At 39.4% G+C, this 115,343-nt stretch carries 104 protein-coding genes, 4 pseudogenes and 1 riboswitch (2 of these 109 cut by a window edge); of the genes and pseudogenes, 45 read left to right on the top strand and 63 right to left on the bottom strand.

Annotation, left to right across the window (positions count from 1 at the left end):
• Together NSR00_RS03160 and NSR00_RS03155 are read right to left on the bottom strand one after the other, a co-directional pair.
• Positions 1–382, bottom strand: the 5' end (the start) of a protein-coding gene (locus tag NSR00_RS03160) for a conserved virulence factor C family protein (protein WP_340786930.1). The gene continues 743 nt to the left of window position 1, outside the view; only the first 382 of its 1,125 coding nucleotides appear in the window; its start codon is at positions 380–382; the stop codon falls past the left edge of the window.
• A gap of 97 nt (positions 383–479) precedes the next feature.
• Positions 480–953: a glutathione peroxidase gene (locus NSR00_RS03155; RefSeq protein ID WP_063389670.1), complete on the bottom strand. Its 474-nt coding sequence runs from the start codon at positions 951–953 to the stop codon at positions 480–482.
• 181 nt (positions 954–1,134) lie between these two features.
• On the opposite strand from NSR00_RS03155, the gene metA reads away from it, so the two are divergent.
• The 3 genes from metA (at position 1,135) to cspD (ending at position 3,826) form a co-directional block, all read left to right on the top strand.
• Entirely contained in the window at positions 1,135–2,043 is a 909-nt protein-coding gene (gene metA / locus NSR00_RS03150; protein WP_063389669.1) for a homoserine O-acetyltransferase MetA, read from the top strand.
• 60 nt (positions 2,044–2,103) lie between these two features.
• A complete protein-coding gene (locus NSR00_RS03145) occupies positions 2,104–3,243 on the top strand; it encodes a diglucosyl diacylglycerol synthase (RefSeq protein ID WP_063389668.1) in 1,140 nt (379 codons plus the stop codon).
• Positions 3,244–3,622: 379 nt separating this feature from the next.
• Positions 3,623–3,826, top strand: a complete 204-nt coding sequence (gene cspD, locus NSR00_RS03140) for a cold-shock protein CspD (RefSeq protein WP_063389667.1) — start codon at positions 3,623–3,625, stop codon at positions 3,824–3,826.
• A gap of 70 nt (positions 3,827–3,896) precedes the next feature.
• On the opposite strand, the gene NSR00_RS03135 is transcribed toward cspD, so the two are convergent.
• Entirely contained in the window at positions 3,897–4,115 is a 219-nt protein-coding gene (locus tag NSR00_RS03135; RefSeq protein WP_157728045.1) for a zinc-finger domain-containing protein, read from the bottom strand.
• A 353-nt stretch (positions 4,116–4,468) separates the two neighbouring features.
• Here NSR00_RS03135 and NSR00_RS03130 point away from each other — a divergent pair, with 353 nt between their 5' ends.
• Positions 4,469–4,888, top strand: coding sequence for a reverse transcriptase-like protein (locus NSR00_RS03130; RefSeq protein WP_063389665.1), 420 nt, complete (start codon positions 4,469–4,471; stop codon positions 4,886–4,888).
• Positions 4,866–5,033, top strand: coding sequence for a hypothetical protein (locus tag NSR00_RS03125; RefSeq protein ID WP_157727946.1), 168 nt, complete (start codon positions 4,866–4,868; stop codon positions 5,031–5,033). The genes NSR00_RS03130 and NSR00_RS03125 overlap by 23 nt, the downstream gene beginning before the upstream one ends.
• Before the next feature lie 305 nt (positions 5,034–5,338).
• On the opposite strand, the gene NSR00_RS03120 is transcribed toward NSR00_RS03125, so the two are convergent.
• The 5 genes from NSR00_RS03120 to NSR00_RS03100 form a co-directional block, all read right to left on the bottom strand.
• Positions 5,339–5,605 (bottom strand): YpbS family protein, encoded by a 267-nt coding sequence (locus NSR00_RS03120; protein WP_327862924.1) that lies wholly within the window; start codon positions 5,603–5,605, stop codon positions 5,339–5,341.
• A 62-nt stretch (positions 5,606–5,667) separates the two neighbouring features.
• Positions 5,668–9,273 (bottom strand): dynamin family protein, encoded by a 3,606-nt coding sequence (locus NSR00_RS03115; RefSeq protein WP_340786923.1) that lies wholly within the window; start codon positions 9,271–9,273, stop codon positions 5,668–5,670.
• A gap of 444 nt (positions 9,274–9,717) precedes the next feature.
• On the bottom strand, positions 9,718–13,161 hold the full coding sequence (gene pyc, locus NSR00_RS03110; protein ID WP_063389662.1) for a pyruvate carboxylase: 3,444 nt from the start codon (positions 13,159–13,161) through the stop codon (positions 9,718–9,720).
• 69 nt (positions 13,162–13,230) lie between these two features.
• Positions 13,231–14,403, bottom strand: coding sequence for an FtsW/RodA/SpoVE family cell cycle protein (locus NSR00_RS03105; protein ID WP_130158289.1), 1,173 nt, complete (start codon positions 14,401–14,403; stop codon positions 13,231–13,233).
• 226 nt (positions 14,404–14,629) lie between these two features.
• A complete protein-coding gene (locus NSR00_RS03100) occupies positions 14,630–14,914 on the bottom strand; it encodes a YlaN family protein (protein ID WP_063389660.1) in 285 nt (94 codons plus the stop codon).
• A gap of 280 nt (positions 14,915–15,194) precedes the next feature.
• On the opposite strand from NSR00_RS03100, the gene NSR00_RS03095 reads away from it, so the two are divergent.
• Positions 15,195–15,692, top strand: coding sequence for a molybdopterin-dependent oxidoreductase (locus NSR00_RS03095; protein ID WP_066250247.1), 498 nt, complete (start codon positions 15,195–15,197; stop codon positions 15,690–15,692).
• Positions 15,693–15,965: 273 nt separating this feature from the next.
• Here the strand turns inward: NSR00_RS03095 and NSR00_RS03090 are convergent, their stop codons facing one another.
• A complete protein-coding gene (locus NSR00_RS03090) occupies positions 15,966–17,312 on the bottom strand; it encodes a PhoH family protein (RefSeq protein ID WP_375338794.1) in 1,347 nt (448 codons plus the stop codon).
• Positions 17,313–17,565: 253 nt separating this feature from the next.
• Between NSR00_RS03090 and NSR00_RS03085 the strand changes: the two genes are divergently transcribed.
• On the top strand, positions 17,566–18,165 hold the full coding sequence (locus NSR00_RS03085; RefSeq protein ID WP_066250243.1) for a YhcN/YlaJ family sporulation lipoprotein: 600 nt from the start codon (positions 17,566–17,568) through the stop codon (positions 18,163–18,165).
• 553 nt (positions 18,166–18,718) lie between these two features.
• On the top strand, positions 18,719–18,919 hold the full coding sequence (locus tag NSR00_RS03080; protein WP_340786915.1) for a YlaI family protein: 201 nt from the start codon (positions 18,719–18,721) through the stop codon (positions 18,917–18,919).
• 87 nt (positions 18,920–19,006) lie between these two features.
• Here the strand turns inward: NSR00_RS03080 and NSR00_RS03075 are convergent, their stop codons facing one another.
• Positions 19,007–19,327: a YlaH-like family protein gene (locus NSR00_RS03075; protein ID WP_232515525.1), complete on the bottom strand. Its 321-nt coding sequence runs from the start codon at positions 19,325–19,327 to the stop codon at positions 19,007–19,009.
• A gap of 21 nt (positions 19,328–19,348) precedes the next feature.
• Entirely contained in the window at positions 19,349–21,187 is a 1,839-nt protein-coding gene (gene typA, locus NSR00_RS03070) for a translational GTPase TypA (protein ID WP_130158515.1), read from the bottom strand.
• Between the two features lie 149 nt (positions 21,188–21,336).
• Here typA and NSR00_RS03065 point away from each other — a divergent pair, with 149 nt between their 5' ends.
• Complete coding sequence (locus tag NSR00_RS03065; protein ID WP_063389653.1) at positions 21,337–21,522, top strand: DUF5325 family protein; 186 nt, start codon at positions 21,337–21,339, stop codon at positions 21,520–21,522.
• Between the two features lie 462 nt (positions 21,523–21,984).
• Here the strand turns inward: NSR00_RS03065 and NSR00_RS03060 are convergent, their stop codons facing one another.
• Complete coding sequence (locus NSR00_RS03060) at positions 21,985–22,779, bottom strand: inositol monophosphatase family protein (protein WP_340786911.1); 795 nt, start codon at positions 22,777–22,779, stop codon at positions 21,985–21,987.
• 163 nt (positions 22,780–22,942) lie between these two features.
• Here NSR00_RS03060 and NSR00_RS03055 point away from each other — a divergent pair, with 163 nt between their 5' ends.
• Positions 22,943–23,578: a YktB family protein gene (locus NSR00_RS03055; protein ID WP_340786908.1), complete on the top strand. Its 636-nt coding sequence runs from the start codon at positions 22,943–22,945 to the stop codon at positions 23,576–23,578.
• A 51-nt stretch (positions 23,579–23,629) separates the two neighbouring features.
• Here the strand turns inward: NSR00_RS03055 and NSR00_RS03050 are convergent, their stop codons facing one another.
• Positions 23,630–24,595, bottom strand: a complete 966-nt coding sequence (locus NSR00_RS03050; RefSeq protein WP_063389650.1) for an NAD(P)H-dependent flavin oxidoreductase — start codon at positions 24,593–24,595, stop codon at positions 23,630–23,632.
• 197 nt (positions 24,596–24,792) lie between these two features.
• Between NSR00_RS03050 and NSR00_RS03045 the strand changes: the two genes are divergently transcribed.
• Entirely contained in the window at positions 24,793–26,265 is a 1,473-nt protein-coding gene (locus tag NSR00_RS03045; protein WP_340786905.1) for an aminotransferase class I/II-fold pyridoxal phosphate-dependent enzyme, read from the top strand.
• Positions 26,266–26,438: 173 nt separating this feature from the next.
• Positions 26,439–27,008, top strand: coding sequence for a DMT family transporter (locus tag NSR00_RS03040; protein ID WP_340786902.1), 570 nt, complete (start codon positions 26,439–26,441; stop codon positions 27,006–27,008).
• Positions 27,009–27,148: 140 nt separating this feature from the next.
• Here the strand turns inward: NSR00_RS03040 and NSR00_RS03035 are convergent, their stop codons facing one another.
• Positions 27,149–28,264: an IS4 family transposase gene (locus tag NSR00_RS03035; protein WP_340786899.1), complete on the bottom strand. Its 1,116-nt coding sequence runs from the start codon at positions 28,262–28,264 to the stop codon at positions 27,149–27,151.
• Between the two features lie 131 nt (positions 28,265–28,395).
• Here NSR00_RS03035 and NSR00_RS03030 point away from each other — a divergent pair, with 131 nt between their 5' ends.
• On the top strand, positions 28,396–28,779 hold the full coding sequence (locus NSR00_RS03030; RefSeq protein WP_340786896.1) for a DMT family transporter: 384 nt from the start codon (positions 28,396–28,398) through the stop codon (positions 28,777–28,779).
• A gap of 59 nt (positions 28,780–28,838) precedes the next feature.
• Here the strand turns inward: NSR00_RS03030 and NSR00_RS03025 are convergent, their stop codons facing one another.
• Together NSR00_RS03025 and NSR00_RS03020 are read right to left on the bottom strand one after the other, a co-directional pair.
• On the bottom strand, positions 28,839–29,048 hold the full coding sequence (locus NSR00_RS03025; RefSeq protein ID WP_340786893.1) for a hypothetical protein: 210 nt from the start codon (positions 29,046–29,048) through the stop codon (positions 28,839–28,841).
• A 447-nt stretch (positions 29,049–29,495) separates the two neighbouring features.
• The gene (locus tag NSR00_RS03020; protein ID WP_082830423.1) at positions 29,496–29,627 is read right to left on the bottom strand and encodes a GapA-binding peptide SR1P; all 132 of its coding nucleotides are present in this window, start codon (positions 29,625–29,627) and stop codon (positions 29,496–29,498) included.
• A 498-nt stretch (positions 29,628–30,125) separates the two neighbouring features.
• Between NSR00_RS03020 and NSR00_RS03015 the strand changes: the two genes are divergently transcribed.
• The 3 genes from NSR00_RS03015 to NSR00_RS03005 all read left to right on the top strand — a co-directional run bounded on the left by NSR00_RS03015 (position 30,126) and on the right by NSR00_RS03005 (position 32,374).
• Entirely contained in the window at positions 30,126–30,500 is a 375-nt protein-coding gene (locus NSR00_RS03015) for a hypothetical protein (RefSeq protein ID WP_066250224.1), read from the top strand.
• A gap of 176 nt (positions 30,501–30,676) precedes the next feature.
• Entirely contained in the window at positions 30,677–31,093 is a 417-nt protein-coding gene (gene tnpA, locus NSR00_RS03010; RefSeq protein ID WP_094246129.1) for an IS200/IS605 family transposase, read from the top strand.
• A complete protein-coding gene (locus NSR00_RS03005; protein ID WP_340786889.1) occupies positions 31,094–32,374 on the top strand; it encodes an RNA-guided endonuclease InsQ/TnpB family protein in 1,281 nt (426 codons plus the stop codon).
• A gap of 274 nt (positions 32,375–32,648) precedes the next feature.
• Here the strand turns inward: NSR00_RS03005 and lpdA are convergent, their stop codons facing one another.
• The 4 genes from lpdA to pdhA all read right to left on the bottom strand — a co-directional run bounded on the left by lpdA (position 32,649) and on the right by pdhA (position 37,542).
• Complete coding sequence (lpdA, locus tag NSR00_RS03000) at positions 32,649–34,064, bottom strand: dihydrolipoyl dehydrogenase (protein WP_340786887.1); 1,416 nt, start codon at positions 34,062–34,064, stop codon at positions 32,649–32,651.
• A gap of 3 nt (positions 34,065–34,067) precedes the next feature.
• Positions 34,068–35,366 carry a dihydrolipoamide acetyltransferase family protein gene (locus NSR00_RS02995; RefSeq protein WP_063389644.1) on the bottom strand — a complete coding sequence of 433 codons (1,299 nt, stop codon included), beginning with the start codon at positions 35,364–35,366 and terminating at the stop codon, positions 34,068–34,070.
• A 74-nt stretch (positions 35,367–35,440) separates the two neighbouring features.
• Positions 35,441–36,418, bottom strand: coding sequence for an alpha-ketoacid dehydrogenase subunit beta (locus NSR00_RS02990; protein ID WP_063389643.1), 978 nt, complete (start codon positions 36,416–36,418; stop codon positions 35,441–35,443).
• Positions 36,419–36,420: 2 nt separating this feature from the next.
• The gene (pdhA, locus tag NSR00_RS02985) at positions 36,421–37,542 is read right to left on the bottom strand and encodes a pyruvate dehydrogenase (acetyl-transferring) E1 component subunit alpha (RefSeq protein ID WP_063389642.1); all 1,122 of its coding nucleotides are present in this window, start codon (positions 37,540–37,542) and stop codon (positions 36,421–36,423) included.
• Between the two features lie 519 nt (positions 37,543–38,061).
• Between pdhA and NSR00_RS02980 the strand changes: the two genes are divergently transcribed.
• Both NSR00_RS02980 and def read left to right on the top strand, forming a co-directional pair.
• Positions 38,062–38,196: a YjcZ family sporulation protein gene (locus NSR00_RS02980; protein WP_082829604.1), complete on the top strand. Its 135-nt coding sequence runs from the start codon at positions 38,062–38,064 to the stop codon at positions 38,194–38,196.
• Positions 38,197–38,293: 97 nt separating this feature from the next.
• Entirely contained in the window at positions 38,294–38,848 is a 555-nt protein-coding gene (def, locus tag NSR00_RS02975; RefSeq protein ID WP_063389641.1) for a peptide deformylase, read from the top strand.
• Between the two features lie 133 nt (positions 38,849–38,981).
• Here def and ltrA read toward each other — a convergent pair whose 3' ends face one another.
• Positions 38,982–40,241: a group II intron reverse transcriptase/maturase gene (ltrA, locus tag NSR00_RS02970; protein WP_340786724.1), complete on the bottom strand. Its 1,260-nt coding sequence runs from the start codon at positions 40,239–40,241 to the stop codon at positions 38,982–38,984.
• A 670-nt stretch (positions 40,242–40,911) separates the two neighbouring features.
• On the bottom strand, positions 40,912–41,682 hold the full coding sequence (locus NSR00_RS02965; RefSeq protein WP_340786882.1) for a Cof-type HAD-IIB family hydrolase: 771 nt from the start codon (positions 41,680–41,682) through the stop codon (positions 40,912–40,914).
• Between the two features lie 375 nt (positions 41,683–42,057).
• Between NSR00_RS02965 and NSR00_RS02960 the strand changes: the two genes are divergently transcribed.
• Together NSR00_RS02960 and rnjA are read left to right on the top strand one after the other, a co-directional pair.
• Positions 42,058–42,267: a DNA-dependent RNA polymerase subunit epsilon gene (locus NSR00_RS02960; RefSeq protein WP_340786880.1), complete on the top strand. Its 210-nt coding sequence runs from the start codon at positions 42,058–42,060 to the stop codon at positions 42,265–42,267.
• A gap of 6 nt (positions 42,268–42,273) precedes the next feature.
• On the top strand, positions 42,274–43,941 hold the full coding sequence (gene rnjA, locus NSR00_RS02955; protein WP_340786877.1) for a ribonuclease J1: 1,668 nt from the start codon (positions 42,274–42,276) through the stop codon (positions 43,939–43,941).
• 729 nt (positions 43,942–44,670) lie between these two features.
• On the opposite strand, the gene NSR00_RS02950 is transcribed toward rnjA, so the two are convergent.
• Genes NSR00_RS02950 through NSR00_RS02930 form a run of 5 tightly spaced genes read right to left on the bottom strand, consistent with a single transcriptional unit; the run spans position 44,671 to position 48,295 of the window.
• A complete protein-coding gene (locus NSR00_RS02950) occupies positions 44,671–45,336 on the bottom strand; it encodes a potassium channel family protein (RefSeq protein WP_269467019.1) in 666 nt (221 codons plus the stop codon).
• Positions 45,337–45,363: 27 nt separating this feature from the next.
• Positions 45,364–45,825: a DUF6884 domain-containing protein gene (locus NSR00_RS02945; RefSeq protein ID WP_130157983.1), complete on the bottom strand. Its 462-nt coding sequence runs from the start codon at positions 45,823–45,825 to the stop codon at positions 45,364–45,366.
• 8 nt (positions 45,826–45,833) lie between these two features.
• Positions 45,834–46,559 (bottom strand): NAD-dependent protein deacylase, encoded by a 726-nt coding sequence (locus NSR00_RS02940; RefSeq protein ID WP_340786875.1) that lies wholly within the window; start codon positions 46,557–46,559, stop codon positions 45,834–45,836.
• Positions 46,560–46,599: 40 nt separating this feature from the next.
• Positions 46,600–47,499, bottom strand: a complete 900-nt coding sequence (locus tag NSR00_RS02935) for a LysR family transcriptional regulator (protein WP_340786873.1) — start codon at positions 47,497–47,499, stop codon at positions 46,600–46,602.
• Between the two features lie 22 nt (positions 47,500–47,521).
• Complete coding sequence (locus NSR00_RS02930) at positions 47,522–48,295, bottom strand: sulfite exporter TauE/SafE family protein (protein WP_130157979.1); 774 nt, start codon at positions 48,293–48,295, stop codon at positions 47,522–47,524.
• Between the two features lie 224 nt (positions 48,296–48,519).
• Here NSR00_RS02930 and NSR00_RS02925 point away from each other — a divergent pair, with 224 nt between their 5' ends.
• The 3 genes from NSR00_RS02925 to NSR00_RS02915 all read left to right on the top strand — a co-directional run bounded on the left by NSR00_RS02925 (position 48,520) and on the right by NSR00_RS02915 (position 52,496).
• A complete protein-coding gene (locus tag NSR00_RS02925) occupies positions 48,520–49,557 on the top strand; it encodes a metal ABC transporter substrate-binding protein (RefSeq protein WP_340786869.1) in 1,038 nt (345 codons plus the stop codon).
• A 265-nt stretch (positions 49,558–49,822) separates the two neighbouring features.
• Positions 49,823–51,040: an MFS transporter gene (locus NSR00_RS02920; protein WP_066251268.1), complete on the top strand. Its 1,218-nt coding sequence runs from the start codon at positions 49,823–49,825 to the stop codon at positions 51,038–51,040.
• Between the two features lie 328 nt (positions 51,041–51,368).
• Entirely contained in the window at positions 51,369–52,496 is a 1,128-nt protein-coding gene (locus tag NSR00_RS02915; protein WP_339199994.1) for an IS110 family transposase, read from the top strand.
• A gap of 318 nt (positions 52,497–52,814) precedes the next feature.
• On the opposite strand, the gene NSR00_RS02910 is transcribed toward NSR00_RS02915, so the two are convergent.
• Positions 52,815–53,981 (bottom strand): acyl-CoA dehydrogenase family protein, encoded by a 1,167-nt coding sequence (locus NSR00_RS02910; protein ID WP_340786866.1) that lies wholly within the window; start codon positions 53,979–53,981, stop codon positions 52,815–52,817.
• Between the two features lie 147 nt (positions 53,982–54,128).
• Between NSR00_RS02910 and NSR00_RS02905 the strand changes: the two genes are divergently transcribed.
• From NSR00_RS02905 to NSR00_RS02895, 3 genes are all read left to right on the top strand, one after another.
• Entirely contained in the window at positions 54,129–55,361 is a 1,233-nt protein-coding gene (locus NSR00_RS02905) for an aminopeptidase (protein ID WP_340786863.1), read from the top strand.
• 296 nt (positions 55,362–55,657) lie between these two features.
• A complete protein-coding gene (locus NSR00_RS02900) occupies positions 55,658–56,284 on the top strand; it encodes a LysE family translocator (protein WP_339212559.1) in 627 nt (208 codons plus the stop codon).
• A gap of 386 nt (positions 56,285–56,670) precedes the next feature.
• Positions 56,671–56,799 carry a hypothetical protein gene (locus NSR00_RS02895; RefSeq protein ID WP_327863000.1) on the top strand — a complete coding sequence of 43 codons (129 nt, stop codon included), beginning with the start codon at positions 56,671–56,673 and terminating at the stop codon, positions 56,797–56,799.
• A gap of 352 nt (positions 56,800–57,151) precedes the next feature.
• On the opposite strand, the gene NSR00_RS02890 is transcribed toward NSR00_RS02895, so the two are convergent.
• On the bottom strand, positions 57,152–58,006 hold the full coding sequence (locus NSR00_RS02890; RefSeq protein WP_327855903.1) for a DUF4349 domain-containing protein: 855 nt from the start codon (positions 58,004–58,006) through the stop codon (positions 57,152–57,154).
• A gap of 213 nt (positions 58,007–58,219) precedes the next feature.
• Between NSR00_RS02890 and NSR00_RS02885 the strand changes: the two genes are divergently transcribed.
• A complete protein-coding gene (locus NSR00_RS02885; RefSeq protein ID WP_340786858.1) occupies positions 58,220–59,389 on the top strand; it encodes an FtsW/RodA/SpoVE family cell cycle protein in 1,170 nt (389 codons plus the stop codon).
• Positions 59,390–59,492: 103 nt separating this feature from the next.
• On the opposite strand, the gene NSR00_RS02880 is transcribed toward NSR00_RS02885, so the two are convergent.
• The 5 genes from NSR00_RS02880 to NSR00_RS02860 form a co-directional block, all read right to left on the bottom strand.
• Positions 59,493–60,686: an ABC transporter permease gene (locus NSR00_RS02880; RefSeq protein ID WP_327855902.1), complete on the bottom strand. Its 1,194-nt coding sequence runs from the start codon at positions 60,684–60,686 to the stop codon at positions 59,493–59,495.
• Positions 60,683–61,372, bottom strand: coding sequence for an ABC transporter ATP-binding protein (locus tag NSR00_RS02875; protein ID WP_063389626.1), 690 nt, complete (start codon positions 61,370–61,372; stop codon positions 60,683–60,685). Before NSR00_RS02875 ends, NSR00_RS02880 begins: the two co-directional genes overlap by 4 nt.
• Positions 61,369–62,496 carry an efflux RND transporter periplasmic adaptor subunit gene (locus tag NSR00_RS02870; RefSeq protein WP_063389625.1) on the bottom strand — a complete coding sequence of 376 codons (1,128 nt, stop codon included), beginning with the start codon at positions 62,494–62,496 and terminating at the stop codon, positions 61,369–61,371. Before NSR00_RS02870 ends, NSR00_RS02875 begins: the two co-directional genes overlap by 4 nt.
• A 7-nt stretch (positions 62,497–62,503) precedes the next feature.
• Positions 62,504–63,193: a Yip1 family protein gene (locus NSR00_RS02865; protein ID WP_157727940.1), complete on the bottom strand. Its 690-nt coding sequence runs from the start codon at positions 63,191–63,193 to the stop codon at positions 62,504–62,506.
• A gap of 231 nt (positions 63,194–63,424) precedes the next feature.
• Positions 63,425–64,810 carry a hypothetical protein gene (locus tag NSR00_RS02860; RefSeq protein WP_340786855.1) on the bottom strand — a complete coding sequence of 462 codons (1,386 nt, stop codon included), beginning with the start codon at positions 64,808–64,810 and terminating at the stop codon, positions 63,425–63,427.
• Between the two features lie 172 nt (positions 64,811–64,982).
• Here NSR00_RS02860 and NSR00_RS02855 point away from each other — a divergent pair, with 172 nt between their 5' ends.
• Positions 64,983–65,684: a Crp/Fnr family transcriptional regulator gene (locus NSR00_RS02855; RefSeq protein WP_339212551.1), complete on the top strand. Its 702-nt coding sequence runs from the start codon at positions 64,983–64,985 to the stop codon at positions 65,682–65,684.
• Between the two features lie 538 nt (positions 65,685–66,222).
• On the opposite strand, the gene NSR00_RS02850 is transcribed toward NSR00_RS02855, so the two are convergent.
• From NSR00_RS02850 to NSR00_RS02840, 3 genes are all read right to left on the bottom strand, one after another.
• A complete protein-coding gene (locus tag NSR00_RS02850) occupies positions 66,223–67,056 on the bottom strand; it encodes a PucR family transcriptional regulator (RefSeq protein ID WP_340786852.1) in 834 nt (277 codons plus the stop codon).
• The gene (locus tag NSR00_RS02845; RefSeq protein WP_340786850.1) at positions 67,046–67,732 is read right to left on the bottom strand and encodes a 4-hydroxyphenylacetate 3-hydroxylase N-terminal domain-containing protein; all 687 of its coding nucleotides are present in this window, start codon (positions 67,730–67,732) and stop codon (positions 67,046–67,048) included. The genes NSR00_RS02850 and NSR00_RS02845 overlap by 11 nt, the downstream gene beginning before the upstream one ends.
• Before the next feature lie 665 nt (positions 67,733–68,397).
• The gene (locus NSR00_RS02840) at positions 68,398–70,458 is read right to left on the bottom strand and encodes a thioredoxin domain-containing protein (protein WP_094245617.1); all 2,061 of its coding nucleotides are present in this window, start codon (positions 70,456–70,458) and stop codon (positions 68,398–68,400) included.
• 283 nt (positions 70,459–70,741) lie between these two features.
• Here NSR00_RS02840 and NSR00_RS02835 point away from each other — a divergent pair.
• Positions 70,742–71,413: pseudogene (locus NSR00_RS02835) on the top strand (IS3 family transposase); the annotation flags it as partial.
• A gap of 148 nt (positions 71,414–71,561) precedes the next feature.
• On the opposite strand, the gene NSR00_RS02830 reads toward NSR00_RS02835, so the two are convergent.
• Together NSR00_RS02830 and NSR00_RS02825 are read right to left on the bottom strand one after the other, a co-directional pair.
• Complete coding sequence (locus NSR00_RS02830) at positions 71,562–72,434, bottom strand: AraC family transcriptional regulator (protein WP_340786847.1); 873 nt, start codon at positions 72,432–72,434, stop codon at positions 71,562–71,564.
• A 400-nt stretch (positions 72,435–72,834) separates the two neighbouring features.
• Positions 72,835–73,779 carry a glycosyl hydrolase family 18 protein gene (locus tag NSR00_RS02825; RefSeq protein ID WP_340789120.1) on the bottom strand — a complete coding sequence of 315 codons (945 nt, stop codon included), beginning with the start codon at positions 73,777–73,779 and terminating at the stop codon, positions 72,835–72,837.
• A gap of 726 nt (positions 73,780–74,505) precedes the next feature.
• Here NSR00_RS02825 and NSR00_RS02820 point away from each other — a divergent pair.
• Both NSR00_RS02820 and NSR00_RS02815 read left to right on the top strand, forming a co-directional pair.
• Positions 74,506–75,792, top strand: a complete 1,287-nt coding sequence (locus NSR00_RS02820; RefSeq protein ID WP_340786844.1) for an IS4 family transposase — start codon at positions 74,506–74,508, stop codon at positions 75,790–75,792.
• Positions 75,793–75,804: 12 nt separating this feature from the next.
• Positions 75,805–76,032, top strand: coding sequence for a hypothetical protein (locus NSR00_RS02815; RefSeq protein WP_211278792.1), 228 nt, complete (start codon positions 75,805–75,807; stop codon positions 76,030–76,032).
• A 139-nt stretch (positions 76,033–76,171) separates the two neighbouring features.
• On the opposite strand, the pseudogene NSR00_RS02810 reads toward NSR00_RS02815, so the two are convergent.
• Together NSR00_RS02810 and NSR00_RS02805 are read right to left on the bottom strand one after the other, a co-directional pair.
• Positions 76,172–76,387, bottom strand: a pseudogene (locus NSR00_RS02810) (transposase); the annotation flags it as partial.
• Positions 76,288–77,199, bottom strand: coding sequence for an IS4 family transposase (locus NSR00_RS02805; protein WP_340786843.1), 912 nt, complete (start codon positions 77,197–77,199; stop codon positions 76,288–76,290). The gene NSR00_RS02805 and the pseudogene NSR00_RS02810, both read right to left, overlap by 100 nt.
• Before the next feature lie 393 nt (positions 77,200–77,592).
• Between NSR00_RS02805 and NSR00_RS02800 the strand changes: the two genes are divergently transcribed.
• Genes NSR00_RS02800 through NSR00_RS02780 form a run of 5 tightly spaced genes read left to right on the top strand, consistent with a single transcriptional unit; the run spans position 77,593 to position 81,764 of the window.
• On the top strand, positions 77,593–78,318 hold the full coding sequence (locus NSR00_RS02800) for a hypothetical protein (RefSeq protein WP_340786841.1): 726 nt from the start codon (positions 77,593–77,595) through the stop codon (positions 78,316–78,318).
• Between the two features lie 15 nt (positions 78,319–78,333).
• Positions 78,334–78,732, top strand: coding sequence for a GntR family transcriptional regulator (locus tag NSR00_RS02795; protein WP_094245615.1), 399 nt, complete (start codon positions 78,334–78,336; stop codon positions 78,730–78,732).
• Positions 78,732–79,607: an ABC transporter ATP-binding protein gene (locus NSR00_RS02790; protein ID WP_340786837.1), complete on the top strand. Its 876-nt coding sequence runs from the start codon at positions 78,732–78,734 to the stop codon at positions 79,605–79,607. Before NSR00_RS02795 ends, NSR00_RS02790 begins: the two co-directional genes overlap by 1 nt.
• 2 nt (positions 79,608–79,609) lie before the next feature.
• Positions 79,610–80,545, top strand: coding sequence for an ABC transporter ATP-binding protein (locus NSR00_RS02785; RefSeq protein WP_327873956.1), 936 nt, complete (start codon positions 79,610–79,612; stop codon positions 80,543–80,545).
• Positions 80,538–81,764, top strand: a complete 1,227-nt coding sequence (locus NSR00_RS02780) for an ABC transporter permease (RefSeq protein WP_340786833.1) — start codon at positions 80,538–80,540, stop codon at positions 81,762–81,764. The genes NSR00_RS02785 and NSR00_RS02780 overlap by 8 nt, the downstream gene beginning before the upstream one ends.
• An 89-nt stretch (positions 81,765–81,853) precedes the next feature.
• Here NSR00_RS02780 and NSR00_RS02775 read toward each other — a convergent pair whose 3' ends face one another.
• From NSR00_RS02775 to NSR00_RS02760, 4 genes are all read right to left on the bottom strand, one after another.
• Positions 81,854–82,657, bottom strand: a complete 804-nt coding sequence (locus NSR00_RS02775) for a DNA-methyltransferase (protein ID WP_340786830.1) — start codon at positions 82,655–82,657, stop codon at positions 81,854–81,856.
• 642 nt (positions 82,658–83,299) lie between these two features.
• A complete protein-coding gene (locus NSR00_RS02770) occupies positions 83,300–83,446 on the bottom strand; it encodes a hypothetical protein (protein ID WP_327863550.1) in 147 nt (48 codons plus the stop codon).
• A 531-nt stretch (positions 83,447–83,977) separates the two neighbouring features.
• A complete protein-coding gene (gene ggt, locus NSR00_RS02765; protein ID WP_340786825.1) occupies positions 83,978–85,558 on the bottom strand; it encodes a gamma-glutamyltransferase in 1,581 nt (526 codons plus the stop codon).
• Positions 85,555–86,790, bottom strand: a complete 1,236-nt coding sequence (locus NSR00_RS02760; protein WP_327848204.1) for an MFS transporter — start codon at positions 86,788–86,790, stop codon at positions 85,555–85,557. Before NSR00_RS02760 ends, ggt begins: the two co-directional genes overlap by 4 nt.
• Positions 86,791–87,010: 220 nt before the next feature.
• On the opposite strand from NSR00_RS02760, the gene NSR00_RS02755 reads away from it, so the two are divergent.
• The 4 genes from NSR00_RS02755 to ade all read left to right on the top strand — a co-directional run bounded on the left by NSR00_RS02755 (position 87,011) and on the right by ade (position 90,630).
• Positions 87,011–87,487, top strand: a complete 477-nt coding sequence (locus NSR00_RS02755; RefSeq protein WP_063388247.1) for an Lrp/AsnC family transcriptional regulator — start codon at positions 87,011–87,013, stop codon at positions 87,485–87,487.
• Positions 87,488–87,505: 18 nt separating this feature from the next.
• A complete protein-coding gene (locus tag NSR00_RS02750; RefSeq protein ID WP_063388248.1) occupies positions 87,506–88,072 on the top strand; it encodes a chromate transporter in 567 nt (188 codons plus the stop codon).
• Entirely contained in the window at positions 88,069–88,608 is a 540-nt protein-coding gene (locus NSR00_RS02745) for a chromate transporter (protein WP_094245607.1), read from the top strand. The genes NSR00_RS02750 and NSR00_RS02745 overlap by 4 nt, the downstream gene beginning before the upstream one ends.
• A 128-nt stretch (positions 88,609–88,736) precedes the next feature.
• A riboswitch (purine riboswitch) is annotated at positions 88,737–88,838 on the top strand.
• Positions 88,839–88,887: 49 nt separating this feature from the next.
• Complete coding sequence (ade, locus tag NSR00_RS02740; protein WP_340786821.1) at positions 88,888–90,630, top strand: adenine deaminase; 1,743 nt, start codon at positions 88,888–88,890, stop codon at positions 90,628–90,630.
• Between the two features lie 271 nt (positions 90,631–90,901).
• Here the strand turns inward: ade and NSR00_RS02735 are convergent, their stop codons facing one another.
• From NSR00_RS02735 to NSR00_RS02655, 17 genes and pseudogenes are all read right to left on the bottom strand, one after another.
• Positions 90,902–91,087: a helix-turn-helix domain-containing protein gene (locus tag NSR00_RS02735; protein WP_063388251.1), complete on the bottom strand. Its 186-nt coding sequence runs from the start codon at positions 91,085–91,087 to the stop codon at positions 90,902–90,904.
• Between the two features lie 427 nt (positions 91,088–91,514).
• Positions 91,515–91,811 (bottom strand): 4a-hydroxytetrahydrobiopterin dehydratase, encoded by a 297-nt coding sequence (locus tag NSR00_RS02730; protein ID WP_311067203.1) that lies wholly within the window; start codon positions 91,809–91,811, stop codon positions 91,515–91,517.
• Positions 91,812–91,926: 115 nt separating this feature from the next.
• Entirely contained in the window at positions 91,927–93,441 is a 1,515-nt protein-coding gene (locus NSR00_RS02725; protein WP_340786816.1) for a cobyric acid synthase, read from the bottom strand.
• A gap of 602 nt (positions 93,442–94,043) precedes the next feature.
• Entirely contained in the window at positions 94,044–95,348 is a 1,305-nt protein-coding gene (locus NSR00_RS02720; RefSeq protein ID WP_340786815.1) for an MATE family efflux transporter, read from the bottom strand.
• A gap of 11 nt (positions 95,349–95,359) precedes the next feature.
• Entirely contained in the window at positions 95,360–96,133 is a 774-nt protein-coding gene (locus tag NSR00_RS02715; protein WP_340786812.1) for an ABC transporter ATP-binding protein, read from the bottom strand.
• A gap of 91 nt (positions 96,134–96,224) precedes the next feature.
• Positions 96,225–97,019, bottom strand: a complete 795-nt coding sequence (locus tag NSR00_RS02710; protein WP_340786811.1) for an ABC transporter ATP-binding protein — start codon at positions 97,017–97,019, stop codon at positions 96,225–96,227.
• Between the two features lie 12 nt (positions 97,020–97,031).
• On the bottom strand, positions 97,032–97,844 hold the full coding sequence (gene nikC, locus NSR00_RS02705) for a nickel transporter permease (protein WP_133309130.1): 813 nt from the start codon (positions 97,842–97,844) through the stop codon (positions 97,032–97,034).
• A gap of 2 nt (positions 97,845–97,846) precedes the next feature.
• Complete coding sequence (gene nikB / locus NSR00_RS02700; RefSeq protein ID WP_340786809.1) at positions 97,847–98,788, bottom strand: nickel ABC transporter permease; 942 nt, start codon at positions 98,786–98,788, stop codon at positions 97,847–97,849.
• Positions 98,789–100,312, bottom strand: coding sequence for a nickel ABC transporter substrate-binding protein (nikA, locus tag NSR00_RS02695; RefSeq protein WP_340786806.1), 1,524 nt, complete (start codon positions 100,310–100,312; stop codon positions 98,789–98,791). It abuts the gene before it with no gap.
• Between the two features lie 343 nt (positions 100,313–100,655).
• Positions 100,656–101,522 (bottom strand): alpha/beta hydrolase, encoded by an 867-nt coding sequence (locus NSR00_RS02690; RefSeq protein ID WP_340786804.1) that lies wholly within the window; start codon positions 101,520–101,522, stop codon positions 100,656–100,658.
• 363 nt (positions 101,523–101,885) lie between these two features.
• Positions 101,886–102,911: a FecCD family ABC transporter permease gene (locus NSR00_RS02685; RefSeq protein WP_063388261.1), complete on the bottom strand. Its 1,026-nt coding sequence runs from the start codon at positions 102,909–102,911 to the stop codon at positions 101,886–101,888.
• Positions 102,904–103,911 (bottom strand): FecCD family ABC transporter permease, encoded by a 1,008-nt coding sequence (locus tag NSR00_RS02680; RefSeq protein WP_340786802.1) that lies wholly within the window; start codon positions 103,909–103,911, stop codon positions 102,904–102,906. The genes NSR00_RS02685 and NSR00_RS02680 overlap by 8 nt, the downstream gene beginning before the upstream one ends.
• Before the next feature lie 20 nt (positions 103,912–103,931).
• A pseudogene (locus NSR00_RS02675) lies at positions 103,932–104,144 on the bottom strand (iron-uptake system-binding protein); the annotation flags it as partial.
• Between the two features lie 146 nt (positions 104,145–104,290).
• Positions 104,291–105,658 (bottom strand): ISLre2 family transposase, encoded by a 1,368-nt coding sequence (locus NSR00_RS02670; RefSeq protein ID WP_340786800.1) that lies wholly within the window; start codon positions 105,656–105,658, stop codon positions 104,291–104,293.
• A 508-nt stretch (positions 105,659–106,166) separates the two neighbouring features.
• Positions 106,167–108,032 (bottom strand): PTS fructose transporter subunit IIABC, encoded by a 1,866-nt coding sequence (locus NSR00_RS02665; protein ID WP_340786799.1) that lies wholly within the window; start codon positions 108,030–108,032, stop codon positions 106,167–106,169.
• 13 nt (positions 108,033–108,045) lie between these two features.
• Positions 108,046–108,960 (bottom strand): 1-phosphofructokinase, encoded by a 915-nt coding sequence (gene pfkB, locus NSR00_RS02660; RefSeq protein ID WP_340786796.1) that lies wholly within the window; start codon positions 108,958–108,960, stop codon positions 108,046–108,048.
• A 2-nt stretch (positions 108,961–108,962) separates the two neighbouring features.
• The gene (locus NSR00_RS02655) at positions 108,963–109,712 is read right to left on the bottom strand and encodes a DeoR/GlpR family DNA-binding transcription regulator (protein ID WP_094245600.1); all 750 of its coding nucleotides are present in this window, start codon (positions 109,710–109,712) and stop codon (positions 108,963–108,965) included.
• A gap of 852 nt (positions 109,713–110,564) precedes the next feature.
• On the opposite strand from NSR00_RS02655, the gene NSR00_RS02650 reads away from it, so the two are divergent.
• The 5 genes and pseudogenes from NSR00_RS02650 (at position 110,565) to NSR00_RS02635 (ending at position 114,560) form a co-directional block, all read left to right on the top strand.
• Positions 110,565–110,936: a transposase gene (locus NSR00_RS02650; RefSeq protein WP_340786794.1), complete on the top strand. Its 372-nt coding sequence runs from the start codon at positions 110,565–110,567 to the stop codon at positions 110,934–110,936.
• Entirely contained in the window at positions 110,882–111,157 is a 276-nt protein-coding gene (locus tag NSR00_RS18015) for an IS3 family transposase (protein ID WP_445659549.1), read from the top strand. The genes NSR00_RS02650 and NSR00_RS18015 overlap by 55 nt, the downstream gene beginning before the upstream one ends.
• Before the next feature lie 500 nt (positions 111,158–111,657).
• Positions 111,658–112,599 carry a Gfo/Idh/MocA family protein gene (locus NSR00_RS02640; RefSeq protein WP_063386903.1) on the top strand — a complete coding sequence of 314 codons (942 nt, stop codon included), beginning with the start codon at positions 111,658–111,660 and terminating at the stop codon, positions 112,597–112,599.
• 40 nt (positions 112,600–112,639) lie between these two features.
• The gene (locus NSR00_RS18010; protein WP_445659572.1) at positions 112,640–112,753 is read left to right on the top strand and encodes an HAD hydrolase family protein; all 114 of its coding nucleotides are present in this window, start codon (positions 112,640–112,642) and stop codon (positions 112,751–112,753) included.
• Between the two features lie 595 nt (positions 112,754–113,348).
• Positions 113,349–114,560: pseudogene (locus NSR00_RS02635) on the top strand (MFS transporter).
• 407 nt (positions 114,561–114,967) lie between these two features.
• On the opposite strand, the gene NSR00_RS02630 reads toward NSR00_RS02635, so the two are convergent.
• Positions 114,968–115,343: the 3' portion of an allantoinase gene (locus NSR00_RS02630; RefSeq protein WP_340786792.1), read on the bottom strand. The gene runs 974 nt beyond the window's last position; 376 of the gene's 1,350 nt are visible here — the last part of the coding sequence; its start codon lies off the right edge, out of view — the gene reads right to left on this strand; the stop codon is at positions 114,968–114,970.

The raw sequence follows: 115,343 nt of genomic DNA, 5'->3' as shown, positions 1-115,343 counted from the left end.
GGTGCTCCTCATGTCCGTCTGTCAGCTTTACTTGCATCGGCAGGCCGTGAAACATTTGAATAAACACTTTTACTTCGCCATATCCTTCTTCAGGAGAATAGGCGTCCTGGCTGTTATCTTCAACCTGTTCGCCGAAAATGCTTCTTACTTCTGATAAAATATCCTTCCAATGATATTTGCTGTTTCGTTCAATGGCCATAAAATCTGCAACATGATAGACCCCTTTCACCCCTTCAATTGCTAAAATGGATTGGATTTCCTTTGGGGCTTCATGAGCATTTTCTTTTTTATAATTGTTCCTTTTACCTGCTGGAAGTTCTTGGTCGAGAATTACTTTCATTGTATTAGGGCTTGGGGTTGGTTCAATCGACTTAATGTTCACAAGATGTCACTCCCTACTTCCTCTTAGCTAGTTCCATTTTAACATGCCGGTCTGCAAAATTCTTTCCAAAAGCACTTGCAGTGAAATAATGGAGAATTTACAAAAGCTTTTCGATATAAGGAGCGATGTCTTTCGGATTTGTTTGCGGAACAAATCGCTCTACCGGATTGCCGTCGCGGTCGATCAAAAATTTTGTAAAATTCCATTTAATCATCTTTGTTCCAAACACGCCTGGAATTTGTTCGGTCAAGTACACAAATAAAGGATGGGCATTCGGGCCTCTCACATCAATTTTTGAAAAGACCGGAAATGTCACACCATAATTTTCACAAAATGTTTGGATTTCTTCGTCCGTTCCCGGCTCCTGATTGCCAAACTGATTACACGGAAACGCCAGTACGACAAATCCTTTTTCTTTGTATGTTTCATATAAATTTTGCAAATCTTTGTATTGCTCCGTAAAGCCGCAATAACTTGCAGTATTGACAATGAGCATGACATTTCCTTTATACTGTAATAGTGATATTGTTTGCCCATCTGCGGTTTTTACATCAAAGTCATAAACAGTCATCACGCCTCCCCCTCCATTTACGTTGATTTTACATTACAGTCATAATAATAACAAATCTAAAATTGAAATATCATTTTAAACTATCTATAATATTAGCAAAACTTAGTCTGATCATGTTCTGTTTCGCTCTGCACATGATTCATTTTTTTGTTTTTCGATTACATTCCGGAGGTGCACATACATGCCAATTAATATACCAGCAAATTTGCCGGCAAAAGAAATATTGGAGAAAGAAAACATTTTCGTGATGGATGAAAAAAGGGCTTACACTCAGGATATCCGTCCATTAAATATTGCCATTTTAAATTTAATGCCAGAAAAAGAAAAAACGGAGACCCAGCTTCTCAGACTTTTAGGAAACTCTCCGCTTCAAGTTAATATCACGTTTTTGCGTCCGAAAACCCATACGCCAAAAACAACGGCAAAGCAGCATTTAGAACAATTTTATACAACGTTTGATCAGGTCAAGCATCGAAAATTCGACGGGTTGATTGTAACAGGGGCTCCTGTTGAAAAAATGCCTTTTAATGCTGTTAATTATTGGGAAGAGTTGACAAACATTTTTGAATGGACGAAAGAAAATGTGACATCTACTTTGCATATTTGTTGGGGTGCTCAAGCAGGCCTATTCTATCATTACGGCATCGATAAATATATGCTGCCGAAAAAATGCTTCGGCGTTTTTGAACATAAAATATCAGATCCTTCCGTCAAGCTGTTAAGAGGTTTCGATGAAATCTATTACGTTCCCCATTCTCGCCATACGGACATCGATGTGGAAGAAGTGAAAAAACAAAAAGATTTAGAGATTTTGTCTTATTCGGATGAAGCGGGTGTATGTCTTATTTCTTCGAAAGACGGGAGATTTATTTTTTTAACCGGACATCCTGAATATGATGCAACAACATTAAGAGATGAATATGAACGAGATTTGGCGAGAGGACTTGACATCGAAATCCCAAAAAATTATTTCCCTAATGACGACCCGACGAAATCGCCTTACAATCGCTGGCGGTCACATGCGAATTTGCTGTTTGTCAACTGGCTTAACTATTATGTATATCAAGAAACTCCTTATATTTGGGAATAATAATAGCAACCTGGTCGGATTAAAATACGACGTTCTGAAATTGAGGTGATGAAATCGTTTATGAATAAGCAGAAAATTTTGATCTTGACAGCAAAGTACGGAAACGGGCATATTCAAGTGGCAAAGACGCTGGAAAAGCGATGTATGGAACGGGGTATGGACGTCATCGTTTGCGATCTATATCAAGAGTCTCATCCACTCATTACTGAATTCACAAAATACCTGTATTTAAAGAGCTTTTCGTTTGGAAAACAGTTTTACCGTTTGTTTTATTATGGTGTAGATAAAATGTACAATAAACGAGTCATGAATGTTTATTACACAATGGGCAGAAAAAAACTTGAACAAGTGATTGCTGCTGAAAAACCCGATATCATCATCAATACGTTTCCAATGATCGTCGTACCCGAATACCGGAGACGCACCGGTCACGTGATTCCGACCTTTAATGTCATGACAGATTTTTGTTTACATAAAATTTGGGTGCATCAAAACATAGATAAATATTATGTTGCATGTGAAGATGTAAAAGAAAAACTTCTCAGCTTAGGGATCGACGAAAAAGACGTAAAAGTTACCGGAATTCCTATACGCAGCCGATTTGAAGAAAATATTGAGATAGAACCGTTGTACCGCAAATATGGATTAAGTGAGAACAAACATATTTTGCTTATTATGGCAGGTGCTCACGGCGTCTTAAAAAATGTGAAAGAAATTTGCGAAGCGATGCGCTATTCAGAAAACGTCCAAACCGTTGTTGTATGCGGAAACAATCATGCGCTCAAAGACCGCTTAGCCCCTCTTGCTAAAGCAAGCAGAGATCAATTGAAAGTTTTGGGTTACGTCGAAAGAGTGGACGAGCTGTTTCGAATTGCTTCCTTGTTGATTACAAAACCCGGAGGAATTACGTTAACAGAAGCTTCTTCCCTTTCGGTTCCTCTCGTTTTATACAACCCGGTTCCTGGGCAGGAAAAAGAAAACGCGGAATTCTTTGCAAAACACGGCGCTGCGGTCATCGTCAACAATGTATCTGATATGATTGATGAGGTGAACAAATTATTGCATTCACCTGATAAATTAAAACGAATGCGTAAAAATATTTTTCAACTGTACCATCCAAACGCTGTGGACACCATTTTAGACGACATAAAGTTAGAAAGTGAACGAATGTCTAAATATATTCATGAACATATTTCATAAACGAGTGTCAATAAGACATTCGTTTTTTTATAAAATGATGTCGCTTTATCGTATTAACTTCCTCGTATTACCTGGAAAATGCTTTTTTTTTGCGAGAAAACAGCACCGATTTTCACGGTGAAAGCATCCTTGTCATGTAGCCGGCAATTAAGCTGATTTATTCCCAATCAATTTCCATCTTAGCGTTTTGACAAAAATTCGAATCATTGGAATAAACTTGACTTTCAATAATTGGTTAGTGTATAGTAGATATATCATTTAGCTGAATATAGGCAGCCTAAGGTTTTGAGACCTTGCTTGTTGCATTATATTCCTGTTAAATGATAAAAAATTTTTTAAGCACGGCTTTGTGCGGAAAGTATTAGGAGGAAATCGAAATATGCAACAAAATGGTAAAGTAAAATGGTTTAACAATGAAAAAGGTTATGGTTTTATTGAAGTTGAAGGCGGAGACGATGTTTTTGTCCACTTCACTGCAATTCAAGGAGAAGGTTTCAAAACCTTAGAAGAAGGTCAAGCGGTATCTTTTGAAATTGTCCAAGGAAATCGTGGACCACAAGCAGCGAACGTTGTAAAATTATAATCGATGATCATTTGATCTTCAAATATAAAAAGAGGCTTTTGCCTCTTTTTATTTTTTATTTTCGGAATTTTTATTTATTACTGAATTTTCGATCGCCGCGCTTGCGTGTCCCCCTCAAATTTTTCCCCAGCTCTTTAATTTGCTGTCCCACCGTACATTTATTAATACAAAATGAATGGGCATATGTTTTTCCGTATTCTTTTCGAAAATGAGCTTTTAAAAAACAATTTACGCAATATTCATCCATTAATTCAGTCACTTTTTCAAATATAGCCGCACGATCTTTCATCATTCCATCTCCACTGTTTTTTATTTATCATTATGCTGTTTCACAAAAAGAGATTGTACTTTCTCGAAAATGTATCTTTCGCATTCTCAATTGAAGAGACTAATTTTTTATACCATATTCTGTTCAACCTTGCAACCGATTCACTCAAAAGGGTTTTTACAGACATTGATCGAATTGTATGGTATAATCACATCGATTTTTTTGAAAAGAAAAAGGCAGTCAAATAGATGTTTTACTTAATAAGATCAAAAGCTCCTCACATCTATTTTAAGCTTTTTTCATCCTTATCATGATCTTGATGACATGTTATATTCTTCATTTTTAAAAAAATTCCTCTAAGGGAGTGAAATTGATTGGTAGAAGTCTACATAGATGGTGCGGCAAAAGGAAATCCCGGACTTTCCGGCGCCGGTATTTATATAAAAGGAACGAACATTCAAGAAAAATATTTTTTCCCCCTTGGCGTCATGGATAATCATGAAGCTGAATTTGCTGCATTAGTCAAAGGACTTATGATCTGCCTTGAAAAAGGATATAAGATCGTCTCTTTCAGAACCGATTCACAGGCAGTGGAGCAAGCAGTGCTTAAACGTTATGCAAAAAATCAACGCTATAACAGCCATCTTCAAGAAGCGTTAAAGCTCATCGATCAATTGGATTTGTTTTTTATTAAATGGATTCCCGAAAAGCAAAACAAAACGGCTGATGAATTAGCCAAAAAAGCATTGCAGCTTCAAAAAGGGATTGATCATGAAGGAACAACAAGCGGCTGATTTTAAGTTTTTTCGCGTTGCTTATATTTGGAAACAGCATTTTTTATCGTTCGGAGGGCTTTATGTGTTAACTCATATTATTGAAGAAGAACTAACAACGTTCTGGTCTTTCATTGGAACCCTTTATTGTATTAGCACGCAATAAACTAACAACGTTCGGAGCGTTCAGCGGGACCTTAATGTATTAGCGCGATAAACTAACAACGTTTGTGAACATTCACCGGGACCTTTAATGTATTAGAACACAATAAACTAACAACGTTTATGAGCGTTCCATCAAGAGCGGGGCCCCATGAGATCATCCGCTTTTTGATCAGAGGGATGAGCTTGGTTTTTGCGGCTTCTCCCGGCAAAAAACATTTCCACAAACCATTTTGCACGTTCTGTTAGCATCCAGAAAATAAAGACTCTTCCATAAATGTTATGAGGAACTGGGTCAACCAGTTCCTTTCAGCTTTGCTTCCGACTTACATATTCTTTTACCATTTCTTCCGTTACGTATTTTCGCTGCGGAACGATTCCGGTTGCTCTGGCCAGCTCATTCATTTCTTTTGTAATTTCGTTAATCGTTTGCACGGAAAAATGAAGCCCCTTTTCGCAAAGCATTACAGCTTCATCGATTGCCTGCTCCCGTTTTTCTTCTAGATGCAAAAACCTTTTCACGATCTCGTGCTGGCGGTTTGAATGCTTTGTTATCTCTTTATGTACTTCTGCCATCTTTTTTCCCCCTAATTTTTAAGTTCGAGCTCTCATAGGAAGAGAGGAGCTTCTGCCCCTCTTTATAAAAGCGATGTTAAATCATTGAATTTTTCTTTCATCCATTGTACATCATTTGGAGCTGTCAACGTTTTTAATCTAGCTTGAATAAATTGTTCCCCTTCATGAATCATTTTTTCTTTCAGCTGTTTGATTTCCTTTTTCAATAATGCTTCGTAATGGCGAGCCAGATGCTCTTCAAAAGCTCTCACCGATATGTCAATCGTATCTTTCAAATTCTGTTCTAGAATATCAAACAGCTTTTGCTTTTCGTTCTGCTCGAAAAATGATTTCGTATTTCGGAACACTTTATGTGCTTTTGAAACATCAAATTGAATGTAAGGGAAAACGGAAACTTGGATCCGGATTTCTTCCCATTGAACCTCTTCTATATTTGAAAATGGAACTGCTTCACATTGTTTAGCAACCATGTCGGAAAGGTTCTGATTGATTTTTTGCAATATTCCGTTTAAATAATTTTCAATACGAAGTGTTGTAGCGTTCATTTCCTGCTGGAGCTGAATATTCAGTCCTTCTATCATTTCGTTAAAACAATCCATTAAAATAGCTGCTTCTCCCTTTGTGCTGTTTGTAAATTTGCCAGGATGATACGCCTCTTTAAACAGCTCCGGAAGTTTATGAAGAAGCCGCTGTTTTACGTAATAGTTCAATTCTTCCGTTTCCTGCTGGAATGTTATAACGTATTCGTCAACTGATTGCGTACGAATTAATTCCTGCATGCGATTGAGCTGATCCTTCAATTCGCGAATTTTCTGATCGCGTTCGCTTTCATCAAGCTCCAAAAGCTTGATCATATCTGAAAGTTCTGAGACCGCCTGTTGAAATTCATGTTCAGCCGCTTGAATTAAAACGGTCATCAATTCATGATGGATAAAATGTTCAAACGACTTGAGAAAATGCGGAAACTCGTCTCGAACCTTTGAAATCTTTTTCTTTTCCAATGCCTGTAAGCTTGAAACTTGAAAAAGCTTCGGCTCTCGGATTGAATGGGACAATAACATTTGCTCGACATAATTTCGAACATCTTCTGCATCTTGATCATGTTCCGCCAAATCAATTGCATTGATGATAAAAAACATTTTATCTAACGTAAAGGCGTCCTTTACAAGACCAAGCTGATCCAAAAACTGCTGATCTCCTTTTGAAAATGGATGGTTGTAATAAGTTAAAAAGATAATGGCATCCGCATGTTTTATATATTGGAAAGCAAGTTCTGTATGCCGGCCGTGAAATGAACTCGCACCTGGAGTATCAACAAGAGTAATCCCTTTTCTAGTCAGATCACAATCATAATAAATCGTTACATCCTGAATCATACATGACCGTTCTTCTTTTGCAACAAATGACTCAAGCTCATCTGCCTTGATCCATTTCACTTTTTGATCTTCTTTTTCATAAAATGAGATTCCTTCTAAAAAGGTGTTCAGCCTTCGTTGAACCATTTCATCTTCCGTTCGTTTCATTGCTTGAAGCATCGCTTCGCGCAAACCGGAAAATCGCTCCGCCTTAAGAGAAAGCGGTGCTAGCAATTCATTAATTTCTTCTAAAATTTGCTGCTCATTTTTAAAGACTACTTCCACATCCCCGTGTTTTTTGCCATCTTTAACACCGGTTAATTTATTGATAACAGCGGTTGTTGGAGTTGGCGAGGAAGGGAAAATTTTTTCACCAATCAAGGCATTTAAAAAGCTCGATTTTCCTGCACTAAACGCGCCAAAAATTGCAATTTGAAAGGAGCGGTTCTCAATTTGAGAAAGTTTTTCTTTTAAGCGGGTGGCTGAATGCTCCAGCCCAGTCTCATTTAAAATTTCAATCCCTTTTTGCAGCTTATTTATCATTTGATCTTTCTTCGCCGCTTCATGTTTTCGTTCGGTTTCTTTTTTCTCTATTTTTTTATCTTTTCTTTGCTTTTCATTCGAAATAAGGAATTGAAGAGAATTCCATTCCATGATTTGTTTTTGCAGATGTTCGGCTTTCCATCGCTCGATATCGATATTGTCAACAGTTCCTTGACCATTTAATATGTCGGAAAGCTGTTTAAACTCATTCATAAATTGTTCTTTCTCATCAATCGCTTTAGACATTTGCATCAGTTTGACTGTAAGCTGTTCCCGCTCCTGCTTCATCCGTTCTCTTTCTGTTTGATTCATCTTGTGTAACGCTTTGATCATGTGATCGCGCAAGCTTTGAGCTTCTCGTTTGCACAATTGCTGTACAGCATTTGAAACATCTTTCCCATACTGGAGCACATATTGACCGTTTAATTCAGCCCCTGGTTTGATCACGTCAAGCAGCATATTTTCATCAAATTCGATCGAAAAGCTTAATATTTGCTGTAAAAGAGAAGGTTGGTCGATATGATGCTTTTCGTAATATTTTTTCGCCATATTGATGATGTGCCATACAATTTGCGATTCCACATTTTTGGCCAGCTCTTCATAAAATTGAATAAGTGCATTTCGTTTTGCCTCTTCTGTTTTCTTTTTTGAGAAAAACAAACCAACTTTAAAATCTTTTTTCTGGGTTTCAATTAATTTTGCCGCTTTTTCCCTTGTATCATAAGGCATAAGATTGGCGTTTCTCAACAAACCATCAAGTTCTTGATCAAATGCTGCTTCAAACTGTTTAATGTCTTCATCTATCAGTTTGAGCTTCTGTTCTATTTCCGACAATTTTTGCTGGCTGTTTTGAAGCAGCTGATCAAGCTGATTCCATTCATCCAATGAGAGATGAAGGCTCTCCGCTTTCTCTTTAGACAAATCCTCCTTCATTTGTTGAAGCAAAATTTTTGCCTGCTCCAATACATTTTTTCGCACTAAATGCTTTTTATTATCGACTAGCCCATTTAACCGCTCCTCTAACTGCTTAAATTCGTTTAAAGGATGCTCAGGCGATTTCGTTGTCGTATAATAAATATTTTCCTTTTCAATTCCGATAGCTGTCAGCGAGGCTTCAATGTTTGTTTTAAACGTTGAAAAAGGTATTTCATCTTCTTGATGCTTATCAATTTGGTTGATGATGACGATGATCGGTTTATTCATCTCCCTCAGCTTTGACAAGAAAGAAAAATTCAGCTCCGACTGAACGTGATGATAATCCGTCACATATACGATGTAATCCGCTAAATGGAGCGCCGATTCTGTTCTTTTGCGATGATCGTCATCCGTTGAATCAATTCCCGGCGAATCTGTTAAAATCAGATGTTCACGAATCGTAAAATAAGGCCGTTGAATAAATACTTTTTCAATTTCATTTTCTTGTTTGCACAGCTTGCTGATCAGCTCATTATCCAAATCGTCTTTCGATTCATACATTTTGCCATTAAACAGATGCACACGGGTCAAACGTTCGCCTTTCGCCAGCATGACGATATTGGAGCTGGTCGGAAGCGGACTCGAAGGCAAAATGGTTCCGTTTGCAAGCTTGTTTAACAGCGATGATTTTCCTGCCGAAAAATGGCCCATAAATGCAATTTGGATTTGATCCTGCATCTCTTTTTCAATTAATTCTTTCCATTTTTGTTTATAGGAAGCTTTGACTTCTTTAGGAAGCTTTTCAAATATTTGAATCAAGCTGCTGATTCGTTCTTGCTCAACTACATTTCCCATACCTCAGGCTCCTTTTCGTCAATTCCTCATGTTGATTTTACCATATTGCCCGTAAATGAAGGCAAAAAAATTATTTTCAGGAGCCTGGACAAGAAAAAACCCGCTTCGCTTCCTCCCAAGCGACTGTTAAAAAGCTCAGTTTTCCCATAAATAAAGAGATTGACTGTTTTTTGCCAATCCCCGCTATGTAATATATGAAAAATTTATTTATGAATTTGAATCGACTCGCTTCAAAACATATCCGATTAAAATGCTATAAATCAAAACCGTACTACCGACAAAAAGCATTGTCATGTCGTCACAGCCTTTCTTGAGAATGATTTTCATCATTAATTAAAGAATAACATGAGTGAAAATCATTTTCAATAGTTTTTTCGAAACGAAGTTTTAAATTTTAAAATTTTACATAAAAAAACCAGCCAAAAATGGCTGGCACAAAATTTATTATTTAGTGATTTCGATTAACAAATCACCTGTTTGAATAGCTTCTCCGCTCTTCACATAAATATCTTTAATAACACCTGCAAATGGAGCTTGAACAGTCGTTTCCATTTTCATTGATTCAGTGATCATTAAATGATCGCCTTTATTAACTTTTTCGCCTTTTTCTACCAAGACTTTAATTACTGTTCCAGGCATAGACGCTCCAATATGTTCAGGGTTTTGCGGATCTGCTTTGACTCTTTGCTGAACAGTTGATTTAATGCTCTCGTCTTTAATGACAACCTCACGCGGCTGGCCGTTTAATTCAAAGTACACGATCCGCGTTCCATCAGGCTGCGGTTGGCCAATGGAAACTAGCTTCACAATCAGCGTTTTTCCTTTTTCTATTTCCACTTCAATTTCTTCGCCTAAACGCATTCCGTAGAAGAATGTCGGTGTATCTAAAACAGAAATGTTTCCATATTGTTCATATGTTTTCAAATATTCCGTGAACACTTTTGGATACAGTGCATAAGCAATCGTCTCGTAAGGCGTCGGCTCACGATGGAGCAGCTGCTCCAGTTCTTCTTTTAATGCTTGGAAATTAACCGGCTCCAATAGCTCCCCAGGTCTAACTGTAATCGGCTCACGGCCTTTTAAAATCACGCGCTGGAGCTCTTTCGGAAAGCCTCCGTACGGCTGGCCGAGATATCCGGCAAAAAATTCAATGACTGAATCTGGGAAGTCAAGCGATTCTCCACGCTCATATACGTCTTCTTCCGTTAAATTGTTCTGAACCATAAAGAGCGCCATGTCACCAACAACTTTTGATGACGGAGTTACTTTGACAATATCGCCAAACATTTGGTTGACGCGGCTGTACATTTCTTTCACTTCCTCCCAGCGGTCACCCAAACCTACAGCCTTCGCCTGCTGCTGTAAATTGCTGTATTGTCCGCCAGGCATTTCATGTACATAAACTTCTGAATGAGGAGCTTTCATGCCGCTCTCAAAGTCTTGATAATATTTGCGAACTTCTTCCCAATATTGAGACAGCTTTTCCAATGATTGAATGTTAACATTCGGTCTTCTTTCCGAACCTTCAAGCGCATAATATAAAGAATTGGCACTTGGCTGAGAAGTTAAACCGGCCATTGAGCTCAACGCTGTATCTATAATATCGACTCCTGCTTCGATCGCTTTGGCATATGTGTAAATGCCGTTTCCGCTTGTATCATGTGTATGCAAATGAATTGGCAGATCGACCGTTTCTTTTAACACTGAAATAAGCTCATATGCCGCCTGTGGCTTCAACAATCCTGCCATATCTTTAATGCCTAAAATTTGTGCGCCTGATGCTTCCAATTCTTTTGCCATCTGTTTGTAATAATTCAAATCATATTTTCTTCTTGTTGGATCGAGAATATCCCCTGTATAACAGATGGCTGCTTCGGCAATTTTTCCGGTTTTTCGGACAGCATCGATGGCAAGGGTCATCCCTTTTACCCAGTTTAAGCTGTCAAAGATTCTGAACACATCAATGCCTGCTTCCGCTGATCTTTCGACAAATTCTTTAATTACATTATCTGGATAGTTTTTATATCCGACAGCATTCGATGCGCGCAAAAGCATTTGCAGAAGCAAGTTTGGCACATGCTTTCTGACAATTTGAAGTCTTTCCCACGGATCTTCTTTTAAAAAGCGATAGGCAACATCAAACGTTGCTCCTCCCCACATCTCAAGCGAAAACAGGTTTGGAAGCAATCTCGCAGTAGGTTCAGCAATCTTTTTAATGTCATTTGTACGCACGCGAGTTGCCAGCAATGATTGATGAGCATCTCGGAAAGTCGTATCCGTCAACAGCACTTGTTTTTGTTCTTTTACCCATTTAACAAGGCCGTCGACTCCTTCTTTCTCTAAAATTTGTTTCGTTCCTTCTGGAATAGGCTCCGATAATTTTACGTGCGGAATCGGTGGCTCATCAAATACTGGTTTTTTCTTTTTCCCGATGCCTGGAAAACCGTTCACCGTCACATTCCCAATATATGTGAGCATTTTTGTTCCCCGATCTCGTTGTTTCGGGAAAACGAACAGCTCAGGCGACGAATCAATAAAGGACGTATCATATTCTCCAGATAAAAATTTCTCATGTTTAATGACATTTTCCAAAAAAGGAATATTTGTTTTTATTCCGCGAACTCGAAATTCTCTTAAATTTCGAATCATTTTTCTGGCAGCTTGCTCAAACGATAGCGCCCATGTCGATACTTTTACAAGCAATGAATCATAATAAGGTGTAATAACAGCGCCTTGGAAGCTGTTTCCGGTATCCAATCGAACGCCAAAGCCGCCTCCGGAACGATACGCCATAATTTTTCCAGTGTCCGGCATGAAATTGTTCAGCGGATCTTCCGTCGTCACCCTTGCTTGAATAGCATATCCCCATGTTTTAATGTCTTCCTGTCTTGGAATTCCAACTTCCGGGCTGTGAATTGAGTGGCCTTCTGCCACAAGAATTTGTGTTTGAACGATATCTATCCCTGTAATCATTTCAGTAATCGTATGTTCTACTTGAACACGCGGATTTACTTCGATGAAATAAAAGTCATCTCCGGAAACTAAAAATTCCACCGTACCTGCATTGACATAGTTGACATTTTTCATTAACCGTACAGCTGCTTCGCAAATTTTATCCCTTAATTCCTGCTTTAAAGAAACGCTTGGAGCAACTTCCACGACTTTTTGATGACGACGTTGGACAGAACAGTCCCTTTCATAAAGATGAACAATGTTTCCATCGTGGTCACCAATGATTTGCACTTCAATATGCTTCGGATTTTCGATCAGCTTTTCTACATACACTTCGTCGCTGCCGAATGCAGCTTTTGCTTCCGATTTAGCTCGTTCATAAGAATCCTTTACTCCAGCCTTTGAACGGACTATGCGCATACCCCGGCCTCCGCCGCCAAGAGCAGCTTTAATGATAAACGGATACCCGTATTCTTCACCAAACTGAATCACTTCATCCAAGCTTTTGACTGGACCGTTGCTGCCTGGAATGACTGGAATTCCGGCCTTTTCCGCCTGATGTCTAGCTTTCACTTTATCGCCAAACATATCTAAGTGCTCTGTTCTAGGGCCGATAAAAATGATTCCGGCTTCTTCGCATTTTCTAGCAAATTCGATATTTTCAGATAAAAAACCGTATCCGGGATGAATAGCATCCACGTCATGAGCTTTTGCAATTTCAATGATACCGTCAATATCGAGATATGCTTCGATCGGTTTTTTTCCTTCGCCAACTAAATAAGCTTCATCTGCTTTATATCGATGATAAGAACCTGAATCTTCCCTGGAATAAATTGCAACGGTTCGGATATTCAATTCATTGCAAGCTCGAAATACCCGAATCGCGATTTCTCCACGGTTTGCTACTAAGATTTTTTCAATTTTTCTGTTCGTCATATAAATCCCCCTTGCAGTGTATATTAGATTTTCAAGAAAATAAAACTAGAGCAGCATATGGCGGAACGATTACATGCTTGCAATTTCTTTTTCTTTTTTATATTGCTCCCGGTAATTGACAAACATTGAAACATTCACTAACAATCCCATCGATATTAATAGTACTAATAACGATGAGCCTCCATAGCTGACAAACGGCAATGTAACACCAGTGATCGGGATCAGCCCTGTCACTCCTCCCAAGTTGACGGCCGTTTGAATAGCGATCATGCTTGAAACTCCTACAGCAATCAATGTACCAAACGGGTCGGTGCATTTTCTTGCAATATAGAGGCCTTTTAAAACGATAAACGCCAAAAGCGTAAGAACAAATAATACACCGAAAATACCTAGCTCTTCCGCTACAACGGCCATAATAAAATCAGTGTGCGCTTCCGGCAAATATCCGTATTTTTGCACGCTTTCCCCCAGCCCCAGTCCAGTAAGACCTCCGGATCCGATCGCAATATATGAATTGACGAGCTGATAACCTGCTCCGTCTTCATGTTCAAATGGATCCGTATACCCTGTAAAGCGGGAAAGACGTTCTTTACTAAAAATATCATCGGCCTTAAATAAAATGAGCGGACTTAGCAGCAATAAGAAAAATAAAGCAAGCAATACTAACTTTAACATGTTTTTGATGCCCATACCTGAACATAAAATAATAGACAAGGCAATCATTCCAATAATGAATGATGTCCCAATGTCAGGCTGAAGCATAACAAAAACGCAAATCAATACGGTAAAGATTACCGGAGGCAATGCTCCCTTTCCAAAGTGCCATATGTACGATTGCTTTTTTTCGTATACAGCTGATAAATAAATAATGGCGGAAAGCTTGACAAATTCTCCCGGCTGAATGGCTCTTCCGGCAACTTTAAACCAGCTTTGCGCACCGCCGGCAACATGTCCAAAAATAAATAACAGCCCGAGAACAGCAATCGATCCAAAAAACAAAATTCTTATAAATTTTCCGTTCAGCAGAGCGCGGTACGGAAAAAACATCATAACTAGAAAAGCTATCGTTGCAAGCAGGAGCGAGGACAATTGCTTGCGAAAAAAATAATCGCTTTCCGTATAATACCTCGTGACTGCCATGATCATACTTGAACTGTACACCATGACCAAGCCGAAACCGCATAATAAGAAAACTGCTAAAATAAGCGAATAATCATATGATTTTAAAATTCGTTTCAACATGTTCATCTTCCTTACGACTTGCTGCTCTTCTTGTTGCAAAATAAATACACAGTCATTGTTTTCATAAGTGTAAAGAAAATTTATTTTCTATTATACTTTGAACAATTCATTTTCTCAATGGCAAAATAAAAATTGCGAAGGAACACCTATTGTGGAAGGTCGATATGAGAAATGGAAAAGATAAAATAAAAGCCCAAACCTTTTTTTACCGGTTTGAGCAAGCTTTTTATTTTCGTACAAATGCCTCGTGCAGAGCTGACAGCTCACGCTCAAGCTCATCAAGCAGAGCTTTTCCCTCGCGTTCTTCAATCAGGCCTAGTCTGACAGCAAAGTCAATTTCCCGAGATAATCCGAACATTTGCGTATCTAAAACCTCTTCATAAAGAGGACATTGAGGCATTGTCAAATTGTCCATTTGTACTTTAATCAATTTCATGATTTTATCTGCATCCGCCTTTAAAAGCGAAAGAGCCTTTTCCCGGTGACTAAGAACCATTTCAAATGATGCCATCTGAATCCCTCCGTTCCCCATTAAGGAATCCCTATTCTATCTATTAATATTAAATGTTATAAAGGAAAATTGCAAGGAAACACGCACCCTCCTTCCCTAATAATTTTAAAGTTGTTCATATATATGTATGAACCTTCCAAAAAAATGCTAGAAGAATTCGTCTGATTGATTTGCCGCGTCTGGACTCAGCCGCCTGACTGTCGCCTTTTTGAACTGAAATGGGCAACGGAATGTGACAAAATCCATAAAAGCGCTTATACTTTAACGTGGAGGGATGCTCATGAGCGATATTATTCAAATAAAAGGGAATGTAAAATTTCCAATTACTTTGGACCCAGGTGTTTGGATCTTTGATGACCGCCGCATTGATTTAAATACATATTTTGATCAAGGCCGCAAAGAGGAAAACATAGAAGAGGACTATGTGCAAAAAACAGCAAATCAATGGCAACGGGAGATTCAGGAGGGAGCTGTATTTCCGCCTACTTTAAAAACGGAACAAAAATTTGAAAAAGAAAAGGTGCTTACCGGGACTTTCGGCATGCCGCTTAAACCGTTTTTATCAAATGCTGAACCGTTAACGAACGCCAAAACGGTCGTTTTTGAAACCGAAAACGGCGAAGTCGAAATGCCGATTGAAAAAGCAGAAGAATGCATTTTGGCATTTAGCATGGAAGGAAAACCGTTAAAAGAAGACGGCCCTGTCCACATCATTTACGGAGATGGCTCGAACCGCAATGATCCAATTAAAAAGGTGAGAGCAATAATCGTAAAATAATTTTTGGGGGTGTCTAATAAGTCGTTTTACGGCTTATTGACGCCCCCATGAATGTTTTAGAAACGTTGATATATCGGTGTTTATTACCAATGGCGATTTGACTTTCTGGACAATCCCTTTTTTTCCATTGCTCACAATTTGAGTAGAATCGCAAATGTTAGCGCAAAAAATCTTTTTGGATGCTGCAAAGAGCTTAAGATAAATCAGCTTCTGCAAAGCTCACACTTTTATCTCTGACCCCTGAGGCTTTTGAAACTACAGCATCTCACTTTTTCATAACAAATCTGCTGCTATTTGCGCCAATTGGGATCGTTCGCCTTTCAGTAATTTTACATGCCCGGCAATTGCTTGATCTTTAAATTTTTCCACTACATAGGTCAACCCATTGTTATATTCATCTAAATAAGGATGATCAATTTGTCCTGGATCCCCCATCAACACAATTTTGCTTTTTTCGCCAACTCTTGTTAAAATCGTCTTCACTTCATGTTTCGTCAAATTTTGCGCTTCATCGATGATGATAAATTGTTCCGGGATGCTCCTGCCGCGAATATAAGTCAGCGCCTCCACCTCGATCGAATTCATACCTGCTAAAATCGCATCAAGCTCGCCAGCTTTTTTCGTATTAAATAAATATTCTAAATTATCCCATATTGGCTGCATCCAAGGCCTCAGTTTTTCTTCTTTTTCTCCCGGCAAAAAACCGATATCTTTTCCCATTGGAACAATTGGTCTGGCGACAAGAAGCTTTTTATATGATTCCATGTCTTCTGTTTGCATCAGCCCGGCCGCTAAAGCCAAAAGCGTTTTTCCTGTACCTGCTTTGCCGATCAAAGTCACGAGCTGAATATCGTGTCTCATTAATAGTTCGAATGCCATCGTTTGTTGAACATTTCTCGGCTGAATTCCCCAAACATGGTCATGCTGAAAAACAAGCTTTTTCAATCTTTTCCCTGTTTTATCGACAATCCCAATGGCAGATGATTTGCCTCCTAAAGCATCCTTCAGCAAAATAAATTGATTCGGATAAAAAGGATGATTGGTTATTTCTGACAGCAGCAGCTCATTTTTCTCATAAAATCGGTTTAAGTTTTCCATACTTATGTAAAGGTCAAGAAACCCTGTATAGATATGGTCAATTTCTACTACACGATCGCTCAGAAAATCTTCAGTATGAAGTCCAATCGCATCTGCCTTCACTCTCACTAAAGCATCTTTGCTGACTAAAATTACCGATTTTCCATCTTTCTTTGATTGCTCTTCCAGTGATAAATTTTTGGCTACTGCCAAAATTCGGTTATCATTTGTTTTTTCCACGAAAATCTCCTGCAGATCATGAAACGAACGATGATTTAATTCAATTCTTAAAGATCCGCCGTTTGGCAGAGGAATTTTTTCGTGCAATTTCCCTTGTTCCCTCAACTGATCAATGATTTTTGAAACTTGGCGCGCATTTCGTCCAACTTCATCCATATATCTTTTTTTGGAATCCACCTCTTCAAGAACAACGGCAGGTATTACAACTTCGTGCTCATCAAAGGAAAAAATGGAATTCGGATCCTGCAACAAAACATTCGTATCCAGCACATATATCTTGCCCAATCTTTCTTCCTCCCTCATCAGAAATTATTGGAGGCTTCCTTAGCTAAAATATATGTCTTTATGAATAAAGATAGAAGGTTTATTAAACAATAAATAAAGAAAGATGCTGCCTAAGCCGATGTCTTCTACAATCCAGTCGGGAGTTAACTCCGAAAGATTCAGGCTTCTTTATAAGTTTTGTAACTAGAACCAATGTTATTCGTCAAAGACGGAAGCACGAAATAAGTAATGGATTACTTTACACCTTACTTGTAAGAAAAGGAGTGATTGCATGCGCAGCTTTTTGATGTTTATTTTGCTTGTCGGCTTATATTTAAACGGTTGTTCCACAAACGAAAATGCACGAGAGGAAAATCGTGGTGAAAACTATTCAAGAACAATTACTGTCAAAGATTCCGTGCGGGAAAATGTTGATCGCAAATCCGGCCAGGAAATCGCCCGCCGTTTGGCAAAAATAGCCGAAAATGTTCCAGATGTAAATGATGCAACTGCAGTTGTTCTTGGAAATTATGCAGTCGTCGGAATTGATGTCGACAAAAAGCTGGATCGTTCAAAAGTTGAATCGATTAAGTATTCCGTTGCAGAATCATTAAAAAACGATCCTTACGGGGCTTATGCTGTAGTTATTGCCGATCCAGACACAAATGAACGAATCCGCCAAATTGGAGAGGAAATTCAAAACGGCCGGCCCATTGGCGGCATTCTAGATGAGCTCGCTCAAATCGTCGGAAGATTGATGCCGGATCTTCCTGGTGACGCGACAGACAATCAACAAAAGCAGCCGATGAATGAAAAAGATCAGCTTCCGAAGTCAAAAAATCAAGAGCTGAATAAAGAACAGCGTGATCAATCAAACCAAAAACAACAATAAAGACATTAAAACGCTTAAGTCCGAAGCTTAAGCGTTTTTCATTGCTTTCAACACCTTTTAGTCAAAATCCGATGATATTTTGTCATATTTAATAAAATAACAACTCATAAAACATTGTTTCACTATCGACCTGCGCGGCTGAAGATCAGTATGTCTATTCATTTTAATAATAGCTTGACTATCGCCGGATGATTCACGATCCCAAGTCGGAACGGAAATGCAAATGGCTCTGGTTTGGATAAAGAGTATTGACCTGTCTCACAATGTTTTTTGCAATGCTCGAAAGTGGCTCAATAGCTTATTTTTCTGTCTTTTCTTATAGAAATTGTATTGTGTGTAAGTCCTATAAAGCCGCTGCTGGCTTGATTCTTTTGCAAAGTTGCAAAAGAAATTGTGTGAGCGGAAGCAAAACGTGATATACTATGCGAGAGGCGAACGAGTATAGAGGCGTGTTGTCTGAAAGCAATCCAAACTATCATCGAAGCCTTTTGATGCTGAGACGAACAACGTTGTACAAAGCTTAAAAATTTGATTAGAAAGTGTGAGAAGCAAGATGAAAGTCAAATGTGTTTTATGCGATAAAATCGAAACAATTGATGACGAATCATTGAAGGCAAAACAGCTGAGGAATAGACCGATTCATACATATATGTGCAATACTTGCTATAATCGAATTACGGAAAAAACAAACAAAAGACTATCAACCGGAAAGTTCCGTTTGTACCGCGAAAGAAAAAAGAATGAGCTTTTTTGAGAACAGAAAAATACTCAGAAAAAAGTTAAACAGATGAAGGTGGTGCGCACTGGCACATACCGACATCTGTTTTTATTTTCTTTAAAGCTATGTGTTGTTTTCATTTTTTTTCGAATAGTAAAGCCGAATTTTATATATGCTTAAAATAAGGACAGCGACTACCAATCCTTCTGCAATCGGCAGAAAAATTGCCAAAAACGTCAGCACCGTACAGCCCAAAGCGAGAAATAAATAGATTATAGCAGACTTTAAAATCGGGAGCTTCTTAGCAAATCCCAGTTTATATACAATAATTGATAAAATCAGAATGGTAATATACAAATACCACATTCCGACATCATGCTGTTCATGAACACGGAAAAGACGCGCAAAAAAAGACAGCCTTTCAATTACTTGTTCTTCTGTCACTACGTCCCCCCCTTTCACTCATTAGCTTTGATTTGACAGTTTTTTCTTTTTCGCTGCTTTTTCCCTCTCGTTTTTATCCAAGATTTTCTTTCTTAAACGAATCGATTGAGGCGTGACTTCACAATATTCATCATCATTTAAATATTCAAGTGCTTCTTCCAACGACATAATCCGAGCTTTTTTCATTCCGACCGTTTGTTCTTTCGTCGAAGAACGGATATTTGTTTGTTGTTTTACTTTACATATATTCACAACAAGGTCATTTTCACGATTATGTTCACCGACAATCATCCCAGCGTACACGTCTGTTCCGGGTTCAACGAAAATCGTTCCGCGATCTTCGACCTGTTGAATGCCATAAGAGGTAGCTTTTCCAGTTTCCATTGAAACAAGAACCCCTTGACGCCTTCCGCCAACTTGTCCTTTTTGCATAGGCTGATACGAGTCAAACGAATGGTTTATGATGCCGTATCCTCTTGTTAAAGACATAAATTCGGTCGTGTAGCCGATTAATCCGCGCGATGGCACCATAAAAATCAAGCGGACTTGTCCATTTCCGTTATTGATCATGTCGACCATTTCCCCTTTGCGCGCGCCCAATGATTCCATGACAGGACCTGTGTATTCCTCTGGAACGTCCACCTGCACCCGTTCAACCGGTTCGCAAAGTACTCCATCGATTTCTTTTACAATTACTTCAGGCTTCGAAACTTGCAGCTCATACCCTTCCCTGCGCATGTTTTCAATTAATATGGATAAATGAAGCTCGCCTCGCCCTGATACTATCCATTTATCCGGGGAATCCGTCGGCTCCACTCTTAGCGAAACATCTGTTTGCAGTTGTTCATGCAGCCTTTCTTCGATTTTTCTCGCCGTCACATATTTTCCTTCTCTGCCTGCGAAAGGACTGTTGTTAACTAAAAACGTCATTTGCAGCGTCGGTTCATCAATCCGAAGAACAGGTAGCGCCTCTTGATGATCAACTGGACAAACCGTTTCCCCGACATTAATGTCTTCCATTCCAGAAACAGCGACAAGATCACCAGCTTTTGCCTGTTCAATTTCCAATCGTTTTAATCCTTTAAATCCAAACATTTTCGTAACACGGAAATGCTTCACACTTCCGTCAAGCTTCATTAATGCGACTTGTTGTCCGACTTTCATCTCTCCGCGAAAAATGCGGCCGATGCCGATCCGCCCAACATAGTCGTTGTAATCCAGCAGCGCCACCTGGAATTGAAGGGGTTCTGAGCTGTTATCAACAGGTGCAGGAATATGTTCGATAATCGCATCAAATAGAGCTTCCATATTTTCATCCTGTTTAGTTGGATCTGTGCTTGCCGTTCCGTTGATGGCCGAAGCATAAATAACCGGAAATTCTAATTGATCATCGTTTGCATCAAGCTCAATAAACAGCTCAAGCACTTCATCGACAACTTCTTCAGGCCGGGCAAACTCTCTGTCAATTTTGTTCACGACGACAATCGGTGTTAAGTTTTGTTCCAACGCTTTCTTCAAAACAAATCTTGTCTGCGGCATGCAGCCCTCATAGGCGTCGACAACTAGCAGCACGCCATCGACCATTTTCATAATTCGTTCTACTTCTCCGCCAAAGTCGGCATGACCAGGCGTATCTAAAATATTAATGGTCGTTCCTTTATATTCAATCGCCGTATTTTTGGCTAAGATGGTGATTCCGCGCTCGCGCTCCAAGTCATTGGAATCTAATGCGCGCTCCGCCACTTGTTCATTTTCCCTGAACGTTCCTGATTGGCGAAGCAATTGGTCAACCAATGTTGTTTTCCCATGGTCTACGTGCGCGATAATAGCAATATTGCGTAAGTCGTTTCTAACTTTCACACTGTCATCTCCTATTTGCTAAACTGAACCTAGGCTATTATACCATAAATACTGTGGAAACGTTGAACGTTTTTCGATAAACTAAAGATGGAAAGAGGCTTAAAGGTTATTAATGGTTTTCGTCTTGGATTGATGAAAGGAGGATGGGAATGGGCAACGGAAAATGGATATTTTGGGTTCTCGCCACCATTGCGGCGCTGCTTATTGTATCGGTCGGCTTTGCAATAGGGGCTGGCAGCCTGTTGGGAGTAGTTGTTAGCATCATTGGAATTATTATTGTATTTGGACTCGGCTTTACCCAGAAAAAGAAAATGCGAGAGAGAGGATTATTATAAAGAATTTACATCTTGGCATCGGCCATTTTATACTTTCAAACGGTTTATGATACATAGATCGTCCCCTCTACTGATAGAGGGGCTTTATTACATGGCATTAGTTTCTTTCAAACCTACAAAGACCCATCTTTTGTTTCACAATATGTTCGGTTTTAGCTAAAACTTATTTACCATAGCCTTTTTCAAAAGACCAGCCTGAAATGGAATGGATACAAAGAAGTTCCATTTTATGTAAATTTTTAAACAACCCGATTTTTAGCCCTATTTACAAAACGTTGATTGCTACTACATTTCAATTGCTCCACACTTGTTCCATTTTTCTCGCCTGCCATCACGATGTGAAGTTTGCCGAACGATACCAATTCTTTCATATTTTTATAAGAGACTTTTTATACTGCTTTCTTCATGCTTGTTTTTTAGCAAGCTATGATGATCTATAAGCTGTCAACAGCATTTGCAGCTTTATATTTTCCCTTTAATATACTCCTCGATAATTTGTTGATGAATGGTTTGGTTAGCGGTGAAAATGCTTTGCTTTTTAAGCAAATCGACTGGTTTTCCGTCAAGCGTTGTCGTAACCCCGCCTACTTCGTCGACAAGGATTAAACCTGCCGCAAAATCCCAAGGAGCAAGTCTCATTGTAATATAGCCGTCCAGCTTGCCTGCAGCTACATAGGCAAATTCAAGAGCGGCTGAACCAAATGATCTCGTTCCTCTTAAACGTTTGACAAGCGGACTTAATATTGCTGGGTCAATTCGTCTGTTTTCCACCAGCCATGATGCATTCAAGCCGATGATGGATTCTTCTATTGTTTTCTTTTGTAACGGCGGAAGCTCCGTTTTGTTTAAATAGGCGCCGTTCCCCCTTATCGCATGGTACATTTCATCTCTGACGACATCATAAATCAGTCCTATTTGACCGACACCATCCGCAAAAACAGCAACCGAAATGCAGAAATTCCGCTTTTGATGTACAAAATTCATTGTGCCGTCAATCGGATCAATTATCCAAATGATACCGTCCAATGATTTCAATTCATGACCGGAACCTTCTTCTCCTAAAATGCTGTGTTCCGGAAACGTTTTGCGAATATGTTCCCAAAAGAAATGCTCTACTTCCCGGTCAATATTCGTCACTAAATCGTTTGGACTTGATTTCGCTTCAACGACCAGCTTTTGTTGAAATGATTGGCGAATTCTTTCACCAGCCTCATAAATCCATTGCTTTGCTTTTTGATCTATTTCATGCCAGTTCATCTATCTTACCCACTTTCTATTCAATCACCTTTTTTAGCATACTGTAAAGAAATGGAGAAAATCAAGTTTTTCACCTTTTTCTTTGCAATATTTCACCCACATTATTTTTCTTTCTCTGTCGGTTTGTGCTACAATGTGGACAAACAATACAAGGAGGATTTTTATGGATTTTGTGCCATTTGTGAAGGAAGATTTTGAAGTTTTTCAAATAGACGGTTTAGAAGCGAGAATGGATGAGCTAAAAAAACGGGTGCGTCCAAAACTTGAAGCGCTGGGACAGCATTTTGCACCTACTTTGTCTGCTTTGACGGGAGATGAAATATTTTATCATGTAGCAAAACATGCCCGCCGTACCGTTCATCCTCCCAATGACACATGGGTTGCATTTGCAAACAGTAAACGGGGTTATAAGAAGCTCCCCCATTTTCAAATCGGATTATGGAGCACACACGTCTTTGTTTGGTTTGCCATTATTTATGAATCCCCTGTGAAAGAAGAAATCGGAAAACAACTTCTACAGAATTGGCAGCAAATTCGAAAGCAAATTCCTGAAGATTATTTCTGGTCAGCCGATCATACAAAACCAGATGCGGAAAAACAAAAAAATTTATCTGACGAAGATTTTCAACGAATTTTTCAACGTCTGCAATCGGTGAAAAAAGCAGAAATGTTATGCGGCATCAACCTTCCAAAAAATGAAGTTCTCTCCATGAGCAGGGAGCAATTTTTGGAAAAGGTTGACGAGACGTTTAAAACGTTAATGCCGCTTTATCAAATCACACAAAAAAGCACTGTTTAAAAATGGTCAGGATGCGCTGCATCGCTGACCATTATTTCTTTTGAAAAACAATTAAGCAATGCTGGACCATTTCCGCCTTATCTCTTTCGCCTGTTCAATGATTTCGTCAAACAGTTCCGCAACGGACGGAATATTTTTTACCAGCCCTATAGATTGACCGGCCCATGCGTATCCTTCCTCGATTTTGCCTTCATAAATATATTTTTTGTTCGCTTCTCCACTAATGAAATCTTTTAGCGACTCATAATCTCCTCTTTCTCTTTCAATTTCCAAAATTTTTTCGGTCCAATTATTTCGAAGCGCCCGACCTGGTGCCCCTAACGACCTTTTAATAATGACGGTATCAAGTTCAGTACCGTTGACAATTGCTTCTTTATATAACGGGTGTGCATGAACGCATTCCTTCGTTGCAATAAAACGAGTTCCCATTTCAATCCCTTCAGCTCCAAGAGCCAATGCTGCCATTAGTCCCCTCCCGTCCGCAATGCCTCCAGAAGCAATCACCGGAATGGAGACAGCTTCCACTACTTGTGGAATTAATACGAAATTGCCGATATCGTCTTTTCCTAAATGACCGCCGCCTTCCTGTCCGACGACCATCACTGCATCTGCTCCAAGCTCTTCCGCTTTCTCCGCTTGTCTTCTTGCCGCAACGAGAACTAGTTTTTTTACATCGACACCTTTTAATTGGTCAAAAAGCGGAGCCGGGTTCCCGCCAGTGATGGAAATGACCGGCACTTTTTCTTCAATCGCCACATCAAGCATATCGGAAAATGGACGGCCATGCTGACCGATGGCGAAGTTCACTCCAAACGGCTTATCCGTTTTTTGTTTCACCTTCCGTATTTCCTCTCGAAGCGCAGCTGGATTCGGAAGAGACATAGCCGTGATCTGACCGAGCCCTCCTGCATTGCTTACTGCACTTGCTAATTCTGAATACGCTAAATAAGCAAGTCCCCCTTGAATGATCGGATATTTAATCCCTAGCAATTCGGTAATTTTTGTTGAAAATACCATGTTTACCCCTCCCCATTTCGTATTATTCTTTTTCCACGCATTAAATTCCTTCTTTATAAAAACGTAGCTCAAACAAAGAGAAGCACAAAGATATTAAAAACCATATTTAATGCCTTTTGCAGGTTTTAAAGGAAAGTGCTATAATTTCATTTGTTTTTAATTTTGGGGAACCTTTAAAAAGTAGGTGAAAAGGAAAATTGTCACAGCATGATACACCATTGTTTACAGGTCTTTTAGAACATATTCAAAAAAATCCAATTCAATTTCACATTCCCGGCCATAAAAAAGGAGCCGGAATGGAGCCAAAATTCCGAGAATTTATCGGACATAATGCTCTCGCGATGGACTTAATTAATATCGGTCCTTTGGATGATCTTCATTCGCCAAAAGGAATTATTAAAGAAGCACAAAAATTGGCTGCTGAAGCTTTCGGGGCCGATCACACCTTTTTCTCGGTACAAGGTACGAGCGGAGCCATTATGACAATGGTTCTGTCGGTTTGCGGACCTGGAGATAAAATTATTGTTCCAAGAAATGTTCATAAATCGGTCATGTCAGCAATCATTTTTTCAGGGGCTTCCCCCGTTTTTATACATCCTGAAGTGGATAAAAACCTCGGCATTTCTCACGGAATAACGACAGAATCAGTTGAAAAAGCTCTTCAGCAATATCCTGATGCAAAAGGGCTTTTAGTCATTAATCCAACGTATTTCGGAATCTCAGCTGATTTAAAACAAATCGTAAATATTGCTCATTCATATGATGTCCCTGTTCTTGTAGACGAAGCGCACGGCGTCCACATTCATTTTCATGACAAGCTGCCATTATCCGCCATGCAGGCAGGGGCAGATATGGCGGCAACTAGCGTTCATAAGCTGGGAGGATCGATGACGCAAAGCTCTATTTTAAATGTTCGGGAAGGTCTTGTGTCTCCTGACCGTGTTCAATCGATTTTAAGCATGCTGACTACGACATCGACATCCTATTTGCTTCTTGCATCACTGGATGCAGCTCGAAAGCAGCTGGCAACGAAGGGCTATGAATTATTAGAGCAAACGATTCAATTGGCGAATCAGACAAGATACGAAATTAACAAAATTGATCATCTATATTGTGTAGGAGAAGAAATTTTGGGAACGAATGCAACGTATGATTATGATCCGACAAAATTAATTATTTCTGTGAAAGAACTAGGCATAACGGGATATGATGCAGAGCTGTGGTTAAGAGAACATTACAACATTGAAGTGGAGCTTTCCGATCTGTACAATCTGCTCTGTCTGATCACGCCCGGTGATACAGAATATGAAACATCACTTTTAATAAAAGCGCTTCGTGCTTTGTCAAAAGAATTTTCCCATCAGGCAAACAAGCAAGCGGAAGTCTCTGTCCTTCTGCCCGATATTCCTGTTTTGGCGCTGACACCTAGAGATGCTTTTTATGCAGAGACGGAAATGGTGCCTTTTGAACAATCTGTCGGACGCATTATTGCAGAATTTGTCATGGTGTACCCACCGGGCATACCGATTTTCATACCAGGAGAAATCATCACTAAAGAAAATTTACATTACATCCGAAAAAATTTAGATGCCGGCCTGCCTGTTCAAGGTACAGAAGATCCAACTCTTTCCTACATTCGCGTTATTAAAGAGCATAAACCGATTAAATGAGAAATCGATGAAGAAGCTTTATAAATCCATACATTCGAGGACAAGTCGAAAAACGGATGAAACCAAATTTTGCTGAAGATCGATCATAAAATAATTTTGCTGCGGTAATGGCTAAAACCATTACCGTATTTAATTTATAATAATATTCAATTCTTTTAAAAGGAGCGACAACAATGAAAGAATATCAATTTCCCGTTCCGCCTATTTTTATTTTACTAATTGGTGTTATTTCTATTTCATTTTCTTCTATTTTTGTTAAATGGTCTGATGCGCCTGCATCTATATTAGGAATGTATAGACTGCTTTTTACGGTGATCGTTATGCTGCCGTTTCTCCCTTGGAAGAAAATCAAAACAGGAGCTATTAACATTCAATGGAAGGATTGGATTCAACTACTTTTATCTGGAATCTTCCTAGGTTTTCATTTCTTATTTTGGATGGATTCCCTTAGATATACAACAGTAGCAAGTTCAATGATTATAACTACGTTAGAGCCTGTATTTGTTATGATCGGAGCTTATTTTATTTTTAAAGAGAGAACAAACCTTATTGGGATTGTGAGTATTTTTATAGCTGTTAGCGGTTCAATCATTATTGCATGGGGAGATATTAATCTTTCTACAAAAGCATTATATGGAGATTTCCTTTCATTAGCAGGAACGTTAGCAGTAGCCATTCATATGCTTTTTGGACAAGTATTATGCAAAAAAATTCCAACATCAATATATAGTTTTTGTCATTAGCATTGCATAAATATAGTTAGAATTTTCTGTTAATTATTTTTTGTGAATTTGTGCCAAAAAGACAAAACCTAAAGAAAGGTGGCACTGCCCATTTGGTAAATATATACAGTTAAACCAGAGCGACAACGACAAAAGGGAGATTATGGACTGGCTCGCCCATCAAATTTTCGCAACCAAACATAAGCTGGTTTCCACAGAGCTCTCTTTAACCAACGAGTAATTCGAAGTAGGGATTTCTTACTTTTCATCTCCAATTGAATGAGAACATGTAAGCAATACGTGATAAGGGCTAAGAAAATTTGATTTTGAATAGCTGTTTCACTCATTCCATAAAAGTGCTTAATTTCCACGTGTTGCTTGAGCCATTTGAAAAAGAGCTCAATAGCCCAGCGAGATCGGTAAATATCACTTATCTCTTCTGGTTTTAAATCAAATCGGTTGGTGATGAAACGAAGTAAGTTCCCTTTTGTGTCCATAACTTCTAGTAGACGAAAGACATTTTCAGTACGATTTTGTGTGGTACCAATGTAGACCATTTTATCGGATAGAACGTGACAATCATCAGGAAGTGAAAATGTATAGACTTCACGAATGACTGCGTTTTTCTTCAGTCTTGAAACGAAGAAATAGCCATCATCTGTCATCCGATCAAAACGTTCATAGTCCACATAACCGCGGTCAAACACATACATGGCTTCTTGATCATCCACTAGGACTTCGAGTTGATTTCGGTCATGTTCTTTTGCTGTCGTAATCACTGCTTTTTCAGGATAGACGGTGTCTTTATCCATGAAAACGAGCCGTAAGTGTAGCTTTACACCAGCTTTTGTTTGACGGAATTTTGCCCATTTATAATGGGTCAAATTCAACGGGAGTGTACTGGAATCAATGATTTTCAGTGGCATATTCTTTCCGTTTTGATAATGGTACCGTTGAATTTTCCAAACAAGATCCAAGAACAAATTTGCAAGAATTAGTGGGTTGATCTGATGGTTTTTTCGGGATAGCTGAGAGGCACTTATCGATTCAAATCCGAGTGCTTTTTGAAGATCTTCGTCTACAAGTGCATCACTCATTTCCTCTAAGCTCTTAAATTCGAGCAGTTGGGCTACCAATAAAAGTTTAATATAGGCTTCTGTTGTCAGCTTTTTTGTGTAATAGTCCTGTTTCAATTCTTTGACTTGTTCGCTAAGTTTTTGAATATTTATGGGTGAAACCCATTTACCAAATGATGAAATTAGTGTATTCTTGTCCATAATAGTTATCCTTTACGATTGGATTTGGACAGGAACCACCTGTACTTCCATTGTAAAGGATTTTTTTGTTTCGAAATCAATAAAAAATTGAACATTCTTAGTATTTTGAATCATCAGATTTAATTACTGCAATGCTAGTGAGTTTTTGTGTGTTCTTTATAGGCGGATTTGTATTATTGATTTACAATCTTAGTTACGAGATCCCTCTGATTCATTATTCAGTTCATGATTGGGGCATATTTGTACTTCTAGCACTAGTCCCCAAAATTTTTGGTCACGCATTATTTAATTGGCTTTTAAAATATTTGGATGCTACGACGATTTCAATGAGTATTTTAGGTGAACCAATAGGGGCAATTATATTAGCATACTTATTTTTAGGAGAAGCTACATCTATTTCCCAAATGATTGGCGGAGCGTTATCTTTAATTGGAGTCAGTATGTTTTTGAAAAATAAAGGACTTTCAAATAAGGAATTGACTGCGAATGCTTCTGTAAAAAGTGCTAATACATAACTAAAATATGGACGACGGCCTTCCTACTTCGTGGGGAAGGTCTTTCATTAAAAAAACAGTTAATAGATGTAATGAAATATTTTTTGATAAACAAACGGTAAAACGGAAGCAATGATTAAACCTGTAACAATTGAAGATATGGTGAAGATGATGAACTTCCGAAGCGTTATTTCTTTCCTCTTAAAAGCGATGATGAATACCCTTATCATAGAAAAGACAGTAATAAATATAATAATTGCCGAAAAGACGCTTGCTGCCATTACCTCCATTGTAAAGCTCCTTTCACAAAAGTCCTTTAGCTACATTTTACCGCCTAATGAATGGAATAGACACCACTTTTTATACTTTTATTGAAAAGACATCGATAACAAACTTCGCTATATCGAATTGCTGCCAATTTGTCGTAACTCCAATAAATTTTTCATCCAACCTTTTATGCACAAGTGACATTTGGTATATGTTTCATCAATCTTTACAAACCGCACCGCTGTCGTTTTAACACTTAAAAACCGCAATGACCGTACTTACTGAAAAAGACAAAGGTGAATTGATAAAAAATGAATTCAAACGATGTTTTTCTGTCTTAGCTCTCAATCACAATCCTGCAAGCATCCATTCCATTAAGATCACCAGCATTTGCTTTACATAAAAAAAAAGCTGCCTTAAAGACAGCCCATTTATCTTAAACCCCTTTGTTACACGTGTTATTCAATATGTTATTGATGATTGCTTTTTTTACGATTCTTTTCTGTACAGCAATTGTTGCATTTACCATACAATACCGTAACTTTTTCATCATCAAAGAAATGAATTGTTGAATTGCAGTCTTGACAGACAATTGTTCCCATCCTGTATTCCCCTTTTCCATATAGCGTCATTAAGAATAAAGTGGAGACAAAATGACCTGATAGTTATATATTAATATGTCACATTATATTCGTCAAGCAGAAAATTGTATAACACATTTATTTTTTTATGCATTAAAAAATATGTAAATTGATTTTATCCGTTACAATTAAAGTTTTGTACATTTTATATGGGGATGGGGACATTTTTTGGTTCAAAGTAGCTTTCAAATGACCTTTATCTTTCTGATCATTAGCATTACATGATGCTGAGTATGATCCATTACGTGCATCTAAAGTCTACAACCCAACAACTCAAACATTCGCTCTAGATATCATACTTCTCGTACACGATTTGAATTTTTTAATTTGTTTAAATAATATTTTATTTTTGTAACATTTGCATAACATTCAAAAGTGACGGAATTAAATATGTTAAAATGGCGTTAAGAAAAAATGAACACATTTTACCAGTTTTCTTTAAACGAAAGAGGTAGGACAATGGTGAAATTTATTGCATATACCTATACCGTTGCCGTACTGCTTCTATTGTCTTCTTGTATTGCTGATCCGAAAGACGATCACTCGATTTCAAGCTCCGACAAAAAACAAATTCTTTTTTTTACCGACCAAAAAATGATGGAAAAAGAATCAATTTACTACGATGCTTTATTAGATTTAAAAAAACAATTTCCAGAGGAAATGGACAATATGATGATCTACCAAGCTGATAACCCTGAATCTAAGCGGTTTAATATTAAAACATATCCTTCCATTATCGTGATGGATCATGACGGCATCATTTTGCATATTAAAGGATCAGTTTCAACAAAAGATGAAATTGTAGAGCCGGTCTCAGAAGTACTTTCCGAATAATGAGAATGTCGGTTTGAGGTAATTAAGCGCTGAGAAGATTCTTTAGGATAGACAAGCGATCCTCCTCTTTTTAAAGGGGAGATGAATCGCTTTTTTTATATTTTATAAAGACTATATGTGGTTTATTAAAGATTGAAATAATTGGTTTTTTTGTATATTTTTGATATACTATATGTATGAAGAAAACAAATTTAATTCACGCAAGAACTTGTGTTTATAATGTTAATTATCATATTGTATGGTCTGTGAAATATCGAAAGAAGGTTTTGACACAAGAGGTTGAGTTATATCTCAAGAAAATTTTTAAAGAGATTGCAGAAGAAAAAGGTTTTCTGTTGCAGATGGTAGAGGTGGGTGAACAAGATCATATTCATGTATTTGTATCAGCTCATCCAAAAATAGCACCTTCTTATATTGTCAAAATGTTAAAAGGGATTTCAGGGAGAAAAATTTTTCTGCAATTTCCTGAAATCAAACAAAAATTATGGAAAGGAGTATTATGGAACTCTAGTTATTATATTGAAACCGTTGGCTCTATTAGTGAGGATGTCATAAAACGCTATATTGCTAACCAAAAGAAAGGTGGTGACTAAATGAAAAAGGTATCGTATTTCACCTATAAAGCGAATCGAACCAATCAAATCATCTTATATCACTTGTGTTATGCCAGTCGTAAGTTATGGAATGTGGGGAACTATGAAAAACGGAATTGGTCGAAAGAACAAGGTGTACCGTTCCCGAATTGGTATGAACAGAAAAAACGATTAAAAACACATTTTTGGTATAAACAATTACCTGCTCAATCAGCACAAGAGGTCTTAAAAGTCTTGCAAGAAGCGTGGGTGTCTTTTTTCAAACTAAAGGAAAGCAATGGAATAGATAATCCACAACCACCACGATTCAAACATCAAAACTTTAATGTCCGTTTTCTAAATAACAGTTTCAAATTGGTGGAGAACAATACCAAAATTCGTTTACCCATTCCAAAGGCTCAAAAAGCCTTTTTAAAAGAAACGTATGGATTGGAAGAAAGTTATCTTTATATCCCGATTCCGAAACATATCGAAATCGAAAAGATAAAACTGATGGAAGTGAAACCCATCAGTCGAAAAGAATATACGATTTATCTGATTCAAGAATACAAAGATGTACCATTGAAACAAAAGAATAGCACGAAATTTTTATCGATTGACTTAGGGATTGCCAATGCGATGACTTGTTATGATTATCAAGGAAAAGCACACATCATTTCAGGAAGGCAATGGCTATCCGTTGAACGCTACTTTCATAAACAAATCGCCCATTTTCAAGCGATTGGTTTCGCTCAACAATGTGCTAAAGGAATACAATACCCGAAACCTTCCAGACGTGTGTTACAACTTTATCAAAAGAAAAGAAAACAAGTGCATCACATGTTGCATTGTATGACAAGAAAAGTGATTGATATTGCTCTGCAACAAGGAGTCGAAACGATTGTGATTGGTGACATTACAGGTATACGAGAACAAGCGAAATTCAACAAGAAAACGAATCAAAAATTGCATGGTTTTCCGTATGCGAAAATCATTCAAATGATACGGTATAAAGCGCAGGAGCAAGGAATAGATGTTCGTTTATTAACCGAAGAATACACCTCTCAAGCATGTTCAGTATGCCAAATGTTCCCTTGTGAAGAAAACGCAAAGCCGAGTAATCGGATTCATCGAGGGTTATATGTATGTAACGACTGTCATACAACCATCAATGCGGATGTGAATGGTGCTATCAATATCAGCAAAAAGTATCTGAAAGAGATTAAGGCTTTATCTCAATCAGTAGTGGTGTTGGACACGCCGACTGTGTATACGTTTAACGGACAACAGTTCGTTGCGTAGAACAGGAAGCTCGTCATTTCAATGACGAGTAGTTCACTTAAATAGGATTTGTGCTCAAAATCTCTGCACAACATATTTTTGTGAAAAAACTTTCACAACAGTGAGAAAATTGTTCCATCATTTATTTTTCATCAAAAAAAGGGGTTGTCCAAAAAGTCAAATCCTCATTGAAAACAAATAATCATAAACACCGATATATCAACGTTATTAAACATTAAAAGGGGCAGTCAATAAGCCGAAAAAACGACTTATTAGACTGCCCCTTTGGGCTGCATTACTTATTTATAATATGAATCGGTGTTCCAAGTGCAAGTTCGGCAGCTTCCATTGCAATTTCTCCTAATGTCGGGTGGCCATGAATCGTCAAGGCAATATCTTCTGCCGTCATGCCTGCTTCGATCGCAAGTCCAAGTTCAGCAATCATATCTGATGCGCTGACACCTGCGATTTGAGCCCCAATAACAAGGCCGTCTTCTTTTCGTGTAATCAATTTTACAAATCCATCGGTTGCATTTAATGACAATGCGCGGCCGTTTGCTGCAAATGGAAACTTAGCTGCCACAATGTCAATTCCTTCGTCTTTAGCCTGTTGTTCCGTATATCCGACAGAAGCCAACTCAGGTTCTGAGAAGACAATGACAGGAATTCCGTTATAATCGATTTCAGAAGGTTTTCCAGAAATCGCTTCTGCAGCAATTTTCCCTTCATATGAAGCTTTATGAGCAAGTGAAGGTCCTGGAACGATGTCGCCGATAGCATAAATATTTGAAATATTTGTCCGGCACTGTTTGTCAATTTTAATGTAGCCTTTTTCATCGATTTCTACTCCGACTTGTTCGAGACCAAGTTCATCAGTGTTTGGTTTGCGTCCTACTGTAACTAAACAATAGTCCGCTTCCACTACTTGCTCTTTTCCTTTCGCTTCAAATGTCACTTTTACTCCGTCTTTTGTTTCTTCAACACCTTTTGCAAGTGCGCTAGTATGAATTTCGACATTTCCTTTTTTCTTCAACGCTCTTTTTACAAGAGCTGTCATTTGTTTTTCAAATCCTGGAAGAATTTCTTTGTCTCCTTCAATAATCACAATTTCAGTGCCGAAATTCGCATAAACAGTTCCAAGCTCTATGCCAATGACTCCCCCGCCAATAATAACCATTTTTTTCGGAACTTCTTGCAGGGACAACGCTCCTGTTGAGTCAATGACTCGCTCAGAAAATTTAATGCTTGGAATTTCAATTGGACGGGAGCCAGTTGCAATGATTGCATTTTTAAATTTATACGTTTGAGCTGAATTCTCGTTTATGATTCTGACGGTGTTGCGATCAACAAAATATGCTTCGCCTTTTACAATTTCAACTTTATTTCCTTTTAAAAGGCCTTCAACACCGCCTGTAAGTTTTTTGACGACACTTTCTTTCCAAGCTTGCACTTTAGAAAAGTCTAGTGTTACATTTTCAGCTTTTATTCCTATATCTTCTGATTCTTTAGCCTCTACATAACGGTGTCCTGCACTAATTAATGCTTTAGAAGGAATACATCCAACATTGAGGCAGACGCCGCCAAGAGATCCTTTTTCAACGATCGTAACTTTTTGCCCTAATTGCGCAGCTCTTATTGCAGCCACATAGCCGCCGGGACCAGCTCCTATGACGAGAGTGTCAGTTTCAATCGGGAAATCTCCTACTACCATTTATTACGCCTCCATTAGTAATAATTGGGGATCATGCAATAAACGCTTAATATGGTTAAGCGCATTTTGTGCAGTTGCACCGTCGATCATTCGATGGTCAAAGCTTAAAGACAGCGCTAAAACAGGGGCTGCAACGATTTCTCCGTTTTTCACAACCGGTTTTTCAGAAATGCGTCCGAGTCCTAGAATGGCTACTTCTGGATGATTAATGACAGGAGTAAACCATTGGCCGCCAGCGGAACCGATATTGGTTATCGTGCATGATGCGCCTTTCATTTCATTTGGAGTAAGTTTGCCCTCACGCGCTTTTGTTGCCAATTCATTAATTTCTGCAGAGATTTCAAAAATCGATTTTCGATCTGCATGTTTGACAACAGGAACTAAAAGTCCTTTTTCCGTATCAGCTGCAATTCCGATATTGTAATAGTGCTTATGAATAACTTCTTCTGTTTCATCATCAAACGACGTGTTTAATACTGGATATTTTTTCAGTGCCGATGTTAAAGCTTTGACAACATAAGGCAAATATGTAAGCTTAATGCCTTGTTCTGCCGCAATAGCTTTAAATTTCTTCCGATGTGCAACAAGCTCTGTTACATCGACTTCATCCATTAATGTTACATGTGGCGCAGTTTGCTTCGATTTAACCATCGCTTTTGCAATTGCTTTTCGAATACCGCTGATTTTCTCGCGGGTTTCTGGGAATTCTCCTTCAAGGACAACCGGAGCGGGCGCTGCTTTTTCTCCTGCCGATACGCCTGTTGCAGCTTCTTTTTCCACGTTTTCAACAGGTTTTGCTTCTTCTTGTCCACCTTTCAGATAAGCATCAATATCTTCCTTCAATATGCGCCCGCCGTTTCCTGAGCCTTGTACCAATCGAATATCAACGCCTTTTTCACGCGCATATTTTCGGACGGATGGCATTGCAATAACGCGTCGGTTAACATCTACGTCTTCTGAAGCAGACTGTGAAGCGTTGCTTTCCACTTTTTGCTCTTCTGTGGAAGGCTTTTCTTCTTTTGCTGCTTCACCGCTTTCATCGCCTTTTGATTGATTTTCATAACCTGGAGCATCAATTGTGACTAATACTTGACCGACAGTTGCAACTTCCCCTTCATTCACTTTTAATTCTAATACTTTTCCTTTTACAGGGGAAGGGATTTCAACTACTGCTTTGTCATTTTGCACTTCACAAAGAACATCATCTTCATTGATTTCATCACCAGGTTTGATAAACCATTTTACTATTTCACCTTCATGAATGCCTTCACCGATATCCGGCATTATAAATTCAAAAGCCACAGATTTCAACCTCCTAAATAATTTTCAGTTGATGGCCGAAAAGAAGAAAAGATGATGCTCCTCTTTTTAGCCAATTAGAAATTCAATGCTTTTTTAGCCGTTTCAACGATATCTTTGTAGTTTGGAAGCCATACATCTTCCGCTTGTGAGAATGGATAGACAGTGTCCGGAGCTGCCACGCGGAAAACTGGAGCTTCCAAGCTAAGAATCGCTCTTTCATTAATTTCTGCAACAACATTAGCAGCAATTCCTGCTTGTTTTTGGGCTTCCTGCACGACAATCGCGCGGTTTGTTTTCTCTACTGAAGCAATAATCGTTTCTATATCCAGCGGACTTACTGTTCGTAAATCGATCACTTCTGCTGAAAAGCCCTCTTTTTCAAGTTCGTCAGCAGCTTTTAAAGATTCATGCACCATTGCCCCGTAAGTGATGATCGAAATATCTTTCCCTTCACGTTTTATATCCGCTTTGCCGATCGGAATTGTATATTCTTCTTCCGGAACTTCATCACGGAAGGAACGATAAAGCTTCATATGCTCCAAGAAAATGACCGGATCATTATCCCGAATTGCTGAAATAAGCAACCCTTTTGCATCATAAGGGGTGGAAGGAATAACGACTTTTAAACCTGGCTGCTGCGCCATCAAGCCTTCCAAGCTGTCCCCATGAAGCTCAGGGGTATGAACGCCGCCGCCGAAAGGAGAACGAATGGTGATCGGAGCATGCCAGCGGCCCCCGGAGCGATAACGCAAACGCGCCATTTGTCCAGAAATGGAATCCATAACCTCATAAACAAAACCGAAGAATTGAATTTCAGCTACCGGACGAAAGCCTTGTGTGCTTAAACCGATTGCCAAGCCGCCAATTCCTGATTCTGCCAGAGGTGTATCAAAAACTCGGTCTGGGCCGAATTCTTTTTGAAGTCCTTCTGTTGCACGGAACACACCGCCGTTTACACCAACATCTTCCCCAAATACTAACACATTTTCGTCGTTTTTCAGTTCCGTACGCAACGCATCAGTGATTGCTTGAATCATTGTCATTTGCGCCATGCTCACTTCGACTCCTTCTCTTTATAAATTTCATATTGTTCTTTTAGGTTATAAGGCCAGCTTCCTTCTTCAAACATAATGTTGATTAAGTCTGTCACTTTTTGTTTTGGAGTTTCATCCGCTTTTTTGATTGCTTCTTTTATATCTTCTTTCGCCTTTTCGATAACTTCGTTTTCTTCTTCCTCGCTCCACAATCCTTTTGCTTGAAGGAAGTTTCTGAAACGAACAAGCGGATCTTTTGCCTCCCACTCGTCATCAAGCTCTTTTGCCCGATATCTCGTTGGATCGTCTCCTGCCATTGTATGCGGACCGTAGCGGTAGCATAATGTTTCAATTAATGTCGGACCTTCACCATTTATTGCCCGTTCACGCGCTTCCTTCACAGCTGCATAAACAGCAAGCGGATCCATTCCATCTACTTGTATACCAGGGATTCCAGCTGCAACAGCTTTTTGTGCAAGTGTTTCAGCTGAAGTTTGCACCTCTACAGGTGTTGAAATTGCAAACCGGTTGTTTTGAACGATGAAAATAGCAGGTGCTTTAAATGCCCCAGCAAAGTTTATTCCTTCGTAAAAGTCGCCTTGAGACGTTCCTCCATCTCCTGTATACGTAACAGCAACTGCTTTTTTGCCGCGTTTTTTCAAACCTAATGCTACCCCTGCAGCTTGCACATATTGGGCGCCGATAATAATTTGCGGTGAAAAAGCATTTACGTCTTCAGGCATTTGGTTTCCATGAAAATGCCCGCGGGAATATAAAAATGCTTGATACAAAGGCAATCCATGCCAAACTAACTGCGGTATATCACGATAGCCCGGGAGAATGAAGTCCTCTTTTTCCAAGGCAAAATGAGAAGCAATTTGTGATGCTTCTTGTCCGGCAGTCGGTGCGTAAAAACCTAAACGACCTTGACGATTTAAAGAAATTGAACGCTGATCCAACACTCTGGTAAATACCATTCGTCTCATTAATTCCTTTAATTCTTCATCAGAAAGGGAAGGCATCGCATCTTCATTCACGACTTCGCCTTTTTCGTTTAAAATTTGGAACGTTTGGAATTCCTTGCGAATCGCATCAAATTGCTTTTCGCTGTCAACGACAACATTTTTCGCCTTTTTTGCCATTCAACACACCTCTTCGTTTCATTTTCTCAGCCTTTAAATTCATCCATAAAACTAGATTACCCCAAATTGTTCATGGAGACACACATTGCGGATCTTTAATTGCCAAAATCGTCAAGTACATTGCAAGATCGCTTTACAAACTGTATTAATTTTTTTATTTAAAATAGTAATACACATCGATTTCACTTCATAGTGTACACCCTTTTTTCACATGCGTCAATTAATTTGTTTATTTTTAAAACAATACATAAAACGCTTTCAAGATAATTGGAAATATTTTTACTTTTAAATCTGTACTAATACAACAGATAATTCTGTATCACTATTACAGATACAGACGGGAGCGAATCATTTATCTGGAGAGCGTGTTGCTTCTCTATATAAATTACAGAAGAATTTATATAAATAAGGAAGTCTTCTAGGCAAACGTCTATACCTTTATTTTGCTTCATCATACGATGATATAGACATTTGACCTAAATAAGGCGATACAAAAGTCCTTATGTGGAGGTGAAAAAGATGCATTATTATTCCAATCCGTCTTATCATTACCCATCATACGGATATTTTCCAGTTTCAAACTGGACATTTGTATTGATCGCTGTGCTTTTTATTTTGCTCATTATTGTTGGCGCTGCCTGCTTAAACTATTAATTGATGATTGTCCGATTTTCGGGCAATTCTTTTTTGTTTCTTTTAAAAGATTTATGTATAATGAAATTTGTTGATATAGGTTCAGGAGTGATTAGCAATGATTACAATGGAAGATATTATTAAGGAAGGACATCCAACTCTTCGTCAAGTTGCCAAGGAAGTGGAATTGCCCGCTTCTGAAGAGGAGAAAAAAATTTTAGCGGAGATGCTTCAATACTTAAAAAACAGTCAAGATCCAGAGATTGCAGAAAAATATGGATTGCGGCCTGGGATCGGTCTTGCCGCCCCGCAAATTAATGTATCAAAACGAATGATTGCCGTTCATGTGACGGATGAAAAAGGAAAATTATATTCGTACGGCCTGTTCAATCCAAAAATTGTAAGCCATTCGGTGGAACAAAGTTATTTAACAAGCGGTGAAGGATGCCTTTCCGTTGACAGAGAGGTTCCAGGATATGTTCCGCGTTATGCACGCATCCGCGTCAAAGGGGTTGACCTTGAAGGCAATGAAGTCGACCTTCGTTTAAAAGGTCTTGTCGCTATTGTGTTTCAGCATGAAATAGATCATTTAAACGGCATTATGTTTTATGATCGGATCAATAAAGAGAATCCTTTTAAAGAACCGGAAAATGCAACTCCAATTGACAGATGAAGCCAGAAGTTAGCGCCCGGCATCCAAGCCTCGGAATATTTCAAGCAAAACGAAAATCCATCGAGTAGGAGGGAGCGATTAACTCCCGTCCTCTCACACCACCGTACGTACGGTTCCGTATACGGCGGTTCAATTAAGTATGACGTAGTGCTTGATATCTTTCGAATAGACTTCTTAACCCTCGACGCTTCCAATAGGAGTTGTCGAGGGTTTTGTGTAGAATGGGACTGCAGGCAATCCGCCAATATTTCTTGCGTGTATTGCCCCATTCGAATGCTTTATGGCTTGGAACTTCTAATCCTCTGAGTTTCCGAATTCTTGTTTTCGGGGTTTTCCATTCTTTCCACAAACACATCCGAAGCCTTCGTCTAATCCATTCATCAAATTCTTTGAACTTACTTGGTGTTTCTGCCAAGGCAAAATATCCGCACCATCCCATTAAATACTTATTCAGTTTCTCAATCCTTTTCTCCATTGGATACGGTTTCGACCTTGATGTAATTTCACGGATCTTGTTCTTCAAACGTTTCACACTTTCGTTCGCAATCCGTACCTTTGGAGTCTTATTGAGTGTGAAGCTGAAACCGAGAAACTTCCGTTTCCAAGGACGGTCTACCGCCGATTTCTCTTTATTTACCTTGAGCTTTAACTCCTTCTCTATAAAGTTCGTAATGGAGTTCATGACACGAATTCCTGCTTTCTTTGTTTTCACATAGATGTTACAGTCATCCGCATACCGAACAAACTTATGTCCACGTTTCTCAAGCTCTTTATCCAATTCATGAAGCATGATGTTTGATAAAAGTGGACTAAGCGGGCCGCCTTGAGGCGTTCCCATGTCCGTTTCCATTACCACTCCATTGATCATCACGCCTGATTGAAGATACCGGCGAATTACCTTCAGTAGAATTCGATCTTTGATCGTTTTCGCCAAGATCCCCATCAGTTTGTCGTGATTCACCTTGTCAAAGAATTTCTCTAGGTCTATATCGACTACCCAACGATATCCTTCTTTGATATAACCCTTTGCTTCCCTAACCGCATCATGTCCCCTTCTACCTGGGCGGAAACCATAGCTATGGTTCGAGAAGGTCGGATCAAAGATTTTCGTCAACACTTGGGCAATCGCTTGTTGGATGAAACGATCCGTCACGGTAGGGATCCCTAGAAGCCTTACTCCACCGTTCGGTTTCGGGATTTCGACTCGACGGACGGGTAAGGGCTTGTAGGTTCCTTCTCTCAACGACTGTCGAATGGAGTCCCAATTTTCGTAGAGGTGTCTTCGTAGGTCTTTTACGGACATGCCATCTACTCCGTGACTTCCTTTGTTCTGTAAAACTCTTTTAAATGCCGCTATGAGATTTTCCCGTGACAAAATCAGTTCCATCAACATTAGATATCCTCTCCACGTGAACGAATCCTTCTATTTGTGCCATCTTCTGCTCCACCCTCTTGAAGTCCCCCGTGGGATTCACCACTTCCTCCTTCAAGTAAGTCCTATCGGATTGTCTGCTTCAACACAGAAGATGAACGCCTAGCGATTCGTTCTCCTTAATTGTTCAGTCCTTCCTCTTCCATCTCGAGCTTGAAAGAGTACTATGACCTCTGCTGACTTCTGACTGTTCAGCTATCTATCACTAGATAGGTTACCAAGGTTACTTGGCGTGCCAGCCAGACCTCCCCGGGTAAGAGTGTAATCTTTCCTTCCATCCATCTGCTTCATTTACTCTGTATCACCTTCGGCAGAAAGGGCTTTGTTTTGTCATGCAAACTCACCCAGTGATACCTAGCCTCATATGAAGTTCGTGTTCCTCAGACCGGAAGTTTGCCGCTCGCTTCCTTCAGATTCCGCGTCACCACGGACACCCTTGCGTTAAGCTAACTGCTACTTCTGCCTTCGCAGCTCGGGACTTTCACCCTATAGATTACACCCATGCCGGGCGCACATGTAAAAAATCCCGAATAGTTCTTTCGGGATTTTTTGTTCATAAAGAGAAATTTTTTGTGCACACTACCATTTGAAATCGCCTTTGCAAGGCATTTTTTTGAGTTTAGCTTCGAATTTATATCAACTGCAATTGCTTTGCAGCATAAAATATTCCATCTTCATCAACAGGCTTTGTAACAAAATCAGCTACTTTTTTCACATGCGAAACAGCATTACCCATAGCAACGCCTGTTCCAGCAAACGAGATCATTTCTATATCATTCAAACCGTCTCCAAAAGCAACCACATCTTGACGGCTAACGCCAAGCATATCCATTATCTTTTTGATCCCTTCTGCTTTCGATCCTTTTTTTGGAACAACATCAGTTGAAAGCTGGTGCCAGCGGACAAATTTTATCTCTTCAGAAATATTGAACTGTTCTTCTTCTCCTTCTTTGCAAAACAAAAGCGCTTGGTAAATAGGTTTTTCTTGAAAATAATCAGGTCTGCACTCAGGATGCGAGAGGTGCAAAGATTTCAAACTTTCATGAATAAACGGATGATCTTCCACATTTGCTTTCATATCTTCTTCACTCAAAAATACAAGCGGGTAATCAGTATTTTCAGTCGCTTCGATTAATTGCTCCAACGCATCGACCTTCAAAGGATTTTCATAAATGACTTCTCCTTCATGCACAACATACTGTCCGTTATAGCTGACATAAGAATGGATTCCGAGCTCTTCTCTTAGCTTTTTAAACATAAAAGGGCCGCGGCCGGTTGAGATGGCGACGTGATGTCCGGCTTTTTTCAAACGGAAGACCGCGTCAAGAGTAGATTCCGGCAAATGTTTATCATGATCCAATAAAGTACCGTCTATATCAAAAAAAATAAATTTTTTCCCCATGTTCAATCTCCTTTTCTCTTTCGTGAAAACCTTATTTACACTAAACAAAACGGTATAGTATGCAAGCGCTTTATGTCAATAGCGCTTTTCCACGTTTAGCCATAAAAAAAATAAAAAAATAGCATATAATATTAGTAAATACAATCGGACTCGACTTTGACATCTTAATGAAGGAGGAGTTGATATGTTAAAACGTTTGAAGAAAAAAATTAAAAAACAGTGGAAGCAATTGCTTCGCAGAAAATCGATTGCTTAAAGAAACCGGGCGGCTTTAGCCCGGTTTTCGTTATTTTCAATGAAGGTTGGATTTGCCATCAGAATCGACTATAATAATAAAAGCTAGTTTAACATGGAAAGTAAGGAGAGATTACGCAAATGATGTTTAAAGTTTTTTATCAGGAAAACCCAAATGAACCGCCTGTTCGGGAAAGAACGAAAACATTTTTCGTTGAAGCGGAATCAGAAAGAGAAGTTCGTGAAAAATTAAAAGGCCGCTCCATAAACATAGAATATATTCAACCGATTAGCAGCCCGTTTTATGAATTTGAAAAACAAAGCGAAAATTTTTCTGTATTGGAGAAATGATAGTATATGAAATTTGTAAAAAGAGACCAAGTAGCAGCATTCGCCCTCGGCGGATTGGGCGAAATCGGAAAAAATACGTACGGTGTGCAATTTCAAGATGAAATCATTTTAATTGATGCTGGAATTAAGTTTCCAGAAGACGAACTTCTAGGGATTGACTATGTGATTCCGGACTATACGTACTTAGTAAAAAACCAAGAAAAAATTAAAGGCTTGTTCATCACACATGGTCATGAAGATCATATAGGCGGTATACCTTATTTGCTGCGGGAAATTAATGTACCAATCTACGGCGGTAAACTGGCGATCGGACTGATTCGCAATAAGCTGGAAGAGCATGGACTTTTAAGACAAGCTAAACTAAACATCATCCAGGAGGATGATGTGATTCGGTTCAGAAAAACTGCCGTAACTTTTTTCCGTACAACTCACAGCATTCCAGATTCATATGGAATTGTTGTCAAAACTCCCGCAGGAAATATCGTTCATACAGGAGATTTTAAGTTTGATTTTACTCCAGTCGGGGAACCTGCAAATTTAACTAAAATGGCGGAAATCGGCAAAGAAGGTGTGCTCTGTCTTTTATCGGACAGCACAAACAGCGAAATTCCTGAATTTACAATGTCTGAAAGACGGGTCGGCGAAAGCATTCACGACATTTTCCGAAAAGTAAGCGGCCGCATCATTTTTGCAACATTTGCATCCAATATTCATCGACTTCAGCAAGTAACAGAAGCAGCTGTTAAAAACAATCGAAAAATAGCTGTTTTTGGAAGAAGTATGGAAGCAGCTATCCAAATTGGACAAGAACTCGGGTACATTCGCTGCCCGAAAGATACGTTTGTTGATGCAAATGAAATAAACCGTCTGCCCGCTCATCGGGTCGTGATTTTATGTACAGGAAGCCAAGGTGAACCAATGGCCGCTCTGTCCCGAATTGCAAATGGAACTCATCGGCAAATCCAAATTATTCCCGGCGATACGGTCGTTTTCTCATCATCGCCCATCCCAGGGAACACTTTATCGGTTTCAAGAACGATCAATCTGCTTTTCCGCGCCGGTGCGGAAGTAATTCACGGGTCGTTAAATGACATCCACACATCTGGCCACGGCGGACAGGAAGAGCAAAAATTAATGCTGCGGTTAATGAAGCCAAAATATTTTATGCCGATTCATGGAGAATATAGAATGCAGATCATGCATGTGAAACTAGCTGTCGATTGTGGAGTTCCAAAGGAAAACTGTTTTATTATGGATAACGGGGATGTGCTGGCGATGAACGACCGCGAAGCATCCATTGCCGGTAAAATTCCGTCCGGATCCGTTTATATTGACGGAAGCGGAATTGGCGACATTGGAAACATTGTGTTAAGAGACCGAAAAATTTTATCAGAAGAAGGACTCGTAATCGTTGTCGTCAGCATCAATATGAAAGAGTTCAAAATTGCTGCAGGCCCTGACATTATATCGCGCGGCTTCGTTTATATGAGAGAATCCAGTGACTTAATTAAAGATGCCCAAGAACTGATTACTAAGCACTTAAATAAAGTATTGGAAAGAAGAACTACGCAGTGGTCGGAAATCAAAAATGAAATCGCCGATACACTCGCTCCGTTTTTATATGAAAAAACGAAACGCCGACCGATGATCTTGCCAATTATAATGGAAATTTAAGTAATAACTTGTGATCGATCCCTCTTGTGTTGACAGTGGAACATACTGTTTAACATAAGAGGGATTTATTTTGGAAAAATGTCCAGTTGTTATTTTGTCGGCTCATAACATACAGCGTCCGGCCGCTCTTGCTTTTTTAGGTAGATGGTTTTAAAGCGGACAGCCGTCAGCTAAAAGTTCTTATAAAAAACGAAAAAGTGAGTGCTTGAAGAGGAGAAAGACGGATGTCAAAACATGTAAATGAAAAAACCGAAAAGTTTTGTGGTTAATTTCCCCAATATACAAGTGTTTAATAGAAGAGCAGAAAGACATTTTATGTACGTTTGTGCCATCATATAAATTTATACGCAATCATTTGAAAAACATTTGATGAAAAAATTCGACTTGGATAATGTCATAATCAGAATTTTTCAGGAGCAGGTGCTGCAAGTGGCAGCAGTAAAGGGAGATAATAAAGAAATCAATTTGTAGTTAAAGAAGACATGTATTCGATTGCCAGAAAAAACAACGACATTCTTGCAATAAGGAAGGATTTTGAGCCGGCAAACAAAAAAAGAATGAGAAGAACTGTCTTGAGGCATTCTAGACAGCTGCTTCTCATTCAATTACCATGTAAGCTTCAAATGATTGTTTTTACTTGACTGGATAAGTTCAGTTCATTCTTCAGTAGATTTTGATTTTGCCCATGCGGATGAAACATTTAAAGCTCCGAATGTATATAAGTTTTCATTATTCTCCTAGCACTTTCTTTTCAAACCGATCAATATCGACGTCAGCTCCGATGACAATTAAAATATCTCCTGCCTTGATTACTTCTGTAGCTTGCGGCGATACGATAATTTCGTTATTTCGTTTAATCGCAACAATATTGATTCCGTATTTCGCACGAATATCGAGCTCGATGAGAGAATGGCCGGCAATGTTGCGGTTAGCAGCAATTTCAACAATGCTGTGCTCTTCCGACAGCTCAAGATAGTCCAACACATTGTTCGAAAGAAGATTATGGGCAAGCCGCCGCCCCATATCCCGTTCAGGGTGAACAACTGTATCTGCTCCTATTTTTGACAAAACCTTTTCATGATAGTCGTTTTGAGCCTTCACCGTTATATGCTTAACTCCTAGTTCTTTCAACATAATGGTTGTCAAAATGCTCGCTTGAATATTGTCGCCGATGGCTACGATCACATGATCAAAATTTCTGATTCCCAAGCTTTTTAATACGGCTTCATCCGTTGTATCCGCTACAACAGCATGTGAAACAATATTGGCAAATTCGTTTACTCGATCCTCATCCACATCAATGGCAAGCACCTCTGCTCCTTCTTCCGATAACGTTCGGCAAATGCTTCCGCCGAACCGCCCCAACCCGATTACGGCAAACTCCTTTTTCATCAATACTCCCCCATTACAACTTGAATGACATTATTCTTGTATTTCTTGGCCAAAATCAATCGCTTGTTTCAACTTTTGCTGCATAAACCCTATTCCTTTGCAATCGGAAAGAGGATAATGAAAAGCTGTCTTATTTGTAAACACTTGTTCTATATATGGACGGAATTTCTTTCCTCCCAAAAGAACAATATCATCTACATCTAACAAATTTTTTTCAACCGCTTGTTCCTTCAATTGGTTGATTGTAATTAATTCAGGATGCTTTTTCATGCTAAAGGAAACATTGTAAGGACCAGGCACAAAATCATTTGGCCGCAAAAAGCCATGCTTGGCAGACAAAATCACCCATTCATCGAAAAATTTTTTAGCATACGCCTGGCAAAGGCGGTGAAAAACTCCTATATACGCTTTTTCTGCGGAAACAGCACCTGCACTGGGTTCTTTATCCCATACTTTTTTTGTTCCGCAAGGTATGACACAAATCCTTCTCATTTAACATTTCACCTGTTCAATCGATTATTCAATTCATTCAAAAATTGTATAATATCGTTATGAAAAACAAAATCAGCCCATTCATCGAAGTCTGTTTGTTCTTGGTTGACAATCACTAATACCGCTCCCATCCTTTTTGCCAAGAGCGGTATTTCGTTCGCTGGCCGAACTGTTAAAGATGAACCAAGCACGATCATAACGTCTGCTTTTTCACATTCAAGCTCCGCATCTCTAAAAGCATCTTCCGAAAGCAGCTCTCCGAACAGTGTAATGGAAGGACGAATAAAGCCTCCGCAGCCGCAATAATATTGATTTTTCAAGTATACATCATTTAGAAAGCGTTGGCCGCAATTGTGGCAGTGAAACGTTTGAAGTGTTCCATGAAGTTCAATTACGTTTTTGCTTCCTGCTAAGAGATGGAACCCATCAATGTTTTGAGTAATAATCGATTGAATCTTCCCTTCCTTTTCCCATTTTGCCAGCAAGTAGTGTCCTTCATTCGGAGATTTGCTTTTATATAATTGAAGGCGTTCTTTATAAAATTGAATAAATTCATCACGGTTTGTCTCCATCGCTTCAATGCTTGCCAATTTACTCGGATCCTTTTTGCGCCACAAACCAGTTTTTGAACGATAATCCGGAATTCCGCTGGCAGTGGACATCCCTGCACCAGTAAATACAACAGCATGTTCAGATTGTTGCAAAAGATCAGCGACTTCGGATATCAAAGCCATCTTTTTTCATCCTTTTTTATTAATTGTGAAAACAATTATTTTAACCTGAACTTACCATTTTTTTATAAATGAAATCAATAAATTCGTCAACAATTTCTTTGCGGAACCGTTCAGTCCGAGACAATATCGATAAATGCCGTTTAATTTCCACATCTTTTATTTTCAATTCATATAAGTAGCCGTATTTCAGCTCTCTTGACACCGTAATCCTCGGCAAAAAGCCGATTCCCAGCCCGGATTCTATAGCAGCTTTTACAGCCTGCGTGCTTCCTAGCTCCATATAATAATTTATTTTATCTAACACCCCATATTTTTTTAATGTATTTTCGATAATGAGACGGGTTCCTGAATTTTTTTCTCTCCAGATCATTTTTTCTTTTGCCAGCTCTTCAATGTCAATTTGTTTTTTCTTCTTCAAAGGATGCTCTCTTCCGCATACTAAAATAAGCTCGTCATCGACAAGCTTTTTTACATGAAAAATGCTGTTTTCTACAACTCCTTCTACAAATCCGATATCAATTTTGCGGTCAACAAGCCGATCAATAATGCCCGGAGTATTAGAAATCGCTAATGAAAGCTTTACATCTGGCACTTCTTTTTTAAATTTTCCGAGCAGACTAGGCAAAAGATATTCCCCAATTGTCAACGTCGCTCCGACACTTAGTGTAAAATCTTTGTGTCCGGTTATTTCCTTTACTGCTTCTTTTGATTGTTGAATTTCTTCCACAATATTTTTGGCAATCGGATATAACATTTTGCCGGCTTTTGTCAAAGTCATTTTTCCGTTCGAACGGTCAAACAATGGGGTTCCATAATAATCCTCTAGTTGATGGATTTTTCTCGTAACAGCCGGCTGGGACACATAGACAAGCTTTGCAGCACGGCTGATGCTCCCTTCCTCAACAACAAGACAAAACATTTTTAAACTTTCCAAATCCAATTCGGAATCACTTCCTTACAATTTAAACACTTAAAAACAACTTCATGCTAACACCTATCAGCAAAAAAGACAACATTTGCAAAATCCATTTTCCAGGCACTTTTGTTGATAAGATAGCTCCCAGTTGAGAGCCGATCATCACTCCTATACCGCCCCACAAGCAGGCCGTCCAATTAACATTCCCTAATGCAATTTGATTCAGCGCACCAACAAGTGAATAGATCGATAATGCAAAAAGAGAAATCGCAGTTGCGTCGTGAGGACGAATCTTCAATAAATAAATTAAAATGGGGACGAGCAACCATCCGCCGCCAATTCCAAAAAAATTCGATAAAGTTCCCAACAAAAGTCCGATGATGAATAAAAAAACAGCTTTTAAACGGTTTCTGCCCTCATTGAAAAAACCTGCTTTCATACTATGTTTCGCCTCTTCCGGAGCTTTTTTTAAAAGCAAAAACATCCCGAGCATGAATAAAGCAGCGGCAAATATCCAATAAAAAAAGTCGGGTGAAATAATTCCCAACAGCCAAGTGCCGATAAACGTTCCCGGGATGGAGCCGAAGATGATCGGCCAACTGATAGAAAAATGAACACGCTTTTGCCGTATATAATTCATCGACCCTGATATAGAATTGAGAAAAACCACAACAAGACCCGTACCAGCTGCAATTTCAGGAGGCAATTTCAACAGCAATAAGAGAGCAGGAACAAACACAAATCCTCCCCCTGCTCCCACCATTACCCCATAAGCGCCTGACAAAAGTCCAAGAGCGAGCAGCAAAACCATTTCCACCATTCAAGTTCACCTCTGTTAATATCCTAATTAAAGGGTACCAGTGAGAAGGATTGGTGTGAAATGCTTATTCAACATGGGGTATAACAAAATGTTATAGTTTGTGATATTTTTGTTTTTAGTGCTTCTAGCCTTGCCCATTTAGAAAATGTTATATATAATTAAATCGAAATCATTACGATTTAATACAGCGGGGTACTCATATATTTTGAAAGGAGTTCAAATCGATGAAAAAAGTCTTTTTTGCATTTTTAATGGCAATGCTTGCAATCTTTCCTATCGGCTGCGGCCAAAATAACAACAATGCTTCCGAAACGAACAATCATAATGAGGACAAAAACAATCAAAAAGAAATTGAAATTTATACAACAATCTATCCACTGACAGATTTCACTAAAAAAATCGGCGGTAAATACGTTCATGTCGAAAGTGTTTACCCGCCGAATGTAGAAGCCCACACGTATGAACCTACATTAAAAACTTTGGAAGCAATCGCGAAAGCGGATTTATTTATCTATACTGGAGCTGGTATAGAAGGATTTGCCGATAAGGCAGAAAAAACGCTGAAAGACGGCAATGTCAAAATTGTAAAAGCAGCTGAAGGAATCCCATTATTAAGTGCGTCCGAAGATGAACATGACCATGAAAGCGGAGAAGAAGAGCATTCACATCATGAAGAAGATTCAGATCATGAAGAAGAACATGGGAACCAAAACGAAGAGGAACACGATCATGCACATGGAGATGTTGACCCTCATGTATGGCTTGATCCAATTAGGGCCATTACTCTTGCGGAAAACATCAAGAACGCTTTAACGGAAGCGGCTCCTGATCAAAAAGAATATTTTGAACAAAATTTCGCTCAACTTAAACAAGATCTTGAAGAACTGGATCAATCATTTCAAGAAACAATTAAAAAATCGAAAACAAAATATATTCTTGTCTCTCATGCTGCTTATGGTTATTGGGAAGACCGCTACGATATTGAACAAATTCCAATATCGGGATTATCTCCAACGGATGAGCCTAGTCAAAAGCAGCTTGTCAAAATCATTGAACTATCGAAAAAACATCATTTAAAACATGTGATCTTTGAACAAAATGTATCTGAAAAAGTAGCAAAAATCATCCAACAAGAAATTGGTGCCAAATCATTAACGCTACATAATTTAGAAAGTGTTTCGGAAACAGATTTAAAAAATAACGAAGACTACTTCAGCATTATGAAACGCAATCTTGAAACGTTATCTGAAGCTTTAAATTAAATACTATTTGCACGCTTTTAGGGGGCTGTCCAATGAGTCTTTTTTGGCTTATGGATGCCCCCTTTCATGCTTTAGAAAACGTTGCTATATCGATGTTTATGAGTTTTTTGTTTTCAATGGAAATTTGACTTTCTAGACAGACCTTTATATATACTAAGTTGACATAATAAAACTACTGTAAACTGTTAAACTTTTTTATTTCATATTTTTGTAAAATCAAGTAAAATATTTAGACATACGAATAAATATGAGAGGAGAAACCAAAATGGAAGCAGCTGTTCAAAAACAGAATATGGGTCAAATTACATTATACAGAATATTATTTATTATCGGATTTGTTCATCTTCTAAACGACTCGATTCAAGCTGTTATTCCAGCAGTTTTCCCTATATTGGAAAAATCAATGAATCTTACATATATGCAGCTTGGATTCATTACATTCAGCCTTCAGCTAACGGCATCTTTGCTTCAGCCTGCTGTCGGGTTTTATACAGATAAAAAGCCGATGCCTTATTTGCTGCCCATCGGGCTTACGTGTACGTTTTTCGGCATGCTGGGACTTGCTTTTGCACCTAATTATTGGATTGTTTTAGTTTCGGTATTTTTCGTCGGAATCGGTTCAGCCGTTTTTCATCCGGAAGGTTCAAGAGTGGTGCATTTAGCAGCGGGAGAACGAAAAGGGCTCGCCCAATCCATTTTTCAAGTTGGAGGTAATGCCGGACAATCTCTTGCTCCCATTATGACAGCTCTTATTTTCGTCCCTATGGGACAATTTGGCGCGATTTGGTTTACTTTAATTGCCGGCATGGCCGTCATCGTCCTTCTATACATTGCAAATTGGTATAAGGAAAAGCTCGACAGCCGAAAAAAAACAAGCGCAAAAAAAGCCGTTGTGCAAGTTCCTGCCGCTCGAAAAAAGCAAGTGAAAATTGGACTTATGCTGCTCATCTTCTTAGTTTTTGCTCGTTCATGGTATCATGCAGCAATCACTAATTTTTACCCTTTTTATTTAATTCATGAACATGGACTTTCCATCAGCAAAACACAGCTATATATTTTTATATTTTTAGCAGCAGGTGCAATCGGAACATTTTTAGGAGGGCCGCTTTCAGATCGTTTCGGAAGACGGAATATCATTGCTTTCTCAATGCTTGGATCAGCTCCGCTGGCGGTCATTTTGCCTTATGTGAATGAATTTTGGGCAATTCCAATAATGCTCATTAACGGCTTTATTATTTTGTCAAGCTTTTCTGTAGTTGTCGTATACGCACAAGAGCTAATGCCTGGAAAAATCGGAACTGCATCCGGCTTAATGGTCGGTCTTGCCTTCGGTTTAGGCGCTTTAGGATCAGTCGTGCTCGGTGCTCTCGCGGACTTATTCGGCTTAAAGCCAGTTATGATCGCGTGCGGCTTTCTTCCATTTATCGGCATGCTCTCCATGCTTTTACCTTCCGATCAAAAGCTGAAAGAATGGACATCTTAACATTTTTACAAGACAGCAGCTACTTTTCAATTGATGTGAAACAAAAGACAAAGTTGTTTTGACAATAAAAACATCCATGAGTAATTTTACTCCCCACCCATGCATGAAAATCCATCATTCCTTCCCATAATGGATATGAACGCAAACAGTTTTGAAAGACGTTCTCTTTAATGGTGGTTCGACCCTGTAATAAAAACTGTTTGAGTCCATTTGGTGTTCCACCCATTGTCAGCCCTTTTCGTGTGAAAAGGTGACTACGAACAGAAAAATGCCTAACGTGCAAATGGACTCCCTGTTTGCGAATTTATCGATGGAAGGAGTAAGAATCATGGATGTTCTTTATCATCGTTGTGCAGGATTAGATGTCCATGCCGAAACAATTGTCGTTTGTGCTCTTCTTGGAGAGGAAGAACACGTTCAAAAGGAAGTTGAAACATTTCCTACTTTCACGAAAGACTTGTTTCGTCTTCTGAAATGGTTAGAAGATCGTGGTGTCACTCATATTGCGATGGAGAGTACGGGCGTTTACTGGAAACCTGTGTTCAATATTTTGGAAGATTACTTTGACATTACACTTGCCAACGCTCAGCGAATCAAAAATGTACCGGGGAGAAAAACCGATGTTTCCGATGCAGAATGGATCGCCAAATTGTTGCGTTACGGATTGATCGAGAAGAGTTTTGTACCTCCTGAGAACATTCGAGAATTACGGGATTTAACTCGCTTGCGCAAAAAATGGATCGGGCAGTTAACCGCGGAGAAAAACCGCATTCAAAAAGTGTTGGAATGTTCCAATATCAAGTTAAGTTCCGTGATTTCGGATGTATTTGGTGTATCTGGGCGAAAGCTACTGGAACGTTTAATGAAACAGGGATACATCGAAGAAACCGAAGTCGATGCTTGCATTCACAGGAGTATGAAGAGGAAAAAACAACAAATTCAGGATTCTCTCTTTGGTACATTGACCAACCATCAACTGTTCATGATTCGCCAATCGTGGAAGCACATCGAATCGTTGGAAAGTTTACTTCGAGACATCGAAGAACGAATCGACCAACTCTTACAAGTATACAAACAAGAGATGGAGCTTCTTGTGACCATACCGGGGATCAAGAAGGAAACCGCTGCCGTGATTATCGCTGAAATCGGAGTCGATATGGGACAATTTCCAACGTCTCAACACCTCGCTTCATGGGCGGGAGTCGCGCCGGGAAATCATGAAAGTGCTGGAAAACGAAAAAGTACCCGAACGACGAAGGGGAATCCGCATATCAAATCGGCGTTATGTGAGGCGGCTTGGGCTTTGTCTCGATGTAGGAATCAACGTTTGGCAGCGAAATATTGGTCATTGGCGGCACGCAGGGGAAAGAAAAAAGCACTCGTTGCGATCGCGCACCGAATGCTTACCATCATTTACTGCATCATTTCTCGAAAAGAACCGTTTCGAGAGCAGTAAATAAATTAGTATAACCAAAAAGGTTCAGAAATATACGAGATACCTAAAAATAAGGTAGCTCTGCTTTCCTAATTCCTTTTTTTGGTCGTTAATAGGGTATCCAATTTGATTGTGGGGTATACCGCTTCAGCCATGGTTAATTGATTTTCACAGAAAAAAAGATTGAATGAAGTTAAAGCCAATGAACAATTTTTTGTTCAAATGTAATAAATGAAAGCTTTTATTTGTACTAAGGAACGAATGAACACAGAAATAATAAAAGGCGTTTTTCGGCTGTCCATCAACTTTTCAGCCTGAGAAAACGCCTTTTGTGTTCTTTTATTCTTGAAAAGCACGGTCACCGAAAATTTTTAACGTTATATCATCTGCTGGAGGATTATGAAGACCGCATCTGACATCCCGATAGTAGCGCTCCAATGGGTATTCTTTTCTTAAGCTTTGTCCGCCTGCAATTCGCATGGCTAGGTCAACGACTTTGATCGCACTGTTTGTGGCAACATATTTTACGGCAGCCAGCTCATGCCCCATTTGTTCGTGTAAATGCGGCTGTTCATCCCATTTTTTCGCCACACTGTACATAAAATGCCGTGCGCTTGTAAGCTCCAGATCCATTTCAGCTGTTTTTCGCCGCACTTCCGAAAGTTCTGAAATTGGATGAGAAAGACTGGCAGGTTGATACTCTTTTGCATATTTGACAGCAAAGTTTCTTGCGGCGATAGCGATCCCGAGGTAGCAGGCAGGAATATGTAAAAGCCATCCTTTCGGAGTGGAAGGACTGAATGTAGCTTGTCTGATCGAAACGAGAGCGTCTTTTTCGACCTTTACGTTGTGCAGTAATAAATCGTCGCTTCTTGTCGCGCGCATGCCGATTGTATCCCATGTTTCTTTTATGGAAAGCCCCTCTGCTCCTTTTGGGACTAAATATTCGCCAACCTCACCTGTTTCTTCAATTGTTGCGGTTACAATAAAATAATCTAGAATCGAGGCCAGTGATGTGAACGATTTATGGCCATTAATAATCCAGCTGCTTCCTTCTTTTCTTGCCGTTGTTTTTGGTTTTCCGCCTCTTGCAGGACTTCCGGCAGCCGGTTCTGATGCACAGCTATTGATTAATTTTCCTTCAGCGACAATTTCTTCGCAAATGCGCTCAAACGTGCGTTCATCCCATTTTTTTGATTCGGATAAATCCATTACGATTCCATTATGCCACCCTAACGATAAACCTGTCGCTCCATCTCCTTCTGCAATTTTTTCTTGCACAAGCAGAAATTCATATAAAGAAATTTCATTTCCTCCATATTTTTTTGGCACAGTTAATTTCAGAAATCCTTCCGTTTTTAAATCTGAAAAGTTTTCAAATGGAAACGAAGATTCCTGATCATTTTTCGCGGCTCGCTCCGCGAACTTCTCCGCAAGTTTTTCGGCTTTTTCTCTTAATTCTCGATGCGATTTGTTGACAATAACCATTTCATCTAAAAAATTCATATTCTTCACACACCTGTTTCTTTTTCTTTCTTTTCTATCTCTATTGTAGCTCTATTATTCATTTTCGTTAAGCTATCCAATTGGTTTTATTTTAATTTTTTTGGTAAAATACAGAAAAAAATATGTAGGAAATAAAGGAGAATGATGATGAGAACTTTCAAACAGCAGCTTGAAAAATATGCAGAACTTGCCGTCAAGGTCGGAGTCAATGTTCAAAAAGGACAAGAATTGTTCATTTCTGCAAGCATAGATGCAAAAGAACTCGTCCGATTTATTGCGGAAAAAGCTTATGAGGTTGGTGCAAGGAATATTCATATCGACTGGCAAGATGATGTTTTAACAAGATTAAAATATGAAAAGGCTCCTGATGACGTGTTTTTAGAATATCCTGAATGGAAGTCTCTCGAAAGAACTGCCCTAGCAGAAAGAAATGCAGCTTTTATTTCTATTGTGTCCCAAAGCCCTGATTTATTAAAAGGCATTCAGCCTGAGAGAATCGCTAATTTCCAGAAAGCGTCTGGAACGGCTTTAAATACGTTTCGCAGATACATACAATCGGATAAAGTCAGCTGGACGGTTATCGCTGCCGCAAGCGAAGAATGGGCGGAGAAAGTTTTTCCAAATGAAGAAAAATCGCTTCGAGTTGAAAAATTATGGAATGCTATTTTTCAAGCAACACGTATTAATGAGGAAGATCCGGTTTCTGCATGGAAAAAACATAATGAAAACCTTCATCAAAAAGTCGATTATTTAAATGCGAAAAAATATAGAAAGCTCCATTATCAAGCTCCTGGAACGGATTTAACTATTGAACTGCCTGAAAAGCACCTATGGGTGGGAGCAGGAAGCGTTAATGAAAAAGGCGTTTCTTTCATGGCAAACATGCCTACAGAAGAAGTGTTCACAGCTCCGAAAAAAGATGGGGTAAATGGTTATGTGACTAGCACAAAACCGTTAAGCTACGGCGGAAATTTAATCGAAAATTTTGTCATCACATTTGAACGAGGACGCATTACAAATGTAACAGCCGAAAAAGGCGAAGAAATTTTGAAGCAATTAGTCGAAACAGATGAAGGCTCTCATTATTTAGGTGAAATTGCTTTAGTACCTCATAACTCACCGATCTCAAAGTCAAATCTTTTATTTTATAACACGTTGTTTGACGAAAATGCTTCAAACCATTTAGCGATCGGCAGTGCCTATGCGTTTTGCTTAGAAGGCGGAAAAACGATGACAGAGGATGAATTGAAACAGCATGGTCTCAACACAAGCATTACACATGTTGATTTTATGATCGGAAGTGCAGAAATGGACATCGACGGCATTCTTCCGGACGGCACACGTGAACCAATCTTCCGAAAAGGAAATTGGGCGTTTTAAAAAAGGGCCGGCTGATCGTTTCTCATGAAAGCCTTGCTTAAATATTGCACAACACTTAGCTGAAACTGTACCGTACATCCTTGACGTTTGTTTCAGGCAAGTCAGTAAAAGTTCTATATTTGTCGTTTTGCTTATTTGCTGCATCAACATCATCATAGTATTTGTCTTCTTTGAATCGAATCGTACTTTATCATGCTAATGGGCGGTCATTTGACTTTGCCCTTTTCATTCTTATTCAAAGAAAAAAACAGCCAAACTTTATAATGATCCACTACGCGAAAAGGAGAACGTAAAAAATGGAATTGTCCATCATTTTAAGTTTTCTTGCAGCTTCTATTTTATTAACCGTTGCACCAGGACCCGATAATTTATTTGTTATTGCACAAAGCATGTCTTACGGCTTTCGAGCGGGGTTCATCACTTCTCTCGGACTTTGTACCGGACTTATCGGACATACTTTAATCGCATCTCTCGGACTGTCAGCCATACTCTATCAATCTACTGTTATTTTTACAGCTATTAAATCTGTCGGTGCGATCTATCTGTTATATTTAGCATGGGAATCTTATAAGGAAGGGAAATCAGCAGTTTCCGGTAAAATAGCAAATGTAAAAAGTCTTTCACTCTTTTCTTTATATAAAAGAGGCATCTTGATGAACCTGTTAAATCCGAAGGTGTCATTGTTCTTTTTAGCTTTCTTGCCGCAGTTTGTATCAACAAACAGCGTCCATGTTCAGCTCGACATGTTTGTGCTAGGTCTTATTTTCATTGTACAGGCATTGGTATTGTTTTCCTTATTTTCAGCATTAGCCGGCAAAATAAAAATTCTGTTTCAATCTAAAAAAACAGTTTCTGCTATTCATTACGGCAAATCTATTTTATTTGCAGTTCTTGGCGGAAAGCTGCTTTTTACAAAAATTTAGTAGATACAATGAGGGGAAACGTCAGGAGCGAAATTTTTTTCGCTCCAGTTTTTTTACTCTGCCCCCTACTTCATTTGTTTAGAAGATGAATGTCCGAATCAACATCATTACTTTCCCGCACATATCTTTTCTTTAGGCAGTAAGATCAATTTTTTCAACATGTTTTATAGCCGTCCCAACTCATTCTTTTTACAGCTTCTTTTGTCTGCTATAATTCTACGTTTATTAATCCATTTGTCCTCCTACATAACTGAATTCTTCCTATCATCCTTCTCCCAAAAAACAAAATCGTCAAGCTGAATAATTATCATTCCAATCATTTGAAGGTGTTTATTCATTTTAACCTTCTAATTCGCATATATTTGTACAAATGAGAGGTGAACATGGTGAACGCAGAAAAAACTAAGCCGGCTCTACAAATAAAAACATTTTTTGAACATCGTTTGCAGCGGTTTCTTCAGCATCTTTTTTTATCGATCATTTGCGGATATATTTTATACTACTTAGTTAATTAAATGCAGAATAAACGCAGCGAATTCAGAACAAAGAGACTTCACATTTTTAGTACGTGAAGTCCGAAACTGCCCATAATAAACAAACGATGATGAAAGCAAAAGCGCTGCAATCGGTATTTCCAGGGCTTTCCGGAAAGCCAAATCCTCAATATATCAACGTTTCTAAAACAATAATGAGGGCTTCTATTATGCGAAAAAACGAATTAAAGATACCCCTAAAAAAACATGCCTTGGCTCGCAAGCTTCTTTGAAGTCGGGGTTAAAAAATTCAAATTGAAAAAGACCGCACAATTTCATTAATAAATTGTGCGGTCTTCATCATTTTAACAGCTCGATCCATAAGTAAAAAAGATTACTCAGTTTTCTCCTGTTTCTTTTTAAATGTTCGATAGACGAAGAAAAATATAATAAGCGCCAATAAAACAATTGGTAAATTCCCTACAACGAGCACAACAATCCAAGATGCCGCCTGAACAATCCAATGAATGCTTGTCAAAAATTGTTCTTTCGTTTTTTCCCACGTATTAAAATCCTTTGAAAAATTTTCATGAGATTTTATTTCTGTTAATTGCAGTTCAACTGTTGCATAGTCTGTTCTATTTTCAATATATTTTATTCTGCCCTTTAATTGTTCGATTTCTTCTTGGACAGCTGCCAAATCTTCCGAAATTTTCAACAAGTCTTCTGTTTTCTCAGCCGATTCCATAAATTTAAGGAGCCGAGCTTCAACCGCTTGCTTCGATTTCAATCGAGAGTTTAAATCGACATATTCTTCTGTTTGATCTTCACCAGTCATTTGCTCCGATTTGACTGATTTGCTTGCCTTTTTCACTTCCTCTATAAATCGTTGAAGTTCATTTTGAGGAATGCGGAACGTTACATATGCCTCGATCTTTCCATCCTGTTCCACTGCATTTGATTGAATGATATAGCCCCCTCTGCTTTCGGCCTTCTTTGTTAAGTTTGCAATCGTTTCATCATAGCTTACCACTTCTGCCGTTATATTCGCAGTGTACATAACTTTTCGTTCGTTTGAGTATGTGCTGGCAGCTGATTTCGCTTCAACTGTTTCCATTTCTCCTTTTTTTTCAATTTTTTTCTCTATCATGGTCTGATCCATTTTAGCACTTTCTACGGATGATTTTTGTTCTGAATTGCTGCAGGCGGCCAAGAAGAGCAGCAACAAACCAATCAAGACTTTCTTCATTTTCATCATCTCCAGTTAATGACAGTTTATGGATTAGACGAAATAATGAAGCAAAGGGATCTTAAATAGATGAATAAAATGTGTGCAAACAAATGAAAGTGTGCTACTATAATAAACGTACTTGCGCTTGAAACCTTTCGCTTTTACCATTCGTCTAACATAAGGAAATTCTACTCTTCTAAAAAAATCATTTTCATAAAGTTGGTGGGCTTCATGGATTCTAACAAAAAGGCGCAATCGCGGTTTGATTATCAATTAGCATTTATTATATTTCTACTATTTTGCGCGAGCTGCGTGGCCATTTACGGAGCGCAAACGACTTCAGGACAATATGCTGTGGATTTTATTTTTAGGCAAATTGCCTTCTATGCAGCCGGCTGTCTTATTGCCGGTGTTGTCATGATGTTCGATTCAGAACAAATTCAAAAAATGACATGGTATTTATACGGTTTTGGAATTTTTCTTCTATTTTTGCTAATGATTGCTCCCGAAAAAATCGCAGAAGAAAGAAATGGCGCCAAAGCATGGTTTACTCTTCCCGGTTTTTCGTTTCAGCCTTCAGAAATCATGAAAGTTTTCTTAATCATTGCGTTGAGCCATATTATTTGCAAGCATCATCAAAAGTATTTGCATCGAACTATTCAAACCGATCTCATTTTGTTATGTAAAATGGGTGTGACGACAGCAGTACCGGTATTGTTCGTTATACTGCAGCCTGACTTTGGGACTGCGCTTGTCATGTTTGCCATTTTAGCCGGCCTTATTCTTGTTTCAGGCATATCTTGGCGGATTCTTACATTAGGGTTCCTCATCGTAACCCTCTTTGCTGCAACAATTTTTTATCTTGTATTGCGAATGCCTGAAGTTCTTGCCAAATATTTAGGTGTCAAGCAATATCAGTTCGGCCGGATTTATGCATGGTTAAATCCCGAAGGATATAAAAGCGATGAAGGCTATCATTTGCTCAATTCTCTAAAAGCTATCGGATCTGGCCAAATTTTCGGAAAAGGGGTTGGGCATGGACAAGTATATATCCCTGAAAACCACACCGACTTTATATTCAGTGTGATTGGGGAGCAATTTGGATTTATCGGCACTAGTATTGTCATTAGTTTATTTTTCTTATTAATCTATCACATCATTAAAGTGTCAATTGAAACAACTGAACCGTTTAACAGCTATCTTTGTACTGGCGTCATCAGCTTGTTTGTCTTCCATGTATTTCAAAATGTCGGCATGACGATTGGCCTTCTGCCGATTACAGGTATACCGCTTCCTTTTATCAGCTATGGAGGAAGCTCCCTTATTGGCAGCATGATGGCGATCGGATTGATTTTCAGTATCCGATGGCACCATCGAGTATCTATGTTTTCAAAAGAATAGGTGTCCAATAAAGTTGGACACCTTTTTTGTTTTGTTTAAAAAACAGATTGTATTAGCATGAATTTTTCTCGCCTATGGAAGGCAGAGCCAGCAGCTTTCTGTATCACTCATATCTTAACGATTCGATTGGATCCAATCTTGCCGCCTTGTTTGCCGGCAATAGTCCAAAGAGAATCCCAATAAACATTGAGAATAAAAGTCCGCCGACGACAACCTGCCATGATACTAATGATGGCCAACCGGCAAAAATGGAAATGATGGATGCAATTCCTGCACCTAATAAAATCCCTAAAGTTCCCCCAATTAATGTTAATGTCATCGATTCAATTAAAAATTGCAGCAAAATTTGTCTCCTTGTTGCACCAAGAGCTTTGCGGATGCCGATTTCTCTCGTTCTCTCGGTGACGGAGACGAGCATGATGTTCATGACACCGATGCCGCCAACTACGAGGGAAATTCCGGCTATGCTTCCGATAATCATGGTCATAATACGGGTAATTTGGCCGATGGATTCTGCAATTTCTTCAAAATTCACCACTTGATACGAATCTTCTGTTTGATGCATGTCGTTTAGCAATTGTTCAGCTTTTTCCCCTGCAGCTTTGATTTCGTCTGCACTAACTGCTTCAAGCGTTACTTGCGTATAATTCGTTTGACCGAAAGCATTTCGATAAGCCGTCCATGGAGTGTAAATTTCCGACATGCCAAAGGCAAAAATTCCTGTCGGTTTTTCAAGTATGCCGATAATTTCGAACGGCTGATTCGATACCCAAACGACCTCGCCAATCGGATTATGTTTTTTAAATAAATCTTCTGCTAGTTGGTCGCTAATAATCGCAACACGTCTGCCGCCTAAAAAATCCGCTTCCGTAAACAGTCGGCCTTTATGAATGTTTAATTGATTGACATCCATATATGCAGCATTGATCCCATAGACCGTGGCATCGATTGTTTCTTCTTTATACCTTATTTGATAAGAACTTGTCGTGGAAGCAACAACCTGTTTAACTTCAGGGATCTCTTTCAACGCTTCAACATCTTCTTGGGTAAACGGATCCACTAACATTGCGTTCGGATTTGCTTTCAACTCTTCTTCACTTGGTTGATAATACACTTCTATCGTATTGCTGCTGCCTGCAATTTGGGCTTTTAAGGCTTGTTCGCCCCCTTGGCCGATTGCTACAACTAAAATAACAGATCCGACACCGATAATTATTCCTAGCATTGTCAGAATTGAACGGAGCTTATGGGCAAGAATGGAGGAAAACGCCATCCGAAAATTTTCCATCAAATTCATAATGTGCTCCCCCGTCCCAAATCTTCTTGTAAAATTTCTCCATCTCTTACTACAATCGTACGCTTAGCAAATTGAGCCACTTCATGTTCATGCGTTACGACAATGATGGTTGTCCCTTCTTTATTTAGCATTGTAAATTGTTCCATAATTGCTTCGCTTGTTTTCGTATCCAATGCACCAGTCGGTTCATCTGCCAAAATGAGCTTTGGATTATTCACAATGGCTCGAGCTATTGCCACCCGTTGTTTTTGGCCTCCCGATAATTCGTTTGGCATATGCTGAATTCTATCGCCGAGTCCAACCTTTATTAAAGCCTGCTTAGCGAGTTCATCCCGCTGTTTTTTTCCAATGCCGGCGTAAATCATTGGCAGCTCTACATTTTTTAAGGCGCTCAACCGCGGCAGAAGATGAAACTGCTGAAAAACAAAACCGATTTTCTTGTTGCGTATTTTGGCCAATTCTTGATCATCAAGGGACGATATATCCTTCCCTTCAAAATAGTAAGCACCTGATGTCGGGCGGTCCAAACAGCCAATAATATTCATGAGAGTTGATTTGCCGGAACCGGACGGCCCCATAATGGCCACAAAATCCCCCTGCCGGATTTCTAAATTGATTTTTTTGAGCACATCCATTGTTTCTTTACCGTTTCTATAAGATTTCGTCACATCTTCCAGCTTGATCATTTGATTGTCACTTCCACGCCTGCTTTGATTTCATCAGATGGTTCACGAACAATTTCATCATCTTTTGTTAAACCGCTCGTCACCTCAATATATTCATCGGTTGAAGTACCGGTTTTAATTTCTTTTCTTGTTATTTTTCCGTTTTTCACTACATAAACATATTGTTGATCATCATCTTGTTGAACAGCGGTAAGAGGAATAACATTCGCTTTTTTTCTTTCCGTTTCAATTTCCATAATCAATTTAAAGCCAGGCTTCACCGGGATGTTCTGATCTTGGACAAGAACTTCCACTGGATACTGGACAGCCTCGTTTCCTGTTTCCGCCGCCATCTCACTGCCTTGTTGAGGTAAAATGCCAATTTTCAATACTTTTCCTTTCCATTTTGCATCAGGCACCACATCAGATTTTAAAACTACAGGCTGACCTTCTTTAATTTTTAAAGAATCGTATTCAGAAATGACCCCTTCCACTTTCATTTTGTTCAAACTGCCAATATGTATGAGCGGCTTCACATTTTCGCCCATTGCTACTGCTGCGTCTTCATCTACGGTAATCACAATTCCATCAACTTCGCTTTTCACTTCAAGTTCTAAAATCTTCTTTTCTACTGTTTCCAGTTGAATCTTCTGTTGTTTAAGCTCAAGATTCGTCATTTTCTTATCCATTTGCAGTTGATTTTTTTCATTTTCTATTTGCTTTTCTGCTTCTTCTTTACCGACTTGTTTTTTCAATTCTTCTTCTTTTTTCTTCAGATCATCCAACTGCTCATTGATTTGATCTAGTTTGATATAGCTTTGTTCAATCGAAAGCTTGGCCTGTTCCTTTTCAAGCTCTAATTGTTCGTTTTCATAAATGACGAGAGGTGCTCCTTTTTTTATTTTGTCCCCTTCTTTGACAAGGATTTTTTTGATCTTTCCTCTTTCAGCATCATAATAAATTTTTTGTTCATTCATTAATTGAAGAGTACCGGGAATCATAACATTCCCGGTAATTTCTTTTTGCTCCAATTTGACTGTTTCTACAGTCGGATTTTCCTTCGATGCAGCACGAAAAATACTGATCCCAACAAATAAAGCGATGATAACTGCTACTCCTACACCGATCAAAACTTTCTTTCTCATACTATTACTATGCCCCCACTAATGATTGTGTTGCTCCAGATAATGTCAATAGCAGACTACCAAGAATGAATAAAACGATTGAAATAGTCCAAGATGCACCTTTTGACAGTTGACCTACATGATGAAGCCCAAAAGCGGTCAATATTGTTCCCCAAATTCCAAAAATTTCGATAGATGACAAAAATGATCCAAGCGCCCCTTCAGCTCCTACAATACTGTTTAAACTAGTAAATACTTGATTAGTGATGTCTCCTCCACCGACAAAATATAAAATAATCGCATTTAACAGAGTTCCTATTGAAGTAACAAGAGAAATAAAAACGGTCATTGAAAACATTTGTTTAAAACGAATTTGTTTTCCGGCAATTTTTACAATGGCAAAAAGAATGAGTGCCGAAATCAATAGTGTAATAAGTCCGCCAATGATACCAAACACAAGTGCACCGACTTTTGTAAATGCGCCGACGTAAGCTGCTCCTTCTGCACCTAATTCCTCTTCCACGATGCTATAGTCGACTGATAACACTGAAAGGTAAGCTGCCAAAGATGAAATAATAATGACAACAATTAATGGAAGCAATACTTTTGGCTGTTGTTTGATCCGCTCAAGCGTCTCAATCGGACTTGTCACAATCCCTAACAACGACGGTTTATCCGCTTTTTCATTTGAATGCTGAATGTTCAGTTGCTCACTCATTAAAGTCATCTCCTCCATTATAATGATTATTTTCAATTTATTTTACGAGATTGATAAGAATGAAGTTTCACATTTTTTGAATTTCTTACAAATATTTCGAAAAACTTTCCTTAACATGATGAAAAGACCGCAGAAATACATTCTACGGTCTTTTACAGGTTATTAACTCTTTGGTTATCATTTTGTCCGCATGTTGTTTAGCTCTAATTTGCTCCTGCTTGCCGCGTTTTTTTAAAATGGAGTTTGGGTTTGCTGCGATGATTGCTGATTTTGCTTGAGCACTTCATTGACGTTTGTTTGGCTCGCTTGTCCGTTTAACGGATTGAAGCTGAAGCCGGATGATTGCTGCGATTGATACTGATTCGGTATTTGCTGTGCTGATTGCTGATTTTGCTGGCGCACTTCATTGACATTCGTTTGGCTCGCTTGTCCGCTTAACGGATTGAAGCTGAAGCCGGATGCTTGCTGCGTTTGATATTGGTTCGGTATTTGCTGTGCTGATTGCTGATTTTGCTGGCGCACTTCATTGACATTCATTTGGCTCGCTTGTCCGCTTAACGGATTGAAGCTGAAGCCGGATGCTTGCTGCGATTGATACTGATTCGGTATTTGCTGTGCTGATTGCTGATTTTGCTGGCGCACTTCATTGATGTTCGTTTGGCTCGCTTGTCCGCTTAACGGATTGAAGCTGAAACCTGATGATTGCTGCGCTTGATATTGATTCGGTATTTGCTGCGCTGATTGCTGATTTTGCTGGCGCACTTCATTGACATTCGTTTGGCTCGCTTGTCCGCTTAACGGATTGAAGCTGAAGCCTGATGCTTGCTGCGATTGATACTGATTCGGTATTTGCTGCGCTGATTGCTGATTTTGCCGGCCCACTTCATTGACGTTTGTTTGGCTCGCTTGTCCGCTTAACGGATTAAAGCTGAAGCCGGACGCTTGCTGCGATTGATACTGGTTCGGTATTTGCTGCGCTGATTGCTGATTTTGCTGACGCACTTCATTGACGTTCGTTTGGCTTGCTTGTCCGCTTAACGGATTGAAGCTGAAGCCGGATGATTGCTGCGATTGATACTGATTCGGTATTTGCTGTGCTGATTGCTGATTTTGCTGGCGCACTTCATTGACATTCGTTTGGCTCGCTTGTCCGCTTAACGGATTAAAGCTGAAGCCGGATGATTGCTGCGTTTGATATTGGTTCGGTATTTGCTGTGCTGATTGCTGATTTTGCTGGCGCACTTCATTGATATTCGTTTGGCTCGCTTGTCCGCTTAACGGATTAAAGCTGAAGCCGGATGCTTGCTGCGTTTGATATTGATTTTGCGGTTGTTGAGCTTGGTATACTGCTTGATACTGGTTTTTTGGTTGATAATTTTGCAGCTGCTGTGCTTGACTATGAAGCGACTGAGCCAAATTTTCAATTTGCTGCAAATTTTGCACCGCATTTTGTTCCTTTTGTCCAAATGCTTGTGTCTGTTGTGCTGTAAATTGATTTGAGCTAAATGCTTGATTAGCGTTTTGCTGTTCTTGCTGTTTCAGTACTTTGGCAATTTGTTGAATCTGCTGCAATGCTTGCTGCGCTTGATTTACATACGATTGAATGCGTTGCGGCACTCTTTATCCCTCCTTATCATTTAAATTCATTTTATTTTTTTGTAATCACCTAATTTTTATTCAAAAAAATGTGCTTTACATCACAATTCACCATTTTTTCACAATCAAGATTCCTAGGTTCTGGTAAAATATTGGTATATAGATGGTTTCCTTCTTGAAAGGAGGTTTTATAATGGTCAAACAAGTGGCGGATCCATTCTTAACCGATCCATTGAGTGCTTTGCATGAATATTTCGACGGAATTATAAACGTGAGGGAAGGGACGTATCTTTTTCAAGAAGGCATGGAGGTTCATGAATTATATTGCATCCAATCCGGCTTGGTGCAAATAAGCAAAACAACTTCAGATGGAAGAGAATTGGCGCTAAAGATCTGCAAAAAAGGCGACCTTATTGGTGAATTTTCTATTTTTTCAAATGACCCGAAGCACATATTTAACGCAAAAGTTTTGGAAAACAGTTCTATTTATTTCATAAAAAAAGAACGATTAGAATGCAAACTGTTTGAAAATCCGCATCTTAGCCTTTCGTTCCTAAAATGGATGAGCGAGCAATATCAAATTACTCAAACAAAATTCCGCGATTTGATTTTAAACGGGAAGAAAGGTGCCTTATACTCCACACTCATACGAATGGCGAACACCTATGGAGTAGAAACTGAAAATGGCATTCTCATCAATATCGACATGACCAATCAGGAGCTTGCGAATTTTTGCGGAGCAACTAGAGAAAGCATCAATCGAATGTTGAGCAATTTGCGGAAAAAAGGCGTAATTTCTTTTCAAAATAAAAAAATCACCATTCACGATCTTCAATATTTAAAAGATGCAATCAATTGTGAAAATTGCCCCGTTTCCTACTGCCGAATTGATTAAATTGTAAAAACATCTTATATGCGCCTTGTCTTTCAGAGATGGAGCCGGAACTTTAAACTGGCAAATCGCCAGTTTTCTTTATTTATTTTTCATTTAACAAAGATCTAGTCGTGCATATATTCTGTCAAGTAAAACAATGAAAATAGGGAATACTATGCCGGGACAATGATTCGATCGCAGGACAGGCATTTTTTAAAGCGGCTAAGGCTAAAAAAATGAGAACCTGTTCGATCGTTTCGGGGTGTGCTTCATATAAGTGTCTTTAATCTTTTCCTTCAAATGAAAGGTTCCTGATTTGAGGTTTTGTTTTTTCTTTGCCATTAAAAACCCCATCCCAGGCAGACTCTTTACACATCATATGAAATGCATCTGTTTTTTTTGTCTACCTGAGTAGGGGATACCAAATGGAATTTAACTCAAAATTTGCACTTGATTCCTGCAAATTTTAGAATTTCCATATGAAACTTTTATTATGAATACAAAAGCACAACCGGTGCCATTCCCATGCAGGAAAATGTCCGTACCTTTAGTGCCTTCATTATTTAATGCCGATATCGATCTCTCCAATCATCATTAATGACTGGATCGATAAAAGAAGTTGATGATGAATCATAGGATTTCGCAGTTCCTGCTGAATAATGCTTTCGATTTTGCTCACCCTGTAACGCAATCCGCTGATGGATAACGCCAAATCTGCCGCTGTCTGTTCCAAGTTACCGCCATTGACTAGAAAGATGTACAATGTTCGCAGGAACTCGATATTTTTTGGATCATCCAGTTTTAAGTTTCCAAGGCAAGCTTTGGCCATTTTTTTTACCTCTTGTTCATTCTTTTCATTAATCAGCACACCAACAACCCCTAACGATTCAAACGAAATGATTTGTTGGTGCTTCGATGATACCCTGACCGCTGTAAGTGCTTCTTTATATGCTTCCCCGGCATTTGACACATTGTTTGCTTTGGAGCTGATTCCCCCGTAAAATTTAATAGTAGAGAATTGTGAAGATAGTAAATCAACGATTTTTGACAACCATGTTTGTATACCTGTTTTGGCAACTTGATCTGCTGTAACCAGCAAAATAAGATGTTTTGCACGCTGGCCAATCAACATGTTTTGTTTTTGATCATTGCTGTAAGCGGAAAGAAAACTTAAAACTTCTTTTTGCATTTCCAGCTCTTTCGATAAATCCTCTTCTTGAAACCGGCAATCCAGCACACAGATATAAAAAGGCTTGGATAAATCCACTCCTATTAAACTAGCTTTCATGATTAAGTCGTGGTAATTGCTTTGTTGTCCCGCATTAATGATTTCCTCTAAAAAAAATCCTTTAATCCGTTCATACGATTCTAGCTTCGCTTTTTCATTGAGCAAGCATACCGAACTGACAGAGGCCAGGCGCATTCATCGGTACAAAGAAGACGAGTGCATGGCTTTGATCACCATCTCCTAAATCTTGAGCTCCATAGTTAGAGACGAAGTTATAATGAGTTAGTGCAGCTGCCGTTCCCACCATTTTGGCACCGTTTACAATAATACCGTCATCCCGCTCTTTTACAGCGCGAACATAAACATCTCTATTTTCATGAAGAGGTTTTGAACGGTCGACCTGCGGATTAATAATCGTATGGTTAATAAACGGAACTTCTTTTGTTGTTTTTTTGTACCAATTTCGCGCATTGTCCTCAAAACCTTCGTAATAATCCGCAAACGCTTTCAAATGTGCTGTGAAAGAAGCTTTATAATCAGGGGTGCGCCCCATAAAGCCATAGCTCAGCTTGGCCCATTGTGCAATCGCATCTCTTGCTTCTAAAAGATCTTGAGCATTTTTTGGTTCTTTAAAAAATTTGTGAGTTTGATAGCCTTCTTCAGTAGTCGTCGTTAAAATTTTTCTCATCTGTTCATCATGAAGAGCATCATACATTCTTGCTATGGAGCGAGCAGAGTTTTCGTAGGCAGAATGTGTTGTAACATCATCAATCTTTTCTCCATTTAAATAAACAACCCTGTTATCTCTTAAACTTTCTAAATATTCCTTACCATTCATCATCTTTTATCACCTTCCTAAATGAAAATATAATGAACTGGTATTTCCTCTACGGTTCTATCATATAATTGATTTGAATTTTCAGACAATGACAGCGTTTGTTGAAAAATCATTGAAAACTAAACAATTGTTGTTGAAAATACACAAAAAAGACTGCCTCATTGCCAAACACCAGCATTGCGTCAAAATGGCAACAAGCTGGCGATTTGAGCGTGAGACAGTCTTCTCAAATAATATTCATACATATCTTGGCTTCGATTGCTTCCGGTGAATAGTCTCCAGGCGTCTTTTAATATAATGCTCATACATATCCCTGTCTAATGTACTGAAATGTTGTAATCACATTTCCCGCTGATCTTTCAATGACCTAGCAATGTGAACTTTCTTAATCCCTTGTGCTATCTGGGCATTGCTCTTTATTCCAATATGTTTGCGGCACCGCCGATAAGATCAGCGTTTCTTCTGCGCTGTCAGAAGCCGAATCGTCAGCAATCGGATCAAGTCACCGATCAGAAAGTGCTCTTTAAACTGCAAACGAACGACTCCCCGTTTTCAGGATTGTCCTTTCACATAAAAACCCCAGTCCGAGGCAGACTTTCAGAACATCGTATTAAATGCATCGTTTTTTACTGTCTGCCTGTCGGGGATAATAGTATCGTACATTTTCATTATAAGTTCAATGTATTTATAACTTCCTCTACATCTGTTGTCGGCTGTTGGCAGGCAAAGTTTTCACATATATAAATAGTTGTTTCATTATTGATCATGCGATAATTTTTCGCAAATTCCGCAATTTGTGCAAATTGATTTGGATCTTCAGCAACTAACACTGAAAGTTCCATTGTATACGCCTGTTGAATACGATTCAATAATCTTTTCCTTTTGCTGCAATCTTTCGGACCAATAATGACAACCTCTTTTTGCGGCAGCTGTTCCATCAAAAGGCTTTGCAAGAAAAACGTATGACCGCTTGGGTATTTCTCCACTTCCTCTTTAAAAATAGAATACATTTGCTGAACGCTTTCGTGTAAATCCAAATTGCCGGTCAGCCTGCTCAATTTCAAAAGCGCGAAGGCCGCAACGCTGTTTCCTGAAGGGAGCGCACCATCATAAATTTCCTTCTCCTTGACAAGCATTGCTTCACTGTCATGACCTGTGAAGAAAAATCCGCCATTTTCTTGATCCCAAAAAAGATCAATCATTTTATCAGCAAGCTGTTTACCTTTATGCAAATAAGTTAAATTAAATGTCGCTTCATACATTTCGATATAGGCCCAAAGAAGGTATGCATAATCATCAATGAACGCCTGTTGTTTTACTTCGCCATCGCGATAGCGCACCATAACTCTTCCGTCTACAATTAAATGATTTTCAATAAAATCCAGCGCCTTTTTTGCCATTTCGATATATGCTTCCTGATCAAAAACAGCTCCTGCTTTTGCTAGTGCAGCAATCATGAGAGCATTCCACGCGGTCAGCACTTTATCATCAACATGTGGAAACGGTCTTTCAATTCGTTTTTCAAAAAGCTTTTGTCTCGCCTGCTCCAATTGCTCTTTCAGCTCTTCCAGCTCCATTTGATAGGTCATTGCCGCTTTTTCTTCATTCGTATGAATGAGATTCGGGATATTTTTTCCTTCAAAGTTCCCTTCTTCAGTTATATCGTAAATATGACAAAACTGTTCGCCTAATTCCTGCCCGAGAATCTCTACCACTTCCTGTTTTGTCCATACGTAAAATTTCCCTTCCTCCCCCTCAGAATCTGCATCAATGGCAGAATAAAAAGACCCTGATTCATTCCGCATGTCCCGTCGGACAAATTCAATAATTTGTTCTGCAATTGTTTTAAATTGAGGGTTTTGGGTCACTTGATAGGCCTCGGAGAATGTATAAAGCAAAAGGGCATTATCGTACAGCATTTTTTCAAAATGCGGAACGAGCCACATGGCATCTGTCGAATATCTGGCAAATCCGAAGCCGATATGATCCCAAATCCCTCCCTTTGCCATTTGCACAAGCGTTTTATTCACAAAATAAAGAGCATTTTCATGTTTAGTCCATTCGTGATATTTCATTAAAAACATGAGCATGTGAGGAATGGGGAACTTCGGTGCCTGACCAAACCCTCCATAAATTGTGTCAAAATTGCTTGAAAGCTGATGAAACGTTTCATGAAGAACGCTTTGCTTCAGCTCACCTTTCTTATTTCGACTGGCATTTTTATTTAAAACTTCCGTTATGCGTGCTGCTGTCTTTTCAATTTTTTCATGCTCTTTTTGATAAATTTCCGAAAGCTGCTGCAACACATCGATAAATCCCGGACGGCCAAAACGGCTTTGCTTAGGAAAATAAGTGCCTGCATAAAAAGGTTTTTGATCCGGTGTGATAAATACATTGAGCGGCCATCCGCCTTGCCCCGTGAGAATCTGGCATACCCTCATATATATGGAATCAATATCTGGTCGCTCCTCACGATCTACTTTTATAGCGACAAACCGTTCATTTAATATCTTTGCAACTTCTTCATCTTCAAAGCTTTCATGAGCCATGACATGGCACCAGTGACAGGTTGAATAGCCGATGCTGACAAGCAAAGGTTTGTTTTCTTTTTTTGCTTTTTCAAAAGCTTCTGATCCCCATGGATACCAGTCAACAGGATTATAAGCATGCTGAAGCAAGTACGGAGACTTTTCAGTGATTAATCGGTTAGGTTTATTGTTCGTTGACATACGACACCTTCTTTTCTCATGAATTTTTATTTTCATAATAGCCTTGCCCTAAATTCAAGTAAAAAAATTCGCTTAAAGGATCATGTCATTTTTGAAATGGAAGTCTGCGATCTGCTTAATAAAATAGGATACCGTTATTAACTATTCGATCTTTTGTTGCATATAACCTGCTTTAATATATAGTTCCTTTTATTGGATTCGGTATTTCACGAACTTTCATCTCTTTTACGATTTCTTCATTCTGAAGTTCTCGGGAGGAAGGCGAACGTTTTAACCACTTATAGGTTACCGTCGAATGACGTTGAATATAAATCGAAAGCTTGGTCAGAACTTCAATCATAAACGAACGAATTTATAGATTGATGAAAGTTGCCGGTATACAATCTGTTATTCGAAAAAAAGAAGAAATCTTATAAGCGTTCTACCCCTCAGCATGTTGCAGAAAATATATTGAATCGTGAATTCACAGCGGAAAAGCCAAATGAAAAATGGGTAGCTGATGTCACAGAATTAAAATATGGTTCATCAAAGAAATCCTATTTAAGTGCTATTCTCGATCTATATGATGGATCAATTGTGAGCTATGTTTTAGGACATTCCAATCATCATCTTGTATTCAAAACATTGGATCAGGCCACCGCACTTTTAAATGGAGAGCATCCACTTATTCATAGTGACCGTGGGTTCCAATATACCTCTCATGGTTTTAAACGTAGGATAGACCAAGCAGGGATGACACAAAGTATGTCAAGAGTAGGCAGATGTATTGATAATGGGCCAATGGAATCTTTTTTGGGAACGCTTTAAATGCGAGAAGTGTTATTTACATAAGTATCAGACATTTGAAGAATTAGCTCTTGCGATGGATGAGTACATCCGCTTTTATCATTATGAAAGGTATCAAAAAAGATTAAACGGCTTTAGCCCCATGAAATATAGAGCTAAAGCCGCTTAGGTATATTTTTATTATTTCTACTGTCTACTTGACAGAGGGCAGTTCATTATTAGACAGCCCCTTCTTATTTTTTAAACTATAAACACTTGAAAATTAATATATCATTATTAGGAATTAATTACACAAAAAGAGGTAACTAATGCTTTTTTTACTTTTTCAGTACCGGAATCCAAATTTCACATTTTACAGTCGGGGAAGTTAAATCTTTGCTTCCGATTGATAAGATTTCTGGACCTTCTATTTGTTCATAGTTTGAGGTTGGAAACCATTCAGAATAAATGCGTCCCCATACATCCTGCAGTGTATCAGGAAATGGTCCGATTGCTTCGAATACTGCCCATGTTGAGGCAGGAACTACAAGTTGTGTAAATTCAGTTGGACATTCCTTAGTTGTTGCTACGCCAATATAGTGATCAAGCTCCCCTTTTTCCTCCATTCTGCCTTCAGAAAAGTTCGTGGATGCTTGAATCAGGCCTAAAGGCTCGACATTCGAAAGTTTTTTAAGTTTATTGATCTTTTCATCATCTAAGCTTTTCCACATCGAGGCAATTTCCGGATTAATTCCTTTGAAAATGATCGGAACTCTTTTTTTAATACCAACAATACGAAATGCCTCTTTTTCTACAATTCGATAGTTCATTTCATTTCCTCCCTTAATTGTTAACTGGAAGGTCATTCGTGGATAAGCTTTCAATAAATGACCACGATTTCTGGCTTCTGACGGTGTTATACCATGCAAGTTTTGAAAAGCTCTTGCAAAAGAATCTGGTGAGTTGTACCCGTATTTTGTCGCAATGTCGATGACCTTTACGCTGCTATCTTTAAGTTCAAATGCTGCAAGAGTCAGGCGTCTGCGGCGGATGTATTCTGATAGTGTAATACCTGCAAGAAAAGAAAACATCCTTTTAAAATGATATTCGGAACAGCAAGCGATTTTTGCCACCTCTTTAAAGTCAATATCATGTGTAAGGTTTTCTTCAATATACTGTATGGCTCTGTTCATGTTCTTAAGCAAATCCATTATATGACCTCCCTTGATTACAAGAATAGCAGGAGCTGAATGGATCTACCCGATATTTTGTGCACAATTATGCAGGGTGGGGATATGATCATGTGCATTTTTGCGCAACCTGCTCAGTTTATGAATAAAAACGGTTTTATGATGGAACAAGTGAAATAGATCAGGTAAATAATGAAAGCAATATGTTAGTTTTGTATTTGGTGAAATGATCATTATCATAAATAAGCAAAAAAACGGCTTAATTTTCATAAATGGTTTCCGAACAAGTCCCTAAAATAAATCAAGTAGAGAAAAACGAGCTGTTTTTCTCTACTGATTTTGTATGACTTCGATTTTGATCTGCAAACAGTTGACGCCTTCTTCTTTCAGAATGTTGCGGGCTAATGCCATTTTTCTCCGCTTAGTGTCTTTGAATGATAAACTCCTTTTCAAGCAAAGTCCAATTTTGAGGGAAAGGCTCGCCAAGCACCCAATACGCCACTCCATTCAGTCCGTATTCTTTTACGAGATTAAACTTTGCCTGCATGCTTTGTTCATTTTCAAACCAGACCTCATGTGTTTTGTTTTGATCATCGGTGTAGCGAAACCAAGGTGCCTGCGCCTCGTTGTCATACTGAATTTCAACTCCTTCTTTCGCCGCTAGGTCTGCTGCTTCCGCCGGAGCGATTCGTTTGGCAAATTTACCGCCTTTTTTGTATGGTAAAGTCCAATCGTACCCATACAAAGGAGCGCCCATCACAATTTTGTTTCGCGGAATGACGGAAACGGCATAATCCAGTACTTTGCGAACTTGCGGAATCGGTGACACCGCCATTGGCGGACCGCCGGACCATCCCCATTCATACGTCATCAAAATAACAAAATCTGCTAACTCTCCATGTCTCTTATAATCATGGGCTCCGTGCCATGGTCCTCTTTGTTCATCACTCGTTTTTGGGGCCAATGCAGTTGAAACCGTAAAGCCGGCTTTGCGAACCTGCGGCAAAATCGTTTCGAGAAAGCCGTTATACAGCTCACGATCCTTTTCCCGGATATGTTCAAAATCGATATTTAAAGCTTTATATCCTTTTGCTTTCATCGTCTGAATAACGCCATTGATCAAACTTTTAGAGGCTGTTTTATCTGTAAAGATCCGATGAGCAATATCCGGTGAAAAATTTCCTTCTGTAAAATTGGTGATGACCATCATCGGAATCGCACCGGATTTTTTAGCAGCTGCGAGTGCTTCACTGTCTTCAATTGGAACAAGACTTCCATCGGCGTTTACTCGGTAACTGAAAAAAGCTACATATGATAAATGCTGACTGACACCTTTTAAGTCAGAAACGGATTGCTGCGGAGTGATCGGCTCAAGAAATCCAATCGAGTTAATAGGTCTTTTGTCGCGGGCCGTCTGATCAGGCTTTACCTTTTGGATTCGTTTTGCTGGAGATTGGCTATGCTGTATCCTAATGAGCGAGCTATCTCCTTCATTCTGAGTTGTCGTTCCTTGCTGTTGATCATAAGAAGCGCCCTGCTTTTTATCATTTCCATTTCCGCATCCAGAAAGAGCGAGCGAAAGTCAGAGCAAAATGACAAATTTTCTCATCACAACATCTCCTCTTGTTTTTTCTTATACTTCCTAAACAAAAGGATGAATATTCCCGAGTTTTTCACTTCTGTCCATAGATTCAGCAAACATGCGCTGGAAAAAGTATTTAAAAAAAGACTGTCGCAAAATTCCATAGGAATTTTTCATCTGCTGTTGACCTTTTTTACAGTTCCATTTTGCTGCGTGTTTTTCCGTACATTTTTTTCATCAGCTGCTTCGAATTTTTTTATTTACATCCTGAGCTCCAGAAGTTGCAATTTTTTTGCAGTCCTTCTACATACCGTTTGGAGTTACTTAAAAATTTTTAGAACGAATGTTGTTGATGCCTATCCATACATTTTTTCAGTAGCATTGCATTAAGTTAATTTTAATTTGTCAAGCCCAATTTTATGTTAAATTTCATCTTTTTGGATATAAAAAAACTCCTTATAATTAGGATTGGCAGTCCTATCCAAATCCTAAGAATAAGGAGAAACCATTATGGATAAGAATACCACAGAATCCACAATAAATGAACTATTTAAAGAGATCGATCCAATAACTTTTTCAAAACTAATTAATGTGATTGACGTTGACAAATACATTAAAAAATTAACGGTGTATAAGTTTTTACAACTTTGTATCATCGCTCAGATAAATGAATTGGAAAGCTTAACAAAATTGGCCAAACATTTGAAAGACAAGGAAGAGTTGCAGACATATCTGGAATTTGATGCAATTAGTACTTCGCAACTTTCTCGCAAATTAGGCCAATTATCCCCTCAACTGTTTGAAAAAGTATTTAAATATCTGGTCTTAAAGATCCAAGGGCAAATGAAAAATGCCCCGATCATCCGAAACATTGGTCGTCTTCTGGTCATTGATTCTACCACGATGAGCATGAGTTTGAGCCAATATCCATGGGCAACTTTTCGTAAGACAAAGGCTGGTGTTCGACTCCATTTAAAGGTTGTTGTAACGAAGGATATCACTGTTCCGAATCAAGGGATTATCTTACCCGCGAAACATGCCGATCGCACACAGATGGACGAACTCATTGAAATCGATCCAAATGCGATTTACTTGTTTGATCGAGGGTATGTCGATTACAAACAGTTCGACCGCTTATGCCGAGAAGGGGTGCGATTCATTACCCGGCTTAAAAAGAACGCAGAGATTGAAGTTTTATCGGAACGGATTCCCAATCCAGAACGTTTGATTTATAGGGATCAGATGGTCATTTTAGGAAATGACCGTAATCATACCAAAATGACTCATCCTCTCCGATTGATCGAAACGGTCGACAGCGAAGGGAATCCCGTGATCATCATAACCAATTGCTTTGATCTTTCTGCGGAAGAGATTGCAGATTTATACCGATATCGCTGGAAGATAGAGACCTTCTTTAAATGGATGAAACAGCACCTTAAGATAAAAAGATTTTATGGAAAAAGTCAAAATGCCGTTTACAATCAAATTTGGATCGCCCTAATCACCTATTGCTTACAGGCCATGCTCCAATTAAAAGTGAATCACGATGGTCCTTTATTAGAGATCAAGCGAACTTTACAGAATCTGCTTTTTAAAGGTTTTGACTGTTTTGTTCGCTCCCTTTTTAAAAAGCCAATTCGAACGTCCAACGGTCGGAAAAAATACCATTGGGAAAAAGATTTTGAAACCATCGTGTACCAATTTGAAGAAGGGGAGGTGGAACACCATACCCGTCAAGTTAGCGGTATAAAATTTTTTAGGATGATACGCATGTTCGAAAAATCAATCAAAGGATGAAGAGAAAACCAAATGCTGGGCATGCCAAATAACCCTCAAGAAGAGGGTTATTTGGCATTTATATCCATAACCCACACTACCATATCCCCAATTTCTTTAAAAGATCCGATACCGTTTCCTCTCCTTTCCTTCGGTCTTTCCTCGCGTGTTTCCTTAACAGAGACAGGAGAGATGGAAGGGCGGTTTCCATCGCTTGGGGATGCAAAAGAAACCGATGCCAATACGATTGGAGGATATTAAGCGCTTTCCATTCACTGATCTCGATTCCCTCCCGTTGATGCCAATACCTTCGGGCTTGGAACAGAAGAGTCTGCGTGACTAAAATGGCAATCAATGTCCCATATAAGTGGCATTCGAATCGTTCCTTCTTCATCTTTTTGACACGGTCAAGATCAAATAAGGATTTCCAGCCCTTAAATAACAGCTCCACTTGCCAGCGCAGCGAATACAGCTCATAAACTTGTTGCGCATCAAACGATTCTTGTGGTAAATTGGTCAGTAAGATGTGATATTTCTTTTGTTCAAGGGTTTGGCGTGACAGCGCCTTCCCTTTCTTTTTTCCTTTTTCCGCACGTACGCCAGCCGTTTTTCCCATTCTTCCGCCGTGAGACGGCGAAAAATCAGACGCGGAACATACAGGCGTTGGTGTCCGATATACACGTGTTCCACTTCCACGGCTTCCCCCTCGCCCAATCGATTTCCTATCGATTCCCAATCCCATTCGTGCCACTCCCCGTCCTGCTTGATATAGACTTTGATATCGGAACGCAACCGGGTAATATAATAAGCACCTCGAGCATCGATCTCCGCCAGCGTGGCGAGTGAAAAAAACCCCAGATCCCGAATGCAAAGGTCATTCGGTAAAATCGTGTGCTGGGTATGATAAGCAAAACGGGCATCGGAATCATTGGCCTGTTGGACGCACAGCTGAAGACAGGTTCCCGATAACAGCTCATACTCAAATTGGATTTTGGCGCCAGATGAAACCGAACCTTGATAGTCCTCACCATAGTCGGTCGGAAGTAAAAAACTGGTAGAGTCTAAGATCCGCAGACGGGTGAAACAAGCGCGATACGTTTCGGTGATGGAAGAGAGTGCCGGACGTTGATGCATCAGGAGAGTAAAAAAGACCTCTTTTAAAAACGCCACGGCACGAGGCGTAAACCGCTGATTCAGTCCTTCATTCGAGAGAGAGCAATCATGCCAGAGCGCCAAATCGGCACACAACCGCTGAAGCGACTGACAGGCGAGCGATCCGTCTCCCCAAGCACATAGCGTCAGAAAGGCTTCCGCTGTTAATGAACGCTGCCGCTGAATGAATCCGACTTTCCGTGCCAGACGGGTCAGTTCTTCATAGGAGAAGAGTTGACGAATCGTTTTTATCCATGCCTTCATCTTTTTTGCCATCAAAAAAAATCCTTTCCACCGATGATTTTCGTTAGAAAGGATACCATGTTTTTGGCGCTGAAAAAAGATCAAATTCTTAACTTGATGGCTATGAGGTGGAACACCTAGACGATTTAGTTTATGATCCAATGTTTCTGTAATATATTACCAAATTGTGGAAATGGACTGCCGATTAAGACGTCATTGTCCTTTTAAGCTTGCTTAGAAAGATTGTATGTCTGAATATTCAGTCACATGAAATAACTGGAATTTTTATTGAGCTTGACAAACATTAAATTTTTTTATGCAACGCTACTGACATTTTTTCAAAAAAGACTGGTCAAATTTAACAAAATATTATATAGTGTGTATATAGATATACACAGTAAAACAGTTCACTTGGAGGAGATCAATATGAACGTTTGGAAGGAAGCGCTTTGGCTTGCAAAGTTTGAATTAAAAAAATTGAAATTGGGATTTGTATTGCTTGCCTTGATGGCCATCATGTTTTCGATGTTTTTCGCCACTGTCATTCCGAAAAATATGGAAAGAAGCACCGTTATGCTAGATATTTTTTTCTTTATGGTATTTGGTTTTGGAACTGCATGGATCAAACCGAAAGAATTTAATCATCAAAAAATAGGCGGCGACTTTTGGGCATCTCCTTTTTTTATTACACTTAGCCAGCTGCCGATTCAAAAGGATGTGCTCATTAAAAGCAGATTTATCATTTTTTTCGCCTTTGCCGTTCCTTACTATTTAGGGGTATCCATTCTTACTTATTCGTTTTCCCCTGATCTTAGAGCCGCGTTGGACTTAAAGGAATATTTCGCATTTATCATGATTTGGATTGGTATTGGCATTCATTTAGGAGCTTCGTTTCCAGCTAGTGATGTCGGCTACCGGCTTTCAATGGTGAGGTTTGTCCTTTATATATTCGCTTTATTCTTTGGTCTCATTTTTTTCTTTACGATATTTAACGTTTTATATGGAAACGGCTTTGTGCCTTTGACGATGCTCATGGCGGAAAAATGGCCTCTAGTAAGTATTATTGCGTCAGTTCTTTTCGCTGCTATAGGCGTGCTCTACTCGCAAAAATATATGTCCAAAAAAATTGAAAAAATGGATTATTTATTTTAAGAAGGAGGAAGTTGAATGGAGCTTCCTATTCAGATTGCAAAAGATTCTCCGGAGCCTATTTATTATCAATTGGAAGAACAAATTAAAGCGCTGATTGCAAGCGGTCAGCTTCCTGCTGGTTCGCCGCTGCCTTCGATCCGTGCCCTTTCAAAAGACCTTGAAATTAGTGTGATTACGACTAGACGCGCCTACCAAAATCTTGAATATGAAGGGTTTATCCAGACAACACAAGGGAAAGGAACGTTTGTAGCTGACATAGACGATGCTAAGAAAGAAAAAGTAAAGACAGAAACGGTGTACAAAGCTATTCAAACCGCGGTACAAACGGCGCTCCGCCATGACTATACATTTGCAGAGATTGAGCAAATCTTTCAACAAGTAATGGTTGAATTGCGAGAAAAGGAGGGTTCTTAATGCAGCCTTGGTTAGAAATCATGCAGTTAAGAAAAACGATCGATGATTTTCAATTAGGGCCAATTGATCTTTCGTTTGAGCCTGGAACGATTCATGCACTCATTGGGAAAAACGGAGCTGGTAAAAGTACATTAATGAAAATGCTGATGAATCTTGTGAAAAAAGATGAGGGGGAGATCCGCTTATTTGGTCAATCAATACAAAATCGTGATGAAAGCTGGAAGCAGCACATCTCGTACCTGCCGCAGACATTGATTGGATGCAATTCCTTTACCGGATTGGAATTGATGAAGCTCACTTCCCATTGGTATTCAACATGGGATCAGAAATATTTCGACCAGCTTGTACAAATGTTCGATATCCCTTTAAGAAAGCTATATCGAAATTTATCACAAGGTGTTCAAAAGAAATTAAGCATCGCCTTAACTTTAGCCTGCGATACCGACATTTTGATTCTTGATGAACCAACCGCTCATATGGATATCCCTTCAAAACAAATGCTGATGGATATTCTCGTAGAATGGATGGAAAGAAGCGAAAAGCTGATGATCATTGCCAGCCATCAAACAGATGATATTCGAAAGCTTGCTGATTATCTAATTGTACTGAAAAACGGGCAATTGCTTGGAAAATTTGAAAAAGAAGAATTAGCCAGCAGATATAAACGTTACTTTTTGCAGCGCCCTCTGCCAAATAAACCGATACCGGGTGAAGTTGGAAGAAAAGGAAAGCAAATTGTCATCACTCAACAACAAGAAAATACAGAACAGTATTTAATAGAGCATCAATACGATTGGATCAAAGCAGAATCATTAGAGTTGGAAGAGATTATCACGATTATGCTCAATCAACCAATTTATCAGAAAGGAACATAAATATGAACGAAACGGTTTTAACAGTCGAAAAATTAGGAAAATCATTCAAACATCAGCCGATTATCCAAAATATATCGTTTGAAGTGAAAAAAGGGGAAATTATGGCGGTATTAGGACCGAACGGGGCTGGAAAATCAACGATCATCCGCAACATTATGGGGATTATGTATCCAGATGAAGGAAGCATTACATTCCACAATAGCCAAAAAAATATGATCCCGCGCCATAAAATTGGCTATTTGCCGGAAGAACGCGGTTTATATAAAAATGTCAAAGTAATGGATATTCTCCTTTATTTAGCAGATTTAAAAAGCTACCCATTAAAAAAAGCAAAAGAGCGGGCTAAAGTCTATTTAAAAAAATTTGGCTTAGAAGGAAAAGAACAGTCATCAATTGATGAACTATCAAAAGGAATGGGACAAAAAGTACAGTTTATCGCTTCGATCCTGCATGAGCCTGAACTACTCATCTTAGACGAACCGTTTTCCGGATTAGACCCTGTGAGCCAGGAGTTATTTAAAAAAGAAATAAGAAGCTTAGCTAATAACGGCACAGCGATTCTTCTATCTTCCCATCAAATGAATATAGTAGAAGAGATGTGTGACAGATTATTTATGATCCATCGCGGCCGCAAGGTGGTTTATGGATCGATAGAGGAAGTAAAGAAAACATATGCGAATTTCAAATGTGTCATCCGCGGAAAAAATGACCGCGCCGTACTAGAACAAATTTCTGGTGTTCAACGAATAGAACAAAATGAAGATGTATCAACTCTTTATTTAACAAAAGACATTCAACCTGCCAAATGGTTAAAAAACCTTCCGGAATATATGATAATTCAAGAATTATCGCTTGACCGCATTTCCCTGCATGAAATCTTTATTGATGTTGCCACAGATCAAAATTTATTACAGGAAGCTGGTGAAAATTATGAGTAATACTATAAAAATAGCAAAATGGGAAATAAAGCGGAATTTAAAAAACAAATCATTTATCATCAGCTTGTTTATAACGCCTATTCTCTTTTTAGCTTTTTTCCTGCTCGGAAATCTTGCCAATTCAGATGAGGATCCAAGTGTAACAACTGTTTATGTCAATGATAAGCTGAATATTTTGCCAGCCTTGCAGGAAGCAGTGCAGCTTCACAACCTTCCATTCAAGCTTCAGAAAACTGGCATTGAGGAAGATAAGATAGAAGATTTGCTAAAAAATAGAGAGAATACAGCCTATTTGTTTATCGGTGAACAGTCATTAACGGATGGCGTTATCCCTGTTTACACAAGCGATGTGATTAGCCCGATGTTTACCAATCAAATTCAGCTGCTGGCAGAGCCGTTAAAAGCTTTGCAGCTGGAGCAGCTTGGTTTATCGAAAAATCAATTAGCAGCCATTTCGAAAGGAATCGTCTTTGAACAATCGACCGTTAGTGAAATCTCAAAAACTGAAGGCGGAGGAGGAGAAACGGAAAAAATTTTAGAACGCATTGTACCAGGGGCCTTTGCCAGCATCATTTTACTATCCATTGTTTTTAGCGGCATGATGATTTTTCAAAGCGCCTCGCAGGAAAAGAAAGATAAAATTGCGGAAATCATTCTTTCATCGGTCACGCCAAAAGACCTCATGCAAGGTAAAATTATTGGTTATTTCCTATTAGGAATGTTACAAGTTGTTGTATTTTTCATTTTTATCATTCCAATCGTTTTATGGAAAATTGATGTTCCGATATTTCACTATTTGTTCGTTCCTCATCTTTTTCTTTTCATCGGGATTGCCCTTTTAGGCTACTTGCTGTTTTCGTCAATTTTTGTCGGCATCGGCGCCACAATGGCAGATATATATACCGCCGGCAACTTTCAAGGATTAGTTATCCTGCTGCCATTTTTGTCATTTGTTTTTGTCGGACCTGTGCTGACAGATCCAAGCGGGCTATGGGCGCAAATCGGCACCTATCTTCCATTCACATCACCCGCTGTTTTGATTCTTCGTTTGTCGATATTAGAGGAATGGCCATGGGCGGAAATTGTCATATCACTTGCAATCTTAATAATAAGTGTTTGGATCTTTATGAAACTAGCTGGAAAAATATTTAAAGTCGGCATCTTAATGTACGGAAAAAATGCCACGCCAAAAGAAATATGGACTTGGATCAGACAATGATCAAAATAAAAAAATCGGCTAAACGCCGATTTTTTTATGGTTTGGTGAAGATGAATAACATTTGCAAGCTGCGTAGTTATGATCGATCTTTATTCCCAAAATACCGGTTCGCCTTCGATACGGCAAGGCTTGGGCTGATAGATGTCTTCTTTTGTTTTAAGATAGTGATGAATTCTTTCTACATTGGCTGTAAAAGCATTGCTTGCGATATCGCATCCTAAAAAGCGGCAGTTGTTTTTTATGGCTGCAATAGCTGACGATCCGCTCCCTAAAAACGGGTCGCAAACCGTAAATCCCTCTTCGGCACTTGCATAAATCATCGCTTGGAACAGCTCAACCGGTTTTTGCGTCGGATATTTCGAATGGTGAATTCGTTTAAACCGCCATACATCCGGAAAAGACCGGTTTCTAATTTTGCGGTTGTTTCCGTTCGTAGCAAAAATAATATATTCGTGCCTTCTTCTAAAATAATGCCCCATTCCCATATTGATTTTATCCCAAGTGATGATGTTTTTTACGTCAAAGTACTCTCTCATTAAATGCCCTAAGCTTAATAAAGAAAAAGAATCAAACATGATGTAAATGTGCCCTGTATCTTTTTTCAGCACCCTCTTGCACTCTTGTAAAAAGAGATGATAGTTTTCTTCACTGTCTTCAAATTCCGCAAACCATTTCCCATTTTCCGTTCCCTTTTGCTTATATTCACCGACGATTCTGCCCTTCCCGAGCTTCAGCTTGTTATTCATTCCAGAATAAGCAGGGTCTGTTACAATCAAGTCGATGCTTTCATCTTTTAAAGACTTTAAAAAGGATATACAATCATTTAGTTCAATTTTTACTTCGAGATTGTTTCCATATTTAAACGTTCTCACAGATGCAGTTTCTGTGTCCATATCCAAACACCCTTTTAAAAATAAACGAGATAACTATTTTATCATACTATAGAAGAACGTATATTCTCAACCGATTTAGCTCGTATCTAGCATTTGGCGCAGCGACTTTCAGTGGATTGTTGTCTTGCCTATTTATTTTAATTTTCGTATTTGGGCGTTATCGCGTGCAGATTATCTGATTATGCTTATGACCTTCTCCGCATAATCCTCTGGGGACGTTATTTCCTTCTTGATCTCTGTCCAGTTTGCTCGTCCAATCAAAGTTTTCCAACCTACAGCCAAGGTATTTATCATGCACTCCAAAGCTCTCCGGTTTTTTTGTTATTTTGAAACATTTTCAGCACTCACTTTCAGATGTATGTTGCTCAATTGGTTACAGTCCTAAACTGAAGAATAACTTTCCCGGTGTTTCATTCTGTTTCATGAGGATTCAACCATTAAGCCCCTATTTATTCCATATTTAATGACTTCGTCAACGAAGAAAAAAAATAACGGAAATAGCTAAAGAAAAAACTGCAAAAAACCATAATATGATAGCAGGCAATATTCCGAAGATTATATGTAGAGCAAATGCGAAAAACCTTTTGGTCATGAAATCAATTGCTATCGATATGGGTAGTCCATAAAAGAACAGCCCTACGCTTACAGATGAGATATCATGAGAAGATCGTGAAAAGAAGATCCTGTTTGTTGGTCAGAAAAAAATGCTTCTGGCGGAAATAAAATCGCTATGATAAAAGTAGAAATAACAAACGTAATGAGCGCTGTTAAAAATTTTCTTTTTATCATATTAGTTATACCCCTTATTATTACTTGTAAATAATCAAATACAAATTTGATAAGTAAAAAATACATAAAAAATGTTCTAATATGATTGCCTGTGTAGATGGTGAAGGAGCTTAAAATGGTCATCATGGCATTTTTGGCTATTTGGTAGCAATTATATGGACCAGTATTGCGGAATATAAAATTTCATTTTGCTGTTTGTTTTTGACGAAAAGCAGCAGCTGGAAATCAACGTAAGTTTTGTTAAGGAGGTTTGATGAAAGATTTAGTCCGCGAAACAGCTTGTTGCAATCGTTGGTGTTTTCGCTATATATTTCTACTAAAACCTTTCTTTTGGCTGTAACTTCTCCTAATTTATTTCCAGGGTTGAATATACCGATGTGAGAGCCTCTTCAAATGATAAAAGCCTGTAGAATTCCAATAATGAATTCTGCAGGCTTTGCCCTAGCTGGATACTTTCCGTAAACCCTTCTCCAATATATTTAAATATGAAACAACGGATAGCATAAATCCCCGCTTTTTATGAATTCGTCGTTACCAACCGATTGCCGCACCGTCTCCTCTTGGATCAACCCCGCCGTGTAAAAAGCTTTGTTCATCAATTAATATGGCGTTGGCATGACCCATTATTTTATCAATAGGTTCAACAACTTTCACAAGATGGCCAGCTTTGATCATCGATTCGATCACTTCTTTTGAGATGCGGCCTTCCATCTTCAATTCTTCCGTCTCTTCTCCCCACGTTCTTCCCCACACAAACCTTGGCTCATATATTGCTTCTGCAGGGCTCATTCGATAATCAATCATTCTTGTAATGATAGCTGTTTGTGTTTGCGGCTGTCCTTCTCCTCCTTGTGTTCCGTATAAAATATACGGCTTTCCATCTTTAAAAGCCATTGCAGGCATCAGCGTGTGGAACGTTCTTTTTCTCGGCGCCAAGCAATTGACATGCGAACGATCAAGAGAAAAGAACGATCCTCTGTTTTGCATTAAAATCCCTGTGTCACCAGCAACAACACATGAACCGAATTCAAAATAAAGACTTTGTATAAAGGAAACCGCATTCCCCTCTTCATCCACGACAGCCGCATGGGCAGTGTCGTTTCCGACAGGCTGAGTCTTCACTTCGCTTGCATTTGTCAGACTGATCGATTCGGCCAGCTTTTTCGCATATGTTTTGCTTAACAATTTATCAAGCGGAATCTGGTAGAATTCGGGATCTGTCAATACTTTGTTTCGGTCTTGAAAGCTTTTTTTCAATGATTCTGTCAAAAGGTGATAATACTGAAAAGAACCGTGCGGAATCGTTTTAAAATCAAAGTTTTCTAAAATATTTAGCGCCATTAGCCCGGCAAAGCCTTGTGAATTGGGCGGAACCTGATACATGGTATAACCGCGGTAAGTTCCGCTCAGCGGTTCGACCCAATCTCCGTGATGATCCGCAAAATCATCCTCTATTAAAATCCCGCCTTTTTCTCGAAGGCTTGATACAATGCGTTTTGTTAAACTGCCTTTGTAAAAATGATCTCTTCCTTTGTTCGCTAACTCTTTCAATGTATCCGCCAATTGCTTCTGAATAAATTTTTCATTTATGCTCGGAATTCGATGATGAGGCAGGAAAATCGATGATGTTTCCGGAAATTCTCGCAGAATTTGAACATTTTTTTGCGTGTTGACATATTGATCCTTTGAAAAAGGGAATCCATTTTCCGCATATTCGATAGCAGGCTCTAAAACCTCCGCCAATGAAAGTCTTCCGTATTCTTTTATGATGGCATCCCAACTGTCAACCATTCCCGGCACGGTGATAACACTTGGAATGCCTCGATACGGAATGGCGGGTAAACCTTCGTATTTTTCAGGCGTGGCGTTATAGCCTGACCGGCCGCTGCCGTTATACGCACGAACTGCTTGATCCTTTTTGCTGTAAAACAGCCAAAAAGAGTCTCCTCCGATCCCTGTCATGTGCGGATAAACGACCGCTAAGCAGGCGCTGGCCGCTACCGCTGCATCGAAGGCGTTGCCCCCTTTTTGCAGTATGCGGCAACCGGCTGCCGATGCTAAATAATGCGGACTGACAACCATACTTTTCGTTCCGATCATTGATTGGCTCATTTTACTTGTTCCTCCCCCGGTTTGTAGTATTGAACGAAATGGGTCATGCGATTTGAACCTTCCGTAAATAGAAATAAAACAGCGCCGATGATTAGCAAAACACCTGACAAATAAAAGCCGATTTCAAGCTTGCCGGTTATATCGGCAAAATAGCCTGTAATATAAGGGGCAAAAATGGAAGAAAGCATTCCGCTGAAATTGAAAAAACCATACACTTTGGAGTACATGGATGACGGTGTAATTTCAGCCATATAAGATATTAATACGGGATCGAGCGCCAATTTTCCTAGCAGTCCGTAAAAAACTAATCCTGCTAGCAGCAAAGAATAATTTTCCGCATAAGGGATGACAAATTGGCAAACAGCTCCAGCAAAAGCTAAAAAGATGATCAGCGGCTTTTTATTTTTTACTTTATCTGAAACATATCCAAAGAAAATAGCCCCCGGAATCGAAGCCCAAGGCACTAAAGAAGATATGATCCCTGTTTGCGAGCCTTCTACCCCTTTTACCGTCTGCAAATAATAAGGCAACCAAGTAAGCATTCCGAAGAATCCATATAAAGAGCAGAAGATGAGAATGTAAACGAAAAGATGATTTTTTGTAAACAACCGTTTTAAGTTTTGGCTATCTTTCATATGAGGAACTTCTTGTTTTTTTTCATGGCTGGATTGATCTCGTACACATATTCCTATCAAAATGGCAACAATAATAGTTGGAATGGCAAATAGATAAAATGAAAATTGCCATCCTTTGTTTAAGGTATATGTGAAATAGCTAGCAGCAATAAAACCAAGAGAAATGCCGAAAGCCATTCCGCTATTGATCACTGCAGAAACGATCCCTCTGTATTTTTTAGGGGTAATGTTGGAAGAAATTCCGTATTGCGAACCGTAATAAGTGCCTTCTCCAATACCTGTTAAAGCGCGCATCAGCAAAAACAATGCAAATGAAGATGCCAATCCACTCAAAAAAGTGGTAATGCCAAATAATATATAACCAATTACTAAAACTTTCACTCTTCCAAACCGATCAGCCAAAAATCCTGTTGGAATTTGCATGATCGAATAGGCAATAAAAAATACAGTGGACATCAAACCTAATTGACTATTGTTTAAATTCCACTGCTCTCCTATTTCTCCCATCACTGGCGACAAAATATTTCGATCCGCATACATAAATACCCATCCTAGAAAAAACAAGAAAATAGCGATGGCTGGATGTGTGCGTTTCATTTTCTTCACCCCTCTCAACTTTTTTAAAAAATTTGATTTCATTATAGAAAGCTGCTGAGGAAAGTTCCTTGAATTTGTAAATTTTTTTAACAAAGTTTTTTTCGTTTCGTAAACAAATAAATATTTTCATTTTTTTATAGAAATCATAAAACATATTTTGTATACTAAAGGAAATTATAATTAGAAAATTAACTACATAACGAAATAAAGGGTGGTATGAATGGCATTCGAATACAACATTCCGAATTTAGACATAGACCACATTGATAAACAAATTTTAGAGAAGCTGCATGAAAACAGCCGGATATCGTATACCGATCTCGGAAAAGAAATCGGTTTGTCGCGAGTTGCCGTTCAGGCGAGAATAAACAACTTAATTGAAAAAGGAATTATCGAGAAATTTACGACGGTTATCAATCCGACGAAAATCGGCATTCATGTTTCCGCCTTTTTCAACGTTGAAGTGGAACCGCAATATTTAGAGGAAGTGGCAGAACAATTGGCGGAGGAGCATGCCGTTACAAGCTTGTACCATATGACTGGACCAAGCAAGCTCCATATGCATGGAATCTTTAAAAATAATCAAGAAATGGAAAATTTTTTAACAAAAAAATTGTATCCGATGCGCGGTGTCGTCAGCGTTGACTGTCAAATTCTCATTAAACGATACAAGAGCCGCATGGGAATGAAATTATAAAGGATGAGGGGGAGAAATATGCAAACTTCTTATAAAAGTCTTATCATGGCTATGCTGAGAACCGGAATTTTTGGATTCGGAGGCGGTCCTTCCGTCATACCGCTGTTCCGTTATGAAGCAGTTTCCAGATACCGTTGGGTAAAAGATGAAGAATTTGCAGAAATATTGGCGATTGCCAATACCCTGCCCGGTCCGATCGCGACAAAAATGGCCGCTTACTTAGGATATAAACAAAAAGGGGCATTAGGCGCTTTTATTTGCGTAGCAGCTCATATTTTGCCTACATGTTTGGCCATGATTCTATTATTCAAAATGGTCACAGCTTTAAGCGATTCACCTGTTATACACGGTATGATTTCTGCTGTTATGCCGGTGATCGCCGCCATGCTTGGGCAGTTGGCTTACGAATTTTCCGCAAAGGCCGTGAAAGGATTGGGAAAATGGCTTGGCGTCCTGCTGATGATTGTTTCGTTTTGCCTACTGCAAGTGATTTCGATTCATCCAGCTATTGTAATTCTAATGTTTTTAACATATGGAGCTTTCCATTTAAAACGGAAGAGCAGAAGTAAGGAGATGTCTGCATGAAAATCTGGATCAGCTTATTCATCGGTTTCTTTTTGGCCAACATACTCGGTTATGGAGGAGGACCCGCTTCCATTCCGCTTATGTATGAGGAGATTGTCAATCATTACAAATGGCTGACAAATGCAGAATTTTCCAATATGCTCGCACTGGGAAATTCTTTGCCGGGCCCTATTGCGACGAAGATCGCCGCCTATGTCGGTTATGATGTGTACGGATGGTGGGGGGCTTTCATCGCCTTGTTTGCGACTGTATTTCCGTCAGCTTTCGCTTTGATTCTGTTGTTAAAACTGATTCAACGCCACCGGGAATCTTTAGTTGTGAAAGGAATGACCTTGCTTGTACAGCCTGTTATTGCGGTCATGATGCTGCTTTTAACTTGGGAAATGATAGAAGACTCTGTCCATTCGCTCGGAATTATCCAATCGCTCATCATTGCTGCTGTATCGTTCTTTGCCTTAGAAAAATGGAAGGTTCACCCTGCCATTCTCATTATGATTTCCTTTGTTTATGGAGGAGTTGTTCTGCCCAATTTTTAAAACCGGTCTGTTTGGAGCACCAGAGAAACTGTGATTCTCAGCTTTTCGCAATACCTGAGAAAATTTTTCTGTCAAGAAATGCGCCAACTATCTTGCTTTGTTTCAATTAGAGTCGTATAATCTCTTTTTAAAAATACGAATGATTTTCTCGTATAAGTTTGGAAATACGGTCCAAACGTTTCTACCAAACTACCGTAAATAGTTTGACTACGAGAGACGATACACAACTCTCCCTGTCAAACTCAACGCGCGAGTTTACTACAGAAGGGAAAAGTGAGAATGGACAAAAACATGTTAAAGAAAAGAATCCAAGTGGCTAGCAAACAAATTCCGGCAGACATTGTGATTAAAAACGGAAAAATTGCCGATGTTTTCAATTTAGAAATTTTGCATGGAGACATCGCCATTGCGGACGGAGTGATTGCTGGAATCGGAGAATATGATGGGGTAAACATCATTGATGCCGAGAATAAATTCATCGTTCCAGGTTTCATCGACTCTCATGTCCATATTGAATCTTCGATGGTGACACCGAAGGAGTTCTCCAAAGCAGTTCTGCCCCACGGTGTGACAACCGTTATTATAGATCCACATGAAATTGCCAATGTCGAAGGAACGCGAGGCATTTCTTTTATGCTGGAGGATTCAGAAGGCTTAGATTTAGATGTGTATTGCATGCTGCCTTCCTGCGTTCCGGCGACTTCGTTTGAAAATGCCGGCGCTGTGTTAAATGATGATGAACTTGCACCTTTTTACAAGCATCCTCGGGTGCTCGGGCTTGCGGAAGTGATGGATTTCCCAGGTGTTCAAAATTTAGATGACCGCATCATTGACAAGCTTTTAGCGGCATCAGCATATAAGATCGACGGACACGGCGCAGGTCTTGGCATTGAAGGAGTCAATGTTTACAGAGCGGCCGGCATTCAAACAGATCATGAATGTGTGACAAAAGAGCAAGCAAAAGACCGCCTTGCTCGCGGAATGTACGTCATGATCCGTCAAGGATCTGCTGCAAAAAATTTGCCAGAACTAATCGGCGTGGTCAATGAAAAAAATAGCCACCGCTGCCTATTTTGTACGGATGACAAACATTTAGACGACTTAATTGCCGAGGGAAGCATTGACTACAATATTCGTCTTGCCGTCGAACACGGACTTGATCCTCTCATCGCAATTCAAATGGCAACGATTAATGCCGCCCAATGTTTCGGACTATCGCAAAAAGGAGCGATCGCACCTGGATATAGAGCAGATCTTGTCATAGTAGATAACTTCAAAGCTTTTACGATTGAAAAAGTTTTGAAAGCCGGAAAAGTGATAGCGGAAAACGGTCAATATATAGGATCTATAGATCAACCAAAACCTTCCGTTTTATCAAGAAATTCTGTCAATCTAAACATAAACGAGGTTACAAAAGAACGGTTGGCCATTCACGTAAAAAATAATCAAAAAGCGCATGTAATAGAAATTATTCCGAATCAAATTGAAACGGTTAAAAGAATGATGGAAGTTCCGAGCGACGGTGTTTGCTTCATCCCTTCCATTGAAAAAGATTTGGCAAAACTGGCTGTACTCGAACGCCATAAAAATACTGGAAACATTGGCCTTGCCATTGTAAAAGGATTAGGCTTAATCGGCGGTGCAGTCGCCACAACCGTCGCCCACGATTCCCATAATGTGATCGTTGCCGGCACAAACGATGAGGATATGATCTGCTCCATTCAAGAGATAAAGAGAATCGGCGGTGGGCTAGTAGTTGTGAATGATGGAAAAACGCTCGCCTCTTTGCCGCTTGTGATCGGCGGATTGATGTCAGATCAAGCATATCCAATCGTCGCCCATCAACTCGATGAATTGAACAGCAGCTTGCACAAAGTGAGCAAACATCGGCATTTCAATCTCTTCCTCACGCTCTCTTTTTTAAGTTTGCCTGTCATTCCAGAGCTTAAAATTACAGATTTAGGATTATTTGACGTCACAACGTTTCAGCACATAGAAGTTGCAGCCGAGCACGGCGTTTAAATATCGTGTAAAAAATGATTGTATGGGCTGCAAAACACATAAAAAAAGAAAACTCCGGCAAGGGAGATTGGCTCATCTGCCGGAGTTTCATTTGCCTTTTTTCGCTTAGAGTTTAAATTCTTTAAGCCTGCTAAAGCTTTCCAATACGTGTCAGAAATGATTCATTCATAAATTCGCAGGAGATGTTTTTTTACACGCTTGGCCGATAGCTTAACCGTTTTTTCCGCCGGACTTTATCCCGTTCCAAAATCCTTTGCTCGATCAATAGAATTCACCTTTTTGCCAGCTCGCTCCGGTCAAAATCAAACAAATTATACAGCTTGTATGCCATCATGAGCTCAAAGCGCATATCTGCATGATTTAAATCAACATTGAGTATTTCTTCAACACGTTCAATGCGATATTCAAGTGTGCTGCGGTGTATAAATAATTCTTTCGAAGCTTCGCGGTAAATCAAAAGGATTTTTGCAGCGCTTCGGCCATGGTCATACGATTAAATTCGGCAGGTTGTTTTCCTTCAACATTGTCAATTGATATTTTGAATGGTGCTATGACATGATCCGATCACTTAAAAGTTTTCCTTCACCAACATCAACTAACATCCTTGTCGCCTGCTTTGTGTGTGCAAAATTTCGTCATTTTTTTTATCCATAAATGCAGATTTTCCCCAAAAAGACCATATACACGCTTCTTGCAACTCCGCATCATTTCAGCTGCCCATCTATTCGAGAAAAACAGGATGCCTTTTAAATCGCATCATTTTTTTGAAAACCGCTCTCCTTCTCAAGAGGAAAGAAGTCCCTTATATCGTAACTTATGGTGCGGCGGAAAATGCGGCTTTCTTCACGTCATCTGCTTCACATATAATCCACTTTTTTCCGTTCTTACCCTGCTTTTATTTTTTCATAAGCTTCATCATATTTTTTCGCCAGTTCGAAATCAAGCTTTGTGAGTCCTTTCGCTCTCTGAGACGAAATTTTTACCGTGATGAACTTATAGTCAATAGAAATGAAGGGATGATGGTTTACTTCTTCAGAAATGTCCGAAATTTTCCGCACGAATTCGATTTCTTGCAAATCATCTTGAAAGAGGTACTTTCTTGCAATCCATCGCTCTTCAAGAAGCTTCCAATCTTCCATCTCTTGTAAAAGAGATTGCACTTCTTCATCTGTTAACCGCATGACCGTTTCCTCCCGGATTTTTATAAAAAAACAGACAGCTAAAATCACAGTGCAAAAAAGATTGCCATATGAATGTAAAGAGGCGAACAAACATATCAGATTTCCGTTTATTTTCTTAGAAAAAAGATTTGCTTTGAAACCGTTCCATTTCCCGATAAATACACTCGATGTCTACATGCTTCCGGAGACAATCGGCAAGCCGGTCAAAGGCTTCTTCACGAATGTTTTTCATTGATGGCCGCTCATAAATCGCCGGAAGACCTTTTCTTTTCCTTATCAAATTCAAAAATGCCGTTCGAAACTCATCGTTATGAAATATGCCATGAAAATACGTTCCAATTAGGAGGCTGTCTTGGCTTATGCAGCCGTCAACTCCTTCTTCGGTCGTAATAAATGGCGATACGTCCCCTTCATAAGAAGTTGTTCCCATATGAATTTCATAGCCTTCCACCGGCACATTACAATCAGCCAAGTGGGCCATCCCTGTTGTAAGAGTCGTCCTTTTCTCTTTCATCATAGCGGTGCGAATCGGGAAAAATCCGAATCCGTTTGCGCTCCCTATCGTTGTTTCTACGTGATGTGGGTCTGAAATCTCCCTTCCGAGCATTTGATAACCGCCGCATATGCCGACAATGACTGATTTTTTCGCACGATAAAGCTTTTCTATCGCATCCACAAAGCCGGATTTTCGCAAAAGCAATAAGTCCTCAATTGTATTTTTCGTTCCCGGCAAAATGACAACATCCGGTTCTCTGAGTTCATTTGCCTCCTTTACATAGCGAACATGGCAATCCTTTTCATATAGAAACGGGTCAACATCGGTAAAGTTCGAAATGTGAGGAACATGAATAACAGCAATATCAATCTCGCTAGTTTTCTCATTTGTACGTGGAAACGTATCTAATATGACGGCGTCTTCCGCCTCAATGTTTAAATTAGAAATATATGGTACGACCCCTAAAACCGGTTTGCCCGTATACTCTTCAAACCAGCGAAGTCCCGGCTCCAGCAAGGAAATATCCCCGCGAAACTTGTTAATCACTACCCCAATTACGCGATCGCGATCTTCAGGCTCAAGCAGCTGCAATGTTCCTACTAAACTCGCAAATACACCGCCTCTGTCAATGTCGCCGACAAGAATGACAGGAGCGTTTGTTAAACGGGCAATGCGCATATTGACAAGCTCGCGATCATTTAAGTTAATTTCCGCAGGGCTCCCCGCTCCTTCTATAACGATTCGCTCATATGTACTTGCCAAATGATGATACGCTTCTTTAATCACCTGCAAACCAAGTTCAAAAAACTCCTGCCGATACGCTGCTGCCTTATAATTTTGATACGGCTTACCGTTCACAACAATTTGTGAAGTGTGATCGCTCACAGGCTTGATCAAAATCGGGTTCATATCCGCCGTTGCGACCGTTCTTGCCGCCTCCGCCTGCACTCCTTGGGCGCGGCCGATTTCCTTGCCGTCAACGGTAATATACGAATTGAGTGACATATTTTGTGATTTAAACGGTGCCGTCCGATACCCGTCCTGCGCAAAAATTCGGCAAAAACCTGTCGCAATCACGCTTTTTCCCGCATCGGAATGCGTACCTTGAATCATGATGGGCAATGCTTTATTCATCTGTTTTTCTCCTCTCACAACCATTCACAATTGTTTCGCAAATTCCGAGTATGAAGCACCGCCGTATGAAAAGGCGGGCTAATAAATCAGGACTGCATGTAAATCATTTATCTTCGAAAAAAACACGGTGGCTTTTTTTTCATTGATCACGCCGATCAATTCAGGCAAATTTTTGACAGCAGATCTTTGACGAATCATCACGTACATTCCACGGGAAAGTCGGTCTCTTGCTTGCTTTTTTGTCGCACATTTTTAACTCACCCACATGATGCCAATTTCCCGACATTGCTTGCCGTTCCAACAATGATGATTCTTTTCCAACATTTTCACACGGTAACTTTTTGGTTGGATTCTACTGTTTCAACAACGATGATTTATTTCCAACTCATTCATGCTCCCTTTTCAAAAATTGATGATGACTGAAGTATTATAACATCCTTCATTTTCCGCTAGTATCATGATGCACGAGATGATCAAAAATAATTGCTGTTTCTTTGCTAAATAAAAAATCCCGCATATACAGTGATCGTGATCTGTAAGTTAAGGCATATCTTTATGTGTCCAATCGTTTGATAGACTCAGCACTTAAGATCACCGGCACCTCATTTTTTGAATAAAGTTCTGTTTAATGCTGGAACATACATAGCTAAAAACACAGACCGACCGAGGCTGAAAACAATAAAAGCAAGCCACAAACCGTGGTTATAATACATCGGAATCAAAATGAAAAGACAAACAATATATACTGCAAGAGAAATCAGCATGGAATTGCGAATCGGATTGGTCATGGTCGCTCCTGTAAAAACACCGTAGAGAATTAAACCGAAGCTTGCCGCAAGTGGAAATATCGTGACCCAAATACTGTAGGAGCTGGCCAGTTCGATCACATTCTGATTTTTCGTAAAAACAGGAATGATCGAATCTTTAAACAGTATATAAATAAGCATCATAAACAAGGGGGAAATTATCGCCCATTGCCCTGTCAACGATAAAGTGCGTTTATACAAAGCTTCATCCTTTGCACCGACAGCTTTTCCGACGAGAATACTGCTGGCATTGGCAAATCCATCTAAAAAGTACGCCATGATATAATGAATTTGAATGAGAACGGCATTGGCTGCCAGTATTTCGGTACCAAAAGAGGCACCTCTCGCTGTAAAAAGATTAAACACGGTTAACAAACAAATCGTGCGAATAAGCAAATCCCGATTGACCTCCATCATCTTCTTAAATTCTCCTGCATTCCACAGCTCGCTGCTAGGAATGGAGAAAAGGCGAAGATCGGAAGACTTTAACACGATATACATTCCAATGAGAAATGCAGCCACTTCTGAAATCAATGTAGCGGCGGCTACACCATTCACATCTTGATGAAAAACGTTCACAAACAACAAATCAAGTACAACATTTAATAGATTCATAAATACTTGTAAAAATAGCGAAATTTTAACACGAGACATTCCCATGAGCCATCCTAGAATGACGTAATTCGCCAGCGTAAACGGGGCTCCCCAAATGCGGATCGAAAAATATTCGTCCGTGAAAGTCATGACTTTCTCATCCGGATGAATAAGCGTTAATGCGATATGCTTCATCGGCCATTGAACGAGGATAAATAGAATGCCGACGGCTAACGCAATGAGGAACGGTCTTACGAAATATAAAAAACATTGCTTGGCATCTTGCGCACCATAAGCTTGTGCGGCAAAGCCGGACGTACTGACCCGCAAAAAGCCAAACAACCAATACATCGTATTAAAAATCATCGTCCCTACAGCTACGCCGCCAATATACGCTGGATCAGGAAGCTGTCCCACTACTGCCGTATCGACAGTTCCTAATAACGGGGTGGTGATCGTTGAAATGATAAGCGGAATCGCCAAAGATAGATAAGTTCGGTGAGTCATTATTATCCCCCTTAACCTTCAAACAAGTGAATGAGCATTTTTGTATATGGGTGGCGGGCTTGAGAGAATATATCATTCTTTTGAAAGTAGTCAATAAAAGCCCCATCTTTCATTACCAAAATGCGCTCGCTTAAAAAATGAACCGACGGGAGATCATGGGAAATAAATAGATAGGATAATTCCAATTGTTTTTGCAGCTCCTTTAAAAGAGTTAATATTTGCCCTTGTGTATAGACATCTAAGCTTGCTGTCGGTTCATCTAAAATGATCAAAGACGGCTGGATGCTAATCGCACGAGCAATGGCAACACGTTGTTTTTGCCCTCCGCTTAACTCGTGGGGATAGCGATAAAGATAGCGGTCCGCCATCCCAACCATCTCTAGCAGCCGCTTTGCGCATAATTCACGGTGCTCTCTTACATCCTGCAAATAAATGGGGCAGATATTACGATGTGTATCTAATGCCTCCATGACAGAATCGATGATCTTTCGTTTTGGATTTAAAGCCGCTGCCGGATTTTGAAACACCGCTTGCATACAATGGCGAATTTTTCGAATTTCTCTTTTAGTCATTTTATGCAATGGTTGGTCATGTAAAAAAATTTCGCCTTCGCTTATTTTTTCTAACATAAGCAAGCAGCGCGCCAATGTACTTTTCCCGCTGCCGCTTTCACCGACAAGCCCGACGCATTCGCCTTTTTGTATCGATATCGACACCCCGTTGACTGCTTGATGACCTGAAGCATAAATTTTTTTGATATTTTTGGCCAATAATAGATCTGCCATTATGACATATTCCTTTCCATTGCAAAATCCAGTTTAACAGGCGAGGCAATACGCCTCATCGCTGGTACAACGCTGAATGACCGCTCGGCCTTCACGTGATCACTTCATGCATTTTATTCGGCAAGGTTGGAGCGGCACTCAATAATTGCTTGGTATAAGGATGACGAGGATGGTGAATAACATTTGTTTTCGTCCCTGTTTCGACAATCTCCCCTTTCTTCATTACTGCAACAGTATCGGAATATTTCCTAGCAAGCCTCAAATCATGTGTAATAAATAATATTGCACAATTGATTTTCTCTTTGATATTCGCGATGACCTCTAACACATGTGCTGCTGTCATACTGTCAAGCGCAGTGGTAGGCTCATCAGCAATAAGCAATTTCGGATTCAGCATAATGGCCATAGCAATGGATGCACGCTGCAGCTGTCCGCCACTTAATTGAAAAGGGTAACTATTGTAGACGCGTTTTGCAGGGAGTTGTACGTCTTCCAATGCTTGAAAAGCGATTTCTTTTCTTTCGTTTTTAGTTAAAGAACAATGAGCTTGGATCATTTCATCCATTTGCTTACCGATTTTTATAAAAGGTGTAAACGAGCTTTGATAGTCTTGGAAGACATAAGATATTTCTTTTCCCCGTAAATTCTGAAATTCTTTTTTCGATAAATGAGTCATATCCTTGTTGTCAAACTGAATATGCCCGGTGGCTATCCACATTTCTTTCGGCAGAAGCCCTCCAATCGCAGAAGCTGTGATGCTTTTGCCGCTGCCGCTTTCGCCAATTAATGTAAACCATTCTCCTTTTCTGGCAGTTATATTCACATTTTCAACAATCGGCTTATTTCGAAAATTAATTTGCATTTGATCAATAGTTAATAATGACATACCATCTCCCCTTTATCCTTTTACATCAAAACGGTCTCGCAATACATCACCAGCTAAATTAGAAACTAGAACAGTAAACATAATGGCAATTCCAGGAATAAACATTAAATATGGCGAGGTGTGAAAATATGGTGTACTTTCGTTCAACATCGCCCCCCATTCAGGAGTTGGCGGCTGCGCTCCTAAGCCGATGTAAGATAAGGAAGCGATCAACAAAATAATTTTTCCAAGATCCAACGTCGCTAAAACGAACACATTTCCCACGACATGGGGCAGCAAATGCTTACGGATAATTTGAAATGTGCTTAAACCATTGACAACCGCCATTAAAATGTAATCTTTTTCTTTCTCAGATAACACCGTGCTGCGGACAAGCCGCACATAGCTTCCCCATTTCGCTACAACGATTGCAAAAATTAAATTTAACATACCGGGGCCTAAAATACCGCTCAGTACAATTGCGACAATAAAATCAGGGAAAGCTAGAAAAGCGTCTATGATTCTCATCAAATAACGATCGAAACGGCCTCCGACAAATCCTGAAAACATGCCTAACGGAACGCCGATCAACAAAACAATGCCCAATACGAGAATACTCGTTCCGACCGTTACTTGCCCTCCCGCTAGTATGCGAGAAAATAAGTCTCGCCCCAAATAATCCGTTCCGAAAAAATGCTCCGCACTTGGTTTCAGCAGACGTTCATTCATATTGATTTGCAACGGATCATATGGAGCAAGCAGCGGAGCTGTCAAGATGACAAGAAAAAAGGCAAATAGTATAAAAAGAAGCGTTCGTGAGTGCGTCCAATACATTTGTCTAAACATTTTCAACGTCTCTCTACTCCTTTTAAACGTATCTCAGGGTTTAAATAACGGCAGCAAATATCAACGAAGATATTAATCAAGACAATCAAAATCGTAATAAACAATACATACCCTTGAATGACCGGATAATCCCGGCTAATAATCGCATCTACCACCATTTTTCCAATTCCCGGGTATGCAAACAGTACTTCAATGACAACTGTGCCGCTTATTAAACTCCCAAGACTCATACCAAAAATCGTTATGATTGGAATTAAAGAACGGCGGAAAACGTGGAATAAAAATATCCGTTTTTCACTAATCCCTCTTGCCCTTGCCGCTTTCACATAGTCCTCATTCAAGCTTTCTAGTAAACTGGAACGCAGCAATCTGACATAAACAGCTGACATCGCGATTCCTAACGTAAGGGATGGCAGGATGACGTGTTGAATCGTTCCCTTTCCCATGCTTGGCAATATCCCTAATTGAACGGCAAATAATTCAATGAAAAGGAGCCCAAGCCAAAAGCTGGGGATGGATGAACCGACTAGTGCAAACAAACGGCATATATGGTCCACCCATTTATTTTTATAGAGTGCAGATAGAGTGCCTAAAGGAATAGAAATCAGAATCATTACGATTAAAGAAGTGCATGTGAGCGTAATGGTCGCAGGAAACCTTGATAACAACTCAGAAACTACCGGCTGCTTTGTTATATAGGAATGGCCTAAATCAAACTCGAAAAATCGTTTCAACCAATACCAATATTGAACGTATATAGGTTCATGTAACTTCAGTTCTTCTCTTAGCGCTTCAATTTGTTCTTTCGTAACGGACACTTCATCTACTTGAAGCATCTGTTTGACAGGATCGCCAGGTGCTAGTTTTATAAATATAAAACTAATGAAAGACAGCAGAAGTAAAAATATGATGAACTCTATGAATCGTTTCGCTACTTGAATCATTTACCCTTCCACATCCAAATCTTTTGTTAACATATAATACTCGCTTTTACTAGTCACCCAATTTTTTACTCCGTCACGATAGGCAACAATAATATTTGGATGTACGATAAAGGAATGGAGAGTCTTCTGATCAATGATTTTTAATGCTTTCTTCGCCAAATTGTTCCGTTCGTTCACGTCTACCGTTTGGTTCAATTGTTGAATGCTAGCTGTTAATTCTGGATGGTTAATACTCGCGTAGTTCAGCGCTCCGTTCGGCATGTATGTCGCATTCAAAAAGTATGCCGCATCTCCGCGCGGAGCCGTCACACTGCTGTATGTAGCAAAATCCCAATCATCATTGGCCGCTAAATACTCATCAATATTTTCCACTTGCTGAATCGACATCTCTATGCCAAGTTCCTTCGCCTTTGATTGGAGAATTTGTACAATTAAAGGAAGTTCAGGACGTGATGCGTATGTCAGCACTTTAAGCCGAACGGCCTTTCCGTCTTTCGTAACTTTTCCGTCTTCTACTTGAAAGCCTGCGTTACTAAAATACTGTTTCGCCGCCTCTATTCCGCTTTCCTTTTCTTCATAGGATGGCGCAAACGGAGAACCAGCCAAAAAAGGACCTTTCGCTTCAACGGCATGTCCATTTAAAATTTGTTCAACAATTTCCTTCCGATCTATTAAAGCATCCATCGCCTTGCGCACATTTTCATCTTTCATATAGGAGCTCTTCATATTATAAAACAGCTGATGTGTACGCAAACTTGGAACAGATTCTATTTTTACATTTTCTTCTTTTAATTTTTCAAGATTTTCTACCGGCGGTCTAAAAATAATGTCCGCATCTCCTGATTGAAGCGCCATTTGCCGTGCATTGGCATCCTCGTTGAAAGTAAATGTTGCTTTTTCAAGCTTTGCTTTGCCATCCCAATATTTTTCAAATCGTTCGACCTTCAGCTCTACCCCAGGCTCAAAAGAAGAAATTTTAAATGGCCCCGTACCGATTAGCCTTTTATCAATATCTTTTTCATCAACATCGACGATCGCTGTATTTGGATGTACGAGCTCTGAAGGAAATTGCGGAAATACTTCTTCCGTTTGAATCGTTAACAATTGACCATCGGCTTCCATTTTGCTGATTTTTAATGCCGCTTGAACAGATGGACTATTGTTGATTGCTCTTTCTAACGAGGCCTTCACCGCTTGAGCATCAACTTTTTTCCCATTATGGAATGTAACACCTTCTCTAATTTTAAACGCCCAGTTTTTCCCATCTTTACTTTTCCATTCTTCTGCAAGCCAAGGTTCAATTTTTTGCTGTTCACTAATTTTGACAAGCGTCTCTCCTACTCCCGCACGAACTATCGTATAGTTCGTGTCTAAATGCGGATCGAGCGTGTTGGTTGGAAAGTTAAAAAGCAATGTTAATTCTTTGCTGCTCTTCTCCTTTTCTTTTGAGGAAGACTGTGAGCATCCGACAAGCAAAAAAATTGTTGTTAAAAGTATTAATATGCTTTTAAAATATCGAAACATTTTCTCACCTTCCTAAATCGTAATGATTACTACTTTTATTTTCCTATCATACATATATTCGCTATTTTTGTAAATATTATTTCGAACAAAAATAATTCAAGATCACATATTTTTGAAATATCCATTTATTTCTCGACATTCCTACCCCAAAAATTGATGAGTTTCTTCCAAAAAATCCATTTTGAATCACATATAAGGCAAAATTAAAAGGCATGAGTCCGGTTTAATACCGAATTCATGCCCAAACAGTTGCCTAAATTTCCGTGTCTAACTTTTTGGGTTCAGTTCAATTTTTTGAAAAAAGTTCGCTCTCCTTATTAAGCATGATAGGAGCCTTGACAGATTATGTGCCCTGCTTTTCGCTTAGTGCAAACCTCACAGCACGGTTAATCAACGCCGGCAGCACGGACACATGGCCTTCTTCCTCAAATTCTTTAAATTCCACGTGAAAATTGTTTTGATCGAGTCGTAATAGTCGTTCTGCAAGCTCTTTAGCGTTCGCATTCATGCCGCTTTTATGGAATTTTTCCAATTCTCCTACAGTGATTAATAATCGTATATGATGCTTATCATTTTCTAAACTAGAGATAAATTTTTGCTCTGCATCAAGTAGAAGCGATTTATTCCAATGAATGGACGGGCTGCCTGCGATATACGTATTGAAGGCGTACGGCTTTGTAAACAATGTTTGTAATACGAAGAGGCCGCCGAGTGAATGACCAAAAATCGCTTGTCTGTCTTTATCAATTTTGAACCTGCTTTCGATCAGCGGTTTAAGCTCCCCATCAATAAATTGCAAAAACTGTTCCGCTCCGCCATATTCTGGTCTGTCTGTCCCCTCTCGTCTCGAATACAATTCCGAAGCTGGCGGAGTCAGTGTAAAATCATAGTAGCGTTCAGGAGAAAACGGTTTTTCGATATGGTAACCGATGCCGACTACTAGTGCTGGAACGATTCCTGTCCTTTCGGGCCGCCTTGATTGGATACGGACTGCCTCAAACATCGTTCCGAATATAGCATTAGCATCCAAGAAATAAATAACTGGAAAGCCTGAAGGAGGAGGAGGCACATCAGGTATACCAAGCAAAATTTTGTATTGCCGATTTTCTTTTGAACGTATTAAAAATTGTTCAGTACTCGGAATGCTAACTTCTCGGCCAGCAGTATCTTTGTCCATCACATCAGCTTGTTTATCTTTTTTCCTATGCATGGTTAAACGCCTCCATATCATTGATTGATATAATCGGGGCAAAAATTACAACCCTCCAACTGAACATTTCAATCTCTTTTCCAAAGCCGACAAACATATGTATTCGCAACTGGTACTCTATTCTCTGACGGGCAAACGGGCCCTTCCTTCATTAAAACAACCTGATGGGTAGCCGATTTTTTTGAATGGATCGCCTTCTATGGTTCATAAGACTTTACCTAGTATTTAAGACATCGCTTAGTAATGCCAAAATGGTGCCGAACGATGATTCTCATCTATATGAAAATAATTAGGTAAGATGATGCGGGATGACCTTTGAACTTATGAATCATTTACACAATTCCACGTTTCATTAGAAAACTCTCATTTTTTACTATCTTTAAATAATAAATAAATGAAATAAGGAACACCGATGATGGAAATGACAATCCCGACAGGCAATTCAGCTGGAGAAAAAACAGTTCTGGCAATATAATCGGAGACAATGACCATAAGCATGCCGACCGTTCCGCTGACGGGAATTAGCCAAAAATGATGGATTCCGACCAAACGCTTGGCGATGTGCGGTGCTATCAAACCGACAAATACAATGTTTCCTGCCACAGAGACACAAGCGCTCACAATTCCGATACTGCATAAAAGGAACACATTTTTTTCTTTTTCCGTACGAATTCCCAGTCCTATTGCTCTATCTTCTCCTAATTGAAGCAAGTCGAGTATATACGATTTTTTTATAATAATAGGAACTAATATGACGAGCCAAGGCAAAATAGAGACAATGTATTTCCAATTAGCATTCCATATACTTCCATTCAACCAAACTGTCGCCATTTCAAAATCCTGAGGGTTCATTTTCAAGGATAAAAACATAGACAAGGCCCCAAACCCAAATCCTATTGCAATTCCAACCAAAATCGCACGTTCGGAATCTAGTTTTCCATTTCGCCATGAGAATAAATAAATCAATAGTGCTGAAGCCAGTCCGCCTATCCAACCAAACAGCGGCATTGCCAAAGTTGACAGCCATCCGCTTCCCGTTATTTGTCCTTCAAAAAAGAGCATAAAAATAACGATAGCGGCTCCTGCCCCTGAATTGATTCCTAAAACGCCAGGGTCTGCAAGTCCATTTCTGCTGATCCCCTGTAAGGTTGCACCCGCCACTGCGAAACCAAATCCAATCAATGAAGCTATTAAAATACGGGGCAAGCGAAATTCAAATATGACCAAATCATGCTCAGAATTGGGATCAACCCGCAGCAAAGTCTTTACTATATCGATAACTTTAATATCAAATTCACCGTTTGTTAAGCTGACATATATTGCAGCAAAAATAAAGACTATACTGATCAGCATCACTGTCCAAAATCGTCTCGCCATTTGTTTATGCATATGTTCCTCCTCCTCTCTTGTAAATTAAATAGAGGAAGAAAGGAACTCCGATTAGGGAAGTGACAACTCCAATAGGAGTCTCAAACGGGTAATTCAAAAATCTGCTTAAAATATCGGACAGTGCTAAAAAAATACCTCCAAGTACTCCGGCGCAAGGAATAACCCACCTATAATCGATTCCAATTAAAAATCGGGTTATGTGCGGAATGATTAAACCAACAAATCCAATATTTCCTGCCAGGGTAACAGAAATACCAGTCAAAATGACGGTGCTGGCCATTGTTAACGCTTTGACCAACACCGTTTTCTGTCCTAAACTTACAGAAACTTCTTCACCTAAAGAAAGAATTGTGAGCGATTTGGAAATATAAAGAGCCATTATGATCCCGACAATTGCAAAAGGAATCGCAAGTTTTATTAGAAAGGGATCCATCTGATGCAGCCGGGCATTATACCAAAAACTGATGTTTTGCGATACTTGAAAATACGTTGACAAGGCAGCGGAAATACTGCTGAGAAACGTTCCAATAATAGTTCCGATGATCGCCATTCGAACGGGTGACATTCCGTTTGGCATAAGCGACGCCACGCCGAAGACGAAGCCAACAGCAATGGCTGAACCGAGTAGTGAAAATATTATCATGCTCAAAGATGATGCATCCGGCATGAAAATCATGCAAAGTGTAATAGCGAAAACCGATCCGTCAGAAACTCCCAAAATCGAAGGGGAGGCAAGATAGTTCCTCGTCATTCCCTGCATGATCGATCCAGATATGGCCAAGAAAATTCCGATTAAAAGTGCTCCAATCGCTCTTGGCAAACGGGAATGTATTACAATTTGGTGATTTACATTTTCCGGATCAAAATGAAAGAACGCCTCCCAAACCGTTTCGAAATTTATATCTTTCGCTCCATAAAGTATAGATAATAGAACTATGAGCACAAACGCAATAGGTGAAGAACATAAAATGAGAATGGATATAGGAATCTTTAAGCGCATATTATGATTCCCGCCCTGCATCATTCATTTGCCAATTTTTCAGTCGCTGCTTTTAAGAATTGAATTTTACTCCATGCTGTACCGCCTTGTGCCAACGGATCCACAACGTTTACGAATACTTTGTCGTTTTTAACTGCATTAATGCTTTTCCAGATCGGATTCTTTTGCAATTCCTCTAGTGCTTTTGGATTCTCTTGGTTCTCATCCTCTGAAAATTGGACAAAGAGATAATCGAGTCAGTCAAGACTTTGTGGGAACTTTTTTGATTCCTGAAAACAGATGTAAGTCATAGGTTAGCGAACCATTTTTTTGAATTTCATCCGTAAGCGCTTTCGGACTCTCATCCCTTGCCATGACAGACGAATATGTATACCTTTTTTTACCATCCCTTGAATTCAGACAGGGCATGATAGATCGGAGTCCCGGACGATTGCTGTAAATATGGCACGTTATTCCGCGTTACCTCTGGAAGAAGACGGCGGATGCGTTGTTTCGCCTTGTTCACGATCGTCTGTTTGGTAGATGCCGTTTCCTCCGCCGGATGCGACGATTCTTCTCCTAAACGATGTCCGAAAAGACGAATCCCATCCATCCGGGCAATCATTGCCTTGAAAAACGCCCCGAGTCCCTTGTCTGTCCAACTGCGGCGGTATTTCACCCGATACGCCAGCTGGCTCATCACGCTTTCAGCCCTCCCCATCGGATACATGCCCGTTGTGTCCACTCCTTGCTCCTTCAGCCATTCCCGGTAATCACGGATGCATCCCGGCATCGATTCGATCCGGTGGATCAAGGCAGCCAGCTGTTGTTCTTTCGCTTCGTCCCCCAGCGTGCCGAGGGCGCTGTTCAGTTCCACAAGCAGCTTCTCTTCATCCTGCTTCGCCAGCTTTTGCCGAATCGCCTGCCACCGTGGATGGCCCGAGAGGCATTGGCGCAACTCACGCGCCACGTGGAATCGATCCAATTGGAAGCAGACCCGTCCCTTGAAATACTCCCGGCACGCGGTAATCCATGGAGCGCCGTCCCCGTTGATGACAAGAAGATCCCGACACGGATCATAGGCATATTCGTTCATCAAAAATTCCTCGAAGCCTTCCCACACCTCCCCCTTGCCCTCATGGACGTAATGGCGCTGATTCACGAATTCGATCCGTGAGCCGTTGCGCTTCCACCCTTCGTGAACGGTCAGGATTTTGTCTTCCTTGGCCCGTTTTCCCTTCCCTTGGCGAGAGACAAACAGTCCATCGGCCTCCACAAACAGCACCCGTCCATATCGCTGGTCAACCGGGCAGTGCAGCGGAACTTCAGCCTCGAGCACCAACTGGCGGATCGCCTCATGGCTCATCACCGGATACCCGACCATCTGGGCAAGCGTATGAGCCGCTTTGCGATAGGAAGAGCACTCCACAGCCAATCCCACCGCCGTTTCTTCTAGACAAGGGCTGATTGACTGCGATCCATCAAACGCTAAAAAGGAATCAAGCAAAAACGTGTAACGGTTTTGTTCTCGGTCTAAATAGTAGTTTCGCTCAAAGGTAACTTCGCCAAACAAGGTTTGAATCGTGGTGCGTCGTTTGTCTTTCAAGTGGTACCGGCGCTTGTCCCGGGTTTCCGCCAATTGTCGGTCGATGTCCTCCAACAGAGCCGTAAACAGCTCAGCGAAGGCGTTTTGCAGGGCTCGAAACAAATCAAGTTCGATCTCTTTCCATGTCAACGAATTTGTGGTAAGATGTTGTTGAATATTCATGGGACTCTCTCCTCCTGTTTGTGGTGTGGTCAATGAACATCTTACCAGGGAGAGAGTCCTTTTTTCATGTTTCCTGCTTGGGATCCTACCGCGCTTTGCTTGGTGGCCCCGATGAGGGGGATTGCGAACCTACGTTCCCAACCCCCTCATCGGGGAATTCTAAGAATTTCTCCCACAAACATTTTACTCACACATTTGCTTGTGCTCAATAAAGAGTTGAAAGAGTCGTCGATTCCCGGGGATTTTTGCACGATTGGGGGTCGACGACAACAGTTCTATTACTGCAGTAAGTAAATGACATGGGGCATCTAAAGCTTTTACAAGTTTCGTCCACTATTTCTAGTTTACAAAGAGTCTATTCCGAGGGTAAGTCGTAACCAATATCTCCCCGCCAACAAGCATTTTTCTAAAAATATCATCACACCTTTTCAGTTCATACCGCAAACAAAAAAGGGTTCAGACCCTAGATCCGAACCCTTAAAAGAAATTTGCTGCTCGTATTAGTCTTTTATTCTTTTACTTCTTTCTTTAAGAAACCGACCATAAGAGCTGTTACAAATGAACCAATTAAAATAGCAAGTACATATAACCATGGACTGCCGCTTATAATCGGGATGACAAATATGCCTCCGTGCGGTGCTGACAAACCAATTCCAAATACCATCGTTAACGCACCGGCAATTGCGGAACCTACGATAATCGATGGAATTACACGTCCTGGATCAGCTGAGGCAAAAGGAATGGCTCCTTCTGTTATAAAGGTTGCCCCCATAATATAGCACGTTTTTCCTGCTTCTCGTTCTGCTTTTGTAAACTTCTTTTTAAACAAAGTTGTTGCAATGGCTAGTCCTAATGGGGGAACCATACCGCCAGCCATAATCGCAGCATGCGGGGCGTAGTTTCCTGCATCAATCATCGCTAAACCGAATGTAAAGGCTGCTTTGTTGATCGGACCTCCCATATCTACAGCCATCATTCCCCCTAAAATCAAACCTAAAAGAACTAAGTTCCCAGTTCCTAAGCCTTCCAGCCAAGCTTTCAATCCATCGTTAATCGCTTTAACAGGATCATTCACCACATACATCATAATAAAACCTGTAATTAAAATACCGAATAAAGGATATAGTAAAACTGGCTTAATCCCTTCTAATGATTGCGGCAGAACCTGAAAGATTCGTTTTAAAAGAACGACTAAATATCCGGCTAAGAAACCGGCAATTAATCCGCCAAGAAAACCGGCCTCCCCATTTGCTGCCAAAAATCCTCCGACCATTCCCGGAGCAAATCCCGGACGATCCGCAATACTCATGGCAATAAATCCGGCTAAAACAGGAATCATTAATTTAAAGGCATTTCCGTTGCCAATAGTCATCAATGCTTCAGCAATCGGATGGTAAGATGGATCGTTCGGATCGAACGCTTTAATCCCAAAAATAAATGAAATGGCAATCAAGATACCGCCGCCAACGACAAATGGCAGCATGTTTGAAACCCCATTCATGAGGTGCTTATAAAATCCTTTTCGTTCTCCGCGTTGAAACGCTGAATTTGTTTCTTTTCCCGAAGCTTTGTAAATAGGTGCGTCTTTCTTTAATGCTCGTTCAATCAACTCTTTTGGTTGGCGAATGGCTTGTGCAACAGGGACTTCAATGACATGTTTGCCATCGAAACGGTCCATTTCCACTTGCTTATCTGCAGCCACAATGATTGCGTCTGCCTCTTCGATCTCTTCTGGCGTCAGCTTATTTTTGACACCGCTTGAACCATTCGTTTCAACCTTAATGTCAACGCCTAACTCTTTCGCTTTTGTCTTCAAAGCATCCGCTGCCATATACGTATGAGCAATACCAGTCGGACAAGCGGTAACGGCTAAAATTTTTCCTTTTTTAGAATCGATCTGCTCGCTCTCTTCTTCATTTTCCTTTTCTTTTTCATTGATAATTTCAATGATTTCCTCAGCAGAATTGGCTGATTCAATTTTTTTACGAAACTCTTGATCCATTAACAATGTCGATAAACGGGAAAGTGTTTCTAGATGAGCATTGTGGACGCCTTCACTAGCTGCAATCATGAAAAATAAATGGCTGGGCTTACCATCTAAAGACTCAAAGTCAATGCCTGCTTTTGAACGACCGAATGCGATCGCAGACTGTTTAACTGCATTCGTTTTAGCATGCGGAATCGCTATCCCTTCGCCAATTCCAGTCGTACTTTGAGATTCACGAGCAAGGATGGCCTCCTTAAACGCTTCTTTATCGTGAAGCTTCCCTGCCCTCGCAAGCGTTTCTATTAATTCATTAAGTACTTCCATTTTGGTAGCAGACTGTAAATCTAATATAATCGTCTCTTCCGTTAATAAATCCGTGATTTTCATTATACAATCCTCCTTACCGATAAATTTCCAAGCGAATATTTGGAAGAAGCTGTTCCACACTTTCCTTTGTACATAAATCTTCTGAAAATGCTGTTGCACTTCCGGCACTGACGCCGTGTTGGAATGCTTTGATCGCGTCATGGTTTTGAATATAGGAGGCTAAGAAACCGGCAACAGTTGAATCCCCAGCTCCTACTGTATTTTTCACGTTACCTTTTGGGACTTTGGCCAATATGGTATGATCAGCATTAATCAATACTGCTCCGTTTCCTCCCATGGTAACGATTACATTCCTTGCTCCTTCATTTTGCAGCTTCTTTCCGTACTTTATTGCATCTTCTACCGTCTCAATGTTTACATGAAACAACTCTCCTAATTCGTGATGGTTCGGTTTTATTAAAAAAGGTCCCATAGGTATCAACCGTTTTAGACTCGGTCCTGATGTATCAACGACAAACGGTATTTCCCTTTCCTGACAAATCGATGCTATCGTCTCGTAAAAATTTTCAGGAACTGTTGGAGGCAAACTGCCAGCAAGCACTAAAACATCATCTTTATTTAAAGAAGAAATTTTTGATAATAGCTTTTCCTGCTTTTCTTTTGAGATGGCAGGTCCATTCCCGTTAATTTCCGTTTCTTGATCTCCTTTCAGCTTTATATTGATCCGGGTAGGCTCTTCCACCTCAGTGAAATCGATGGCAATATTTTCACTAATTAATGCATTCTTAAGAAAGTCTCCTGTAAAACCGCCTGCATACCCTAATACAACACTATCGATACCAAGGCGTTTCAATACGCGGGACACATTGATCCCTTTTCCTCCCGGGAAGTAAAGTGTTTCTTCCGCTCGGTTCAATTCTCCTATTTTTAAGTGATTAATACGGACGTGATAATCAATCGATGGATTTAAGGTAACCGTATAAATCATGATTATTTCACAACCTTTACTGCGGTTTTGGCTGAAAATTCTTCTAAGATTTCTTGATCAATTTCATCTGTAATAATGACGGCATCATTTAAATCTGTAATTTTTGAAAAGGTAAATTCATTAAATTTTGTATGATCAGCCAGAACAAATGACTTTTGTGAGAGATTCATTGCGAGGCTTTTCACAGCCGCTTCTTCTGGATCAGGAGTTGTATAACCAAACTCAAGGTGGATGCCGTTAACACCCATAAAGGCCTTATCAAAACGATACGATTGCAGCCCCTCTTGAGCCCCCTTACCGATGAGAGCTCTTGTGGTCTTTTTTACATAACCACCCGTTAAATAGGTTTCGATATTTTGTTCAAGCAGTGCTTCCAAATGGGTTAATCCATTTGTTACTACTTTTATTTTTTGAGCAGAAATGTACGGGATCATTTGAAAGGTGGTTGTACCCGCATCCAGATATATACAATCACCATCTTGAATGAGACTCGCTGCATATTGAGCGATCATCCGCTTTTCTTCTAAATTCTTTGTCGATTTTTCGGAGATGCTCAGCTCTTCACTTCTTTGTTGAAATAAGGAAGCTCCGCCATGAACTCTCTTTAACTTTTTTTCTTTTTCTAATTGGCTTAAATCTCTTCGAATCGTAGATTCTGACGAAGAGGTTGCCTCCACCAATTCTTGAATTTTGACGACTCCCTTTTGTTCCAACAGCTCTAAAATGATCCGGTGTCTCTCTGGTGTTAGCAACCTTATCAACTCCCATCTGGATGTTTTCTCTTTCTCTAATTTCATTATAGTGTAAGCACTTTCGAAAATCTATCATTTTTTATCAAAAACATTCAAAAATGATCGTTTTATGACAAAAATCGGTCACAAACGATCATATGACAAGTCCATTTAATCCAAAACGAGAAAAAAAGGAATCTTCTACATCATGTTCGCCAATAAAATAACCCTTTCTCCTACAGACATCTGTCAAGGAGAAAGGGTAGTAAATAAGTTATGAAAAACGTTGCCCTTCGTGTTGTGAACCAGTCCGAATGAATGAGATTTAAGTTCTTATAGTTAAGATAAAAACCTAGCCATCAAGATTTACCTCGACAATAGAAAACAAAAGTTTCAATTCCTGACAGTCAAGATAAAAACTGTGAACATGGATGACATCGAAAGAATACTTAGATGTTTCAATTCCTCATTGTTAAGATAAAAACGATGCTGTCAAAACAGGTGATATTTTTGCTAGAAACATGTTTCAATTCCTCATAGTTAAGATAAAAACGCGAAGTTGCCAAGTTCCCATTGCAGGAATAGGCAACGTTTCAATTCCTCATAGTTAAGATAAAAACCACAAGAGTACCTGATTAAAGCAACCAATCCTCAAGGTTTCAATTCCTTATAGTTAAGATAAAAACATATGAAACGAAATACGGTCCAAGAGTAAACTTTGGTTTCAATTCCTCATAGTTAAGATAAAAACAATAATGCATGTGTTGATACAATATTTTTGTTATTGGGTTTCAATTCCTCATAGTTAAGATAAAATATAATGCTCCCATAAGGTGAGACACATGAGCGTGATAAATAAGTTATAATGATACCATGAAAAAAAGAAACCGATATACCGCAGAATTTAAAGCTAAGGTGGTTCTTGAGGTGTTGCGTGAAGAGCAAACCGTCAATGAAATAGCCGCCAAATATGAATTAAGCCCAGTCATGGTCAGTCGTTGGAAAGCAGAATTTCTAGAACGATCCTCGATGGTCTTTGAAAAAGGCTCAAGCGAAGTGGATAAAATCCGTAAAGAATATGAGGCCAAACAAGAAAATTTAGAGAAATTGGTAGGTCAGTTAACGGTGGAAGTTGACTGGCTGAAAAAAAAAATCTGGGCTCAAATAAGTCTGTTGACGAACGAAAGGCTATGGTCGAATTCAATCACCCATCGATCAGCATCAAGCGTCAGGCACAGTTATTAGGTATTCATCGTACTAGCGTGTATCGCCAATCAAAGGGGCAAACAGAAAGCTCAGAAAACATCATGCTCATGCACGAAATGGATATGCTTTATACAGCTCATCCCTACTTTGGCTACAGGCGCATGACTGCGAAACTTCGTGAGAAAGGATTTGATGTGAATCATAAACGCGTACGCCGTCTCATGCGCAAACATGACTCAATATCATATTACCGCAAATAATGAACTTTTGCACGGGTTATTGATGCGAGACAAAGGATTACCAAGCTGCTTAAGCAAGTCGTGAAGCAACTTCTCTAAATATTCGTAACTTTTTCTTCCGTTTCCAAAATTCCATACCGTTCTTTTTCAATTTCCCGCCCTGCGTGTTCGGTGCCAAGGCAATCCCGAACCGAATAATCTTAAGGGTACCAATAATACGGCCAGTATAAATGTAATGGTCGGTCCGATTGACCAAGCGAGTTGGGTTGCTCCCACTCTGAATGCCTGTTTATTCTTTTCAGAAATTCGATCAAAACAGAAAAGCAGATGAAAAGAAACTGTCGTTTACTCTTTTTTTCGGGACTTTTCAGACAGATCTTACCATGTTAATATGTTTTGGTTTTTATTGACATGGAGTTTTAAGTTAGTTCAAAAAAAGATAATCGAATAAAAAGCTGCTGCAGAACATGTTATAATATGATATTCATGTACAAATATGAACAATAAAGGTGGGATTCGTTATGAGATTTGGTATTATAGGAACAAACTGGATTACCGACCATTTTATAAAAGCTGCAAGCGCACACCCGGAATTTTCCCTCGGCGCTGTTTATTCGAGAACAATGGAAAAAGCAAAAATGTTTGCCGAAAAATATCAAATAAAACACGTGTACACCAACCTTGAAGAAATGTTTCAAAGCGGCAATATTGACGCCGTTTATATTGCATCCCCCAACAAATTCCATGCCGAACAAAGTATTTTGGCCATGAAAAATAGAATTCACGTTCTTTGCGAAAAGCCGGCAGTAACGTCCGTGCAAGAAATGGATGAGGTCATTCAAACAGCCAAAACTTACAATGCCATGTTTATGGAAGCGATGAAATCAACCGTTACACCGACCTTTTTAAATTTAAAAAAACATCTTGACGAAATCGCTCCGATCAGACGATTTGTTTTCCATTACAATCAATATTCTTCACGATATGATAAATATAAAGAAGGAATTATTGAAAACGCCTTTAAACCGGAATTAGGAAACGGTTCGAAAATGGATTTGGGTGTATACTGCTTAGCACCGATTGTTCATCTAGTCGGCGAACCAAAATCCATAGTAAAAAATCACTATTACTTATCCACCGGTGCAGACGGTCAAGGAAGTATGATTTTAAATTATGATAATTTTGAAGCAGTCGTAATGTATTCCAAAATAACAGACTCCTTTTTCCCTAGTGAGATCCAAGGTGAAAAAGGTGTTATTGAAATTGACAAAATCAGTGATCCGAAGAAAGTTGTCATCAAATATCGAAACGGTGAAATAAAAGATTTGACCGTGGAACATAAATTTGAAACGATGTATTATGAAGTAGAAGAATTTATAAACTGCGTGAAAAACGGCAAAATTGAATCCGATATAAATAGTCATGAACGGACAAAACAAGTTGTGAAGCTGTTGACGATGTAGTGAAATTCCTAACGCCAGTGGAAAAATGCTAATGAAATGAATCGCAATCGACTTAGACGGCACACTTTTAACAAATGATCATATGATTAGCGAACGAAACCGTGAAGCAATTGTAAATGCACAAACAAAGACAAAGCCTCTTTTACCCATTTAAAGGCAGAAGAGGCTTTCTGTTTTTCTCTCCGCTATTTTCTTTTCCGCACGTTCAATCATTGTTGGTACGGCTCTTTTGAAACATAAATAATTGGCAATTTGGCTGTATGATAGTAATTGGTCTCCAGAACGTCAAACAAACTTCTCTCTTTCGTCTTGCTTGCAATTCCTCATAGTGAAGATAAAAACGGATACGGGCATCACGTCATTATTGGTCATGGAGACTTGCAATTCCTCATAGTGAAGATAAAAACCCCAAAAAAGTGTTATATACACATTTCATTTTTTATGCTTGATTGATTATTTTCAGGGAAACTTTGCCAATCCTTTGATTTGCATCGGTTCAACAGAGATTTTTGCACGATTGGGGGGCGCCGACAGTTGGCATATTCAAATCACTGGGACCGTCTTCTGTAAAGTAACCACCATCTCGGAATATGAACTGATTTTTGTCGCGATTGACGGAGAAAAATATTGGAAAAAATGGCTTGACTTAAACATCCAATTCGGTAGAATAGAAAAAATATTGAATCTTTAAAATTTTGAAGTTAGGAGACTAAACTAAAATGATGTTACGATTTCACTATGCTTAGGTTATTTTATTTGTCACGTTTTTATCTCTTTTAGCCGTTCAAGGTGTTCGTCTTTCTTTCGGGGCTTTTGTTGAACCTTGGGAAAGGGAATTTTCAATGGACAGAGGGACGGTATCGCTAATTTCGACATTAAGCTTTATCGTTTATGGACTTTCCCAACCATTTATAGGAAGGTTAGTTGATAAATTTGGGCCTCGTATAATCCTTTCTGTCAGTACTTTTTTGGTGGCAGTTAGTATTCTATTAACAGCTTTTGTCCATCATCCATGGCAATTGTTTATTCTATATGCCATATTTGTATCACTTGGGGTTGGCGGAGCGTCAAACGTGGCTGCAACAGTAGTCGTTACAAACTGGTTTAATGAAAGACGAGGATTTGCTTTAGGAATTGTCGAAGCAGGGTTTGGAGCCGGACAAATGCTGTTGGTACCAGGATCTCTATTATTAATTCAATGGTTGAATTGGAAAGCAACGGTCATCATCTTGGGATGTTTTTTAATGATTGTTGTGTTTCCAATTGTCCTGTTAATTTTACGAAACCATCCTAATGAAAAAGGTATGTTGCCAATTGGCGGAATGGATCAAGAAGAAAGCACAACTTAACAGCCAAGTAAATTCAATGATTTTTCAATTTGGGATGCTTTTCGTAAAAAACAATTTTGGTTCTTGATTTTACCATTTAGCGTTTGCGGTTTTACCACTACAGGTTTAATGGATACACATCTTATCCCTTATGCCCAGTTGTGTGGAGTTCCAACAAGTGCGACTAGTGCAGCAGTAACTATATTGGCTGCTTTTAATATTGTAGGAATACTATTTTCTGGTGTGTTAGCAGATCGCTGGAGTAGTCGAAAAATGCTCATCTGTCTATATGTTATACGGGCATTATCGTTGTTTATTCTATTCTATAGCTATAACCCTCTGCTATTAATTATTTTCGCTATCGTTTTTGGATTGGTTGATTTTTCCACTGTTGCTCCTACGCAATTGTTGGTCACGCAATACTTTAAACAACACTCTGTTGGTTTTATCATTGGTTGGCTATCTTTCAGCCACCAAATTGGATCAGCACTAGGAGCCTATGTGCCGGGTTTACTATACAGTTACCACGGGAATTATAATGTTGCTTTTTATTTTTCAATAATCATATTAGTCATTTCAGCAATCCTCACCTTCTTTCTTCCTGAATTTCCCAAAGAAAAGGTAACGATTTAGGAGAAGGCACCTATGCGATTTTTTGGAGACCTCGAACCTGTTGTCACTCGGCAAAAAAGCTGAACAAATTCGTAAGACTGACCTATTCATTTATTTATTGGGCCAACCTCAATATTCGCAGATCCCCTGTTCACATTTTTATTTGCCTAACCAAACTTCCTGTTTCGGTTTTCCGACAAGTCCTTTAAGGCTGCAGATAACGTGCTAAAAAAATTTTGAAAACTTTTCACGGAACATGATTGCAAAATGGAGGATACGGAAAACGTTCAAAAAAAAGCTGTCCAGAAAGTCAAAATCCATTGAAAACGAAACATTATAAACATTGATATATCAACGTTTCTAAAACATTAAAGGGGCGTTTATAAGCCGGAAAATTGACTTATTAGACAGCCCCCTTACCCTTTCCATCATAACTTCAGCCATTGGCCAAGAGGCTTGGAAGCCCGTATGCGCCCGTTGTCAAATACCAATTTCCCCCGTTGAAATGTCGCAAGGATTTTGCAAGGAAATGTATGATTGACATATAAACTATGCTTGTGTTTTTGAAGCAAACTGTTTTTCTCGACTGTGAAGGAATCTTTTAAACTTATAATCACAAAATCTGCGTCTTTTCCTTTTGCAATTTCCCCTTTTTTCCCGTCCAATCCAAATCGTTTGGCGGGTCTAGCAGATGTCCAATGAATCAGCTTCGGAAAAGGAATGCGATAGCGAACCGCTAGTTCGATCATCGCCATCAATGTAAATTGCCCCCCGCTGATTCCTCCCCAAACATTGAAAAAATTC

This window comes from Aeribacillus sp. FSL K6-8394 (assembly GCF_038008865.1).
Classification (GTDB): Bacteria; Bacillota; Bacilli; order Bacillales; family Aeribacillaceae; genus Aeribacillus; species Aeribacillus composti.
Note: the sequence above shows the minus strand (reverse complement) of the source record. Positions and strands in the feature narration are given on the sequence as shown.

Coding starts and splice junctions, on each gene's coding strand:
- NSR00_RS02910 (WP_340786866.1), bottom strand. CDS start 53,981: ATGAATTTTTTAGATGAAATGGTTATTGTCAACAAATCGCATCGAGAA.
- metA (WP_063389669.1), top strand. CDS start 1,135: ATGCCAATTAATATACCAGCAAATTTGCCGGCAAAAGAAATATTGGAG.
- NSR00_RS03060 (WP_340786911.1), bottom strand. CDS start 22,779: ATGAACTGGCATGAAATAGATCAAAAAGCAAAGCAATGGATTTATGAG.
- NSR00_RS02990 (WP_063389643.1), bottom strand. CDS start 36,418: ATGGCGCAAATGACAATGATTCAAGCAATCACTGATGCGTTGCGTACG.
- NSR00_RS02875 (WP_063389626.1), bottom strand. CDS start 61,372: ATGATCAAGCTGGAAGATGTGACGAAATCTTATAGAAACGGTAAAGAA.
- NSR00_RS03035 (WP_340786899.1), bottom strand. CDS start 28,264: ATGGACAAGAATACACTAATTTCATCATTTGGTAAATGGGTTTCACCC.
- NSR00_RS03120 (WP_327862924.1), bottom strand. CDS start 5,605: ATGGCAGAAGTACATAAAGAGATAACAAAGCATTCAAACCGCCAGCAC.
- NSR00_RS03125 (WP_157727946.1), top strand. CDS start 4,866: ATGAAGGAACAACAAGCGGCTGATTTTAAGTTTTTTCGCGTTGCTTAT.
- NSR00_RS02690 (WP_340786804.1), bottom strand. CDS start 101,522: ATGCATAGGAAAAAAGATAAACAAGCTGATGTGATGGACAAAGATACT.
- NSR00_RS02930 (WP_130157979.1), bottom strand. CDS start 48,295: ATGGTGGAAATGGTTTTGCTGCTCGCTCTTGGACTTTTGTCAGGCGCT.
- lpdA (WP_340786887.1), bottom strand. CDS start 34,064: ATGGTAGTAGGAGATTTCCCGATTGAAACTGACACTCTCGTCATAGGA.
- NSR00_RS02980 (WP_082829604.1), top strand. CDS start 38,062: ATGCATTATTATTCCAATCCGTCTTATCATTACCCATCATACGGATAT.
- pdhA (WP_063389642.1), bottom strand. CDS start 37,542: ATGGCAAAAAAGGCGAAAAATGTTGTCGTTGACAGCGAAAAGCAATTT.
- NSR00_RS02795 (WP_094245615.1), top strand. CDS start 78,334: ATGGAGCTTCCTATTCAGATTGCAAAAGATTCTCCGGAGCCTATTTAT.
- NSR00_RS03065 (WP_063389653.1), top strand. CDS start 21,337: ATGGGCAACGGAAAATGGATATTTTGGGTTCTCGCCACCATTGCGGCG.
- pyc (WP_063389662.1), bottom strand. CDS start 13,161: ATGACGAACAGAAAAATTGAAAAAATCTTAGTAGCAAACCGTGGAGAA.
- pfkB (WP_340786796.1), bottom strand. CDS start 108,960: ATGATTTATACGGTTACCTTAAATCCATCGATTGATTATCACGTCCGT.
- NSR00_RS02920 (WP_066251268.1), top strand. CDS start 49,823: ATGGAAGCAGCTGTTCAAAAACAGAATATGGGTCAAATTACATTATAC.
- NSR00_RS02960 (WP_340786880.1), top strand. CDS start 42,058: ATGATGTTTAAAGTTTTTTATCAGGAAAACCCAAATGAACCGCCTGTT.
- NSR00_RS02830 (WP_340786847.1), bottom strand. CDS start 72,434: ATGGATTTGCTTAAGAACATGAACAGAGCCATACAGTATATTGAAGAA.
- NSR00_RS03085 (WP_066250243.1), top strand. CDS start 17,566: ATGCGCAGCTTTTTGATGTTTATTTTGCTTGTCGGCTTATATTTAAAC.
- NSR00_RS02885 (WP_340786858.1), top strand. CDS start 58,220: ATGGATTCTAACAAAAAGGCGCAATCGCGGTTTGATTATCAATTAGCA.
- NSR00_RS02845 (WP_340786850.1), bottom strand. CDS start 67,732: ATGATGAATGGTAAGGAATATTTAGAAAGTTTAAGAGATAACAGGGTT.
- NSR00_RS02900 (WP_339212559.1), top strand. CDS start 55,658: ATGGAATTGTCCATCATTTTAAGTTTTCTTGCAGCTTCTATTTTATTA.
- NSR00_RS02940 (WP_340786875.1), bottom strand. CDS start 46,559: ATGGCTTTGATATCCGAAGTCGCTGATCTTTTGCAACAATCTGAACAT.
- NSR00_RS03030 (WP_340786896.1), top strand. CDS start 28,396: ATGCTAGTGAGTTTTTGTGTGTTCTTTATAGGCGGATTTGTATTATTG.
- NSR00_RS02665 (WP_340786799.1), bottom strand. CDS start 108,032: ATGAAAATCACGGATTTATTAACGGAAGAGACGATTATATTAGATTTA.
- NSR00_RS03055 (WP_340786908.1), top strand. CDS start 22,943: ATGGATTTTGTGCCATTTGTGAAGGAAGATTTTGAAGTTTTTCAAATA.
- NSR00_RS03090 (WP_375338794.1), bottom strand. CDS start 17,312: ATGAGGGAGGAAGAAAGATTGGGCAAGATATATGTGCTGGATACGAAT.
- rnjA (WP_340786877.1), top strand. CDS start 42,274: ATGAAATTTGTAAAAAGAGACCAAGTAGCAGCATTCGCCCTCGGCGGA.
- NSR00_RS02780 (WP_340786833.1), top strand. CDS start 80,538: ATGAGTAATACTATAAAAATAGCAAAATGGGAAATAAAGCGGAATTTA.
- def (WP_063389641.1), top strand. CDS start 38,294: ATGATTACAATGGAAGATATTATTAAGGAAGGACATCCAACTCTTCGT.
- NSR00_RS02760 (WP_327848204.1), bottom strand. CDS start 86,790: ATGAAACGCACACATCCAGCCATCGCTATTTTCTTGTTTTTTCTAGGA.
- NSR00_RS03135 (WP_157728045.1), bottom strand. CDS start 4,115: ATGAAAGATCGTGCGGCTATATTTGAAAAAGTGACTGAATTAATGGAT.
- NSR00_RS03080 (WP_340786915.1), top strand. CDS start 18,719: ATGAAAGTCAAATGTGTTTTATGCGATAAAATCGAAACAATTGATGAC.
- NSR00_RS02800 (WP_340786841.1), top strand. CDS start 77,593: ATGAACGTTTGGAAGGAAGCGCTTTGGCTTGCAAAGTTTGAATTAAAA.
- NSR00_RS02640 (WP_063386903.1), top strand. CDS start 111,658: ATGAGATTTGGTATTATAGGAACAAACTGGATTACCGACCATTTTATA.
- NSR00_RS03100 (WP_063389660.1), bottom strand. CDS start 14,914: ATGGCATCATTTGAAATGGTTCTTAGTCACCGGGAAAAGGCTCTTTCG.
- NSR00_RS02965 (WP_340786882.1), bottom strand. CDS start 41,682: ATGGGGAAAAAATTTATTTTTTTTGATATAGACGGTACTTTATTGGAT.
- NSR00_RS02755 (WP_063388247.1), top strand. CDS start 87,011: ATGGCATTCGAATACAACATTCCGAATTTAGACATAGACCACATTGAT.
- NSR00_RS02685 (WP_063388261.1), bottom strand. CDS start 102,911: ATGCATAAACAAATGGCGAGACGATTTTGGACAGTGATGCTGATCAGT.
- NSR00_RS02745 (WP_094245607.1), top strand. CDS start 88,069: ATGAAAATCTGGATCAGCTTATTCATCGGTTTCTTTTTGGCCAACATA.
- NSR00_RS02715 (WP_340786812.1), bottom strand. CDS start 96,133: ATGGCAGATCTATTATTGGCCAAAAATATCAAAAAAATTTATGCTTCA.
- NSR00_RS02865 (WP_157727940.1), bottom strand. CDS start 63,193: ATGAGTGAGCAACTGAACATTCAGCATTCAAATGAAAAAGCGGATAAA.
- NSR00_RS03015 (WP_066250224.1), top strand. CDS start 30,126: ATGGTGAAATTTATTGCATATACCTATACCGTTGCCGTACTGCTTCTA.
- NSR00_RS02905 (WP_340786863.1), top strand. CDS start 54,129: ATGAGAACTTTCAAACAGCAGCTTGAAAAATATGCAGAACTTGCCGTC.
- NSR00_RS03020 (WP_082830423.1), bottom strand. CDS start 29,627: ATGGGAACAATTGTCTGTCAAGACTGCAATTCAACAATTCATTTCTTT.
- NSR00_RS02880 (WP_327855902.1), bottom strand. CDS start 60,686: ATGAATTTGATGGAAAATTTTCGGATGGCGTTTTCCTCCATTCTTGCC.
- NSR00_RS02870 (WP_063389625.1), bottom strand. CDS start 62,496: ATGAGAAAGAAAGTTTTGATCGGTGTAGGAGTAGCAGTTATCATCGCT.
- tnpA (WP_094246129.1), top strand. CDS start 30,677: ATGAAGAAAACAAATTTAATTCACGCAAGAACTTGTGTTTATAATGTT.
- NSR00_RS02775 (WP_340786830.1), bottom strand. CDS start 82,657: ATGGACACAGAAACTGCATCTGTGAGAACGTTTAAATATGGAAACAAT.
- NSR00_RS02840 (WP_094245617.1), bottom strand. CDS start 70,458: ATGTCAACGAACAATAAACCTAACCGATTAATCACTGAAAAGTCTCCG.
- NSR00_RS02915 (WP_339199994.1), top strand. CDS start 51,369: ATGGATGTTCTTTATCATCGTTGTGCAGGATTAGATGTCCATGCCGAA.
- NSR00_RS02815 (WP_211278792.1), top strand. CDS start 75,805: ATGCTGGGCATGCCAAATAACCCTCAAGAAGAGGGTTATTTGGCATTT.
- NSR00_RS03115 (WP_340786923.1), bottom strand. CDS start 9,273: ATGGGAAATGTAGTTGAGCAAGAACGAATCAGCAGCTTGATTCAAATA.
- nikA (WP_340786806.1), bottom strand. CDS start 100,312: ATGTTTCGATATTTTAAAAGCATATTAATACTTTTAACAACAATTTTT.
- NSR00_RS03005 (WP_340786889.1), top strand. CDS start 31,094: ATGAAAAAGGTATCGTATTTCACCTATAAAGCGAATCGAACCAATCAA.
- NSR00_RS02945 (WP_130157983.1), bottom strand. CDS start 45,825: ATGAGAAGGATTTGTGTCATACCTTGCGGAACAAAAAAAGTATGGGAT.
- ltrA (WP_340786724.1), bottom strand. CDS start 40,241: ATGTTGATGGAACTGATTTTGTCACGGGAAAATCTCATAGCGGCATTT.
- NSR00_RS02805 (WP_340786843.1), bottom strand. CDS start 77,199: ATGGCAAAAAAGATGAAGGCATGGATAAAAACGATTCGTCAACTCTTC.
- NSR00_RS02710 (WP_340786811.1), bottom strand. CDS start 97,019: ATGTCATTATTAACTATTGATCAAATGCAAATTAATTTTCGAAATAAG.
- ggt (WP_340786825.1), bottom strand. CDS start 85,558: ATGAGCCAATCAATGATCGGAACGAAAAGTATGGTTGTCAGTCCGCAT.
- NSR00_RS02670 (WP_340786800.1), bottom strand. CDS start 105,658: ATGAATATTCAACAACATCTTACCACAAATTCGTTGACATGGAAAGAG.
- NSR00_RS02790 (WP_340786837.1), top strand. CDS start 78,732: ATGCAGCCTTGGTTAGAAATCATGCAGTTAAGAAAAACGATCGATGAT.
- NSR00_RS03025 (WP_340786893.1), bottom strand. CDS start 29,048: ATGGAGGTAATGGCAGCAAGCGTCTTTTCGGCAATTATTATATTTATT.
- NSR00_RS02785 (WP_327873956.1), top strand. CDS start 79,610: ATGAACGAAACGGTTTTAACAGTCGAAAAATTAGGAAAATCATTCAAA.
- NSR00_RS03145 (WP_063389668.1), top strand. CDS start 2,104: ATGAATAAGCAGAAAATTTTGATCTTGACAGCAAAGTACGGAAACGGG.
- NSR00_RS02680 (WP_340786802.1), bottom strand. CDS start 103,911: ATGCGCTTAAAGATTCCTATATCCATTCTCATTTTATGTTCTTCACCT.
- NSR00_RS02925 (WP_340786869.1), top strand. CDS start 48,520: ATGAAAAAAGTCTTTTTTGCATTTTTAATGGCAATGCTTGCAATCTTT.
- nikC (WP_133309130.1), bottom strand. CDS start 97,844: ATGTTTAGACAAATGTATTGGACGCACTCACGAACGCTTCTTTTTATA.
- NSR00_RS03095 (WP_066250247.1), top strand. CDS start 15,195: ATGAGCGATATTATTCAAATAAAAGGGAATGTAAAATTTCCAATTACT.
- NSR00_RS02890 (WP_327855903.1), bottom strand. CDS start 58,006: ATGAAGAAAGTCTTGATTGGTTTGTTGCTGCTCTTCTTGGCCGCCTGC.
- NSR00_RS03105 (WP_130158289.1), bottom strand. CDS start 14,403: ATGTTGAAACGAATTTTAAAATCATATGATTATTCGCTTATTTTAGCA.
- NSR00_RS03050 (WP_063389650.1), bottom strand. CDS start 24,595: ATGGTATTTTCAACAAAAATTACCGAATTGCTAGGGATTAAATATCCG.
- NSR00_RS02650 (WP_340786794.1), top strand. CDS start 110,565: ATGAAAAAAAGAAACCGATATACCGCAGAATTTAAAGCTAAGGTGGTT.
- NSR00_RS02770 (WP_327863550.1), bottom strand. CDS start 83,446: ATGATAAAAAGAAAATTTTTAACAGCGCTCATTACGTTTGTTATTTCT.
- NSR00_RS02750 (WP_063388248.1), top strand. CDS start 87,506: ATGCAAACTTCTTATAAAAGTCTTATCATGGCTATGCTGAGAACCGGA.
- NSR00_RS03155 (WP_063389670.1), bottom strand. CDS start 953: ATGACTGTTTATGACTTTGATGTAAAAACCGCAGATGGGCAAACAATA.
- NSR00_RS02725 (WP_340786816.1), bottom strand. CDS start 93,441: ATGAATAAAGCATTGCCCATCATGATTCAAGGTACGCATTCCGATGCG.
- nikB (WP_340786809.1), bottom strand. CDS start 98,788: ATGATTCAAGTAGCGAAACGATTCATAGAGTTCATCATATTTTTACTT.
- cspD (WP_063389667.1), top strand. CDS start 3,623: ATGCAACAAAATGGTAAAGTAAAATGGTTTAACAATGAAAAAGGTTAT.
- NSR00_RS02720 (WP_340786815.1), bottom strand. CDS start 95,348: ATGACTCACCGAACTTATCTATCTTTGGCGATTCCGCTTATCATTTCA.
- NSR00_RS02820 (WP_340786844.1), top strand. CDS start 74,506: ATGGATAAGAATACCACAGAATCCACAATAAATGAACTATTTAAAGAG.
- ade (WP_340786821.1), top strand. CDS start 88,888: ATGGACAAAAACATGTTAAAGAAAAGAATCCAAGTGGCTAGCAAACAA.
- NSR00_RS02855 (WP_339212551.1), top strand. CDS start 64,983: ATGGTCAAACAAGTGGCGGATCCATTCTTAACCGATCCATTGAGTGCT.
- NSR00_RS03040 (WP_340786902.1), top strand. CDS start 26,439: ATGAAAGAATATCAATTTCCCGTTCCGCCTATTTTTATTTTACTAATT.
- NSR00_RS02730 (WP_311067203.1), bottom strand. CDS start 91,811: ATGCGGTTAACAGATGAAGAAGTGCAATCTCTTTTACAAGAGATGGAA.
- NSR00_RS18015 (WP_445659549.1), top strand. CDS start 110,882: ATGGTCGAATTCAATCACCCATCGATCAGCATCAAGCGTCAGGCACAG.